The following is a 115343-nucleotide window of genomic DNA, read 5'->3' on the forward strand; positions in this document are numbered from 1 at the left end:
CTGGTTCTCCTCGAAAGCTATTTAGGTAGCGCCTCGTGTCTCACTCCTGGGGGTAGAGCACTGTTATGGCTAGGGGGTCATACCGACTTACCAACCCATGGCAAACTCCGAATACCAGGAAGTGCAATCACGGGAGACACACGGCGGGTGCTAACATCCGTCGTGGAAAGGGAAACAACCCAGACCGCCAGCTAAGGTCCCCAAATCATTGCTAAGTGGAAAACGATGTGGGAAGGCATAGACAGCCAGGAGGTTGGCTTAGAAGCAGCCATCCTTGAAAGAAAGCGTAATAGCTCACTGGTCGAGTCGGCCTGCGCGGAAGATTCAACGGGGCTTAAGCAATGTACCGAAGCTGCGGATGCAAGTTTTCTTGCATGGTAGAGGAGCGTTCCGTACGCCTGCGAAGGTGTGTCGAGAGGCATGCTGGAGGTATCGGAAGTGCGAATGCTGACATGAGTAACGATAAAACGGGTGAAAAACCCGTTCGCCGAAAGCCCAAGGTTTCCTAGCGCAACGTTAATCGGCGCAGGGTGAGTCGGCCCCTAAGGCGAGGCGGAAACGCGTAGTCGATGGGGAGCAGGTTAATATTCCTGCACCAGTTGTTACTGCGATGGAGAGACGAAGAAGGCTAGGTGCGCCGGGCGATGGTTGTCCCGGTCCAAGCACGTAGGCAGGTCCCTTAGGCAAATCCGGGGGGTCAATGCCAAGGTGTGATGGGGAGCCCCACATAAGGGGCGAAGGTGTTGATGCCATGCTTCCAGGAAAATCTTCTAAGCTTCAGGTAACACTGACCGTACCGTAAACCGACACAGGTAGGCTGGGTGAGAATCCTAAGGCGCTTGAGAGAACTCGGGTGAAGGAACTAGGCAAAATGGTACCGTAACTTCGGGAGAAGGTACGCCTCTGGCGGTGACGAGACTTGCTCTCCGAGCTTCTGGAGGTCGCAGTGACCAGGTGGCTACGACTGTTTATTAAAAACACAGCACTCTGCAAACACGTAAGTGGACGTATAGGGTGTGACGCCTGCCCGGTGCCGGAAGGTTAAGTGATGGGGTTAGCTTCGGCGAAGCTCTTGATCGAAGCCCCGGTAAACGGCGGCCGTAACTATAACGGTCCTAAGGTAGCGAAATTCCTTGTCGGGTAAGTTCCGACCTGCACGAATGGCGTAACGATGGCCACACTGTCTCCACCCGAGACTCAGTGAAATTGAAATCGCTGTGAAGATGCAGCGTACCCGCGGCAAGACGGAAAGACCCCGTGAACCTTTACTATAGCTTCACATTGAACTTCGGTTGCTTCTGTGCAGGATAGGTGGGAGGCTTTGAAGCGTAGACGCCAGTCTGCGTGGAGCCAACCTTGAAATACCACCCTGGTGTAGCTGGAGTTCTAACCTCGAACCGTTATCCGGTTCAGGGACAATGTGTGGTGGGTAGTTTGACTGGGGCGGTCGCCTCCTAAAGCGTAACGGAGGCGCACGAAGGTACCCTCAGCACGGTCGGACATCGTGCGCTGAGTGCAAAGGCACAAGGGTGCTTGACTGCGAGATCGACAGATCGAGCAGGTGCGAAAGCAGGTCTTAGTGATCCGGTGGTTCTGTATGGAAGGGCCATCGCTCAACGGATAAAAGGTACTCCGGGGATAACAGGCTGATACCGCCCAAGAGTTCATATCGACGGCGGTGTTTGGCACCTCGATGTCGGCTCATCACATCCTGGGGCTGTAGCCGGTCCCAAGGGTATGGCTGTTCGCCATTTAAAGTGGTACGCGAGCTGGGTTTAGAACGTCGTGAGACAGTTCGGTCCCTATCTGCCGTGGGCGCTTGAGACTTGAGGAAATCTGCTCCTAGTACGAGAGGACCGGAGTGGACGATCCGCTGGTGTTCCGGTTGTATCGCCAGATGCATTGCCGGGTAGCTACGATCGGCAGGGATAACCGCTGAAAGCATCTAAGCGGGAAGCCCCATCCAAGATGAGGTCTCACTGGACCCTTGAGGTCCCTGTAGGGCCCTGGAAGACGACCAGGTTGATAGGCTGGATGTGGAAGTGCAGTAATGCATGAAGCTAACCAGTACTAATTGCCCGTGAGGCTTGGTCATATAACACCAAAGCCAATTGGAGAGCATTACGCTCTCTTGCGATGACACGACTGAAGCTCTTGAACAGATTCCGACTCCTTGCTGGTATCAGTAGCAGGGAGATCCCGGATCAAGTCCGGGATCAACGGACATCAGCCGTAAGCTGATGTACAGTTGACTTTGCCTGGTGGCAACAGCGGCGTGGAACCACCCGATCCCATCCCGAACTCGGAAGTGAAACGCGCCAGCGCCGATGGTAGTGCGGCATTCGCCGTGTGAGAGTAGGTCACTGCCAGGCATTTATCCTAAACCCCCGGTGCTATCTGTAGCTCCGGGGGTTTTTTTATGACTCCGCAGTACCCTCAGCGGCTGGCAGTGACCAACGCTCACGCGTTTAACGGCACTCCGGGCGCGCTCCTTTCGCTTCGCGAAAACCGCACGCCCTCCGTTGCCTACGCTGCCAGGCATTTATCCAGAAACCCCTTATCCCCTTGCACGTTGCAAGGGGTTGCTCAGAATGCGGGCCAGCGGCAGGCTGCTGCCTTGCGAGGCCGGCGTTTGATGTGCCGCCTCGTTCCGGCAAAGCGCTGTTGACCGGTTTGACCCTGTCGCACTCAAACGTGCGAAACTAAGCTCGATTGCTGGAGTCTAGCTAATCATTCCCTTCCTACAACCAACACGGGATGTGTCTTGTCTTCATTGCGCCTTGCTTTCTTACTGGGAATGACCGTCGCCCTCGGCCCGCTGGCGCTGGATACCTATTTGCCGGCTTTTCCGCAGATTGCCGCGGAGTTCGGCACCGACCTGCCTGCAGTCGGACGTACGCTGAGCGCGTACGTGTTGTTGTTGGGGATCGCCCAGCTGGTGGGTGGCCCTCTTTCGGACCGTTACGGTCGGCGAATCATTCTGTTGACGGGCCTGGGAATTTTCGGGGTTGCCAGCCTGATGGTCGCTGCCGCGCAGGACCTGAGCGACATGATGTTATGGCGGATGATCCAGGCTGTTGGTGGTGCCTGGTGTGCTGTGTCCGTGCCGGCCATTGTGCGTGATCGCACCAGCGGTAATGAATCAGCGCGGCTGTTTTCGCTGATCGGGTTGATCATGTTCGTCGCTCCGGCACTGGCGCCATCAATCGGCTCGGTGATCCTGTATTTCAGCGACTGGCCGGGTATCTTCGTCTTGCTGGCAGCGTATGCCTTGTTTCTGGCGATCACTTTGCGCGCCTTCCTTTTTCGTAACCTGCCGCCCGCCGAAAGGATCCGCACGCCAGTCGTGACGCTGCTGACCAACTATCTGACCGTGTTGGGAAATCGGACTGCGATGCGGTTTGTTGCCATGCAGACACTGGCCTTCAGCGCCATGCTGGTTTTCATTACCCATGCCTCGTTCATCTATCAGGACTGGTTCGATCAGTCGAATACAGCGTTTTCCATGCTGTTTGCAGCCAATATCGTGGCCATGGTGGTGGCCAACCTGCTCAACCGTCGCCTGCTCATGAGCTTTCACTCCACCAGTATTCTGCGGGTGGCGGTGGCCCTTCAGGCCGTTGCGGTTCTGGCCCTGGTGGCCTTCGTGGTCGCTGGAGCCGGGGTGGTTGCGGTGGCGGCGGCGTTGATACTGGCTGCCGGATGCATGGGCGCGGTTGCCCCCAACAATATTGCCAATGCGCTGGAGTTCTTTCCCCGTCTGGGTGGCACTGCCGCGGCGCTGATGGGGGCAACCCAGTTCACTCTGGCCGGCGTCATCAGTGCAACCTCAACCTGGCTTGCCGACGGCAGCTTGCTGCCGATCGTGCTGGTCATGGCGGCGTGCTCGCTCGGCTCTCTGGCTTTTGCTACCGGCGCACCGGCTGCCATGCGCCGGGCGCTCGGGGTCAAAGGGCGGCTCCAGCCCGAGTCGATCGGGGGTGGCCGTTAACCCGGCATCAAAGCAGGCTGCATTCTTGGAGCGCCTGACAGATTGATATTGCACGACAGGCCGCGGTGTCCATGCCGACAAACGAAGTTTCGCAGCCTTGCTGTCGGGATGCACAGCGCGGCTGAAGGCAATCTACTTTGATGCCGGGTTAATAGCGTCCGCGCTCCGGGTCGGTCAGCGCGGCTCGTGAATGGGCTCGTTACCACTGTCGGGGTCATCGAACCGGGCCCGATCGAGTTCGCCCTCGCTGGTTGCGACGATACAGGTGACCGTCGCATCGCCCGTGACGTTGACTGCCGTGCGCGTCATGTCGAGCAAGCGATCTACGCCCAGAATCAAGCCGATGCCTTCGGCCGGCAGACCGACCTGTGAAAGCACTCCAGCCAGCAGGATGAGACCCACACCCGGCACGCCTGCGGTTCCGATCGATGCCATGACGACCATGAAGATGATCATCACGTAGGACGACAGTGACAGGTCGATGCCGTAATACTGCGAAATGAAGCCCACGGCCACACCCTGCATGATGGCCGTGCCGTCCATGTTGATGGTCGCGCCCAACGGAATGGTGAACGAGCTGATGCGGTTGGAGACGCCCATACGTTCCTGTACCGCGCGCAGGGTGACGGGAATGGTTGCACCCGATGAGGCCGTGGAGAACGCGAAGGCGATCACATCCCGGAACTGACGGTAGAACAGCACCGGGCTCAGGCCGGTGAAAGCCTTGAGCAGCAACGGGTACACCAGGGTGGCATGAAGCACGAGAACGGTCAGCACCAGGAAGAAATACTTGAGCAGACCGGCAAAGGTCGCCCATCCGGTGGTCGCCACGGTACCGGCAATCAGCGCGAAAACCCCGTAGGGTGCAATCAGCATGACGATGCCGACAAGCTTCATGACGACTTCCATGAAGTCGGTGAAGAAATGGCCGATGCGCTTGCCCGACTCGCCGGCAAAAGACAGCGACAAGCCCAGCAGAATGGAAAAGATGATGATCGGCAGCATGTTGCCTTCGGCCATTGCCTGAACCGGATTGGCCGGCACCAGGTCGATAAGGACCTGCGTGAACGGTGGTGCCGACGCGATTTCGGGCGTTGAAGCGCTGACAGGATTGGCCCCGACCCCGGTCTGGAGCAACAGGCCGGCGATCAGTGCCAGGATGATTGCGACGCCGGTCGTCAGCAGGTACAGCCCCACTGCCTTGGCGCTGACGCGTCCCAGGCTGCGCGGATCAGCCAGCGAGGCGACGCCGGAGATCAGTGACACCAGAACGATGGGCACGATCAGCATGGTCAGAAAGCGGATGAACATCTCGCCGACGACCTCGAACAAACCATCGACCACCCATTTTTCGACCCAGGCAACATCGCTGAATGCGAAGTTGATCACAAGTCCGGTTATCAGCCCCAGGGCGAGAGCAGCCAGGATGTGAGTGCTCAGCTTGTTGTGGTCAAAGCGATATTCCTCGGTCATGGGGATTGTTCCGGTTGTGCGAGATGGGCGAAAGGGTAGCGTACCGGAAAGGCCGGGTCCATGGGCGGGTTTCGCGGTCGCTCGGGCTGCGTCAAGACCGGGGACGGTGCGACGCGCCGGGCCGGTATAATGAGCGGCCGAGCCCAAGCAGTCCGAGCAGTTCGCGCCCATGAGTCCCAAAGATATTTCCAGGGAAGGCCCCGGCGGCACTTCCGACAGTCCGCCGACACGGCCGACCAATTTCATCCGCAACCGAATTGTCAAGGAGCTGGAGGCCGGTCTGTATGACGAGATCGTCACCCGCTTTCCACCCGAGCCCAACGGTTATCTGCACCTGGGCCATGCCAAGTCGATCGTGCTCAATTTCAGCTTGCCCGAAGAGTTCGGCGGCTATACCAACCTGCGCTTCGACGATACCAACCCGGCTCGGGAAGAGCAGCGTTACGTCGATGCGATCAAGGAAGACGTCGCCTGGCTTGGCTACCAGTGGAAGAACGAGTGCTACGCCTCGGATTATTTCGAGACGCTCTATGAGTATGCTCTGCACCTGATCGATCGCGGTCTGGCATACGTTGACAGCCAGGACGCCGATGCCATCCGCGAGCAGCGCGGTACGCTGACCGAGCCGGGCACGCCCAGCCCCGACCGCGAGCGTGATCCAGCCGAAAGCCGTGAGCTGTTCGAGCGCATGCGTGCCGGTGATTTTGCCGATGGCGAGTATGTTCTGCGCGCCAAGATCGACATGGCAGCGCCCAATATCAACATGCGTGATCCGGTGATCTATCGGATCCGCCACCGGGCGCACCCGCGCACCGGAGACGACTGGTGCATCTACCCCAGCTACGACTTCGCTCACGGCGAGTCCGATGCCATCGAGCACATCACCCACTCGCTGTGCACGCTGGAATTCGAGGATCATCGCCCGCTCTACGACTGGCTGATCGAGCACTTGCCGGTGCCTTCGCGGCCGCATCAAATCGAGTTTTCCCGCCTCAATCTCGACTTCACGGTTCTCTCCAAGCGCCTTCTGACCCGTTTGGTGGATGAAGGCTTTGTCGCCGGCTGGGACGACCCGCGCATGCCCACCATTGCGGGTGTGCGGCGCCGTGGTTTCACGCCCGCGGCCATTCGCAGCTTCTGTGATGAGATTGGCGTTACCAAATCCGAGAGCATCATTCCCTTTGGTGTGCTCGAGCGCAATCTGCGCGATGATCTCAATCGCCGCGCGCCGCGACGCATGGCCGTTTTGCGCCCGCTCAAGCTGGTGCTGACCAACTTTCCCGAGGGCGAGACGGAATGGCTGGAGGCAGCCAATCACCCGCAGGATCCGGCGATGGGCAGCCGCCGCGTCGCGCTCACACGCGAGCTCTATATCGAGCAAAGTGACTTCATGGAGGAGGCGCCGAGGAAATTCTTTCGGCTCAAACCCGGTGGCGAAGTGCGCTTGCGCAACGCCTTCATCATCCGCTGTGACGAAGTGATCAAGGATGATGAGGGCGATGTGGTCGAGTTGCGATGCAGCTTCGACCCGGAGACCCGTTCGGGGCAGCCGGGCGCTGATCGCAAGGTCAAGGGCACCATCCACTGGGTTTCGGCAGCGCACGCCGTCAAGGCCGAGGTTCGCCTCTACGATCGCCTCTTCAACGTGCCTGATCCAGTGGCACAGGACAGGCAGCGTGACTTTGTCGAGCATCTCAATCCCGAGTCCCTCGAAGTGCTTGATCAGGCGCGTCTGGAGGCGGGTATCGAAGGCGCCGAGCCGGGCGAGTTCTTTCAGTTCGAGCGCCTGGGTTATTTCGTGCCCGATTGCGATAGCAGTGCGGATAAGCCGGTGTTCAATCGCGCCGTGACCTTGCGCGACACCTGGGCCAGGCTGGAAAAGCAGTTACAGCAGCGGCGTTGATCATCGGCTTTGCGGGCGGCTGGCCTTGGCTCTGAAATGGCGTTTTCAGCCGCAAGGGTGAGTGCGGCTCGGCCCGGGCTGAATGCCCGGGCCAAGGCGGGTGCGGTGCAGCAGCCTCGGCTGGAGAGGCTACCTGCAGGCCGCCAGAGGTTTTACGGCCTGCGGCTGTAATCGCGAACCGTTTCGACCAGCACCGAGACGTGCTCGGGCGGCACCTCCGGGGTGATGCCGTGGCCGAGGTTGAAGACATGCCCGGGTCCGTCGCCGAAGCTGTCCAGGACACGCCGGGTTTCCTCAGCAATGACATCCGGTTGGGTCAGCAACACGGCCGGGTCGAGATTGCCCTGCAGGGCCACGCGGTCACCCACGCGCGAGCGCGCTTCGGCCAGGTCAAGGGTCCAGTCCACGCCCAGGCCGGCGCAGCCGATGTCAGCGAGCTTTTCCAGGTGCTGAGCGCAGCCCTTGCCGAACAGAACGATCGGCGTATCCGGGCAGGTCGTCCTGAGCTTTTCAACAATACGCTGCTGCGAGGCCAGGGAGAACCTTTCATACAGGCGTGGTGAAAGGACCCCGCCCCAGGAGTCGAACATCATCAGCGCGTCAGCGCCGGCGGCGACCTGGGCGGCAAGATAATCGGCAGTGGCGTCGGCGAGGTGGTTCATCAGCCGCTCCGAAGCTTCCGGCTCAGCCAGCAGCATGCGTCTGGCCTGTGCGAAGTCCTTGCTGCTGCGGCCTTCGATCATGTAGGTCGCCACGGTCCATGGGCTGCCGGCAAAGCCGATCAGTGGCAGATCCTCGGCCAGTGACTCGCGAATCATCCTGACCGCCTCCATCACGTAGCCGGTGTCGTCTTCCGGGTCCGGCATGGGCAGCGAGTCGATATCGGCAACGGTCTTCAGCGGCCGCTCGAAATAGGGCCCCTGTCCGGGCTTGAAGCCCAGTCCGCGGCCCATCACGTGCGGCAGAATCAGGATGTCGGAAAACAGAATCGCCGCATCGAAGCCGTAGCGTTCGATTGGCTGCAGGGTCACCTCACAGGCGAGTTCCGGCGTGCCGGCCAGATCCAGAAAGCTGCCCGCCTTCTCGCGCGTGGCGCGGTACTCGGGCAGGTAGCGACCGGCCTGGCGCATCATCCAGATGGGCGTGCGTTCGACCGGCTGGCGGCGCAAGGCGCGCATCAGCAGAGCATCAGTTCGAGCGTTCATCAGCGGATCAATACCTCGCGAATATCATCAGCCGGGCAGGCTTCCACACAGGCCTGACCGAGTTCATTGAGCAATACCATGCGGATTCGATCGGCACGGTTCTTCTTGTCCAGGCGCATCCGCGCCAGCAGCCGGTCACGGTCCACCTCGGCAGGCAGCTCGGTTGGCAGCTCGAGTCGTTCGAGCAGCCGCATCAGGCGCTCTGAGGTGCCCACGCGCAGCTTGCCCAGCAGCTCGCTCAGGCGCGTGGCCAGCACCATGCCGATGGCGACTGCCTCACCGTGGCGATAGCGCCGGTAGCCGGTTTCGGTTTCAAGTGCGTGACCGAATGTATGGCCGAAATTGAGCAGGGCACGTTCGCCTGCCTCGCGCTCGTCGGCGGCTACAACCTCGGCCTTGTGTCGCACGGAGGTGTGCACCGCCTCGAGCAGGGCGTCGGGCACGCGCGCATTGAGCGCCTCGCTGCAGGTTTCCAGCCAGCCGAAAAAGCGCTCATCGCGAATGGCGCCGTACTTGACCACCTCAGCCAGCCCGGCGCGATAATCGCGTTCGTCGAGACTTACCAGGCTGTCGATATCGGCAACCACCGCAGACGGCTGGTGAAAGGCGCCGATCAGGTTCTTGCCGCCGGGATGATTGACGCCGGTCTTGCCGCCGACGGCAGCATCCACCTGGGCCAGCAGTGTGGTTGGCATCTGGATCACTTTGATGCCGCGCATATAGCTGGCTGCGGCAAAGCCGGCCAGATCACCCACCACGCCGCCACCGAGCGCCAGCACCGTGGCATCGCGTTGGGCGCCGAGGGCAACCAGCGCATCGATCACCCGCTGCCAGTTGGCCACGGTCTTGGCTTCCTCGCCGGCTTCGAGCGTCAGCGACTCCCAGCGGTGATCCTGACCCAGGGCGGCGCCGATACGCTCCAGATAGAGGCCGGCAACCGTCTTGTCGGAGACTACCAGCACGCGACCCTGCAGATGGCGCTGCCAGATGCTGCCGATGGCCAGCAACCCCTGGCCGACATAGACCGGACAGGAGCGGCCGCTTGTTTCGATCTGAACGACTTTCATGATACCTCAGCCTTTCGGCAATATAGCTCGACTCTGCGGGCGACAACGTGGGCCATGGCCGCCGGGGAGCTGCCGCCGGAGCGTATGACCAGGTCGGCACAGGCTGCATAAACGGGGTTGCGCTGCTCGGCCAGCTCGGTCAGCCGCTGTCTCCGGTTCGGTGTCTGCAGCAGCGGTCGCTGTTTGTCGCGCTCGAGTCGCTTCAGCTGCTGGTCCACACTGGTCTGCAAGTACACAACCAGACCGCGAGTCGTGAGCATGTCGCGATTGTCGGCATCGAGCACGCTGCCGCCCCCGGTGCCAAGAATCAGGTTGTCGCGCCGAGTCAGCTCATCCAGAAGCGCGGACTCCCGCTGACGAAACCCGGATTCGCCCTCGATTTCGAATATCACTGCCACTTCCACGCCACACCGCCGCTGCAGCTCCAGATCCAGATCGATGAAGTCCATCTCCATGTGCCGCGCCAGCTGCCGGCCAACGGTGGTTTTGCCCGAGCCCATGGGCCCGATCAGGAAAATGCGCCGTGGCGGGGAGGCTGCAGACTGCGCGTTCATGCTGCTCGCGCGCCGGGAGGGCGTTCCACGGCAGTGATCGGGTCGTGCCGGCAACTGTTCATACTAAAGTGGCGATGGCCAGAATCAACCGGGGCTCAATGCTACCATGCCGGCGTGGTATCAGCCCCACCGTGCCGGCTCATCACCACGGCGGTTTGGTACCATTGACGCTCTCCGTAATCGAGCGGTCCACACCGATCATGCTGCGCTTTTCGATTCTCTTCATTGTTCTGCTTCTGGGCTTGTTTGTCATCGAAGTTCTGCAGCCTGTCCAGCAGCATGTAGTTCTGCCGTTCACCGCCGGCCTTGCCGACATCAGTGTTTTCATTATCCGGCTGTTTGACAGCGGTGTGGGCTCGGCCGGCAAGGTCATTACCGATATCGAGTCCGGTTTTGCCGTCAGCATCGAGCCCGGATGCAATGGCGTCGAAGCGCTGATCGTCCTGTTTGCCGCCATCTTCGCCTTTCCGGCCGCGCTGAAGCACAAGCTGATCGGCTTTGGCATTGGCTTCATCGCCATTCAGGCGCTCAACCTGGTGCGCATCATCAGTTTGTTCTACCTGGGGCAGTGGAACATGACCTGGTTCGAGTGGTTTCACCTCTACCTGTGGCAGGCGCTGATCATCCTCGATGCGCTGGTGGTGTGGTTGATCTGGCTGCGCAGGCTGCCGCCCCGCGATCCTGGCGGTGGCGACGATGGCTCGTCTCCGCCCGAGCCTGTGGCCTCGTGAAGCGCCTGCTGATCGCCGGCTGCGGTGACCTGGGCATTCGCCTTGCCGGGCGGCTGGCCGCCGGCGACTGGCAGGTACACGGGCTGCGCCGGCGCGTAGAGGCTTTGTCTGCAGGCATCATCCCGGTACGGGCGGATCTGGCCGACGGCGACAGCCTGGCAGCGGTCGCAGGCGACTGGGACGCGATTGTTTATCAGGCCACGCCGGACCGCTACGACGAAGCCGGTTATCGCGCTGCCTATCTCGAGGGCCTGGAGCGGCTGCTGGAACACGCCGCTGCCCGCCGGCTGATCTTCGTGTCGAGCACTGCGGTGTATGGTCAGGACAAGGGCGAGTGGGTTGACGAGCGCAGCGAGACTGTGCCGCAACGCTTCAACGGTGGCGTGCTGCTCGAGGCCGAGGCGCTCGCCGCGCGCTCGGCCGCGGAGCCGATCATTCTGCGTTTTTCCGGCATCTATGGCCCCGGTCGTGAGCGCTTGATCGACAACGTCCTCGCCGGCCGGGCAAGCTGCCGTGAATGGCCGCCGCAGTGGACCAACCGCATTCATTCCGATGACTGTGCCGGCGTTCTCGCGCACCTGCTGGGGCTGCACCGGCCTGAGGCCCTCTACTGCGCTACCGACAGCCAGCCGGCGAGGCGCTGCGAAATGCTTGACTGGCTGTCTTCGCGGCTTGGCGTTGAGGCGCCGGCGCGCGAGTCATCGACGGGCGGGCAGGGCAAGCGCGTGTCCAACACCCGACTGCTGGACTCCGGCTATTGCTTTGCCTACCCCGATTATCGTTCCGGCTACCGCGAGATACTGAAATGAGCGAGTTTGCGAGCATGACCGAAGCAATGGTCACGCGTTTCCGACAAGGGCTTGATCGCGCAGCGGATGCCGGCATTCCCGAGCCGACGGCCATGACCCTGGCCACCGTGGACCAGAACGGCCGCCCGGCGGCGCGAACCGTGCTGCTCAAGGGCATGGATGCCGAAGGCTTCGTGTTCTATACCAACCTGGGCTCGCGCAAGGGGCGACACCTGCGGGTGCACGCCGATGTGTCGCTGGTGTTGTGGTGGCGCGAAAACGCCGAGCAGGTGCTCATTGACGGCCGTGCCGAGCCGGTGGGCGATCCGGAGGCCGACGCCTATTTCGCCAGTCGTCCGCGCGGCAGCCAGGTCGGTGCCTGGGCGTCGCTGCAGTCGCAGCCGATGGCCAGTCGCGCCGATTTCCTGGCTCGGGTGGCCGCGTTTGAAAAGGAGTTCCAAGATCGGGAGGTTCCGCGGCCCGCACACTGGTCGGGCTTTCGCGTCAAACCCCGTCGCGTCGAGTTCTGGTACGGGCGCGAGTTCCGCCTGCATGAACGCGTGTGCTTCGAGCTGACTGATGGCGCCTGGCGGGAGTCGTTGCTGTATCCCTGATCGGGGAATGATCAATTTCCAATGACCAGGCAATCCATCGGCCCGGGCCTTGCTGAGGCCTGTTTGCGCTGTTTGCTCATCAAACCAGCTCATCTGCCCTTTCGCCGCCTTTCCGTCTCCCTCTCCATCCATTGCTCACTCAGACTCTTCCAGGGCTCTTCCTCCAGCGAATGCGGCCGGTACAGGCCGGCGGCCAGGCGCTGGCGCTGGGCTTCGAAGAGGATCAGGGCGGCCGCGACCGAGACGTTGAGGCTCTGCGTCATGCCGGCCATCGGGATGACAACTTCGCCGTCGCATTCGGCCAGGGCTTCCGCGCTGACGCCGGATTTCTCCGCGCCCAGAACAATGGCGCTGGGCCGGGTGTAATCGGGTTGCCGGAAGTCGACCGCGCGCTCGGAAAAGTGCGCGGCATGGACGGAAAACCCCTGCGCCCTGAGCGCGCGCAGGCCCTCAACAGCGTCGTGATGACGCTGCAGCCTGACCCAGCGTTGTGCGCCCTGCGCGGTGTGGTTGAGCGGCGGAATGCCGCCGGCGGGCGGCACGGCGTGAGCCTGCATCACGCCGACGGCGTCGCAGGTGCGCAAGATGGCGGCCACGTTGTGCGCCTTGTGTACCCGCTCGAGGAAAACCGTCAGATCAGGCTGTCGGCCAGCGGCCACTTGCTCGATGCGGGTCTTGCGTTCGGGAGTCATCGCGTTATGTTAACGGCTTTTGCGGGATAATCCCTGACATGAAGACAGACTGGTTCAGTCAACTCAAATCGCTGGTTGCGCCCGGCAGCGACGAGCCCGTTGACCTTCAGGTCATCGCTCGTGCTGCCGCCATCATCCTTCTGGAGATGGCCGCAGCGGACGATCAGCGTGATGATGAGGAGCTGGCGGTGATCCGCCGCGCCATGCAGCAAGCCTTCGACATCGACCGCTCCGAGCTCGATGCCATGTTGCGTGATGCCGAAACCATGCGTCGCGACGCGGTCTCCCTGCACGACTTCACCCGTGACCTCAAAGCCAACCTCGACCGCGATGAACGTGACCAGCTGGTCGGCTGGCTGTGGCAGGTGGCCTGGGCAGACGGGCGCATCGACCGCTACGAAGAACAGCTGCTGCGGCGGCTGGCCGATTTGCTGGGCGTGCCTCATCCCGAGTTCATTCGGCGCAAGCACATGGCCGCACCGAAGAGGTAGTGGTTCGAGCGAGAACTACTCCTCGACGTAGAACTTCTGCTGAAAGCTGAATCGAGCCGGAGGCCGCTTGCTGTCTTCCGGGCGCACGCTGATGTCGAAGGTCAGCGTCTCCTCGTTGCTGATGCGGAAGGTGCCGATGTAGTAAACGGCGTCTTCCTCCCGGATTTCCTGCAGCGCAATCTCGCGCCGCTGACCGGTGAGGTTGATCGCGGAGGCCTGGACCGAGCCGCTTACAGGCACCGCCATGCTGTCGTCCGAGCCGGCGTTGCGCAGTACGGTGATGTTGATCATCGCGCGCCGGCCCGAGCGCGTGATGCCATAGGCGCTGGCGACTTCGGCGGGCAGCATGCGCGTATTCATCGCGCTGTAGTGAACGCGGTAGTCGCCAATGTCTTCGAACTGCTGCGCCTGGGCCGCGAACGACGCCAGCAGCAAAGCGAATGCGGTGAATAAAAAGACAGCAAGCTGTCGAGTCATGTCCTTTGCCCTTGCCGTTGAACTGCCCCAGATGCTACGCCCGCCGGGGGTGAGGCGGCAAGCGGTTGGGGCAAAGACCTCGGGCTCTTCAAGGTTCTTTTTTGAGCGTGGCACCTCGCCGCTTGGCTGCATGCCCGCGCACACGCTGCTCATACGCCCAACAGGATGATCAAGAACTGAATGGCGATCAATGCCACCAGCGGTGAAAGATCGAAGCCGCCGAGAGGCGGAAGCACGCGGCGGATGGGGGCCAGAACCGGTTCGGTGAGCTGATAGACCAGCGGCACGATGGGGTGGCGGAAGCCTTGTCCCACCCAGGAGAGCAGCACGTTGACGATGATCAGCACCAGGTAGAGCACCAGCAGCATGCGTACCAGCCTGAGGGCGGCCAGCAAGAAAAGCACCGGCCAGCCGATGCTCCAGCCGTTGAGAGCCATGAGGATGACCAGCAGGGTCAGCTCCAGAATGTAGAGCCAGGCAATGCCGGCCAGGCTGAGCGAGCCGACGCGCGGAATGAGCCTTGCCAGCGGCTTGACCAGCGGATCGGTGATGCGGATCAGCGCCTGACAGACGGGGTTGTAATAGTCGGCTCGCAGCGCCTCCAGCAGGATGCGAAGCATCAGTGCCGCCAGATACAGCTGGAAGGCAGTCTCGATCAGAAAGGAAAACGCCTGGTTGGCCGAGCCGCCCATCAGTCGTCTCCGAGTTCGCGTCCGCGCTTGACCGCTGCCTGCACGGCCTTGTCGACGAGCGTCTCGAAGCCGTTGCTCGACAAGCTCTCGAGGGCCGCGGCGGTGGTGCCACCCGGTGAGGTGACGCGCCTGCGCAGTTCGCCGGCGTCAACATTCGACCTCGCCAGCATGGTGCCAGCGCCGAAGGCCGTCTGGCGAGCGAGCCGGGCCGCCGTTTCCGCGCTCAGGCCAGCGGCGGTGCCGGCGGCGGTGAGATGCTCGACCAGCGCAAAAAAGTAAGCCGGACCCGAGCCCGAAATGGCGGTGACCACATCCATCAGCGCTTCGTCTTCGACCCAGGCGATCTCGCCGGCTGCTTCGAGCACTTGTTCGGCGCGCTGGCGATCACGGTCGCTCACGCCGTCGGCGGCGGCCAGTCCGGTCATGCCGGCCTGATACAGCGCGGGCGTGTTGGGCATGGCCCGCACAATGCGGGTGTGCCCATCCAGATGCTCCCGGATACGCGCGATCGGCATGCCGGCGGCTACTGAAATCACCAGCGTGTCGCCGCCGATCGCCCCGGCAACCGAGGTCAGCACCTTGTCCATTACTTGTGGCTTGACCGCCACGACCAGCACGTCGGCGGCGCTCGCCGCCTCGCCGTTGTCGGCGTGGGTGGTCACGCCCAGGTCGCTGGCCAGGGAGCGGCGCTGGTCTGCGCTGGGGTCGGCCACGCGGATGGCTTGCGCTTCCGTGCCGCCGGCGATCAGCCCGCTGATCAAGGCGCGGCCCATGTTGCCGCCGCCGATAAAGGTGATGGTGAAGTTTGCCATGGGCTCTATTGTAGGGGGGCGCTGGCCCGGAGTGCCAGCGACAGGGGTGTTAGCTTGTTAGCTTGTTAGTTTGTTCGCTGGTTGGCTGGTTGGCTGGTTGGCTGGTTGGCTGGTTGGCTGGTTGGCTGGTTCGGCGCGGGAAGGTTGGCGGGGCGGCGTAGCCGCGCTGGGGTCCGGTGGAGTCCGACAGGCGGCTTTCGGCCGTGGGCGCGGTTCTACCGCGAAAAAGGGTTTCGGCCCAGCACGGCCATTCGCGGCGTAGCCGCCCCGCACTGTCTTGCGGTTGCCGAACCAGCCAACCAGCGAACAGGCTAACCGGCGAACCGTCAGTCCCTGGGTCCGAAAAGCGCTGTCCCGACTCGCACTAGAGTCGAGCCTTCCGCAATGGCGGCCTCCAGATCCGCGCTCATGCCGGCCGAGAAGGTGTCGATCTGCGGGTGCTGGTTCTTGAGGTTTTCGAACAGCTGGTACAGCCGAGCGAACACGGCGCGTTGATCGTCGTGTTGCTCACGCGCGGCGGGAATGGCCATCAGGCCGCGAAGCCTCAAGTTTGCGCAGCGGCTGATCTGCTCTGCCAGCGTGGTTATTTCTTCGGGAGCGCAGCCCGCTTTCTGCTCCTCTCTGTCGATGTTGACCTGAATGAGCACATCCAGCGGCGCCAGCGCTTCGGGTCGCTGGTCGTCGAGTCGCCGCACGATGCGGGCGCGATCGATCGAGTGCACCCAATCGAAGTGAGCGGCGATGAGCCGGGTCTTGTTCGATTGAATCGGGCCGATGTAATGCCATTGCAGCTCATGAGCTTCGAGCGCGGTGATTTTCGCCACCCCCTCATCGACGTAACTCTCGCCGAAGGCGTACTGGCCGAGCTCGTGCAGCTGCAGAATGGTTTCGGGCGGCCGGGTCTTGCTGACGGCCAGCAAGTGGATGTCGTCACCAGCGCGGCCGGCAGCGCTGGCGGCGGCCTTGATGCGTTTGCGCGTATGCTCGAGGCGTGCGTGAGCGGATTCCGGGGTGATTTGATTCATGGCCAAGTTACGCTAAGATCGTTTGGTGTGCTGAAAAGCCGGGATGTGTTCAGACCGCCCGGCGGGCGAGCCGGCACACGTCACCGGCAGGCCGAGGGTCACAGGCAGGGAGTTCCCCATGGATATTACAGAATTACTCGCGTTTACCGTCAAGAACAAGGCATCCGACCTGCACATTTCGGCCGGTCTGCCGCCCATGATCCGCGTTGACGGTGATGTTCATCGTATCAATACGCCGGCCATCGAGAACAAGGAGATGGCCGAGCTCATCTATTCGACGATGAATGACCACCAGCGCCGCGACTACGAGGCCAACCTGGAGGTCGACTTCTCCTACAACGTGCCGGGTCTGGCGCGGTTTCGTGTCAACGCCTTCCATCATCATCGCGGCATGGGCGCGGCCTTCCGCGTCATTCCCAATGACATCTGGTCGCTGGAGGATCTGGACGCCCCGATCATTTTCAAAGACATTGTCGAGGTGCCGCGTGGTCTGATTCTGGTTACCGGCCCGACCGGTTCAGGCAAGTCGACAACGCTTGCGGCCATGGTGGATCACCTCAACAAGACCGTGCCAGGCCACATCCTCACCATCGAGGATCCGATCGAGTTTGTCCATACCTCCAACCGCTGCCTGATCAATCAGCGCGAAGTTCACCGCGATACCCACGGCTTCAATCAGGCCCTGCGTTCGGCCTTGCGTGAAGACCCCGACATCATCCTGGTCGGCGAGCTGCGCGACATGGAGACGGTGCGGCTGGCCCTGACGGCCGCCGAGACGGGCCACGTGGTGTTCGGCACGCTGCATACTTCGTCTGCGCCGAAGACAATCGACCGTATCATCGACGTCTTTCCGGGCGATGAGAAGCCGGTGGTGCGCTCAATGCTTTCCGAATCCCTGCGGGCCGTCATCTCGCAGACGCTGCTGAAGAAGGTGGGTGGCGGGCGAGTGGCCGCCCACGAGATCATGGTGGCCACCTCGGCGATCCGCAACCTGATTCGCGAAGACAAGGTGGCGCAGATGTATTCGGCCATTCAGACCGGGCAGAATGCCGGCATGACCACCCTCGATCAGTCACTGATCGAGCTGGTGCGACGCGGCCTGGTGCCCAAGCAGGAGGCCATGCGCAAGGCGCAGAACAAGTCGGCGCTGGCCTGAGCGGCCGCGCCGAAGTCCATATGCCCAAGGAGGCACGATGAATACCATTCAGGACTGGCTGCACAAGCTGCACGAAACCCAGGGTTCGGATCTTTTCGTGACCGTGGGCGCGCCGCCCTGCATCAAGGTGCACGGCAAGATCAAGCCGCTCACGCGAGAAGCGCTCAGCCATGACATGGCGCACGACATCATCGACTCGGTCATGACGGCCGATCAGCGCGAAGAGTTCCATTCAACCCGTGAGTGTCAGTTTGCCGTCTCCCTCGAGGGCGTGGCCCGATTCCGGGTTTCGGCCTTTTATCAGCGCAACAGCGTGGGCATGGTCTGCCGCCGGATCGAGACCAAGATCCCATCGTTCGAAGAGCTCGATCTGCCCGAATCGCTGTCAGAGCTGTCGATGGTCAAGCGCGGCATCGTGATCCTGGTGGGCGCGACCGGCACCGGCAAGTCCACCACGCTGGCGGCCATGGTCGGTCACCGCAACATCAGCGCCTCCGGCCATATCGTGACCATCGAGGACCCGATCGAGTTCGTGCACAAACACCGCAAATCGCTGGTGACCCAGCGTGAGGTGGGCATTGACACCGAGTCTTTCGATGTGGCGCTGAAGAATACGTTGCGCCAGGCCCCCGACGTGATTCTGATCGGTGAGGTTCGCACCCGCGAGTCGATGGAGCAAGCGATCACGTTTGCTGAAACCGGACACCTCTGCCTGACGACCCTGCACGCCAATAACGCCAACCAGGCCATGGATCGCATCCTGCACTTCTTCCCCGAAGAGCGCCATCCGCAGGTGCTGCTGGATCTGAGCTTCAACCTTCGGGGCGTGGTGGCGCAACAGCTGGTGCCGTCGATCGACGGCTCTCGCCGCCACGTTGCGCTGGAGATCATGCTCAATACGCCGCTGGTGCAGGAGAAGATTCGCAAGGGCAAGATCGAGGATCTGAAGGAGATCATGAAGGATTCACGTCATCACGGCATGGTGACGTTTGATCAAAGCCTGCTCGATTTGTACCAGGAAGGCCTGATTTCCTATGAGGAAGCCCTGCGCCATGCCGATTCGGCCAACGATCTGCGCCTGGCGGTCAAGCTCAGCGAAGGTGGTGACGCCGAATCGCTCTCCGGCCGGCTGCAGGATCTCAACCTGGTGGACGACGGACGCTTTTGATCCAGCCACGCCCGTTCTGCAAACCGGCCTGGGCAGCAGGTCTGGTCGCCGCTGCTCTCCGGGTAACGGCTTTTTCCGCCAGCGTTAACGTGCGATTAACCGCCCGGCGCCTATGATCGGAGTCGTTGGTGCCCATCGCGCGAGCCAGGAGTCTGCACCGACGGTTACGGGGCAATGTGGGCCCGGGCGGACTGTAACAGTCTGTCCGGGCATTTTTTTAGCTCGATTTCGACCAGGACAGGGGCATTCGGCTGATGCGAATTCTGATCATCGAAGACAATCGTGATATTGCGGCCAATCTGGGGGATTTTCTCTCCGACCGTGACCATGAGGTCGATTACGCCTATGACGGCGTCACCGGCCTGCATCTGGCCATCGTCAACGAGTTCGATGCCATTGTCCTCGACCTTGCGCTGCCGGGCATGGATGGCCTGGAGGTCTGCCGCAAGCTGCGCGAGGACGGACGCAAGGAAACGCCGGTGCTGATGCTCACCGCGCGCGATCAGCTCGAGGACAAGCTCACCGGCTTCGAATCCGGCGCGGATGATTATCTGGTCAAGCCTTTCGAGCTGCGCGAGGTGGAAGCCCGCTTGCAGGTGTTGTCCCGACGCGGCCAGCGCGTCAAACCGCGTGAGCTGACGGTGGGCGACCTTGAATACAATCTGGAAACCCTGACCGTTCGGCGTGCGGACAAGCCCATCGACCTCAATCCGATCGGCCTGAAGCTGCTCGAGAAACTGATGGCGGCCTCGCCCGCGGTGGTGACCCGCCGTGAGCTCGAGCACCACGTCTGGGGTGAGGAGCTGCCCGATAGCGACAGCCTGCGTGTGCACATCCACAGCCTGCGCGCGGCGATCGACAAGCCCTTTGGTCAGCCCATGATCCAGACCCGACACGGCATCGGCTATTGCCTGGTGGCTCCGGATGAAGTATCGGCGTCGACTTAGAAGCCGCCTGATCTTTTCCTTTTTGCTGTTCGGCACGCTTCTGAGCGTGCTGTTCGCGGTAGCCGTCTTGCTGGTTCAGAGCCTGTTGGTCGACGCCCTGATCTCGCGTACCCTGGCTGATGAAATCAACCAGTACGTCGCTGATCTGCGCGAAGACCCGACCCTGGTCGAGCCCTTCTATACGCGCATCGAGGGCTACGTGACCCGACCCGGCAAGGCCGGCATCGTACCGGCGCCCTTTCGTGATCTGGCCAGCGGCGTTCATGATGTCAGCACCGCCGGCGCCCAGTACAAGGCAGCGGTGCGCAAGGAAGACGATTTCTGGGTTTTTCTGACCTATGACGTGTCGGAAAATCAGGAGCTGGCGCGCCGGCTACAGCTTGCCCTGGCCGCAGCAGTGGTGCTGTTCGTGCTGTTTTCACTGGCCATGGGAGTCTGGTCTTCGAGCCGCATCATGGCGCCGGTGACCGAGCTGGCTCACCGGATCGAGGCCATGGATGAGTATGCCCCGTCGGGCGATCTGGCGCGTCATTTCCCCGATGACGAGGTCGGGCAGCTGGCCGCGGCTCTCGATGACTATGCTCACCGCCTCAAGGATCTTGTCGAGCGCGACAAGGCCTTCAACGCCGATGTCTCGCACGAGCTGCGAACGCCGCTTGCGGTGATCTCCGGCGCCACCGAGCTGTTACTGGCCCAGCCCGACCAGAACGAGCGAACGCGCGAGCGCCTGCTGAGAATCGCACGAGCCGCTCGCCAGTCCACCGATATCACCACGGCGCTGCTGCATCTGGTGCGCGCCGAGCGCGACGCCGATGGCGAAGGCCGCGCGCACGACCTTGGCCAGATTGCCCGCCAGGTGCTTGGCAACTACGAGCCGCTGATCGGTGACCGCACCCTCAAGCTGCAGGTCGACGAACGCGAGGGCGTCAGTGTCATCGCGCCTGAAGCGGTCATCGCTGTGACTCTGGGCAACCTCATTGGCAACGCCATTCGTTACACCAGTGACGGTGAGGTGCGAGTCCTGATCCGCGCCGGCGAGGTCAGCATTCTCGATACCGGGCCGGGTATTGCGGAAGAAGAGCTGCCGCGCGTCTTCGATCGTCAGTTTCGTGGCCGGCAGGCCAGCGGCACCAAGGGTTCGGGTCTCGGGCTCTCCATCGTCAAGCGATTGTGCGATCTCTACGGCTGGCGGATCGAGTTTGCCAATCGCGATGAAGGCGGGCTGGCGGTCACGGTGCACTTCTTTCCGGATCGGGGCGGGCTGCCGGGTTAATAACAGCTGCCCGGGCTGACCAAGCAGCCAAACCCGGCCTTTCCCGTCGCAGTCAGCCGCTCGCGCCGCTACAATAGCCGCATGGCATTGATCAATTGTCCCGGCTGCGGCCGCCGCGTTTCCGACCAGCACAGAGTTTGCCGCCACTGCGACCTGCCGTTGGGCGAGGTTTCCGACGAGGAGGTTCGTCGTATCCAGCACCAGCGCTGGCGCAAGCGGATGTGGCAGGCGAAGAACATCGCCTATATTGGCATGGCCGTGCTGCTGGCGGGGGCCATCAGCTGGTGGCTGTCCGGAGCTTCGGGCTGGAGTCTGCCGTTGCCGGCGGTTGCGGTCTTGTTGCTGGCTCTGGGGCTGGTGCTCTACCTGGGTGGTCGAGCGTGGTTGTTCTGGCTGAAGATGCGGCGGAATCGACCCGAGCCGTGATCACGCCCCGCAGGCCGGTTACAGGTCCTGCTTGTAGCGCACGTAGGGAATGCGCCCGTAAATGCTTTCCATTGGATCTTCCAGCGTGGTCGCATCCGATGTGGGCTCATCAGCGCGGGGAGCCGCGTCCATGATGTTGCGCACGCCAATGGACAGTGCCCCGTTGCGCGGCGCGTGCCAGGAAAACTCCAGGTCGAAGGAGCTCAGCGTGGACGAGGCCTGCTCCGGGCTCAGCCAGAGCGGCAGTTCGCGCTGCTGGCCGAGCATTTCGCCGCTGAAGTTGCCTCGACGCCAGCCCAGCAGCAGCTGCGCGTTGTTGGCGTAGCGCATTTCTTCGACGGCGTCCATCGGCTTGAGCGCCATGCCCAGTTCGGACAGACTCATGCGCTGGCGATAGCGTGCCAGCTGCAGGCCGACGAGAAAGTCACCAATGCGCTCGGTCTCGATGCCAAAACTGACGTTGACATCAAGCCCTGCGATTGCCTTGCCCGCACCGTCGACGCTGTGCGGCGTCCACAGTGCCGGTTCCGCGCTCGGACCGAAGCTGCTCTGGTTCTGCAGCGGTGTTTCATTGCCGTGATAGGCGCCAATGCCGAGCTTCAAGCCGGGTGCCGCCATCCAGTCGCCGGAAACCTGCAGCAGGTTCATCGTGTTGCCGGGCAAAGGCTGATCAACAAAGCGGCAGTCCTGGGCCAGATAGGAGTTGATGGTCATCATGCCCTGGCTGCACTGGATGTGCGCCAGGCTGGCGGTATTCATCTGCCACGCCTTGAGCGACCATGAAAAGCTGCTCGCCGGGTCATCGGACTGGCTGAAGCCCGGCTGACGGCCGGAAAGGGGCATGGTGACCGACAAGCGTGGGCGTTCGCCCGGCAGGCCCAGGGGTGAGCGCTCGGCGATGACGCGCAGCATCGGCGCCTGGGGCGCCGGCAGCTGCGTCGAACCGCTTTCAGGCACGATCGACCACGGCATGTCGTCCGTCGTCTGGGCCTGGGCCCCGACGGCGAGCAGCACTGATATGATCAGAATGTGCCTGAAAAGAATCATTCCCTCGACTCTTGCGTTGATTTTGCGTTGTCCGGCTTGTACAGGCTTTGACGGCGGCGCGGCAATAAAGTTTTGCCGAATTTCAGTCTAACAGAGGCCGGGGCAGGCTGCACTCGTAAAAAGCGATGCAAGTGCCCGATATTGCCGCGTTTCTCCGCCCCTGAAGGCGCCCGGCAGTCGGGGTGGTCAGCGGGCATTCGGCAGGACCGGCCCCGACGCGGGCGCGAGGCTGTAAAATATGCCGACCTACCGCTCTACACATCATGCAGGCACCGACAGTTTCATGACCCAGCCAACCCCCGATCGCCGACAGCTCGCCAACGCCGTGCGCGCGCTGGCCATGGACGCCGTCGAGCGCGCCAACTCAGGCCACCCGGGCATGCCCATGGGCATGGCCGATATCGCCGAGGTCCTGTTCAACGACCATCACAAGCACAATCCGGCCAACCCCGACTGGTGGGACCGCGACCGCTTTGTCGTCTCCAACGGTCACGGCTCGATGCTGCTCTACAGCCTGCTGCACCTGACCGGCTACGACCTGCCGCTGGAAGAGCTCAAGAACTTCCGCCAGCTGCACTCGATGACACCCGGCCACCCCGAACGCAAGGATGCGCCGGGCGTGGAAACCACCACCGGCCCGCTGGGGCAGGGGCTGGCCAATGGTGTGGGCATGGCGCTGGCCGAAAAACTGCTGGCCGCGCGCTTCAACACAGACGTGCACACCATCGTCGACCACCGCACCTGGGTGTTTGTCGGCGACGGCTGCCTGATGGAAGGCATCTCGCACGAGGCCTGCTCGCTGGCCGGCACGCTTGGCCTGGGCAAGCTGGTCGTCTTCTACGACGACAACAACATCTCCATCGACGGCGACACCGACGGCTGGTTCACCGACGACACGCCGGCGCGCTTCAAGGCCTACGATTGGCACGTGGTCGAAGATGTCGACGGTCACAGCGCCGAGGCCGTCTCGGCGGCCATCGACCGTGCTGTTGCCGTTGACGACAAGCCCACGCTGATCTGCTGCAAGACCACCATCGGCTTCGGGGCGCCCAACAAGGCTGGCACCGCCGGTGTCCACGGCGCCGCCCTGGGTGAAGACGAAATCACCGCCGCGCGCGAGCAGCTGGGCTGGCATTATGCGCCCTTCGAGGTTCCCGACGACATTCGCGCCGGCTGGGACGCGCGCGAGAAGGGCGCCGCCGCCGAGCAGGCCTGGAACGAGCGCTTCGAAGCCTACAGGCAGGCGCACCCGGACAAGGCCGGCGAGTTCGAGCGGCGCATGAAAGGAGCGCTGCCCGACAGCTTCGACGATCTGGTCGACGGCATCCTGAAAAAGATGCAGGGCGACGACAAGAAGGTTGCCACGCGCAAGGCTTCCGGTGCCTGCATCGAGGAGTTCGGTCCGCACCTGCCCGAGCTGCTCGGCGGCTCGGCCGACCTGACCGGCTCCAACAACACCAACTGGTCGGGCAGCGTCGACGTGCTCGACGATCCGGCGCGCGGCAACTACATCTACTACGGCGTGCGCGAGTTCGGCATGACCGCCATCGTCAACGGCCTGTACCTGCACGGCGGCTTCATTCCGTATGCGGGCACCTTCCTGGTGTTTTCCGACTATGCGCGCAACGCCGTGCGCATGTCGGCGCTGATTCCCACCGGTGCCATCCACGTCTATACGCACGACTCCATCGGCCTGGGCGAAGACGGCCCCACCCATCAGCCGGTCGAGCACGTCACCAGCTTGCGCATGATTCCCAACCTGGATGTGTGGCGCCCGGCCGACAAGGTCGAAACCGCCGCCGCCTGGGCCGAGGCGCTAAGGCGTCGCCAGGATCCTACCGCGCTGGTGCTCACCCGCCAGGGCCTGCCGCACCTGGAAAAGACCGAAGATCAGATCGAGGCGATTGCAAAAGGCGGCTATGTGCTGGCCGACGCCGCGGGCGGCGAGCCCGAGGCGATCCTGATCGCCACCGGTTCGGAAGTCGGCCTGGCGATGGAAGCCGCGGCCGAGCTGAAGAACAACAGCACCGAAGTTCGCGTCGTTTCCATGCCCAACCCCGGCCGCTTTCTCGAGCAGGACGAGAGCTATCGCGAAGCCGTCCTGCCGGGCAGCATCAGGGCCCGCGTGGCGATCGAGGCCGGCGTCAGTTACTACTGGTGGCCCTTCGTCGGCGAACAGGGCCGGGTCATCGGCATCGATACGTTCGGGGCGTCCGCGCCGGCGGAAGACCTGTTCCGCGAGTACGGGTTTACTACGGAGCGAATAGTGGCTGCCGTCCGCGAGGTGCTTTGATCGTCGCGGACGCAATGACCAGGTGTCAGGCGGCAATTTGCAAACAAGGATCGAATGTCCAAATGACCGAACGACAGCCGAGCTTTGCTGGCAGCAGGCGAGTTTCCGTCATTCGGTCATTGCAAACTTATCATTGGGCAGGCTCCGGTGGTGAACCGAACCGGCCCCGAGTACAATCCTTATATCCCTGAAAGTCAAAGTTCTTGGAGACTCAGATGCCCATCAAGGTTGCCATCAATGGTTATGGCCGTATTGGTCGTAACGTGTTGCGTGCGCTCTATGAAAATGATCGTCGCAGCGAAATCCAGATCGTCGCCATCAACAGCTCGGCCGAGGTCACGACCAATGCCTTGTTGACCCAGCGCGACACGGTTCACGGCAAGTTCCCCGGCGAGGTGTCAGCGGACGGCGACCACTTGATTGTCAACGGCGACCGGATCAGACAGCTCTCCGACCGCGACCCGTCGCGGCTGCCCTGGGGTGAAATCGGCGTTGATGTGGTGCTCGAGTGCACCGGTGCGTTCAACAGCAGGGAGAAATCCGCCGCCCACCTCGAAAGCGGCGCTCGCAAGGTGTTGATCTCCGCGCCCGCCGGCAAGGATATGCCGACCATCGTCTACGGCGTCAACCACGACACTCTCGAAGCCGATGACGTCATCGTATCGAGCGCCTCGTGTACCACCAACTGCCTGGTTCCCCTGGTCAAACCGCTCCAGGATACCATCGGCATCGAGCAGGGGCTGATGACGACCATTCACGCCTACACCAATGACCAGGTGCTGACCGACGTCAACCACAAGGATCCGCGCCGGGCGCGCTCGGCCACCCAGAACCAGATTCCGACCAAGACCGGTGCCGCTGCCGCGGTCGGGCTGGTCATGCCCGAACTCGATGGCAAGCTTGACGGTCACGCGATCCGCGTGCCCACCATCAACGTCTCGCTCGTCGATCTGAGCTTCATTGCCAGCCGCGACACCTCAGTGGAAGAGGTCAATGCGACGCTCAAACAGGCCAGTGAAGGCAGTCTCAAGAATATTCTGGGCTACAACACCGAGCCGCTGGTCTCCAGCGACTTCAATCACGATCCGCGTTCGTCCATTTTTGATTCCACCCTGACCAAGGTCTCCGGCCGCATGGTCAAGGTTTTTGCCTGGTACGACAACGAGTGGGGCTTTTCCAACCGCATGCTCGACACCGCTGTGCTGATGGCAAACAAGTGAGCAGGGGGTCGGGCCGGGCCGCCTGACCGAAACCAGCAAGTCACTCAGGGGAAGCAAGCGCATGAAAACCATCGACCAGGTCGACCTTGCCGGCAAGCGCGTCCTGATCCGCGCAGATCTCAATGCACCCATCCGCAATGGCCAGGTGACCTCGGCGGCACGCATCAAGTCAGCCCTGCCCACGATTCGTCAGGCGCTCGACGCCGGTGCCGCGGTGATGGTCATGTCCCACCTTGGTCGTCCGGAAGAGGGCGGGTTCGACGAGGCATTCAGCCTGGCGCCGGTCGCCGGGAAGCTCGGGGAGCTGCTGGGCCGTTCGGTCAAACTCGTGCGCGACTGGATCGACGGCGTGGAAGTCGAGGCCGGTCAGCTCGTCCTGCTTGAAAACGTGCGCTTTCTGGAAGGCGAAAAAGCCAACGATAGTCATCTGGCAAGAAAAATGGCGGCTCTGGCCGACGTTCTGGTCTTCGACGCCTTTGCCGCCGCCCACCGTGCCCAGGCATCCACCGAGGGCTTGATTCGTCATGCTGCCGTTGCTTGCGCCGGCCCCTTGCTGATGCGAGAGGTCGCGTCTCTGCAAAAGGCGCTGGCCAGCCCCGAACGACCCATGGTGGCCATTGTCGGTGGCGCCAAGGTCTCGTCCAAGCTCACCGTGCTCGAAGCGCTGATTGACAAGGTTGACCAGCTGATCGTCGGCGGCGGGATTGCCAACACCTTTCTCGTTGCTGCCGGTTACGATGTCGGCGGTTCGCTGTATGAAAAAGATCTGGTCGACACCGCCCGGGATCTGATCAGGCGCGCTGAACACAAGGGTGCAGCCATTCCGCTGCCGGTCGACGTGCTCACTGCCGAACGCTTCCACGAGGACGCCCATGCCACCATCCGCGATACCGGGCGCGTTCACAAGGAAGAGATGATTCTCGACATTGGCCCCGAATCGGCGCGGACACTCGCGGCCATCGTCCGCGGGGCCGGCACCGTCCTCTGGAACGGCCCGCTGGGCGTGTTCGAGTTCGAGGCCTTCCACTCCGGCACCGAGACCATCGCGCAGGCCGTGGCGGACTGCGAAGGCTTCACCCTGGCCGGCGGGGGCGACACCATCGCGGCGATCGAGAAATTCCACGTGGCCGACCGGATTGATTACATCTCGACCGCCGGTGGCGCATTTCTGGAATATGTCGAGGGCAAAGAGCTTCCTGCCATTCGTGCCTTGAGCGATTGAGGCGACGCGTTTTTGGGGTGCGTCGTCCATATTTTCGGGCTCGGCGTGGCCGCGGCTTTGCGCAAGTCTTTCGCAAGTGGCTTCAGGCAGGAGCAGCGGGCGAAAGTTGCGGTTGTTCGAACACCTGATATCATCAGGATACGAGCAGATACGCAGGCCTGCTGTGCAGGATCTTGGGGAGCTGTCGGAATCACGTCAGCATACAAGTTTCATCCTGTGTGAGCCGGTTCCCGCTGCAGGGGCGTGTTTCTCGGAAGACAGGGGGGGCTCTGTCTTCTTGAAAGAGGCTCCAAAAAATGGCACAAGCTCATGAACAGCCGCACTCCGACCCATACCCCACCCGGCTTCGCCAGGCACGTGACGCGATCGAGCGCATGGCCCCGATCGTGCATTCACGCGCTCCTGATCGCTGGGCGGGGCCGCTCGATGAAGTCGCTCTTTCAAACTATGAGCGCGACGGATTTCTGTGGTTCAAGGGATTTTTCTCCAGACACCGCGTCGAGCCCTTCTTCGATGAACTGAAGGCCATCGCGAACGACAAGACCTGGATGTCATCCGAGCAGGTCATTCGTGACCCGGACACGGGCCGGATTCGGTCGGTTTTCGGCATGCACAGGATATCGAGAAGGTTCGAGGAGCTCACGCGCGATGCCCGGATCCTTGGCATGGCGCGACAGCTCCTCGGCAGCGATGTGTATATCCATCAGTCCCGCATCAACGACAAGTTCGGCTTTGAAGGCAGCGGTTTCGATTGGCACTCGGACTTCGAGACCTGGCACGCGGAGGACGGAATGCCGCGCATGCGTGCCGTGAGCGCGTCGATCATGCTGACCGAAAACAACGAGTTCAATGGGCCACTGATGTTGATCCCGGGCTCGCACCACTGGTTCGTGCCCTGTGTCGGCAAGACACCGGACCAGAACTGGAAAGCTTCCCTGAAGGCGCAGCGAATCGGCGTTCCGAGTCAGGAATCGCTTTCCGAGCTGGCCCGAAGCGGTGGCATTCGTGCGCCCAAGGGCCCGGCGGGCTCGCTGCTGCTGTTTGAATGCAACACGCTGCATGCCTCCAACGAGAACATGTCGCCATGGCCTCGCTCCAACCTGTTTTTCGTCTACAACAGCGTTCGCAATCTCCCGCGCGCGCCGTATGCCGCCCCCACAAGGCGGCCGCATTTCCTGGCCGAGCGGGAAAACCCGGAGCAGCTGGAGATGCACGACCGGTATCCAGAGCTGGCGGGTTGATGATCTCCGTGGCTGCCGGGTTGATGATCGCAGCCGGTCAGGCGTCCTCCGCCTGAATGACTCCGCAAGCGACTCGGGCACCTGCGGCGCCGCTGGGCTGGCTTTCCAGATCGTCTTCTCCGGCATGGACGACGACCGCCTTGCCGACGATGCTGTTGTCACCGCTCAGAGACAGGAATTCGAATTCCTGATTCAGCATTGCCTGCCCGCTGTCATCGGCCTCGATATTGCCGAGGTCGCCCACATGGTGCATCGGGTCACCGGGAGCGCCGTGCCGGACATCCTCGGGGTTGTAGTGGCCGCCCGCCGAACTGGCGTCCGGGGACGAACAGTCACCCCTGGCGTGAACATGAAATCCATGTTGTCCCGGTGACAGTCCGTTGACCATCGCGTCGACGCGAATGCCGCGCTCGGTCGTATAGAACTTGACGGCTCCGCTGGCCTGATGGCCCGAGGTGGCGGCAAGCTCAGCCATGGCATCCGGCGTACCGGACGTGTCGTCGCCGTCGTCATCGCCTGATGCGCGCGCGCCCTGGGTCGATCTGCCCTCAACGGTCGGCTCGCCGGTCTCCTGCCTGGGCGACGACTCATCGGTCATTTTGCCGGTTGCCTCGTCGCTCATCGAGTCGCCGGTGTTGCAAGCGGCCAGGGGGATGAGGAACATCAAGCCGGTGATGAGTATCCATTTTCTGGCGTTGAACATTGGGTCTCCTCACGATTCTGGAACCATGCGCCCACTATACACCTGATGAAGGTTGCTCCATGGCCAATGCCTGTATTTCGATGGGGCCGACATCAGTCGCACGACGGAGGGGCTTGCCGCTTCGGCTGGCTCAGCCCATTGGCGCATTCGAATAGTAGTGCCAGACAAGGATCGCCACCGCGCTGCGATGCGGCTTCCACGGGTGAGCGATGGCGTCTGTACGTTTGCGGTCGGGGCGCTCACGCATGCGCCTGATGCGCTGAACACCGGCCCGAATGGCGATGTCGTCGGCCGGCCAGACGTCGGGCCGACCCAGCGAGAACAGCAGAAACATCTCCGCGCTCCAGCGCCCGAAGCCCTTGAGCCGGGTAATCTGCGCGATCACTTCTTCATCGGGCAGCTCGGCAAGCGCGGCCGGCACCAGCGAACCCTCCAGCACGGCCTGCGACAGCCCCCGGGCGTAGGCGATCTTCTGCCTGGACAGGCCCAGCGCCCGCAGCCGATCGTCGCCCAGCGCCTGCAGGCGTTCCGGCTGCAGGTCGTTGTCAAGCGCGGCTTCGATCCGGCCGAAAATGGTCGCGGCGGCCTTTACCGACAGCTGCTGCCCGACGATGATGCGCAGGAAATGCCGATAGTCTGGCGCGCCCATCCGGCGCTCGGCGGGATAACCCACCTGCGCGAGCGCCGCGGCAATGTCCCGGTCGCGCCGGGCAATCCTGTCCAGCGCATTGCGCAGGTGTTGTTGCGTCAACTGGAATGTTGTCACGGGTGGACCTTTTCGAGCCCTGTCAAATGATTGCCGCGCGCCATTCTACCGCGGCGTCCGGGGCAGGCCGGTCGTGCCAGGCGCAACCCGCTTCGAGGTCGGGTTGATAAATGCCTGTGAGGCGAGCGGGCCAGAAAGCGGCCAGGGTCTGCGCCGCTGTCGCGTGTTCTGGGCATTGCCTCACGCAAGCCTTTCGGTGTGTCCGGGAGTATGTTTATACTTCAGGCGGGGGCGCGTGGAATCCGGGGTCGTGCGAGAGCTCGGTCCGGTGATTCTCAGATACCTCAACAGATGCCCTGAGGCAATGGATCTGGCGTCATGGACAAACTTCTCCAGCCGCTTTTCGAGCTCCCGCCGCTGACGGTCTACATCCTGATTGCGGTGCTGTGCTGGACCGAGGCCGCCTTCTTCCTGGGGTTCGTGACGCCCGGCGAGCTGGCTGTGGTGACCGGCGGGATTCTCGCCTCGCGTGGTCAGCTCGAAATGGATGTGTTGCTCGGTATCGTGCTGGTGGCGACGGTGATGGGTAATGCCACCGGCTTCTACGTTGGTTGTCGCTGGGGAAACGGGCTGCTCGGATGGGCGCCGCTGCAGCGCATTTGCGGTCCATCGATTCGCAAGTCACAGGAGTTCATGGCCCGCCGCGGAGCCTGGGCCATCGTGCTCGGCCGCGTATCCACTCCCACCCGCATCATCGTGCCTTTTCTGGCCGGTGCCTCGGGCATGCCCTATCGACATTTTGTACTGTTCGACATTCCCGCAAGCCTGGTCTGGGCCATGGTCTGGGCGATTCTGGGCTTCGTGCTCGGAGAGTCCTGGGGGCTGCTGAGAGAGATCGGCGGAACGGCCGCGCTGTTGGTTCTGATCCTGTTTCTGACCGCCGTGGTCATTCGCTGGGTTGCGGCTCGCATTGCGGCCCATCAGCGGCGAGTGAAAGCTGTATTCCGGCTGGCTCTGCGAGCGACCGGTACGCAGGGCATCGCGCGCGTGCTGGCTCCAGGGTTTCGCTGGTTGACCCGGCGCTTCGATCCGCGCGTGGCACAGGGTCTGAGCTTGACCATCTGCTTTGTCGCCCTGCTGGCCGGAATCGGTGTTATCGGTCTGGTATTTGACCAGACCCGGGCAGTGAAGGGGCTGGCGTTGATCGACTTTCCCGTCCTCGACTGGATGAGCAGCACGCGAACCGACCAGGCCGTGTCGATCGCCCGTAGCGGGCTGCATGCGCTTTACTGGCCCGGGGTTGTGGTCACCGCGCTGCCGCTGATGGCTTTCGTGTTGTGGCGCGTGGGCTGGCTTGCCGCAGTTCGCGTGGGCGTCGGCCTGGTAGGCGCAGCCGGCGGGGCTTATTTCCTTGATCGTTTTGTGCTTCAGGGTCATGTCCCCGGCGCGGAATTTCCCTCCGTGCCCGTTGCGACAGCGGCAGCGCTGCTCGTGCAGGCCACCGCGCTCACCGCGCGGACGCTGGATTGGGGCGGTGCGGTGGGCGCTGCCGCCGTCGGTACTTTCATGCTGTGTACGGTGGCGCTGGCCACGGTGGTGGCCGGCTGGGCTGCGCCTTCGGGCATTGTGCTGGGGCTGGCCCTGGGGCTGGCATGGGCCACCACCCTGGAGCTGCCCGGCACCGCGCTGCGGCCGCGCTCAGCACCTGCACCTGCTGAGCGCGAAGAGGCGGCCTGAAGCCTTCGCCATGCGCTATAATGGGCGCTTCCTCGGGGTGGCGTAATCGCCTGAGACACCCACGCGGGTGGACCCGTCGAACCTGATCCGGTTAATGCCGGCGTAGGGACAGGAACGTCAAGCGCCCTTCAAGGCCACTGCATGGCGCTGGCGGCAATCCCCCGTGCATTCCGGGTCTCCATTGTTGACTTGCATTCGGAGACTCACAAGTGAATATTCAAGCGTCCTTCTTCGGGCTGCTGCTGGCGCTATCGTCAGTCAGCTTCGCGCAGTCCGATGACGTCGAGGACTTTTCTGACGATGACATCGAAGATCGTATCGTGGTCACGGCCGATTTCTATCGCTCCGGTTTGTTCGACCTCGGCGGCAGCGTCAGCGTCATCGACGGTGAAACCGTCCGCGAGCGAGGAGCCTCGCACCTCGAGCACGTGCTCAACATCAGCCCCAACGTCAACTTTTCCACGGGTGCCTCGCGCGGCCGTTTTTTCCAGATTCGGGGGATCGGCTCCCGCAGCCAGTTCGTTGAACCGATGAATGCCTCGGTCGGGCTGCTGGTCGACGGCATCGACATGACCGGTCTGGGCGGTGGCGCGACGACCCTGGATGTGGCCCAGCTCGAGATTCTGCGTGGTCCGCAGGGCACCCTGTTTGGCGCCAATGCTCTGGCCGGCATGATCAATATCGTTACCGGCAGCCCCACTGAAGCATTCACCAGCCACCTGGAGGTCAGCGCCGGCAACTACGGCATGCGCGCGTTCGAGGGCATGGTTTCCGGGCCGCTCAGCGACACGCTGGGGTATCGACTGGCTTATTCCAATCAACAGAGTGACGGCTTTCAGGAAAACGCTTACCTGGGTCGCGATGATGTGCAGAACATTGATGAACAGACGCTGCGCAGCAAGCTGCGGTGGCAGCCCCATGATGATCTGCAAATCGACCTGACCGGCTTGTACCTGGATGTCGACAACGGCTACGACGCGTTCTCTCTGGACAATACGCGCATGACCTACTCCGACCGACCCGGGCACGATCGCCAGGAGACGCTGGCCGGTTCGGTTCGCATCCACTGGCATGCACATGATGCCTTCGACATCGAGGCGCTCATCAGCCGCACCGATGCCGACCTGGAATATGGCTATGACGATGACTGGACCTTCGTTGGCTTCTGCGAGGTCTTCGAGTGCCCGGGCGCGCCATTCACGGCATTCGACAACTATATTCGCCGCGATCGCAATACCACGCTGGATCTTCGGGCGGTATCCAGCAGCGGGCCGGATCAGCTCAACTGGGTGATCGGCGCTTATGTGCGCAATGCGGGCCAAAGCCTGCGGCGTGAGTACAGCTTTCTTGCCAGCGACTACCTGTTCGACTACGACACCGACAACCATGCCGTCTACGGACAGGTAGAGATACCGATGACGCGCCAGTTGCAGTTGGTGGCCGGTTTGCGCGGTGAGCGGCGCGAGGTCGAATACAGCGACAGCGACGGCGCCGCCTTTGAGCCCGGCGAGGACATGTGGGGCGGCAAGCTGGCGCTCGAATATCGCACCGACGGCGGCGGGCTGTGGTACGCGCTGGCATCTCGCGGATACAAGGCCGGCGGAATCAACAGCGATTCGCTCATTCCCGATGAGCGGCGCGCGTTCGACACCGAAACCCTGTTGAACTATGAGCTCGGCGTGAAGAAGCGGCTGCTCGACAATCGGGTCGATCTGCGAGCGGCGGTGTTCTATCAGGACCGCAGTGATGTTCAGGCCGAACAATCGCTGGTCGAGCCCATCGAGGGTGAATCCTGCCCCTGCCACTTCATCGAGTACAAGGCCAACGCCACCGCCGGGCGGAGCTACGGCCTGGAGGCCGAGCTCAACTGGCGCGTGAGCCATCGCCTGCTGGCGTTTGCCAGCCTCGGCCTGCTGGATACCCGCTTCGAAGAGTTCCTCAACTATTCGCATGTCGATGCCGACCCGGCCAGCGGAGAGCCGTACGACATGGACGGACGCGAGCTGCCGCATGCGCCGAACTACATGTTCAATCTGGGCGCCATCGTGCAGCTGTCCGATCGCTGGTACGTGCGGGTGGAGGCCGAGGGCAAGGATGCGTTCTACTTCTCGAGCCGTCACGAGACCCGATCCAACGCTTATGAGACCTTCAACGCCCGCATTGGCTATCGTCAGGGGCCCTGGGATTTTGCCCTGTGGGCGCGCAATATCGCCGATCAAGACATCAAGACCCGCGCTTTCGGCAGCTTCGGCAACGATCCGCGCGAGAACTATGTGGTCGAGCCCTACTTTCAGTTTGGCGAGCCCCGCGTGGTTGGAGCGACACTGCGTTATGTCTACTGACCGGCGCAGGCAGGTGCCGGCGGGCCCGGGCCGCAGGTGTCGGGCCCTTGATCGTGCCCCGGAGGCTGCGGCATGAAGCTGGAGCACTGGCTGGAACAGCTCGATGAGCGCTGGGCAGCGATGTCGGCCTGGGAGCTGGCCGCGGTGCTGCTGGCCATCACCTACCTGGTGTTGGCCGTAAGCCAGAACCGCCTGTGCTGGATTGCCGCTTTCATCAGCACCGCGCTTTTCACCGCGCTGTTCTGGCGGGTGCAGCTGCTCATGCAGTCGGCACTCAATGTGTATTACATGGGCATGGCGGTCTATGGCTGGTGGTACTGGCGCCACGGCAACAGCGGCGGGCAGGCGCTGTCGGTGACGCGCTGGCCGCTGTGGCGACATGCCCTGGCGCTGCTGGTGGTGGTGCTGTCTACCCTGGTGTCGGGCTACTTGCTCTCGCGCCACAGCCAGGCGGCCTGGCCGTATCTCGATTCTCTGGTCACCTGGGGTGCGGTCGTGACAACTTTCATGGTGGCGCGCAAGGTGCTGGAAAACTGGGTCTACTGGATGGTGTTCAACAGCCTGGCGATCTTTCTGTTTCTCGACCGCGGCATGGCGCTGACCGCGCTGTTGAACGTCGCTTATCTGATCATCTCGGTGGTCGGCTGGACGAGCTGGCTGCGCGACTACCGGGCGCGAGCCGGCCTTGGCGGTGAAGCCGGGCCATGACCCCGCTGGGCCAGGATGAAGGCGAAGTGGCGGCCGTTGACGCGCTGATCGATTCCTGGCCGGACTGGGGCCTGGGGCTGCGCGGACGGCCGCAGCTGGTCGAGCGCATCCGGGCGGGAAGGACCAACCGCAACTATCGTTTGAGCGCGCCGGGCCGGTCCGATGAGCTGCTGCTGCGCATCAACCACCCCGGGGGCGCGCGGCTGGGCATCGATCGCCAGCGCGAACGCGAGATTCTGGAGTTGACGTCGGCCGCCGATATCAGCCGGCCGTACTGGTTCTGGGATCCGCGCCAGCGTTTCGTGATTTTCCCCTACCTGCCGGCGCGGACATGGAGCGACAAGGACCTGAGCAATCCGGAGCAGCTGGCCCGGCTGGGGCCGCTGCTCGAACGACTGCACGCCCTGGCCCCCCCCGACTGGCCGCGGCGCAGCTATCACGCTTATCTGCGTGATTACTGGCACCAGGTCGAGCAAGCCGGACTTGCCGATGCGCGGCTTGCCCGGGCCTGGCGGGCCTTCGAGCCGCGGTTGGAGGCCTTTGATCGGGCGCCATGGACGGCGTGCCTGGTGCATCATGATCTGATTCCCGTCAACATTCTGGAAACCCCCGAGCGCCTGTACCTGATCGACTGGGAATATGCCGCCCTCGGTCATCGCGATATCGATATCTGGACCGTGAACCCGAGCGCCGTCAACGAGCCTTTCGTCGCTGAAATGATGGCGTGGATAAACGACCTGTGGGAGCGATTGATCCGGCTGTGATCAGCTGCCGGCGTCAGCCTGCGGCGCTGTCGTTCATGAAGATTTCATAGTCGTCGGGGTGGTCCATGTAGTTGTCGAGATCCACGGGGCGCAACGGATCAGCTGCCAGGGCGGCTTCGACCACGCGTCGATTGAATGCCGAGGTGGCCTCCCGCGCCAGGTATTCGTCGATGGGCATCCAGAGCGCCTTTTCCAGCTCTTCGTCGTCGATGCGGATGTCGAAATTCAGCGGAGCGAGCCGACACACGGCGTAGATGTTGGAGGCGCCGAACTGCCCCCGGTGGTGGTGACGCATGCCGACCAGGCCGCGGAACTCGGTTCTGATTCCGGTTTCTTCGTGTACTTCGCGCATCGCCGCGTCGGCAACGTGCTCGCGGCGCTCGAGCATCCCGCCGGGCAGCTTGAGGTGGTCGGGGCGTGTTGTTCGATCGCGCTTTTCGAGCACAACCAGGATATGGCCGTCGTCCGATAGCACCAGGCCACCGGCACCGATGCTGTGGGTGCACGCTTCGGGAATATAGGCGCCGTCGACCAGTCTTCGAACCAGCATCACGGTTTCGTTGCGGCAGTGGTGCAGGGCAAACCCGAGGTCCATCGCGTCGGGCAGCAACTGACCTCGGCGGGCCGGAATCTCCAGCCAGGCCAGCTTGAGGCCCTCGCGCGTCCAGGCCGACAGTGCGGTGGCCATGGCGTCTCGGAACTCACTGGTTTTCCGGGGCAGGTTTTTGCCGGACAGGAAGATCCCGCCGTACTTGTTTCTGATGGCCTGGAGCATGCCGTTTATCTATCCTGGTGACAGTCCGTCCGTTCAGCGAGCGGGCGCGGGAATACGATCCGTCCTCGCAGCCCGTGCGTTCACAGCGTCGAGACGGTATGGTCAGCAAAGCGTTCGAGGCAGTCGCCGGCCGCCTTGAATTGATCGCGGCTGGTCGCGTGGACAATGAGCACATGGCGTTGGTCGTCGAGCGCCGTGCGCACTTTCGAGATATAGGGTACGTGGTCAGGGCGCATGCTGATCACGCCACCGATGAGGGCGCCGCCGAGAGCGCAGAAGACCACCAGCAGCACGGACGAAGCGCCGACATTCTGAGCCACGAAGGGCACGCCAAGGGAGAGCATGAGCGCCAGGATCAGCAGCCCGACGAGCGCACCGGCGAGTGCCAGCCAGAGGTGGGCCCGGATGATGGTGTGCCAGATGCCGCGGGGCTCGGGTTCCAGGCGAAAGGCCTCAGCGCCGTCGGCCGGGTCGAGGCGCTCGATCTGCCCTTCGATTCCTGCGATTGAATCCACCATCTCACGGCGACAATCCGTCAGCCGCTGCGCGTCAGAGAAAATGCCCGCCAGCTTATGATCGGACGCTTCTCCGGTCAGACCCATTCTGCGTTTCATGCGTGCCTCCTGATCTGCGGCTCAGGTATGCCTCGACTCTAGCAGAATCCGGTATCGGGCGGAATCAATCCGGATCGGAACACCCGCCCGCCGGCGAGTGCGAACGTGGGTGTGCGTGAGCTTGCTATGATGAATGTCGGCCTTTCGTATCAAGGGTTTACTGATGTTCTATCTGGATGTGCCCAGTACCGGGGAAATGACCGAGCTCGATCAGATTCGGGCCGATGCCTGCGTGTCGATCTATTTACCGACGACGCCGATCTCGCGCGAAATCGAGCCGGCCCGGATCAAGCTTGGCAACCTTGCCAGAACGGCCATTGCCCAGCTCGAACAAGCCGGCCTGGACAAGCAGCGTATCTGGCCGCTGGCGGAACGACTGGAAGGCTTGCGCGACGACACCGAGTTCTGGAATTATCAGGCGCGCAGCCTGGCGATCCTGGCCACGCCTGATTTGCTGCGCAGCTATCGTTTGGCCAATCGCATCGGCGAGATCGTGGAGGTCTCCGACCGTTTCCATCTCAAGCCGCTGCTGCGTGCCATCACCTTTTCGCATTCGGCCTTTGTTCTCGCGCTCTCGGAGAAGGCCACTCGACTTGTGGAGGTTTCGGCCAGCGAACCGGCCGTTGAAGTCGACATTGCCAACCTGCCCGGTGATGCCGCCAGCCTTGGCGGTCCGGAAGCGGAAAAGGGTCATAGCGGCATTGGCCACCGTCAGGGCGATCAGGCAGGCCATGTGCCGCTGGCTCGTTACATTCGCCGTATCGACGCGGCCTTGCGGCCCGTGCTCAAGGATGCGAATGCGCCGCTCGTGCTCGCCGCCGCCGAGCCGTTGACCGCCACGTTTCGTGGAGCCACCACCTTGCCGCTGGCCCCCGAGACCATCGAGGGCAACCCGGATCACCTGAGTGCGGCTCAGCTGGCTGAGGCTGCCCGCCCGATTCTGGACGCACAGCATGCGCGCAAGATCGAGGCCTTTCACAGCCGCTTCGAGCAGCGCGCCGGTGACCGTCGCACGACCACGGACTTGTCTGACGCTGCGCGCCTGGCCACTTACGGCGGTATCGATAGCCTTCTGGTCGATATCGACAGCGTTGTTGACGGCTTCATTGACGAAGAAACGGGCGAGATCAGCCTCGACTCACGGGGCGACGCGGTCAACTACGGCATCGTCGATGAAATTGCCGGTCGCGCGCTGCGCACCGGGGCATCGGTTCTGGCGGTGCGCCGGGCCGATATTCCCGACGGCCGTGAGCTGGCAGCGATCCTGCGCTATCCAATCTGAGGGCAAGTCGACCTTGGCCGGTGCCACGGGGCGCTTGCGCCGGGCTCACAGCAGAATCATCGACGCCAGCCCCAGGAAGGCGAAGAAACCGATCACATCGGTCACGGTCGTCACGAAGGGGCCGGAGGCCAGTGCCGGGTCGACATGGAAGCGCTCCAGGGCGATCGGGATGACGATCCCGCCCAGCGCGGCGGCAATCAGGGTCATGGCCATTGCCAGGGCGATGACCGCGCCCAGCATGGGCAGGCCGAACCACAAGGCTGCGACCAGCGCCATGACGATGCCAAAGCCCAGGCCGTTGATCGCCCCGACCGTGATCTCGCGCCAGCTGACCCGCAGGGTGTTGCGAGGCGTGAGCTCGCGCGTGGCAATGGCGCGTACCGCCACCGTCATCGTCTGGGTGCCGGCGTTGCCGCCCATCGAGGCGACGATGGGCATCAGCACGGCCAGGGCCACCATCTGATCGATGGTTTCGGCATACAGGTTGATGACCGATGAGGCCAGGATGGCGGTGACCAGATTGACCATCAGCCAGACGGCCCGGCCGCGAGTGGTCTGCCAGACAGTGTCGGTCAGGCTGGAATCTTCGTCGACGCCGGCCAGGCGCAGCAGGTCTTCCTCGTGCTCCTCGTCGAGCACGGTCATGGCATCGTCGATGGTAATCATGCCGGTCAAGCGGCCGCTTTCGTCGACTACCGGCGCGGAGATCAGGTGGTAGTGATTGAACATGTAGGCCACGTCCGCGGCCTCTTCGGTGACGCCCACCGTTCGAAAGCTGGGCTCTGTGATCGCGGTCAGCGGCCGTTTGTGGGGTGAGGAAAGCAGGCGCCCCAGGGTCACATAGCCCACCGGTTTCATCGCCGGTGAGACCAGGATGACGTGGTAGAACTGATCCGGCAGGCTGTCGTCGTCGCGAATGTAGTCGATGGCCTGGCCCACGGACCAGTCCTCGGGTACCGCGACGAGCTCGCGCTGCATCAGCCGGCCAGCGGAATATTCGGGATAGGACAAGGCGCCTTCGACGCCGATACGATCCCTGATCTCGAGCGCTTCGAGCAGGCGCGACTGCTGTGCTTCTTCCAGGTCCTCGACCAGGTCGACCACGTCGTCGGAATCGAGGCCCCGGATGGCCTCGGCCACGACCTCCTGCGGTAGCGCCTCCAGCAGGGGTTCGCGCACGGCATCGTCAAGCTCGGAAAGGATCGCGCCGTTGATGTTCTTGCCCCAGAGCGCTACCAGCTCCCGGCGCTCCGGCGGGCTGATCTGCTCGACCAGGTCAGCGACGTCGGCGGCATGCAGGGGCTCGAGCAGCTCGTCGAGCCGGGCTGCATTCTGAGTGTCGACGGCTTCGATCACCGCCTGGATGTGCTGCTGCTCCAGGCCTTCGCCGATGTCTTCCTGCTCCGGAGGCGTTTCCTGCTGCACGGGCTTCTCCTTGGAATTGCGTCGTTTTGCTGCGCTGGCCGCTGGCCGCGTCCTGGCTGGCCGCGTCCTGGCTGGCCGCGTCAACGGTTGAATTATTGCAGGTCTGTGTCCAAAACAATACGTCCGACGCCGCCGGATTGATGGCGTCACCACCGGGCGCGGTGCCGGGCCGAGCCGCAATGCGATTTTGGGTACCATGCACGCATGCTTTTATTCATCATCATCGGCGCCGTGATCGGCGCTGCGCTGGGCTTGCCCGGCGGGCTGCTTGTCGGCGGGGCGCTGGGTTACGGTGTCGGCCTGCTGCTTACCCGCGTGGTTTTGCCGCGCGGGCTGCAGGCAGTGCAGGCGCAGTTCTTCGACTCGACCTTTGCCGTCATGGGGGCCCTGTGCAAGGCCGATGGGCACGTCAGCCGCGACGAAATCCGCGTGGTCGAGCAGTTTTTCGACAAGCTGGGTCTGACCAGTGAGCAGCGGCGTGACGCCCGGGCGTCATTCAGCCGGGGCAAGGGCCCCGGCTTTGATCTGGCCGGCGAAGTCAGGACGCTGCGCGCCACCGTTGGCAACCGTCCGGCGCTGCTGCAGCTGTTTTTGCAGGCGCAGCTTTCGGCCGTTGCCGCTGATGGCGTCCTTCACGAGGCCGAGCACGACATGCTGCTGCGCGTGGGGCGTCTGCTCGGCCTGTCGCAGCTCGATCTGCGCCGCCTGGAGGCGGCCTTGGGCGCGGCGGCTTCCGGCCGGCCGGGTGGCGATGCAGGCACCGATCCCACCGCCGGAGCGGCGCTGAAAGAGGCCTACGCCACACTGGGCGTGGAGGCAACGGCCAGTGATGCCGAGGTCAAGAAGGCGTATCGTCGCCTGATGAGCAGATACCATCCGGACAAGCTGGCCGGCCAGGGGTTGCCCGAGAACATGCGTGCAGTAGCCAAGGAGCGCGTGCGCGAGGTGCGCCAGGCCTATGACCGCGTTCGCGATAGCCGGGACCGTGAGCGCGCCGCCTGAGCCTGGCCGGGCTCGTGGTCAATCGTGATTCTGATCTTCGGGCGGGTGGCTCCACCGCAGTCCGTCCGGACCGGCCGGATGCGAGGTCCGCACGACCAGGCTGCCGCTGCGAATCAGTTCGGGCAGGTGCGCGGTGACGTGGTTCAAGTGTTCGGCCAAAGGCGCCACTTCGCCGCATGCCACGCCAACCCAGGTGTTGCGCCCGCTGCGTTTGGCAGCATAAAGGCACAGGTCGGCCACATCGACCACCTTGTTCCAGTCCACATGCTCCGGCAGGTCAGGAAACAGGGGGTATTGTGCAAAGCCGATCGAGCAGGTCATTTCGATTGGCTGTTCGTACCCCTCCAGCGTGAAGCGATGAGCGGCAACGGCGCTGCGCAGCCGCTCGGCCAGCCGGGCGGCAAAATCGGCATCGGTAAATCGCGCCACCAGCAGGAACTCTTCGCCGCCCCAGCGCGCGATGGTGTCGCTTTCACGAAGCTGGTCGCGCAGTATGCCACCGAGCTGCTGCAGAACCTGATCGCCGGCCGCATGTCCGTAGTGATCGTTGACCTCCTTGAAGCGGTCGATGTCGATCATCACGAACAGCAGGTCGGCACTGCCATGCTGGTGATCCCGATAATGGCGGCTGGCCATGGCAATGTCGGCCGGGAGCGCTTGACTCAGGTAGCGCCGGTTGCGCAATCCCGTCAGCGGGTCGGTCAGGCTTTGCTCGGCCAGCGCACGGTTGGCATCCGATAGCGCCCGGGTGCGCTCGGCAACCTGTTCTTCGAGCAAGCGGGTGCGGCGCCGCAGCGCGCCCAGCCGCCAGCGGAACAGGCCGATGACCACCAGGGCCGCCGCCAGCACATAAACCGCCCGGGCCCAGAGGCTGCGATACCAGGGAGGCAGGATGCGCAGGTCGACGGTGGCAATCCGGCTGGTGTTTGCGTATACATCGCGGGCCTGTACCTTGAATCGGTAGTGCCCTTCACGGATGTGGGTGTAGTCGCGAAACGCCTCGGCGCTCCAGCTCGACCAGTCATGATCCAGGCCTTCGAGCATGACGCGGTAACGATTGCTGTCCATGCGCGTGAAGGCTGGTGCGGCATACTCGAAGCGCAGCGTGTTGTCGTCGTATTCCAGTACCAGCGACGGCAGAGGGCCGTCGCCGCCGTACAGGATCTTGCCGGATTCGCGCTCGGTAATGCCGCGTATGAGCGGGTCATATTCCGGGCGCGGGCTGGCGGACGATTGGGCGTCAAGGCGGAACAGGCCGTCTTCGGCGCCCAGCCAGACGGTGCCGTCGCGCTCACCGTAGATCGCGCGAACGGCCACTCCTTTCAGCCTGGCCGCGGTCAGCGTGTCGCGCACATAGCCGCTGGCGGCGGGTCGGGCGACCAGGGTCTGCTGAAGGTTGCGACGGCTGTCGACCGTATGCAGCCAGACACGCCCCAGAGGGTCCTGATGGAAAGGGAGGGTCTGCGCCGGGCCGTTGGGATACAGCCGCGCGAATTCCCGATCAGTGACCAGCCCGCCGCGTTCGGAATCGAACCGCATCAGCCCGTCACGGGTACCAAAGCGCAGCTGCCCGTCAATGGCGTGAAGATAGGTCAGTGAGTAGTCGTCCGCCCCTTCGACCATGCCAAAGCGTTCGGGCGGGAGCATCTGCTGCCAGATGCCCGCGTCGGGGTCGGCGTCGGGATTGGGCTGGATTCGCAGCGCCCCCTTGTACCAGGTGCCGGCCCACAACGTGCCGTCTTCTGTTTCGTGGAGGGTGCGGATCTCGTCGTCCAGGCCGGGCAGGCGACCCTCGTCGCGCCAGCCGCCCTTGCCGTCGCGCTACACGGCGGCCAGGCCCGTGTGCAGACTGATCCATACCCGATTCGGGTCGCGCCGGGACTGCAGCATGGCAAATGAGGTCTGCGCCGACGGGCGAAGCAGGCTGACTTCATCGTCGCGCCACAGATGGACGCCTTCCATGGTGCTGACCAGCAGGCCGTCGTCGAGCGCCAGCAGGCGCCAGGTCTGGCCGCGAATGGCATCGATGGCAGCAAAGCCAGCGGCGCCGTCGCGGCCGCTGATCATGCCGTAGAGCCCGTCGGTAGTGGCGGTAAAAATGCGGCCGTCGTAGCGCGCCACGTCCAGGGCCTGGCCGGACAAGCCGGTGCTGCTGTCAAAGTGGGTGACCGGGCTGGCGACATCCAGTCGGGCGATTCCGGTGCTCAGCGCCAGCCACAGCCCGCCCTGGCGGGCCTGGTAAATGCGAAAGACTGCGTTGTCGGGCAGGCCCTCGTCGCGAGTGATGCGGCGGATCAGGCGCCCGTCCGGGGCCATCAGGATGACGCCGCCGCGCAGGGTGGCAAGCGCCAGGCGGTGATCGTCGAGCAGAATTGCCTGATAGAGCAGGTCGTCTTCAAGGAAGGGGTCGGCCTCATTCGGCCATGGCGTGAGCCCCGTGCTGTCGAGCACGTACCAGCCGATATCGCGGGTGCCCACCAGCACGGCCTGCGCGGGCGCGCCTTCGGTGTGGCCCCAGGGCAGCATGGCGTAGATGCGCTCGTCGGCGAAGCGCGCGCCGTCGGCTACCAGCTGCAGGTGGTCATCAACCAGTTCCAGCAGGCCCTTGCCGACCTCGCGCACGAAGATCCGGTCGTTGACTTGAAAGGCCAGATGGAAACGGTTGTCCGGCGTCCAGCGCCGGACGGCGTTCTCGGTCACCCGGTGCAGGCCCTTGAAGGTGAAGAAGTACACGCCGTCGCCGGTTACGAGGATGTCCCACACATCCATGAAGTCGCGCTGCTCGGGCGTCAGGCGGTCGAGCAGCGAAACGTACTGTTGACGCCCGCGTGCATCGGGCTCGAGGTAGCCGAAGTCGCCCACACCGCCAACGTAAATCCGACCATCAGGTCCGCTGGCCAGCGAGCGGATGGTGGGCACGCCAGGCAGCGGCGTGCTGCGCCAGCGGACGCCATCGAAGCTGAGTACCACGCCGTCCACGTTGCCCACGTAAACGATCCCACGCTGATCCTGCGCAACGGCCCAGTTCTGGCGTGCCGCACCGTAGTCGTCCTTGTGGAATACCCGCAGCGGCGGCAGGCCGGTTTCGGCATCGGCAGCCACCGCAGGGCTGATCGGCGCCGACATCAGCGTGCCAAGAACCAGCAGCCAACAGATGGAAAACGACAGCTGTCTCCGTGGAGCCGGGCGTTTGCCGCTGCGGTGTCGTTCCATGCCAGTGCGCATCTATTCCATTTCAGGCTTCGGTGGTATCGGTCACGCTGAATTCATCGTGACGAGCGAACCTGCCATTTCGGTAAAGCATGAATCAAGCGAGTCGCCGGATCATACCCTCCTCGTTCGAGGTAGCGGCAGCGATCCGAAATGCTTGAGTGGCGGGCGCTCGGACGCGGGCGGCTGGTCAGTTTTGCGAGCGATTTCTCATGCTCGCTCGTGTTGCGCGCCCCCGGATCGCGAATCTCGGGCACAATGGAGACCCAGTTACTTGCAGATCCCCGAGGCGGGCGGCAAATCTTGCTTGAATTTCCGTTAAGCGCCCGTTACCATGCGGGTCGAAAGTAATGCGCGTTTAGTCTGCGCGTTCTTGTAGCTGAGACCCGATTCGGGTGTTTGAACCTTAAAAGCGACAAGTCAGAAAGTAGAGAGGAGAACGCTAGTGAAACTGTCTCGTAAACAACGCAACCCACTGCTGAGGGCGGGTATGAGCTCGCTTTTCGCGGGGTTGGTACTCGGGCTTTCGCCCCTGGGCGTCATGGCCCAGGACGCGGACGACTCCGAGGAATCAGCCTCCGATCTCGAGCGGATTACCGTTACCGGTTCCCGTCTGAGCACCAATGACAACGTGGTCGCGCCCAACCCGGTTCTCACGGTCGGCGCCGAAGAAATCGACTCCAGCGGCGTGAGCCGCATCGAAGACCTGACCAACCAGCTGCCGCAGATCTTTGCCAGCCAGGCTTCCGAAGTTTCCAACGGTGCCTCCGGTACCGCCCAGCTGGACATGCGCGGTCTGGGCGCCGGTCGTACGTTGACCCTGATCGACGGTCGCCGTCTGCCTTTCGGCTCGGCGGTCAGCATTCCGGCCAACCTCAACCTGGTGCCGACGCAGCTCGTCGAGCGGGTTGAAATCGTTACCGGCGGTGCTTCAGCCGTGTACGGTTCCGACGCCATCGCCGGTGTTGCCAACTTCATCCTCAAGGATGACTACGAAGGCATCGAGATCGACGTGCAGGGCAGCGCCCACCAGTCGGGCAACAGCAACAGCATGCTCGAGCGGGTGCACTCGGCGGCCAAAGTCAAGTCCCCCGGCTCGACCTGGGACGGCGAGGAGTACCGCATCGCACTGACCATGGGCACCAACGCCTTCGAGGGTCGCGGCAACGTGGTCATGCACGCCAACTACGAGAACACCAAGTCGATCACCCAGGACAGCCGCATCACCAGCGCCTGCGCCCTGGCTTCGGCTTCGGGTGAGAACAGCTACAACGGGCTCGGCTGTGCCGGTTCGGGTAACTATCGTCTGTTTGCTGGCCCCGGTGGTTCTGCTTTCCAGCAGGACGACGGCACCATCGTCCCCTACGTCGGCGGCCCCGACCAGACGCACAACTATGGCCCGCTGAACTACTTCCAGCGTCCCACCGAGCGCTTCCAGATCTACAGCAAGGGCAGCTACGAGATCACCGACAATATCGAGTTCTTTGCTGACCTGAGCTACAACAACACGCGCACGGATGCCCAGGTGGCCGAGTCCGCCAGTTTCGGCGGCTGGTCGATCAACTGCGACAACCCGTTCATTCAGAACACCCCGGGCATCTCGCTGACCGACCTCTACGGCTGTAACACGCCGGATCCGGACACCGGCGAGCTGCCGGACGAAGTCCACCGCATTACGGCATCGCACCGGAACGTGGAGGGTGGCCCGCGTAACTCGATGATCGATATCTCCACCTTCCGTACGGTGGCCGGTATTCGCGGTACGTTTGCCAACGACTACGACTTCGAACTGTTCTCCCAGTTCGCGTCGACCGACAACAAGGAAGTGTCGACCGGCGACTTCGTGATCGATCACGTTCAGGACGCCTTCTACGTGGTTGAAGACGCCAACGGCAACCCGGTCTGTCGCTCGGGCAACGAGGACTGCATTCCCTACAACATCTTCCAGCGTGGCCCCAACGGCGAATCCCTGGTCGATCCGGAAGCGCTGAACTACCTCGAAGGGACCGGCGTGGTCGTCGGTAACGTCGAGCAGCTCGTTTTCGGCGGTAACATCCAGACCGATCTGGGCCGTGTCGGCCTGCAGTCGCCTTTTGCCGGCAGCGGCCTCGGCGTGCTGGTGGGTGCCGAGTATCGCAAGGACGAGCTCGAATCCACTCCTGACCAGACTTCGCAGCAGGCTGACGGCGGCTTCACCGGTGTCGGTGGCCCGACTCTGCCCGTCTCTGGTGAAGTTGCGGTGACCGAGTTCTACGCCGAAGCGCAGCTGCCGCTGGTCACGGGAGCCCCCATGGCCGAGCAGCTTGTTCTGGGCGGCGCCTACCGTTATTCGGACTACGAGGCGGAAGGTCGTGGCACGACCAACGACTTCTCCACCGATACCTACCACGCGTTCCTGAACTGGACGCCGGTTGATTCGGTTCGTCTGCGTGCGCAGTTCCAGCGCGCCGTGCGTGCTCCGAACGTGATCGAGCTCTACACCGGCCAGGGCACCAACCTGCCGAACCTGTCGCAGGATTCCCAGGGTAACTACGATCCCTGTGCGACCTCGAACCCGACGGCCAGCTTCGAAGAGTGTGCCCGCACGGGCGTGACCCAGGATCAGTATGGCAATATCCTGGACGTGCTCTCCGGTCAGACGCAGTCGATCACCGGGGGTAACCCGTTCCTGAGCCCTGAAGAGTCCGACACGATCAGCTTCGGTGTCATTTTCACTCCGACCTTTGCTGACGGCCTGACGCTGTCGGTCGACTACTTCGACATCACGGTGGACGACGCGATCTCGGGCGGCATTCCGGCATCGACGATCCTGTCACAGTGCCTCGCAACCGGCGATGCGACCTTCTGTGATCTGATGCAGCGCGACGGCCGCGGCTCGCTCAACTCCGGTACGCCGGGCGTTGGCTTCACCAATACGCAGGTCAACATCGCCAGCCTCAAGACCAAGGGTCTCGACGTTCAGGCCAGCTATGACATGGGCCTGTCCGATATCGGTCTCAGCGGCATGGGCTCGCTGCGGCTCGACTACGCCGCTACCTTCCTGGACAAGCTCGAGACGGAGTCCTTCCCGGGTGCCGATCCGATTGATTGCGCAGGCTACCACGCAGGTGCCTGTGAGGCCCCGTCCCCGGAATACCGTCATCGCATGCTGGCGACCTGGCGTACGCCCTGGGATCTCTCGCTCACCGCGACCTGGCGCTACTACTCCAGCACGGACAACGAGCTGGGTCAGGAGATCAAGCCTGCAATCGACCGCAAGATCAACACCCAGCAGTATCTTGATCTGGCGTTCAACTACGACCTGAGCGAAAGCTTCAGCTTCCGTGGTGGCGTCAACAACGTGTTTGGTGACGATGCGCCGATCGTGACCTCCTCGGGTCCGCCCCTGGGTAACGGCAACACCTACCCGACCGTGTACGACATCGGTCGCTATGTATTCCTGGGTGCAACCTTCAGGAACTAAAAGCAGAACCGGAACATCGGTAATGCGAAAACCGCAGGCCCCCGGCCTGCGGTTTTTTTATGGGCTCGAAGCAAAGGCCGGCTACACTGGAGTCGACATGGCCGATACCCGTTTTGTCGTCGAATACCCGCCCCTGAGGCGGCACCGGGAAGAGCTGCGTGAGCAGCGCCGTCGGCGTTATCGTCGGCTGCTGCTGGTGGCGCCCGCGAGCCTCGTGCTGATTGCCCTGGCCGGCGCCTGGAGCGTGCCGCTTGGCGTGATGCTCGCTGGCGTGAGCGTCTGCGTGCTTTTTTTTGCCGCTTTGCCCGGCACCAGCAGCGTAGACTCAGGCCACCTGGCCGGCGCGGAGGGCGAGGCCGCTGTGCTCGAGCAGCTCGCCGCACTTCCCGACGATTTTGTCGTCATCAATCGCCTCAGGTTGCCGGATGCCACTTTGCCCAATAAAGCGCGCGAGCTGGACTTCGTGGTTGCCGGACCACGCGATATCTGGGTGCTGGAAGTCAAGAATACGCCCGGCCATGTCAAGGTGCGGCCGGAAGAAAAGCACTGGCCGCTGGTTCGACGCGCCGGCTGCGGCAGTCGCCCGGGCTGGCGGGCGATGCCCAACCCGATACCCCAGGCCCAGGCTCAGGCGCGCGCTCTCGAGCGCTGGCTGTTGCAGCACGGTATCCACAGTCGCGCAAGGGCGGCGGTGGTTCTCGCTCACCCGGAAGTGTTCATCGAAGATGCCGAGCTTGCGCAGATCCCGATTCTGCATCGGCGTCAGCTCCTGGACAGGCTGCAGCCCGATGGTGGGGACTCCGGGATGTTCTCCCCTGGCAGCAACGCTGAGTTCATTCAGGCGGTGGGTGTCCGGCTGCGCCAAGCGCAAGGCGTGAGGCTCGGTTAAACTGAGTCTTTCACATGCCCAGCCAAGGTGTTTCAGTGCACACGAAGTCTCTCTTTCCGGTTTTCCTTGTCTTTCTGGCGCTTGCTGTTGCCGGCCCGGCCCTGGCCCAGGGCAATGACGTTCAACGCGTGGCGTCCGCTGACCTGTTCGACTTGCAGTACGCCAGTGAAGTGCGCATCTCGCCCAGCGGCGAGGAGGTGGTTTACGCGCGTTCGATCCACGACATCATGTGTGATTGCGTCCGCGCCAACCTCTGGCTGCTCAGCCGGGACGGCAGCGAGCACCGCCCCTTGCTGTCGGGGCGCAACAGCTACAGTTTGCCGCGCTGGTCTCCCGAGGGTGAGCGACTGGCTTATGTGGCACAAGACAAGAACGGGCAGGCACAGCTTTTCGTGCGCTGGATGGACTCTGGGCAGACTGCCATGGTGACCAGCCTGACGCGCACGCCTGCTTCGATCGCCTGGGGGCCTGACGGAAAATTCATCGCTTTCACCATGCAGGTGCCGGCTGAAAAGCCCTCACTCGCCAAGGCGCCTGACAAACCCGACGGTGCAGAGTGGGCCGAGCCGCCGGTGCTCATCGACAGCGTGGTTTATCGCTTTGACGGTCGCGGCTATCTCGATCCCGGCTTCAAGCATGTGTTCATTGTCCAGGCCGAAGGTGGTGCGGCGCGCCAGCTGACGACCGGTGACTTCAATCATCATGGACCGCTGGCCTGGATGCCGGATGGTTCCGGGATTGTCTTCGCGTCCAACCGTTCTGCACAGTGGCAATATGAGCTCAACGAGCGCGACTTGTTCCGTGTCTCTGTCGAGGGCGGTGCCATCGAGCAGCTGACCGACCTGCCGGGCATTGCCTCCGCACCCGCGGTGTCACCCGACGGCCGGACCATTGCCTTTGAGCGCGATGACCACCAGGGCCGTCAGTACACCATCAATGCGCTGGGTCTGATCGATGCCGACGGCGACAATCTCAGAGTCCTCGGCGAGGACCTCGACCGTTCCATCGAGGCACCCGCCTGGTCCGATGATGGCCAGAGCATCTATTTCCATTTCACCGATCGCGGCTGGCGCAAGGTCGGTCGGATCGATCTCGATGGTGAGTACGAGACCGTCATCGACGGTCTCAGCGGCACGACCATCGGTCGGCCCTACAGCAGCGGTGACTACTCGGTAGCCGCTGACGGCAGCATCGCCTACACTCGCGGCACGGAAAAGACGCCCGCCGATGTCTGGCTGCAGCCGGCCGGCGGAGAGCCCCAGCGGCTGACCCGGCTCAATCGCAACCTGCTGGATCAAAGGGCGCTCGGCGAGGTACACGAGGTGGTGTACCCATCCGCGGTCGACGGCACTGAAATTCAGGGATGGTATCTGACGCCACCGGACTTCGATCCGGAAAAGACCTGGCCGCTGGTGCTCGAGATTCACGGCGGCCCGCATCTGGCTTATGGCCCGCACTTCTCCGCCGAGATGCAGCGCTACGCGGCTGAAGGCTACGTGGTTTTCTACGATAACCATCGTGGCTCGGCAGGCTACGGTCGCGACTTCGGAATGCTGCTGGAATACAAATACAGCTCCGAAGAGGACTTCGGCGACCACATGTCCGGCGTGGACGCCCTGCTGGAAAAGGGCTTCATCGACCCAGAGCGCCTGTTCATCACCGGTGGATCGGCCGGCGGCATCGCCAGCGCTTACGCCATTGGCCTGACTGATCGTTTTCGCGCCGCAGCGGTGGCCAAGCCGGTCATCAACTGGATCTCCAAGACGCTGACCGGTGATTACTACCCCAGCCAGATCGAGCGCCAGTTCCCGGCGCCGCCCTGGGAGGCGTTCGAGCATTACTGGCAGCGCTCGCCGCTGTCGCTGGTGGGCAACGTCACCACGCCCACCCTGCTGATCACCGGAGAGCAGGACTTCCGCACGCCGATGTCGGAAACCGAGCAGTACTACCAGGCGCTGAAGCTTGCCCGCGTGGACACCGTGATGCTGCGCCTGCCGGGCACATCGCACGGCATTGCCTCGCGGCCGTCGCGCCTGATTGCCAAGATCGACAATATCCTGGCCTGGTTCGAGCGCTACGATACCGACTGATCCGAAACTGCATCCGCCCCACCGCGGTGGGGCGGAGACGGGAGGCGCAAGAGCAGGCCGGAGCCCGACGCCAGCCCCCGGCTGGTATCAGCTTTCCCCGTTGTCCGCCTCGTTGCGGATGAGGCGATCAAGATCGGTGGCATCGTGGCGCTCGCGCAGCTGCTCATCCGGTTCACCGAACACCGAGTTCACCATCCGGCCGCGCTTGACCGCGGGGCGCGCGTCGATGGTCTTCGCCCAGCGGATGACGTTTTCATATTCCTGTGTCTGCAGAAATTCGGCCGCTTCATAAACGCGGTCAAGCACCAGGCAGCCGTACCAGGGCCAGATCGCCATATCGGCAATGCTGTAATCATCGCCGGCGATGAATTCACGCTCGGCCAGCTGCCGGTCGAGCACGTCAAGCTGGCGTTTTGCTTCCATGGTGTAACGGTCGATGGCGTACTTGATCTTGACCGGCGCGTAGTTATAGAAATGCCCGAAGCCACCGCCGAGCAGGGGGGCCGCCCCGGTCTGCCAGAACAGCCAGTTCAGGCATTCGGTGCGCGCTGCCGGATCGCGCGGCAGAAAGGCGCCGAATTTCTCGGCCAGATAGAGCAGGATCGAGCCGGATTCGAAAACGCGACGCACTGGATCCACGCCATGGTCAGCCATTGCCGGGATCTTCGAGTTGGGATTGATGTCGACAAAGCCCGAACCGAATTGCTCGCCTTCACCGATCTGGATCAGCCAGGCGTCGTACTCAGCGCCCGAAAACCCCTTCGCCAGCAGCTCCTCGAACATCACCGTGGCCTTGACGCCATTGGGCGTGGCCAGAGAATACAGCTGGTGCGGATGCTTCCCCACCGGCAGTATCTTGTCGTGGGTCGGGCCGGCGATGGGGCGGTTGATATTGGCAAACTGACCCCCGTTCTCGTCCCTTTCCCACTTCCAGACTTTCGGTGGCACATAGTCATTGGTGCTCATGGGCTGACTCCTAGTTTTTTTCGCGGGTTGCATGTTCTTCAGGTGCGACCGCCGGCCTGCTTCGTCAATGGCTCGCGGTTGCTTATACTGGGCAGCATGACACGACGAACCAAGATTGTGGCCACTCTGGGGCCGGCCACCGACGAGCCCGAAGTGCTTGAGCAGGTGATCACCGCCGGCTGCGATGTGGTACGGGTCAATTTCTCGCACGGTGATCACGAGACTCACGCCCGTCGCATCAAGATGGTGCGAGCGGCGGCGCGGGAGCTCGACAGCGATGTGGCGGTTCTGGCTGACCTGGCCGGGCCGAAGATCCGCATCGACCGGTTTCGCGAAGGCGCGGTCGAGCTGCAGGCCGGCGACCCGTTTGCCCTGTTCGCCCGGGCCGATCCGCCAGCCGGCGATGAGCACGGCGTCGGCGTGGCCTACCTGGGCCTGGTCGACGACGTCAGCCCCGGCTCCGAGCTGCTGCTCGACGATGGCCTGATGGCCCTGCGCGTCGAGCGCATCGAGGGCCAGACGATTCATTGCACCGTACTGACTTCCGGTCCGTTGTCGGATCGAAAGGGCCTCAATCTGCGCGGCGGGGGGCTGTCGGTGCCGGGCATCTCCGAAGCCGATGCCCGCGACATCGGGCGCGCTGCCGAGTGGCAGGTGGACTACCTGGCGGTCTCTTTCCCGCGCGGGGCAGAAGACATGCAGCGTGCGCGCGATCTCTTGCAGGCGGCCGGCGGCCATGCCGGCCTGGTCAGCAAGATCGAACGTGCCGAGGCCATTGAAAACCTCGAGGAGATCATCGAGGCGTCCGACGCCGTGCTGGTCGCCCGCGGTGATCTCGGCGTGGAAATCGGCGACGCCGAGCTCCCGGGCCTGCAAAAGCGCATCATCAAGGCTTCGCTGGCTGCCAACCGGCCGGTCATCACCGCCACGCAGATGATGCAGTCCATGGTCGAGTCGCCGATCCCGACCCGCGCCGAAGTTCTGGACGTGGCCAATGCCGTCATCGACGGTACCGATGCGGTGATGTTGTCGGCCGAAACCGCCGTGGGTCGCCATCCGGTAACGGTGATCGAGGCCATGCGGCGCATCTGCGCCGGCGCTGAACGCCACGTCGACACCCATCTGCCGATGGGGCGGCTCAACGTCGAGGCCGAGCGCACTGATCAGGCGGTGGCAATGGCCACCATGGTCACGGCCCACAACCTGCCGGTGCGCGCCATCATCGCGTTGACCGAGTCGGGCTCGACCGCACAGTGGCTCAGCCGGGTTTGTTCGCCGGTGCCGATCATCGCGCTTTCTCCCAATCGGGCCAGTCTGCGCAGGATGCGTCTGTTCCAGCATGTGCGGCCGCTGCTGTTCGTGCCCGAGGACATGCCCCGCCCCCGACTGGCCCGTTCGGCCATCGAGCATGCCCGACGCGCCGGACTGGTCGAGTCCGGCGATCGCGTGCTCATGACCCTGGGCGACGAGCAGGGCGTGATGGGCGGGACCAACACCATGAAGATTCTCGCCGTCGAGTGAGGCGGGCGTTTCCGCAAACGCAAAACCCTTGAAACGCAAAGCAGCGAAGCAGCAGAGAATGCAAGGAAAATCAAAAAGAAGTGCATTGAAAGTGCTCCGGTGCTGGGCTCAGCCCCAGAGCCACTCTCAAGCGAGCTCGGCTTTGGCGAGATCAGTGCTCTTGGGCAGGCCTGCTTGACCAAACAGCAAGCCGACCGGTTTTCTGCACTTTGCGCCCTTTGCTGCTTCGCTGCTTTGCGTTTAAGAGGTTTTTCCCCGCCAGAGACCTCAGGACGGGTGAACTCGGCCCCGTGGCTCGCTACAATAGAGACTGCCATTCCACCCACCTTCCAACCGCGTAGCAGGGGTTCTGAGAACATGACGGACAAACTCGAGCAGCTCGTTGAAATTGCACAGGCGATGGTCGCTCCCGGCAAGGGTATCCTGGCCATCGATGAATCCACCGGTACGATCCAGAAACGCCTGGCGTCGGTGGGAGTGGAGTCGACCGAAGACAATCGCAGTGACTATCGCTCGATGCTGCTGTCCACGCCCGGCCTTGGTGAGCATGTATCGGGTGCGATTCTGTTCGACGAGACCCTGCGCCAGAAGGCGCCCGACGGCACACCAATGGTCGAGCTGATGAACCGGGCCGGCATCATTCCCGGCATCAAGGTTGACCGTGGTGCCAAGGCGCTGGCCGGTTTCGAGGGCGAGAAAGTGACCGAGGGCCTGGATGGCCTGCGTGAGCGCCTGGCCGAGTATGCCGAGCTGGGTGCCAAATTCGCCAAGTGGCGTGCGGTGATCGCCATTGGCGACGATATTCCTTCGCGCACCTGCCTGGAAGCCAACGCTCACGCCCTGGCGCGCTATGCCGCGCTGTGCCAGGAGGCGGGCATCGTTCCGATCGTCGAGCCGGAAGTGCTGATGGACGGCGCGCATGATCTTGACGCCGCCTACGACGTCAACGAAGCCGCGCTCAAGATCCAGTTTGCCCAGCTCTATGAGCATGATGTGCTGCTCGAGGGGACGATTCTGAAGCCGTCAATGGTAATCTCCGGCTCGGAGGCCGCCAATCGCGCCGGCACCGAAGAAGTGGCCGAGGCCACGATCGACTGCCTGCTCAACGCCGTGCCGGCGGCGCTGGCCGGTATCGTGTTCCTCTCCGGCGGGCAGGGCGACGTGGAAGCCACCCGGCATCTCGACACCATGAACAAGATGGGTGACCTGCCGTGGCCGCTGTCGTTTTCGTACGGGCGGGCGCTGCAGGCCGAGTGCCTCAAGACCTGGGCGGCGGACCCGAAGGGCAACCGCGAAAAAGCCCAGCAGGTTCTTGCTCACCGCGCCAGAATGAATGGTCTGGCAGCTGTGGGCGAGTGGAGCGAAGACGCCGAAGGCGCCTGAGTGCTGTCGCAGCGCCGCGCCCGGCGCGACCTTCGTACGACATGATGAATCCACCACGCAGGGCACGAAGGGCTCGAAGAGAAAGAATGAATTCAATCTGATTATCTTCGTGCGCTTCGTGGCCCGCGTGGTTTTATTACCCGGAGCCGGAAGCCCCAATGAGCGATAACGACAAGTTCCGCGAAGAAGCCCTCGAATATCACCGTCAATATCCACCGGGCAAGATCAAGCTGGTGCCGACCAAGGCGCTGACCACCGCCAAGGATCTGGCCCTGGCCTACTCGCCCGGCGTGGCGGCGGCATCGGAAGAAATCGCGAAGGATCCGCTCAAGGCGCTGGACTACACCGCGCGCGGCAACCTGGTGGCGGTGATCTCCAACGGCACGGCCGTGCTGGGTCTGGGCGACATCGGCGCGGCGGCGTCCAAGCCGGTGATGGAAGGCAAGGGCGTGCTGTTCAAGAAGTTCGCGGACATCAACGTCTTCGACGTCGAGGTCGACGAGCGCGACCCCGACCGGCTCATCGACATCATTGCCAGCCTGGAGCCGACTTTCGGCGGCATCAATCTGGAAGACATCAAGGCGCCGGAGTGCTTCAAGGTCGAAGAAGCGCTCAAGGAGCGCATGAACATCCCCGTCTTCCACGACGACCAGCACGGCACGGCCATTATCGCCGCCGCCGCTCTGGTCAACGGTTTGAAGCTGGTCGGCAAGAAGATGGAAGACATCCGCCTGGTCGCTTCCGGTGCCGGCGCTGCCGGTATCGCCTGTCTGGACCTGCTGGTGACCATGGGCGTCAAGCGCGAGAATATCGCGGTCTGCGATCGCGATGGTGTGGTCTACGTCGGTCGCAGTTCGGAGATGGACGAGCGCAAGGCGGCCTACGCCATCGAGACCGACGCGCGCACGTTGGGCGAGATCATCGAAGATGCCGATGTGTTTCTCGGCGTCTCCGCCCCCGGCGTCCTGACCCCGGAAATGGTCAAGACGATGGCCGACAAGCCGATTATCCTGGCCTTGGCCAATCCGGTGCCGGAGATCATGCCCGACCAGGCGCGCGAGGCGCGGCCGGATGCCCTGATCGCCACCGGGCGCTCGGATTTTCCCAATCAGGTCAACAACGTCCTGTGCTTCCCCTATATCTTCCGCGGCGCGCTCGATGTCGGTGCGACGGCCATCAACGACGAGATGAAGATGGCCTGCGTGCACGCCATCGCCGATCTGGCCCAGATGGAGGCGTCCGACGTGGCCGCGCAGGCCTACGGTGGGGACGTACCGAAGTTCGGGCCCGATTACCTGATTCCGCAGCCGTTTGATCCGCGCCTGCTGGCCCATCTGGCGCCGGCGGTGGCCAAGGCCGCGATGGACTCCGGCGTGGCCGCCCGGCCGATCGCGGATCTCAAGGCCTACACCGAAAGACTGTATCAACACGTCTTCCGCACCGGCCTGCTCATGAAGCCGGTGTTCGACGCCGCGCGTAATGACCCCCGGCGCGTGGTCTTTGCCGAGGGCGAAGAAGAGATCGTGTTGCGCGCGGTGCAAACCATCGTCGATGACGGGCTGGCGAAACCCATTCTGATCGGCCGCCCGAAGGTGGTCGACATGCGCATCGAGCGTGCCGGCCTGCGGCTCACGCCCGGTGAGGACTTCGAGCTGGTCAACCCCGAATCCGACCCGCGCTTCAAGGAATACTGGCAGACCTTCCACGAGATCACCCAACGCCGCGGCGTCACGCCCGATTCGGCCAAGGCCATCGTGCGCACGCGCACGGCCGTGATTGCGGCGGTCATGGTCCACCGCAACGAGGCCGATGCGATGATCTGCGGCGTGGTCGGGCGCTACCAGAAGAAGCTGCAGTACATCAGCGAAGTGCTCGGCACCCACGACGGCACGCAAACCCTGGGCGCGCTATCGGCGATGACCAACGAAAACGGCGTCTGGTTCGTCTGCGACACCCATGTCAACCCTGACCCCAGCGCCGAGGAGCTGGTCGAGCTGACGCTGATGGCGGCCGACCGCCTGCGCATGTTCGGCATCACGCCCCGGGTGGCACTGTGCTCGCATTCCAACTTCGGCAGCCACGTCAACCCGTCGGCTGCAAAGATGCGGCAGGTTTTCGATGCGCTGCGCAAGCGCGCACCCGAACTCGAGGTTGAGGGCGAGATGCGTGCCGATGCCGCCCTGATGCCGGCCATTCGCGAACGCATCTTCCCCGACTCGCGGCTCCGTGGAGAGGCCAATCTGCTGATCATGCCCAATCAGGATGCCGCTCATATCGCCTTTTCCATGGCGCGCGTGATTGGCAAGAGCGTCACCATCGGGCCGATGCTGATGGGGATTGGTCGTCCGGCGCACGTGCTCACGCCTTCGGCCACCGTGCGCCGCGTGGTCAACATGACCGCCATCGCCGTGGTGGATGCCCAGGAATACGAGCAGCGTTCGAAAGCCGGCGGCGAACTGTTCGTCTGATCCCGGCCCGGCCGCCGCTACCCAAGCAGCCACTGCGCGGCCAGCGCGACAATCGTGACCGTCAGCACAAGCGAAATCAGCACGAGCAAGCCGTCTCGCACCACCAGAGCAGCACCGAAGGTAAACAGCGCAATGCCGGCCAGATTGGCGGAGAACGGGATGAACTCCAGCAGCGGCATGACCAGGCCGACAGCCAGGGCCGTCAGCGCAACAATCAGCGTAAAGACGTTGCCCGTAAACAGCGACAGGCGGTGAAACAGAAACCGGTCGGTAAAGCGGGCCGGGCGCAGCATGAAGTCGAGTGCGCCCTGCAGATGGCGGCGAGAGATGGAGCGTCGCAGCAGGAACTGCGGCAGCCAGAAATAGCTTCGCCCCGCCAGGATCTGCACGGAGGTCAGAATGACCAGCAGCGCGATCAGGGTGGGGACGCCGGGAATATCGCCGATGATCGGCGCCAGCACGATGATCCCCGCGACGATCAGAATGGCGCCGAAGGAGCGTTGTTCGATCTGCTGCAGGATGTCGTGCAGCTCGACCGGATCGATATCCTGGCTGATCGCGCGCAGCTGCTCGATCAGACCCTCGAGACTCTCGGACTTGTGCGAATTGGCGGTATTCATGGCCACATCTCTTGGTGTCGGTGGTCAGTGATTTTACGCGGGCGCAGATTATTGACGCGGCACCAGAGCAGGTTGCATTCTCGGGGCTCCTGACATATTGATATTGAACGACAGGCCGCCCTGCACAGCGCCGCTGAATGCAACCTGCTTTGATGCCGGGTCAATGGAATACGGGCGTTAACGGGACTTCCCGGTTCAGTGTGGTAGTCTTTGTCACAACACTCCAACATCAGAATCGAGAGAAGGAGGAACCATGGCTGCCAACACCGAAAAGGAACTTCAGGAGCTTCGGGAAGAGTTCAAGCAGTTGAAGGAAGAGCTCTCCGGCATTGGCAAGACGGTCCGGCAGCTGGGCCACGCCGCGACCGATGAGGGTCGCGAACGCTTGCGGTCGGCCGCTGACCAGGCGCGCCAGCAGGCGCGCGAGACCTGGCACGCGTTCGAGCACGAAATCGAAGAGCGTCCGATGACCAGCATTGCGGTCGCGCTCGGGATCGGATTCATCCTCGGCAAGTTGCTCGATCGCTGAGCTTTTGTTTGCAGCCTTGCCTGAATGCTGACAAGACTCAAGAAGCGTATGGAGACCGGCGTTCTGGTGACGGCAATCGTCGTCCCGGTGGCGCTGTGTGTATTCGCCTTCCTCGCCATGGCCTGCTACCTGGCGTTACTCGAAAGCTTGACGCCGGCACTCGCGGCGCTGGTGACGGCCGCCTGCGGAATCATCCTGATCGCGCTGGTACTGCTGATTGCCAAAATAGCGGATCCGGCGGCCCGACGCAGTGATCCGTCGCGCAAGACGACCGACGACGACGAGTTCGAGCGCTTCTTGCGCGAGCATGCCGACCCGGTGCTGGCGCGCTGGATACAGGACAACCCCGACAAAGCGGCGATTACAACCCTCGGGCTCGGCATCGCTGCCGGCTACAGCGAGCCCTTCCGCCGGGTGCTGTCCGACCTCTACATTCGCTATTCGGAATCCGAGCGCGTTCGCCGCGAGCGCCGGCGCTCCTGACGGCAAACGCTGTCATCTGCGCGACTGAACGCAACCTGCTTTGATGCCGGGTTGACAAGTTTTCGCGATTGCTGCCGTAGCGAGGGTATCTCTCATGGAATGGATCGCCGACCCCCAGGCCTGGATCGCGCTGGGCACGCTGACCACGCTCGAGATTGTGCTCGGCATCGACAACATCATCTTCATCTCCGTGCTTGTTGCCCGCCTGCCGGCGGCCGAGCGACAGCGCGCGCGCATCATCGGTCTTTCCATCGCCATGATCAGCCGCATCGCGCTGCTGCTGGTCATCACCTGGATCATGCGTCTGGACCAGACCCTGTTTTCGATCCTGGGCCAGGCGATTACGGGGCGCGAGTTGATCCTGATCGCCGGCGGTCTGTTTCTGCTCGGCAAGGCCAGCCACGAGATTCACGGCAATCTCGAGGGCGATGATCCGTCCGCATCGGCAGGCGCGGCCACGGCCGGCTTCTGGTCTGTGCTCATCCAGATCGGACTCATCGACCTGGTGTTTTCCATCGATTCGGTAGTCACCGCCGTCGGCCTGGCCGACCACCTTGCGGTGATGATCATTGCCATCGTCATCGCCGTGGGCGTGATGATGGTCTCGGCAAAAGCCGTCGGCCAATTCGTCGATCGTCACCCGACCATCAAGATGCTGGCGCTGAGCTTTCTGATTCTCATCGGCTTCACCCTGGTCGCCGAGGGCATGGAGTTTCATATTCCCAAGGGCTATGTCTATTTCGCCATGGCTTTTTCGGTGGGCGTCGAGCTGCTCAACCTGCGGGTGCGCGCGATGCGGCGCAAGAAGAGCCGGCCCATGCGGCTGCGGCGGCAGATGGCCAGCGTTCAGGCGGCCGAATCGGAGGGGTCGTGAGCGCGGCTGAATGCCACCTGTTTTGATGCCGGGTTGATAGCGCAGTTGCTCAAGCGGTCCCCTCCGGGGCATCGGCTTGAGGATGCAGGGGGTGATGCGCTCCGCTTCCTGCGCCGGCAAGCTTGGTACGGACTTCTTGACTGGGCTAAGGAGTTGCCTGGAGGTCAACAACTACCAAGGCGCCGCTCGTCTTGCCGCCGTATGGGCCAATGACCCAAGGATCGGGCCGAAGTCGAGAGTCTGCGACCATGCACCATGCCGGCACTCGACAATCCACACCAGGTGCGCCGTTTCGTCTTCAGGCGATCTGATCAAGGCGGCATCATTTCCAGCCGTAATCAAGCGGCAATCCACATTCTCGTGCTCAACGCCTGAGAGCAGACTCGAATCAAGGGGGCACCGGCTACCTGTGCGTTATCGACACTTTCTGTAGCTCACTACAGCGGCGTTTCTCTGCCTTGCTGTCGGGATGCACAGCGCGGCTGAATGCAACCTGCTTTGATGCCGGGTCAATAAAGCCATGAGTGCTCCGAGCTGACTACGAGTGCGGGGGCGTTGACTTTGGAGTACACCTGCAATACGCTATCATTGTATTCGCGTGAATTCGGGTATTCTTTTGCACTGATCTTGAGTGATGTCCACGTATTTTGCTTTGGCGAGACGATTACAGCCAGGAGCAATGTACGCCATGACCTCTCACGAGTAAATGCGTTCTCACAGTGCATTGGCAAGATGCGAACACCAGTTACGACAGCCCTGACCCAGGAAGTGAGCTGGGCAACAGAAAGCTATTTTTGGAGGAGCAAATCAATGAAGCAACACAGGATACTGTATCGGTGCGGCAAGGCGCAGGATACGGCTGGCACTCACGCTGGCTTGCCGGCCTTTTCAAGGCGAAGGTCTGGCCCGATTGCTGTTGCCGCGGCCGTTGCCCTGGCGCTTTCGGGTAGCGTTGCGCTTGCGCAGCAGGCATCCGAAGACGAGGGTGCGCAGGCGTCCCGTGACGCGGAAACCCAGGACTCGGCTGAAGTCGACCGGATTGTTGTAACCGGCTCGCGCGTACCGCGTGCCGACGTCACCTCCAATAGCCCGGTGAATGTGCTGGACGCCGAGGAGTTTCAGCTCTCCGGAGCCGTTGAGGTCGAGGATCTGCTCGATACGCTGCCGCAGGTTGTTGGCACCTTCGGTGCTTCCAGCAACAACCCCGGCAACGGCACCGCCACCGTGGATCTCCGTGGTCTCGGCGCCGAGCGAACCCTGGTGCTGGTCAACGGGCGCCGCATGGTTGCCGCTGACACGGACGGTGTGGTTGATCTCAACAATATTCCGCCGGCACTGATCGAGCGCGTCGAAGTCGTCACCGGCGGCGCCTCGGCGGTATACGGCTCCGATGCCCTGGCAGGCGTCGTCAACTTCATCCTCAAGGATGACTTCGACGGCTTGCAGTTCAACGCCCAGAGCGGCATCAGCGGCGAAGGTGACGGTCGTCGCATGAGCTTCGATGTCACCATGGGCACGAACTTTGATGACCATCGCGGCAACGTGGTCCTGTATGCGAACTATTTCGACCGCAAGGGCATTGACGCCGATGAGCGACCCTGGGGCGCCAATTCCTACTTGAATGACGTGGACGAAAACGGAAACGCATTCCTGCGTCAACTGCCTGCAGCCAACCGGAATGCGCCGCAAACGCGTCTGAGCCGCCCCGGGCTCGAGACGGTGAACAGCGGCATGACCGATCCCTTCGGAACGCCCATCGGTCCCATGGGGATCGTTCTGACCGACGGCGGCTGGCGCGCCTACGAAGAGGGCCGCGACCGCACGCACACCTCTTTTGACAGCACGTTGCAGCTACCCATGGAGCGCTGGCAGTTCAGCGGGCTGGGCAGCTACGATATTACCGATAGCGTGCGCGCCTTTGCGGAAACGCAGTTCTCGAACGTCAAGGTCACCTCGGTGCTCTCGCCAGTGCCCTTGCCCTCGGCGCTGATCCCGAATTTTCGCCTGGACACGAACAATCCGCACATGCCCGACGGCCTGCGAGATTTCCTCAACACCAACCTCGACCCGACCGGTGAGCTCGACGGCGTGCTGCCGATCAACCTGCAGCGCAGCACGCGCGAGCTGGGTCGCCGGACCAATACCGATAGCCGTACCATGTGGCGATTTGTCGGCGGCCTCGAAGGCGAGCTCGGCGATGACATGAACTGGGAAGTTTTCTATAACTTCGGCCGCAATGAAGTGTCGACAACGCAGGGCGGCGGCCTGCATCTGGCCCGTTTCCAGCAAACGCTTCTGGTGGATCCCGAGAATCCGGAACAATGCGCCGACCCGACGGGTCCGGCCGGCGGCTGCACGCCACTCAACCTGTTTGATACCGGCGGGTGGAGCCAGCAGAACGTTGATTTCATCGGGCTCAATATGATGAACAAGGCTGAAATGCAGTCCGAGCAGATCAGTGCCAACCTCTCAGGTGTCGTCATGGACCTTCCCGCCGGCCCCCTGGGCTTTGCGGTGGGCGGGGAGTATCGCTCCGAGTCAGCGTATTTCGATCCCGACAACATCTACCAAAGCGGTGAAGGCGTTGCCAGATCGGCCGGCCTGCAGCCGACGGGCGGTCGCTTCCACGTGTCAGAGGCTTATGCCGAAACCATCGTGCCCATCCTGTCGAATCAGCCTTTCGCGGACTACCTCGGCCTCGAGGCCGGCGTGCGCTTTTCGGACTACTCGACGGCGGGTTCGGTCACATCCTACAAATATGGCGGTGAATGGGCGCCGCATCCGGATCTTCGCTTTCGCGGCCTGATTCAGCGCGCGATTCGCGCGCCTAATGTGATCGAGCTCTATCGTGGTGGAGACAACACCGCCTCCGTGGCGCGTGACTTCTGCGACGCCTCGGCCAACCCGACGCAGGCGGAGAAGGACTTCTGTGTACAGCTTGGCGTGCCCGCCAATGCCATTGATACCTTCAGGCAGGAGAGTCAGCAGATTCGCGCCATTGTTGGCGGCAACCCTGATCTGAAAGAAGAGGTCTCGGACACCTGGACCCTGGGCTTCGTGTATCAGCCCGCGCAGATCAATGGCCTGGACCTGACGGTCGATTATTACGACATCGAGATCGATGGCGCTATCGACATCTTCGGCGGCGGCCTCAGCCCGACGATCGACGCTTGTCGCCAGGACCTCTCCCTTGACAACCCGTTCTGCCAGCCCCTGACCACGCGCGGTCCTGACGGCCAGCTGCGGGATGTCCCGCTGCTCAATGCCAACATTGCAAACATCCAGACGGCTGGCATCGACTTCAACCTGAACTACATGTTCGACCTGCCGAGCATGCCGGGTGGCTTCAATTACACGCTCTCGGCAGCACGCGTGTTCGAAAACAAGTTCCAGGGCAGCCCGATCATCAATCCCACCGACTGCGCCGGCTTCGTGGGCGGCGGTGTATGTTCCTTTGCTGATCCGAAGTGGCGCGGTGTACAGCGTCTGACGTGGAGTCAGAACGACTTTCAGCTGTCGCTTCGTCATCGCTACATCGGCAGCGTCAAGAACGGGAGCATTGCTGCTGCCAAGGCGAGTGGTTCATCGGTGCCCAACGTTCCGGTGCGTCAGCTGAGCGCGGTCAACTACTTTGACTTGTCAGCCAACTGGAGCCCGAATGACACGTACACGGTCTACGCCGTGCTCGACAACGTGTTCGACAAGAGCCCGCCGATCATTGGCAATACCGACGGTGTCGGCTTCGTGAACACGGATTCGTTTACCTACGACGTCATCGGTCGGTACGTGACTGTCGGCTTGCGCGCGCATTTCTGATGTCAAGTGCAATTGAGTGAGATCGGGAAGGAGCGGCGCCCGTGCCGCTCCTTCCCAACCGCAGGCGGTCTGGGCGTGCGCGGTCGCTTTCATGTTCAACGTCCAGAGCAGCGACACTGACTGCCGTCATTTGTTGACTTGGGCTGCTTTCAACGCCTGCAGGCGGCCTGGGTCAGGTCTTTGGCGAGTTCGCGGCCGCCGCGGAGCGCGAAGCGCGGGCAGCTGGAATATGTGCCCAGATATGTGTTGAAAGTATTGCATTTGTGGGTGCATTAGCGTAATCTCTTCAGCAATGGGTAAAGAGCAGGGTTGGCGAGCGCAGCTGGCCGGAGCGCTGCCTTCAAGAAGCCGAAATGATTGAGCCGGGATCGGAGGGTTCAGCATGATTGACTTGAAACGACTTGTGGTTGCGTCAGTGACGTTGGTGGTCTGTGCAAGCGCTACAGCGCAGGATGGCTACGCCACGCTGGTACAAATGAACTCGGAGATCATCGAGCTCGCCGAGCCGGATATTGTCAAAGGTGTTCCGGACCTGAGTAGCAGCGCCATCGCAGAGCGCCGGGAGAAGCTCGATGAGTTTCGTTCGCGTCTGCTCGATATCGACACCTCGTCGTGGGCCGTGCCGCAGCAGGTGGATTATCTGCTGGTATGGTCCAAGATGAACGACATTGTTTTTCAGCATCGGGTCATGCAGCCCTGGGCGCGTGATCCGCTGACCTATCTGTACCAGTTCCGGCACATTCCTCATGCCGAGGTTCCTTCGACACAGGAAAGTCGCAAGGAGCTGACCCGCGATCTTCGGGCGGTGCCGCGCATGGTTGATAGCGCCATCGATAACCTCAAGCAGCCGTCGGCAGAGTTGGCGGACCTGGCGATTTTCCTGCTCGGGAACTTTGATGGAGTGGGTCAGGGCGAGCCGTACCGTGACAACCCTCCGGAAGGCACAATCGGCTGGTTCGATGACCTTTGTCAACGTCTCGATAAAAGCAAGGACGCTCTGACCAGCGACTGCCGAAGTGCCCGCGACGCGGCACAGAAATACCACGATTGGCTGGTCGACAACATCGATGGCATGGCGTCCTCTGCAGGCATTGGCACGGACAACTTCAACTGGTATTTGAAGCATGTTCGGCTGATGCCGGAGACGGTTGACGATCTGCGGGCCATCGGCGTTCGAGAGTTCCATCGCTATCGCTTCGACTATATCCTTGACCGGCACAAGAACGCATCAGTTGATGAGCTCGAGCTCACCCAGAGCGCGGAGCAACACCAGCGCAGAACCAGCGCGGCAGAAGCCAGGACCAGAGAGCTTGTCGAGGAGCTGGATCTGCTGACGATTCCAGACTACATGCCGGCTGAATTCGAGACCGATGTGTTCTGGAGTCCGCGGGCGAAAACCAAGCGCCATTTCTGGGAAGAGCTTCAGTTCCGAAACGCCTTGAATAATCATATCCACGCTTCGATACCGGGCCATCGTTTTGACGGCAAGCTCCGCGAGCAACTCGATAATCCGATACGGCGCACACACGCAGAGAGCGCGCGTGCCGAAGGCTGGGCGACCTATCTGGAGGAAACCCTGATCCAGGCCGGTATTGCTGACGACAATCCGCGCGTGCGCGAGCTGTTCTACATTGCGCTGATCAAGCGAGCCAGCCGATTCTTTGCGGAGATCGGCATGCACACCGGCGAGATGACGGTGGATGAAGCCAACGCGTACATGATGGATTGGGTGCCGTTCATGGAGGAGGACCTCGGCCGCTACGACCTGGTCAATTACCTGCGGCGCCCTGGTTTGGGCAGTATGTATCTTCTGGGTAAAACACAGATTGAACAGCTGGTGTCGGAGCGGGCCTTTCAGTTGGGCAAAGACTTCGACCTGGGCGAGTTTCACGACGATTTTCTTTCGCGGGGAATCATTCCCGTCACTCTCATTCGCTGGGAGCTGGCAGGGCTTTCGGATCAGGCACGCGCCGTCTGGAAAGATGTCGTCGGCAAGCCATTTCCCGGCGCAAATTGACCGCCCGATGTGTGGTCGATGCACGCGCTGTGCGCGGCTGCCTGCGGCCCGGATAAATGCGGCAGGAAAGGTGGAGCCAAGACGGGCTCGGAGGCTGAAGGATTTGCCAGATATGGAGGCCGGTTTTCGGGCGCGCCCGCCCGCAGACGCCCCGGCTTGACGGGGTTTGTGTGCTAGGTTAGCGTTCGCGCGGGATGCAATCCGCTCCGACTTAACCAGATTGACAACAGGACTAAAGCAATGACAGTGCCTCGCAGCATGGACCCGGCGAAGCCGGACTTCAACTTATTCAAGTCGCCGTTCTATCTGATCGCCCACGCAGACTTCAAGTACCACGAAGATCTGGACAAGGTGATGGCCAAGGCCGGCGTGGATAGAACGATGTATCGACTCTTGACGGTTCTGATGCAGAACGGTCCGATCAATATCAAGGACGCTTGCGAGCAAGCCTTGCTGAAGCGATCGTCCGGTGGGCGCGCTATCGAGCGAATGCGAGAAAAGGGATGGGTCAAGACGGCTTCGAATGAGGTCGACCAGCGGGTCACGGACGTCAAGCTGACACCGGCCGGAAAGAAGATGGGCCACAGTCTGCTGGAGTTGACAAGCCGTCAGTTGCATCGAGCCGTCGACGGTTTGACTGCCGCAGAGCTGCGTCAGTTCGAAGGGCTGCTGGTCCGGATCATTGAAAACCTGAGCCGCTTGCCGATTGAATGATTGCGAGCTTCTCCCGGCAGGGAGAAGGCTCGCCATGGCGCAACCCGAAGTCTCCACCGAATGGCTTCGGGATTTCCCCGACCAGTGCCGTACTGGAAGGGTTGACAGATCATGAAGGTTGCCGCTGCTGAATGGCGGCTTCCGGGGCTCACTGCAGGTGGTTGCTAACTGCACCGAGCGCTCGACGATGTCAGAGCGTGGTGAGACTGCGTGGCCCGTTTTTGTAACCTAAACACAGAACAACAGGAGTGGTATCGGAATGAAGTGGTCAGCTTCGCGTATGAGTAGCCAGGCCGGAAAGGGCTTCGGCATGTTTGAAGCTGCTGCTCGGCTGCAGCAGTCTGGCGCCGATATCATTCATCTGGAAATCGGGCGCCCATCGAGCGACACGCCAGAGCACATCAAGGAGGCTGCCAAGGCAGCGCTGGATGCAGGCGTGGTGCATTATGGAGACCTGCAGGGCCTGGGGGCGTTGCGCGAGGCGCTCGCCGAGCGCTACTCCAGTCATTATGGTGTTGACTACTCTTCCAGCGAAGTGCTGATTACCAATGGCGTTACCCAGGGCTCGTTTGCAGCGTTCATGGCCACGATCGAGAAGGGTGACGAGGTCATAGTCCTCGATCCATTCTATCCCCAGCACAACTCCAAGATTCTGTTCGCAGGCGGCAAGATCGTGAATGTTCCGCTGAAACTGGTGGACGGCACATTCCGACTTGATGCTGCGGCAGTCGAGCGGGCAATCACGTCTGCTACCAAGATGATCGTGCTGATCAATCCTGCCAATCCCACGGGCACCGTCTACAGCCGGGCGGAGCTGGAGCAGATTGCCGATATCGCAACCGATCATGATCTCCTGGTCCTGTCGGATGAGGTCTATGAGTTCATCACCTTTGACGATCAGCGCCACATCTGCCTGGCGTCCTTGCCCGGGATGAAGGAACGCACGATTACCCTCAGCGCCTTTACCAAGGCTTACGCGATGGATGGCTGGCGTATTGGTTATGCAGCCGCGCCTGAACCCATGATTGCCGAGCTGCGCCGCGTCACCATGAACTCGACCACGCATCCTTGCGTGTTCGCACAGGAGGGCGCGCTTGCCGCAGTCACTGCGTCTCAGGATTGCGTCCGACAGATGGTGGCAGAGGACCAATCGCGTCGGGACCTGGTCGTAGAGGCCCTTAATGCCATTCCCGGGGTCAGCTGTGCGGTGCCCCAGGGAACCATTTACGCGTTCTGCGACATATCCGGCCTGGGTATGGCCGCAGATGACCTGGCGATGCGCCTTCTCGAGGAAGCCCACGTGGCGGTCGAGTCCGGCACGTTCTACACCAGCGACAGCACCGGCAAGGATTACTTGCGCATCTGTTTTGGCTCTGAGCCGTACGACCGGCTGTCCGAGGGCATGGAGCGCCTGACCACCTACCTGAGCAAAGGGGACGTGAAATGACCAGAAAACTGATTTCATCCGGGTCGCGCTTCGAGGAGCTGGCCCGTTATTCCAGGGCGGTTGTCGAAGGCGACCTGGTGGTGGTTTCCGGAACGGTCGGGCCGGACCCGAAGAGCGGCGTCATGCCCGACTCTGTTGAAGAGCAGGCACGAAACAGCTTTGCGACCATCGAGCAGGCATTGAAGCAGGCCGATGCGTCTCTGGCCGACGTGCTTCGCTGCAGCGTTTACGTCACCTCGGCGGAGTACGTGTCTGAGGTCGTTCCTGTGCTGGCGGAGAAGTTTGACGGCATACGCCCGGCCAACACGACGCTGATCTGCCAGATTCCAGTGCCTGGCGCCAAGGTCGAGATCGAGATTCTGGCAAGAACAAAATAGTGGTGGTCGCACGAATGCGCCAGGCCTTGCCCGCATGGTGGCAAGGTCGAGGTCCGGCGCCGATCATCTTTCTGCCAAGCTCCCATTGGCCAAATATTAACAAAGGCTGTTCCCCCGACAGCCGCTCGATGTCACTGCTCATGTCCCACAACACTTCCAATGGCGCCCGTTATCCCTTTTGCTTTCGCGACGTTCCGTCGAAAGCTCCGCTTATTGCGGAGGGAGTTTCTCCCGTCGAGCCTGAACGAGGTATCCATTGACCGATGATGACCATCAGCACCGGGCGGCCTCTCCAGTGAACAATGCGTCGGACAGTGAGGCTTCTCCCCTGGGCGGCATGACGTCGCTGTGGCAGTCAACGGCAGAGAGGTTTGCCGGCAACGCCTGCGCCAGCGGTGATATCGAGACTGACGTCGCGGTAGTTGGCGCCGGCGTGGCCGGGCTGTCGACCGCGTTGCATCTGTCCGAACACGGTACCGACACACTGGTGCTCGAGGCCGAGTCTCCGGGCAGTGCTGCTACGGGCGCAAGCGGAGGCATACTGGCGCCGGAGTTCGTGCGCGACGGGATCGCCAAAGCCTGCCGCTTGCATGGGCAGGAAAAAGGTGAGCGGCTTGCCCGGATGGTTGGCAAGTCAGCGACTTTTACCTTTGACCTGATTTCGCGATATCGGATCGCATGCGATGCTGATCAACGCGGCTTTCTCTCGCCCGCCAGATCGGATCGTGATATCGACTCACTGCGTACGGACGGGCGTGCATGGAGCTCGCTGGGTTTCGACGTCGAGTTCATGGATCCGGGCGAAACAGCCAACGCGATCGGCAGCGATCATTATGGTGGCGCGCTGTTCTTCGAGACCGGTGGCGCACTCAACCCGCTGGCCTACGCGTTGGGCTTGGCACAAGTGCTTCGGGCGGCCGGTGTTCCGGTCTTTATCAACAGCCCCGTGCGCTGCGTGCAAAAAGACGGGGGCGGCTGGCTGATCCGCACCCCTGAAAGCAGCGTCAAGGCGAAACGGGTTGTGCTTGCGGCCAACGGCGGCAACGCGGGTCTGCATCCCGCATTGAGAGGCACGACCCTGCCGCTGCTGGTACACGAATACGCTACCCCACCGCTTTCCAGCGCAGATCGACGCCGCTATTTCGGCAGCGCAATACCCTATACCGACCGCCAGACCTATGTTTTCACCGCGCGACTTGACGGCACGGGCCGAGTGGTATCCGCGCTGCCGGAAGTCTTCCCGAAATGGAGCAGCCGCCGTTTCGCCAGCGAGGCGCGGCGGCGATTCGCTGGTATATATGGAATGAAGCCGTCGATTGAATACGCCTGGTCGGGCACTGCGCACCTGAATCCCTCTTTGATGCCAACGATCAGCCTGCCCGAGGACGACCTGAGCCTGCTGGCAATACAGGCCTGCAATGGCCGTGGTCTCGGCGTCAATACGATCCTCGGCAGCGAGGTCGCAAATCTGCTCGCGAGCGGCAACAAGGAAGCGAGCGCCGTCCCAGTGACCAGACCGAAGCCGGTCACCCTGCATTGCGTTGCGTCTTTGATGCCCAGGCTCATCATGTCAGCCGCGCACATGAGAGACCGCTGGCTTTGATCTCGAGCCGGCACCCCGAGCGAGAACGAACTGAACGGCAATTATTGATCCGGCAGCAATCTACCTCGCTGACGGGTGACTGGCGGCCTTCTGGTCGGCGATCCAGTCGTTGACGATCTGCTCAAGCGCCGTCATGGGTATCTGTCCCTGTGAAAGGATCAGATCATGAAATCTTCGGATGTCGAAGGCCTTGCCCAACCGCGCCTTTGCGCGCTTGCGCATTTCCAGGATCTTCAGCTCACCAACCTTGTAGGCCACGGCGCCGGCGGGGGCGCCAATATAGCGGTCGAGTTCAGTATCGATATTGATATCGGCAAGGGCGGTGTTGTCCGTGAAGCAGGCGCGGGCCTGTTCATAGCTCCAGCCCAGGACATGTATGCCGGTATCGACAACCATGCGGCAGGCGCGCCACATCTCCATCGATAGGCTGCCGAATTTCTCGTAAGGCGTAGTGTAAACGCCCATCTCGTGGCCGAGCCGTTCGGCATAGAGTGCCCATCCTTCGCGATAGACCAGCATGTCCCGTGCCTTGCGATAAGAGGGCAGATCAAGGTTCTCACTGGTCAGGGCGCTGTGGGTATGGTGGCCCGGGGCCGCTTCATGCAGGGCCAGGGACGGAATCTCGTAGAGCGGGCGCTGGTCCAGCTGGGAGGTGTTCACCAGAAAGCGGCCGGGCTGGCCGCTGGAGAAGTCGCCGCCGGAATAGCGTGCGGTGGTGTAGTTGCTCTCCACATCGCGCGGGACCGGCACCACGGCAAAGGGCTGGCGCGGGAGAACGCCGAAATACGCAGACAGAACGGCGTCAATGCGCTTGGACGCAACGGCGGCGAAGTCGAGAAGCTCCTGGCGGGTCTCTGCGTAGAATCGTGGATCGGTTCTCAGGTGTTTCAGCCAGTCTTCAAAGCTGCCGGTAAAACCGGTGCTTTCAATCACCTGCTGCATTTCGGCGCGGATCCTTTCAACTTCGCTGTTGCCGAGTTCGTGGATCTCTTCGGCCGTCAAATCGGTAGTGGTGTAGTAGTCGAGCAGGAAATCATAATAAGCACGGCCCTCGGGGATGGAGCTTATTCCGATCGAGGCGCGGGCTGCCTGGCGATACTGCCCGTCAATGAAGTCGAGCATCGACTGTTGCGCGGGCCTTACGGTCTTTGCGATGACCGAACGACCTTCGGTCAGCAGCCGCTCGCGCACCTTTGTCGGCACGTGCTCGGGCAGATGCCTGATGGGGTCCAGAAGGCCATCCTCCTGGATCGGACGCTTGACCTGCGCACCGAGAACGTTGACGGCAACATCGACTACCCGGCCGGGATGAGTCCAGCCGGTGGCCATGCCGCGCTCCAGATTGCTGCGTTGCTCTTGAAAATAGCGTGGCAGATCGCGCAGCTGGCTCAGCCAGATTTGCGCATCGTCTGCATCGTCAAGTCTGGTGTTGCGCGCTGTGTAATAGGGCACATTGTAAAAGCCTTCGTGTGCAACAAAGGCGAATCGGTGCTCGTCGAAGGCGAGACCCTGCAAGCGCCAATCGACCACCTGGGTGAGGTAGCGGGCGTTCAGCTGTTCATCTGCCGACAGGCGCTCGTCCGGCAGAGCGTCAAGCCTGCGGCGCAGGCTCTCGAGGTCGTGCTGATAAGACTGCAAATCCTTCGGCAGCTCCTTGGGCCATCCGTTCTGTCCCGACGGCACGTCCGAGCGGCCGGCGACCGTGCGGTGATTTGCGGTGATGTCTCGGTACTCTGCTTCCAGCTCAGACAAGCTGCCTGCGAGCACGCCAGTGGAAAGGCAGAGCAAGGTTGCCACTGCGGGCACAAAGGCAGAGCGTTTGAACCAAGAGGCCGGGTGCGGGTCTGAAAAGGTCATCAACAGGCTCCATCGATACTGTGGCCTCACCACGTGCGCTGTCAGAGTATCTGATCAGGGTCTGTGGCAAGCGTAATTGCGCTCCATGCAACGCGCGAGTGCTTCCGGAACGGCTGGCCCGTCCAAAAAGGGCCTTCCCGGACCGAGGCAGACCAGCTCGTCTGCGCGGAGTCATTGTAACCACATTCAGCCCCATGTTCACATTAACGCGGGGCTATGGTGTCGCGTCGCCGTGAGCTGAGCCGTTGCGCTGCGGGCCATTGCAGTGCAGGGATATGGGATTATATTCATGTGAATCTGGTTGGACATGGCTGGAGCGTTGTGCTAGAGTTTTTGGCCGCATTCGGGAGTTCAAGAGTGCGCGGGCGAGACATGCGGTCAGGCACTGCTGGTGTGCCTGTTCGTTACCGAAGTAGATCCAGATGAGTGAGGCATTTCAGGAAAATCCATGATGCGACATTATGCTTTGAGTCTGTTGGTGGTCCTGTTGATGGTTGTCAGCGGGCCGACACTTGCTGAAACGACAAGAGCGCAGGCGGAAGAACAGCTCACGCGGTTTTATTCTTTGCCTCACTTGATCGGAACCGCCCCGGAAAACGTCCAGTGGCGGGCAGACGGGCAGGCGTTCGCCTACCTGTGGAACGATGAAGGCTATGACTTCCGCGATCTCTGGCTCCATGATCTGGATCGAGACGCGCCCATCCGGCTCACCCGCCTTTCCGGGGACGCCCGTTATGTGGAAAATGCTCACGGTATTACCGACTTTGCCTGGCTTGCCGACGGTGTTCTTGCCTACGCGCTCGATGGCGACCTTTATATCCGTGCACGCGATGGCAGTATCACCCGCCTGACGGAGACGCCCGCCAAAGAAGAACAACTGCAAGCAGCCCCGGACGGTGGTGCGTTCAGCTTTGTGCGCAATGGTGATCTGTGGCTTTATTCCGTGGCTGAACAGAGCAGCCGGCGTCTGGTCGAGCTGCCCTTTGAACGTCAGTTCATCGCTCGTCACGCCTGGTCTCCCGATGGCAAGCGTATTGCCTTCATTCAAGCCGACATGACCAGCGTGCCCCTTCGTGAAGTGCCCTATTACTCAGACGGAAAGAATCGCTCACGCAAGCTGAGTCGCGCCTTTCCAGGCGATCATACCGGCCGCTACCGGATCGGCCTGGTCGCTGCCGAAGGCGCCGACCCCCTATGGGTCGAGCATCCGGCGGAGAATCCCATTCGAAGCTTCGAGTGGTCAGCCAGTGGCAAGAAACTCATGGTCGACAGTTCGACGTTTCTTCTGGAGACGCGCACGATCCGCATTTACGACGCGAAGTCGGGGCAGGCCACGGTATTTTATGAAGAACACGAACCGCGGCAGCTTGATCCGGCCTGGTCCTCCGCCTGGGCGCCGGATGACAACGGCCTGGTGATTGTCAGTGACCGCGAAGGCTGGTACCACCTTTTTCACAAGCCGCAGCCGGACCAGAAACCCAGGCGCATCACCACGGGTAACTGGGAGGTGGCAGATTTCGCGGTGGATTCCGAGAATGATCAGATCTATTTCACCGCCAACCGCGACCATCCTGGTGAACGGCAGCTCTATCGGATCGCCATGAAGGGTGGGAGCCCCGAAGCCGTCGGCCAGATGCCGGGTACGCATGCGCCAACGTTTTCCCCGGATTTCGCCCATGCCGTCGACCTCGCCTCCAATGACGTCACTCCGCCTGATCTGTACTTGCTCAAGCTCAGCGATGGAGTAAGCAGCCGCAAGATCACTGATTCCCCGTTGGCGGAATTCGATGACCATGCGTGGGCAAAAGTGCGCTATATACATTTCGACAGCCATGTGGACGGGGCCGAAGTGGTCGCCCGCATGATTCTGCCGCCGGACTATGACGAAAACAAAGAATATCCGCTGATTGTCGGCTCGGTTTACTCAAATGCCGTACGCGCCCAGTGGGGCGGGCGTGACGCTCACCCGACATGGGGCCTTGACCAGGCTCTGGCGAGGCACGGCTATATCATCCTCAACGTCGATGTGGCCGGCAGCTGGGGCCAGGGCAAGGAATTTCGTCAGCGCCTGCTTTCGGGTTACGGCGTCAGAGACATCGATGATCTGGAAAGCGGTGTTCGCTACCTGGTGGACAAGGGAATGGTCGATCCGGATCGAGTCGGAATCTGGGGCTCGAGCTATGGCGGTCTCATGACGCTGATGTCGCTGTTCAAAAAGCCCGGGCTCTATGCTGCAGGGGTTGCCGGTGCGCCAGCCTCCAATGTATGGCACGCCTATCCAGGCCAGATGTGGACGCTCGGCCACACGGTTCATGACAACTATGAGCGCTACAAGATGCAGGCGGCACAACACCATGCCGCGGGCCTGGAAGATCATCTGATGATCATCCACGGCAATGCGGATGTCGTTGTGCTCTACGGCGATACCCTGGATCTGGTCGACCGCCTGATGGAAAACGAGAAGACCTTCGAGCTGGTCACCATTCCCGGCAGCAGTCATGCTTGGGATGTGGACAACCTCACGCAGACGAGGTTTGCGTTTCGCAAGATGCTGGACTTCTTCGATCGTCATCTGAAACCGGATACACAGTAGGACAACTCGATGCGAATAAACGCTTGCAAAGGCATTGTCGCGGTCGTGTGTCTCCTGGCTGCTTTCGGGGTGACCGCGGATGTGCAGAAACTGGGGGCGGATTTCTGGGCGTGGCGAGCGGCGACACAGCCGGCCACGTCAGACGATATTCCGCGCATTGTGCGCCCGGACTCCTTCACGCCCGAGTGGTCTCCCGAAGCAGTTGCCAAGCGCTACGACAAGCTGCAGTCACTGGAGCAGCGCTGGCAGGCGCTTGCCGGAGAGGAGAGGACGGCAGCTCAGGAAGTCGACTATCGCCTGGTGGGCTCGGCTCTGGCTCGCGTCCGCTGGGAGCTTGATCACGTTGCGGCCTGGAAGCGACAGCCGGGATTCTACGTGCAACAGGCGCTGGGGCCCGTCTTCGAGGTTCTGCTTCCACCGCCACCGGTCGATGCCAGCCGCATCCGACAGGTGATCCACCTGCTCGATCACGCCCCAGCCACACTGGCAGCGGCACAAGAGAACCTGACGGACATGCGCGGGCCATTTGTCCGGGCAACATTTCCCGAGCTTCGGCGGATTCCTCACAGTCTCCACGGGATGGTCGACGGGCTGGCTCCGTTTGCCGACAAGCAACAGGCCCAGAGCCTCAGGGCAAGCGCCGAGAAAGCCATTGCCGCCTTTGCCGAGTACGAAGCGTTTCTTGAGCAAGCCGTCGGCAGCCTGCCTCAGAAAACGGCCGTGGGCCGTGAAAGCTACGAGTTCTTCCTCAACGAGGTCGCGCTGTATCCCTATTCGCCCGAGGAGATCGCGCGTATGGGCGAGCAGGAGTGGGCAAGGATCGTCGCCTTCGAGGCTCTCGAGAAGCAGCGCAACAAGAGTGAAGCGCCTCTTGACCGACGTACCGACATCAGCCAGGTCATCGCCGACGTCGACCGCCGAGAGCTCGAGGTTCGGGCCTTTCTGAAAGACAGGGGAGTCCTGTCCATCGGCAATCAGGTTGGTCACTACAGCGCCCAGGCATTTCCCGCTTACTTGAAGCCGATCGGCTGGTTGGGACGAACGTTCGATCTCACATCTCCTGATCGCCTCGACGAGAACGCAACGGTCTATATCCCCGAGCCTTCTGATCACATGGGCTACTTCAACACCACGTTTACCCAGGACCCGCGCCCGGTTATCGTTCATGAGGGCGTGCCCGGTCACTACATGCAGTTGGCCATTGGCTGGGCTCATCCCAATCCTTTGCGTCGGCATTACTATGATTCGGGCGCCAATGAGGGCACCGGGTTCTACGCCGAAGAAATGATGCTTCAGGCAGGCCTGTTCGAGGATGCGCCGAAGACACGCGAGATCATCTACAACTTCTCGCGCCTGCGCGCCCTGCGTGTGGATGTGGACGTCAAGCTCGCGCTAGGGATTTACAGCCTTGAAGAAGCGGCTGAAGTGCTGGAAACAAAGGTTCCGATGGACGGGCCAACCGCGCTCCATGAGGCAGTGTTCTTCTCCGCCACTCCCGGGCAGGCCCTGAGCTACCAGATCGGCAAGCTGCAGATGATCGAGTTCATGTCTGAAGCGCGCATGAGAGAAGGCGATGACTTCAGTATCCAGGCGTTTCACGACTTTGTCTGGCGCAATGGCAACGTTCCCATCGCTTTGCAGAAGCTGGAGTATTTTGCCGATCCAGACCAACGGCCGCCCGCCGACTAGGGTTTTGTACTAACGGCCGCACCGGCCGCACCGGCCCTCAGCCCGGGTCGCTGCGCATATACGCAAGTCACCGGGGGCGATCAATCGCTTCGAGATGATGCAGACAAAGCCGCAGGCGCGACTCCGGCCAGGGAGCTTTCGGGCTGTCCATCCTGCCCCAGGTGCTCCGGACGCTTTCACCGGGTCGTGACAAAGCTAAAACCATAAACCCAGGAGGCCAAGGCCCGTGGAACTTATCGATACCATATTCTTGCCCGGTTCGCTGTGGTTCATCATGCTGTCGATCGGGCTGAGCCTGACCATTGATGATTTCAAGCGGGTATTTACCGACCGACGCGCTCTGTATGTCGGCGTACCCAGCATGCTCATCATTCCGCCCCTGATCGGGCTTGTAATGGCCTATCTGTTTGCGCCATCACCGGAGCTGGCCGTTGGCTTTATTCTGCTCGCGACCTGTCCTGGCGGCATGCTATCCAATCTGATGACTGACTTCGTCAAGGGCGATCTGGCCTTGTCACTGTCGCTGACGATTGTCATCAGCATGGTCTACATTCTGGTCATCCCGTTTTATGCGCACTTTGCCGTTCTGCATTTTTTGGGAATGGAAACCAGCATTGATGTTCCTCTGCTTGGTTTTGTCTGGAAGGTATTCAGTATCACCTTGATACCCGCCACGCTCGGCCTGCTTTTGAGAACCTTCAAGGAGTCAATCGCCCTGAGGCTCAAGGGGCCAATCAAACTTCTCGCTACCACCGTGCTCGTTGTCGCCTTCGGCTTCATTCTGGCAGACCAGATTGCGGTTCTGAAGGCCCACCTGGGTGATCTGGTGTTGATCACCCTCGGCATGAATCTGATTGCCCTGGTCATTGCCTTCGCCTTGACTCGCAAGTTCGGATTGACCATGGCCCAGACCAAGGCAATTTGTATCGAACACATGATTCGTCAGGAGGGCACGGCAATTTTCATCGCAGTAACCATCATCGGCAGCCGCGAAATGTCTCTGCCGATGATCATGAATACCCCGATTGCCCTGATGCTCTGCATCCTGTTTGTGCTGACATTCAGAAAAACGGACGCGCAAGAAGCAGGGAAGTTAACCGGTTCGTCTGCTTAGGCCGAGCGACGTCCACAAGCAGGGTCTTTTGATAGAGCTGGCATTGCCGGGTTTCCTCGTCTGGTCTGGTGCAGCATTTGACAAAGAAATCGGGGGGGGTAAGGTTGAAATATGGGGCGTTGTTCAATGTTTCGATCTTCATCATCCAGCAGGAGGGCTTTCAAATGGGCTTGCGAATTTTCATTGCTATGGCTTGCGTTTTGGCAGCTTTGACAGATCTTCGGGCAAACGAGCCGGGTGCTTGGTGGGACATCTGTGACTCTTGCGTCACCGAGGAGGATTTTCATCATCGAGCGCTACAGGTGCCACAGCCGTATACAGAAGTCTACGTCACCAACAGCAGCACAAACGAAACTCAGTATTACCAACGAACGATCCTTCTCGACGATCTCTGGGGCGAGCACAGGGTGACGATTACTGCATACCGGCAGTCGATGTCCACGCAGGAATTGCAAGCTTTCGCGGAGGCAGTCGAGAACTCGGGAGTGGTGTTCGTTTCAATCGGCCGGGACAGCGTGGATGGATGGGCCCCGAGCGGTCGCGAGTCGGTTGGCGGCGACCTGGAGTCCGGCAGGCTCAGCTCGGCCTTTTTAAGTGGCCTGAGAACTTATTTGTTATTGAAGAATTTTCTGGGAACCACTTCACAGATCTCTACGCAGACATCAATCAACCTAGGAATACTGAGCTATGACTTGCAGGTCGATCCGAACCGTGACCTGCGTTCCCTGCCGCTTGTAATCAAGGTCAACTATCCGTCCGGCTCCACCCTCCAGATAACGCTGTCACTAGACTTCTCGAGTTGGTCGGAACTGGAGATCAGGGATGACGCTGGCGCAGAGATTCCTGTTGAAGACCCCAACGATCCGAGCGGCATCTCGCCCGTGGCTCCATTTGATGGCATCGAGATGTATTTCGATACCCCTAATACCCGGTTCATTCGAAGGCTGACCCAAACTTTGAGCGGTGGTGGGTATTCGTGCACGTCCAGAATCACTGACGGTAATGGCATTAATGTGATCTGCACCTTGCATTGAGACCCCGACGTGTGGTGCCGGGGCCGGCGGGCACACGCACATCTTCAGAGGGCAAAAGTCGGGCAGGGCTCGGCAAGTCAGGGTGATGAGCATACCGGCGGCGGTTAACGTCGCCGGTATGGTGCGCTACTTTGACTCCGTTGTGCGCATCAGCGAGGATCGAGGCCGGGGAATTTGGAGAGCAGTGACCCGGCGCGACCATGACCATGTCTATCGCCTCGCTGGATGTGGCCGCCGTGGCTGAAATGGGCACTTTCGTGCCGCCGGCAATGCCCACCGTGGCGCTCACCATGCAACTTGATTCCAGTGTGTCGAATTCCCCGTCGCCTCCCATCGACTGATCCAGGACGACATCGGGATGGTCACACCTCTGCCAGCTACGATGCCCCCCAGGGCACCCTGGTATGAAGCCAGGATGTCTTGCGCCTGTGTGGCTGATTCGGTGCGGAAGTTCTAATTCGCTTTATTTGCCAAGCTGGTTGTTGGGGCAGCCATGGCAAGAAGAAACGCTGCAAGCATGATTGAAGTCAGGCGTTTCTTGGCTTTACTTCCACAAAGCTGTGTTTACCCCTTGATGCCTGCCGGTCATGAGCCGACGCTCGTGACGCTAACAAAGAAAGAGACGAGGTCAAATTGAGTCTGGGAGGTGCCTGTGATCAAAGCCGGCACACCGACGTCGAGCACGTAAGTGTCAATCTAAAGTAGAAAAGCCTCTTTCAGTATTCAATCTGCGGTCAGGCTGGGTTCGCTTTCAGGGGTGGTCGGTGCAGTTTGTGGGGCCAGTGAGGGCTCCCGGCAATCGGGCATGCCATCCAGCACATGGGCGCGGGCCCGTTGGTCGGTTAAACTGTCTGGCCGGCGCCCGCACCAGCGGCTTCGCTCGTGCCGGCGATTTTCAGAAAATCTGCAAATCTCCAAACAGGCAAGCTTATGACGCGAAATATCATGATGATCTGTGTGGCCGCGCTGGTCGCAGTAGCCGCCGCTACGGTTCAGGCCGAAGACACGTCGGCCGAGTACCGCCGCGCCGTGGCTCTGCTGGAATCGACGCCCTTGATTGATGGCCATAACGACGTGCCCTGGCAGTACCGCGTGCGTGCCGACAATCGGCTCGAAGGCATTGATTTCACCGGTGATACTACCCAGCTTGATCCACCCATGCATACTGATCTGCCGCGGCTTCGCGCCGGCCGGGTCGGCGGTCAGTTCTGGTCGGTTTACGTCGATCCGGCGTTTGTCGGCCCGGAAGCCGTGCAGGTCCAGATCGAGCAGATCGATACTGCGCGCCGCCTGATCGAGCGCCATGACGAGCTGGAGTGGGTGACGACGGCTGCCGGGATCGAGCGTGCTTTCGAGGCCGGACGCATCGCCTCCCTGCTCGGCCTGGAGGGCGGGCATACCCTGGACAACTCCCTGGCCAACCTGCGCGCCTACTACGGCCTGGGCGCGCGCTATCTGACGCTGACGCACTGGCAGTCGCATGACTGGGCGGATGCAGCAACCGACGCGCCGCGCCACGGTGGCCTGACCGACTTTGGCCGCGAGGTGGTGCGCGAAATGAATCGCCTGGGCATGCTGGTGGACCTTTCGCACGTCAGCCCGGCGGTCATGCACGATGCGCTGGAAGTTACCGCCGCGCCGGTGATCTTTTCACACTCCTCGGCGAAGGGCGTGACCGCGCACCCGCGCAATGTGCCCGACGAGATGCTCGACCAGCTGCCCGACAACGGCGGTGTGGTGATGGTCACTTTCGTGCCCGGTTTCATCAACGATACCGTTCGCCAGTGGGGCGCCCGTCAGGAAGGCGAGCGTGCCCGACTTGAGGCGTTGTATCCCGAAAGTGTCGAGCGCGTCGAGGCCGGCATGGAGGAATGGCTCGATGCCAATCCCCGGCCGCAAGCGACGCTGGCCGATGTGGCTGACCATATCGACTATATTCGTGATCGTATCGGTGCAGAATATATCGGCATCGGCGGAGATTTCGACGGTATTTCATCGACCCCGGAAGGCCTGGAGGATGTCTCCACCTATCCAGCCCTGTTGGCCGAGCTGATTCGGCGCGGTTACAGCGATGAAGAGCTCAAGGGAATCATCGGCGAGAATCTGATGCGCGTTCTGCGCCAGGCCGAGGAGGTTTCGCAGCGGCTGCGGGCCCAGCGACCGGCCTCGGACGCCAAGTTCGGCGACTTTGTCGAAACGGATGCTTGATGCTCGACCGGGCCGGCCGCTGCCGGTCCGGGTCGATGCGGGAATGATCTGAACCCGGAGCCGCCCATGGAAAAGCCTCGACCAGACCGACAGACAGCTGGCGCAGCCAGTGACCTGAAGCGGCCCGGCACCTCAGCGTGCCGGCTTGTGGCTCTGGCCATGTTGGCGCTGAGCCTGGCGGCCGTGAGCCCGCTTCGGGCCCAGGTGCCCGATCAGTTCATGCGCATTGTCGAAAACGAGTCGGGCCAGCCGGAGAGCCTGCAGGTGGCGTTGGCGCACTATCGTGATGCTCACGGGCGGCGACTACACCTTGTCGGTGCCATCCACGTGGCTGACCAGGCCTATTTCGAGGACCTGCAGTGTCGCTTCGATGACTATGACGTGGTGCTCTACGAGCTGGTGGGCGATCCCGATGGCGGCGAGCGTCCGGCGGGTATTGGGCTGAACCTGATCGGGCTGATGCAGGGTGGCATGAAACAGGCGCTGGGGCTGAGCTTTCAGCTTGAGCAGATTGACTATGATCGCCCCCAGTTCGTGCATGCCGACATGACCGTTGACGAGTTCGACGACAGCATGAAAAGCCGCAACGAAAGCTGGATTGGCACGTTTTTGCAGATGTGGGCAGCATCGGCGGTGACCGAAAGCGCGGCCGCCCAGCAGGCCCAGATGCTGCAAGTGCTGCTGGCCGATGATCGGCAGTTGGCCTTCAAGCGCATGATGGCCGAGTCGCTGGTCGATCAGGCGCGCGTCCTGGAGCTGCTCGGCCAAGAGGACGGCTCGGTGCTGATCACCGAGCGTAACCGCAAGGCGCTGTCGGTTCTTGACCGCGAACTGGGTAAGGGTGCTCGCAATCTGGCGCTGTTCTACGGCGCCGGCCATCTGCCCGATTTTCATCGCCGCCTGACCGCGGAAGCGGGCTTTAAGCTCGAGTCTGTCGAATGGCTGGACGCCTGGGATCTGAGCGGCGAATGAGCCTGGCGGAAGATTCGACCCTGCCGACCCGGTTTCGCTATCGTCTCAGCCCCGTCAACATGCGGCGCGGCCTGTGGATTGTTGCCGGTTCGCTGGCGGTGCTGATCACCCTGGGTACGCTGGGGTCTGAAAGCCTGACCGAGACCATGCTCAAAGACCTGCAGCAGCAGCCCGTCTGGGCGCTGGCGGCAGCGCTTGTGGGCATCATCGCGCTGAGCGCGCTGCTGGCCCATGTCGCGGGTCTGGCCAGAAAATCGAAACTGATCGTTGATGCAAACGGCATTCGTTGCTCGCCCCATCGGCATCACGGCCCGAATAGCTGGCTGCGGCAGGACTGGCAACTGCCCTGGACGGCTATTGACCGTGCCGTTGTCCAGCGACCGGACGTGAGTGCACGGCAAGCCCAGAGCTGGATCAACACCACGCTGGTGCTTGAAAGCGGCCAGCAGGAGTACGCTATGGCGCTGCTGTTATGGGACCCAGTGGGCGAGCCGCTGAAGCGGCCCGACCTGATGGCCTTCAGATCGGGCGGGCGCCTGCATGAGCTGACCGAGTCACATCCCCTGATCCAGCACCTTAAGCGCCGCGGTATCGAAGTTGAATATCGGCCGCTGGGGTTTCGGGGGCGTCTGGGCATGGCCAAGCCTTCCAGAAAGCGGCCCAAGGCGCGCCCCGGCGACGCGCCGGTGGATCTGCTGAACTTCCGGTCGCTGATCATCATGCTTGTGCTGACGGCGGTGCTGGCGCTGGCCGCGGCGCTTCACTTCGTGGCGCTGGCGCCGATTCGCCCACTGTGGTCACCCGATTTTGGTTCGCTGGCGCTGGCTGCAGGCGTGGTGTTTTTGGCCGGCGCGATACTGTCGCACCCGGCCCCTTTACGTGAAAGATTGGTTGTGGCGCTCCTGCTCGGCGCGAGCGTTGGCCTGCTTGCTCACCCGCTCTCGGTTCGCGTGGCGGCAATGACAGCCGCCAGTCCGCAAACTGCTGATTACATCATGGAAGCGCCGGGAAAATTCCAGCCGATTGACGCTGACCTTCCCACGCTTGATTTGAGCGACCTGGACGTTCCTGAATACTGGCGCAGTCTGTCGCCGGGCGCCGCACATCCTTTCGACCTGCAGCGAGTGGACGAGGAGCGTTATATTCTCAGGCTCGGCCCGTTATTCGAGCGAACCCGAGCCTTCTATGCCAGTGCCGGCCCGGATTCTCCATAGCCCTGGGTTTGCTTGACAGCCTGCCGCGACGCGCGACTATACTTCGGCCATGAATGTGGACGTGAATGTTGTCGAGAACGATTTGGCGGGTTGGAGTGGCGTGTCACTTGAGCGGCTGTCATGAAGCCGGTTTCGGGCTTTACGCTCATCGAGCTGGTTACGGTCATCGTGCTGCTGGGGATTTTGTCGGCAGTTGCCACCGTGCGCTTCATTGACCTGTCGCAGCAGGCGCGTGATGCCCGTATCCAGGCGCAGGCCCAGGCGCTGATCTCCAACGACACGCTTAATCACATGGCTTGCAAGGCTGGGGCTGACGACTGCGTCGCCTTCGATCAGACGGGCTTTTCAACCTGCCAGATCGCTGTGGCCGCATTCCTGCCCGAGGTGGCTGCAGATTTCACCGCCACTACCTACACTTCGGCAACGCCTTCAGGTCAGTGGCAAAGCCTTCCCGGCCCGGGTGAGGCGCTGTTCTGGGTAACGCGAACGCTCGAGGTTCCGTTTCCCCAGAAGGTGCCCTGCGTACTCGCCTACAAGTAACGCCATCCGCCGCAGCCACTCGTTACAATAGAGGGTCTGATAACGAATACGCCCTTGAAGAGGACTGGCATGGCGCACGAGTATCCCCATCCCGACGATATCGATTTCCAGGAGACGCAGGAGTGGCTTGAGTCGCTGACCGCGGTTGTCGACCGCGACGGCCCCGAGCGCGCGCACTTCATTCTCGAGCGCCTGGTCGAACTGGCGCGCCGCTCCGGCGCGCACCTGCCGTTTGACCTGACAACGGCCTACATCAACACCATTCCATTACACCGTGAGCCGACCATGCCCGGCGACGGCGCCATGGAGCGGCGTATCCGCTCGATCATTCGCTGGAACGCCATGGCCATGGTCGTGCGCGCCGCCCGCCGCGGCGGCGAGCTGGGCGGGCATATCGCCAGTTTTGCCTCGGCAGCGACGCTCTACGATGTCGGCTTCAACCACTTCTTCAAGGGGCCGGATCACGCCGACGGCAGTGATCTGGTCTACTTTCAGGGGCATTCCTCGCCCGGTTTCTACGCCCGCGCCTTTCTCGAGGGGCGCCTGAGCGAAGAGCAGCTCGACGGCTTTCGGCAGGAGGTCGACGGCGAAGGAATAAGCTCCTATCCGCACCCCTGGTTGATGCCCGATTTCTGGCAGTTTCCGACGGTGTCGATGGGTCTGGGCCCGATCACCTCGATCTACCAGGCCAGGTTCCTCAAATACATGACCAATCGCGGCCTGGCCGACGCCGACAAGCGCACCGTGTGGAGCTTTCTCGGCGACGGCGAGATGGACGAGCCCGAATCGCTCGGCGCGATCTCGCTGGCGGGTCGCGAAAAGCTCGACAATCTGGTGTTTGTGGTCAACTGCAACCTGCAGCGCCTGGACGGGCCGGTCAGGGGCAATGGCAAGATCATTCAGGAGCTGGAAGGCTTCTTCCGCGGCGCGGGCTGGAACGTCATCAAGGTGATCTGGGGTTCCTACTGGGATCCGCTGCTGGCGCGCGACACCAAGGGACTGTTGCGCCGGCGCATGCAGGAAGCGCTCGACGGCGATTACCAGAAATACAAGGCCAATGACGGCGCCTACGTACGCGAGCACTTCTTCGGCGCCTACGACGAGCTCAAGGAAATGGTCGCCGACATGTCGGATGCCGATATCTGGCGGCTCAACCGCGGTGGCCACGACCCGCACAAGATCTACGCGGCCTATCACGAAGCGACCCATCATGAGGGTCAGCCCACCGTCATCCTGGCCAAGACCATCAAGGGCTACGGCCTGGGCCAGTCGGGCGAGGGTCAGAACATCTCGCATCAGCAGAAGAAGCTCGACGATCAGGGTGTGAAGTACTTCCGCGATCGCTTCAACGTGCCGCTGAGTGACGACCAGCTCGAAGGCGTGCCGTATTACCACCCGGGCGAAGATTCCGAAGAAATCAAGTACATGAAGAAGCGTCGGAAAGAGCTCGGTGGCTATCTGCCCCAGCGCCGGGTCGAAAACGACACGCTCAAGGTGCCCGATCTGGACGCTTTTTCAAGGCTGCTGGAATCCACCGGCGAGCGCGAGATTTCGACCACCATGGCCTACGTGCGCTGCCTGTCGCTGCTGCTGCGCGACAAGAACGTCAAGGAGAACGTGGTGCCGATCATCTGTGACGAAGGGCGTACCTTCGGCATGGAGGGTCTGTTCCGCCAGATCGGCATCTATGCGCCCTTCGGTCAGCTCTACGAGCCGGTTGACTCCGATCAGTTGGCCTACTATCGCGAGGCCAAGGAAGGCCAGGTGCTGCAGGAAGGCATCACCGAGGCGGGCGCCCAGAGTTCCTGGATGGCTGCCGCCACCAGTTATGCCACCACCGGCGTGCCGATGATTCCGTTCTACGCCTTCTACTCGATGTTCGGTTTCCAGCGTATTGGTGACCTCGCCTGGGCGGCCGGTGACATGCACGCGCGCGGCTTCCTGATTGGCGGCACATCCGGGCGGACCACGCTCAATGGCGAGGGCCTGCAGCACCAGGACGGCCACAGCCACGTGCAGGCCGGCGTCATCCCTTGCTGCGTCAGCTACGACCCCACTTTTGCCTACGAACTGGCGGTGATCCTGCAGGATGGCCTGCGGCGCATGTACGGCGAAGGCGAAGACGTTTTCTACTACATCACCGTGCTCAACGAGAACTACCAGCACCCGGCCATGCCGGAAGGCGCCGAAGAGGGCATTCGCAAGGGCATGTACCTGCTGCGCGAAGCCAAGGGCCAGAAAGACGCCCCGCGCGTGCAGTTGATGGGCTCGGGCGCGATCCTGCGCGAAGTCATGGCGGCCGCCGACCTTCTCGAACAGAACTACGGCGTCGGTGCCGATATCTGGTCGGTAACCAGCTTCAACGAGCTGCGCAAGGACGGGCACGAAGCCTCCCGGCGCAACCTGCTCAACCCCGACCAGTCGCCGACCACGCCCTGGATCACCGGCCTGCTCAAGGATCGTGAGGGGCCGGTGGTGGCTGCTACCGACTACATTCGGGCCTATGCTGATCAGGTGCGCGAGTTTGTTCCGGCCGATGACTACCTGGTGCTGGGTACCGATGGCTTCGGGCGCTCGGACACGCGCGAGAATTTGCGCCGCTTCTTCGAGGTCGATCGTTACTACGTCGCCTGGACGGCTCTGGTCGGTCTCAATCGTCAGGGCAAGTTCGATGACGACAAGCTGATCAAGGCCCGAAGCGCGCTGAATATCGATCCGGACAAGCCGCTGCCGACAACCGTGTGAGCGCGCGCGAACATCGGCACGCAGGTCGCGGCTACATCCGCGACGGACGACCTGGCAGGCTTGTTCACGCGTAGCTGACGCGTGTACAGACCAGATGCGTTGACCGTCGGGAATGTCATCCCCGACCTGCGCGGGCACCAGATACACAACGAGACGAATGTCATGAGCAACAGAACAGAGATCAAGGTTCCCGATATCGGCGACTTCGACAAGGTGCCGGTCATCGAGGTGCTGGTATCGCAAGGCGACACGGTCGACAAGGAGCAGTCGCTGATCACCCTCGAATCCGACAAGGCCACCATGGAGGTGCCATCACCGGAGTCGGGCAAGCTGGTCGAGCTGAGAGTCTCCGAAGACGACGAGGTGGGTCAGGGCGATGTGATCGGTATTGTCGAGGTGGCCTCTGAAGACGCCGGCGATGACGCGGGTGACGACCAGGCCGAAGCCGACGGGGAGGGTGAAGACGCTGCCGGCGACTCGGACTCGGCCCCGGCGCCGGCCGAAAGGCCAGCGACCGCCGAAGATACCGATACCGCCGCAACGGAAAGCCGAAGCTCGCAAGCGGATGCCGCTTCGGCGGGCCGTGCCGACAGGCTGCCGGCGCCGCCGGTGCCTTTCGAAGCGATGGATATGGACCCGTCGAAGCTGCCGCATGCCTCGCCGGCGGTGCGCCGACTGGCGCGCCAGCTGGGTGTCGATCTGGTCGGCGTCGAGGGCTCCGGGCGCAAGGGGCGCATCACCGAGCAGGATCTGAAGGACCATGTCAAGCAGGCGATGACCTCCGGTGGCGGCGCGACGGCCGGCGCGGGCCTGGACATTGCCGAGCCGCCGCGGGTGGACTTTGCCAAGTTCGGCGATATCGAGGAAGAGAAGCTCTCGCGCATCCAGCAGATTTCCGGCCCCAATCTGCACCGCAACTGGGTATCGATTCCGCACGTCACCCAGTTCGACGAAGCCGACATCACCGAAATGGAAGCCTTCCGCAAGGCCAACAAACAGGCGGCCGAGGACGCCGGCACCAAAATGACGCCGCTGGTATTCCTGATCAAGGCGGTGGTGGCCGGGCTGAAGGCCTTCCCGCACTTCAACGCCTCGCTGGCCAACGACGGCAAGAAGCTGATCAGGAAGAAATATTTCCATATCGGCGTGGCCGTGGATACGCCCAACGGCCTGGTTGTACCCGTCATTCGCGACGCCGACCAGAAGGGACTGCTGGAGCTGGCGACCGAGTTGACCGACCTGTCGGGTCGCGCGCGCGAGGGCAAGCTCAAGCCGGGTGAAATGCAGGGCGGGTGCTTCTCGATTTCGAGCCTGGGCGGCATCGGCGGCACTGCCTTCACGCCAATCATCAATGCGCCAGAGCTGGCCATCCTGGGCGTGTCACGCTCGGAGATGAAGCCGGTATGGGATGGCGAGCAGTTCGCCGCGCGCCTGATGTTGCCGCTGTCACTGTCATACGATCATCGCGTCATCGACGGCGCGGATGCAGCTCGCTTTACCCGCTATCTGGCCACTCAGCTCGAGGATCTGAGGCGACTGTTGCTTTGAGCCAGCAGCGCACGGGTTTTGGCATGATGCTGGCCGCCGCGGTCGGCTTCCTGCTGTTGCTCACCTTTGTCTTCTCGGGCCTGATCGAGGATCGGAGCAATCCCAACCGGCAGGTCGCCAGCAGTCGGGTCAACGGCAGCATCGAGGTGGTGCTGGAATCCGATCGTCAGGGGCACTTCATCGCCAGCGGCGCGATCAGCGGGCGCGAGGTGACCTTCCTGGTCGATACCGGCGCCACGCTGGTGTCGGTGCCCGAGGATCTGGCTGACCGGCTGGGGCTGGAGCGCATGGCGCGCATCGGGCTGGAAACCGCGGCCGGGCCGGTGACCGGCTGGATGACGCGCCTCGACGAGGTGCGCCTGGGCGATATCGTTCAGCGCGATGTGCGCGCAGCGATCAGCCCGGCTCGCAGCGAAACGGTGCTGCTGGGAATGAGTTTTCTCAAGAACCTGGAAATGACCCAGTCCGGCGGCAGGTTACGATTGGTGGCAAGGATTTAGGTCGCGGGCGCAGTAGCCGCGATCGGCGACAAGACACAGAACGAGACGAATGCCATGAGCAAGAAACAGGAAATCAGGGTTCCCGATATCGGTGACTTCGACAAGGTGCCCGTCATCGAGGTGCTGGTGTCAGAAGGCGACACGGTGGAGAAGGAGCAGTCACTGATCACGCTCGAGTCGGACAAGGCGACGATGGAAGTGCCGTCACCCGAATCGGGCAAGCTGGTCGAGCTCAAGGTCTCCGAAGACGATGAAGTCGGCCAGGGCGATGTGATCGGGACCCTTGAGGTTTCCGCAGCCGCCGCTGAGGGCGCTGACGAGGCCGGCGCCGAAGATGAGGGCGATAGTGCCCCCGACAAGTCGTCTGCTGGCCCGGACGCAGCTGCAGAATCAGGCGACGCCGAACCGGCTGACGAGCCCCGCACGGCCGGCGGTGAACGCAGAGCGGACACCGACGTTGACCCCGGCGATCACGAGTACGAATTCGATCTGGCCGTGCTCGGTTCCGGGCCGGCCGGCTACACTGCGGCCTTCCGCGCCGCGGATCTGGGGTTGAAAGTCGCGCTGATCGAGCGCTACGACACCATCGGCGGGGTCTGCCTGAACGTTGGCTGCATTCCATCGAAGGCCTTGCTGCACGTCGGTCAGGTGATCGATTCGGCGGCGCAGCTGGGCGAGCACGGCGTGGCCTTCGGCGCGCCCGAAATCGATCTCGACAAGCTGCGCGGCTTCAAGGACTCGGTGGTGAAAAAGCTCACCGGCGGCCTGGCCGGAATGGCGAAAAAGCGCGGCGTCGAGGTCATTCAGGGTTCGGGGACGTTCAGCGGCGAACACGAGCTGAGCGTCGAGCACGACGACGAAACGCGAACCGTCGGCTTCAATCAGTGCATCATCGCCGCCGGTTCGCGCGTGGTCGACATTCCCGGGCTGCCCGAGGGCGACGAGCGCGTCATGGACTCGACCGCGGCGCTCGAGCTCGCCGAGGTGCCGGAGCGCCTGCTGGTCATCGGCGGCGGCATCATCGGCCTGGAAATGGCCTGCGTGTTCCGCGCGCTGGGCTCGAAGGTCACCGTGGTCGAGATGATGCAGCAGCTTGTCCCGGGCGCCGACGCCGATCTGGTCAGGCCGCTGCAGCAGCATCTCAAGAAGCTGGGCGTCGAGTTTCATCTTGAAACGAAGGTTGCGAAGGTCGAAGCCGACGACTCGGGGCTGACCGCCCAGCTCGACGGCGAGGGCGCACCGGAAACTGCCGATTTCGATCGCGTGCTGGTCTGCGTTGGCCGCCGCCCCAACGGCGATCGGCTCAACGCCGAAGCGGCCGGCGTCAACGTCAACGACAAGGGCTTCATCAAGGTTGACGGCCAGATGCGCACCAGCACCGATCACATCTTCGCCATTGGCGACATCGTCGGCCAGCCCATGCTGGCGCACAAGGGCTCGTACGAAGGCAAGGTGGCCGCCGAGGTCGCCGCCGGCCACAGGCGCGCCGCCGACGCGCGCGTCATTCCCTCGGTGGCCTATACCGATCCGGAAGTCGCCTGGGTCGGCCTGACCGAGGCCCAGTGCAAGGCCGGCGACGTCAATTACGGCGTCGGCAAGTTCCCCTGGGCGGCTTCCGGCCGCGCTCTGGGCATGGACCGCAGCGAGGGCTTCACCAAGCTGATCTTCGAGGCCGAAAGCAACCGGCTCATTGGCGCCGGCGTCGTGGGCCTGCACGCCGGCGACCTGATCTCGGAGCTGGCGCTCGCCATCGAGATGGGCTGCGACGCCGACGACATCGGCCTGACAATCCATCCGCATCCGACGCTTTCCGAATCGGTGATGATGGCCGCCGAAGCCTACCAGGGCACGATTACCGACCTGTATCTGCCCAACAAGAACAGGTAAAGCGTCGGCCGAGCGGCGGGCCCGGCCACTTCCGAGCGGGCGGCCCGCCGACGGTCGTCGTCGGCACCGATGGGCTGCCCTGTCGGCTCACGCGCCTTCTCCCCGCGCGTGAACCCCGGCCGGATCAACGCTGCCGCCGCTCTCCTCGGGCGCTGGCGCCGGGCGTTTGTCGGCAGCCGGGTTCCGGCTGCTTGCAAAAGTAAAGAAGTTGTTCATATCATACAATCCAGAAAGCTGGATGCTGCGCCATACTGGACAGTATTGAGCAACACCTGAACCATCTCTGCCTAGGGGAGAAGTCCGATGAAGTCATGCCGATTCCTGGCGCCCGTGCTCGCACTGTTATGGTTGGTCGGCTGCGGCGGCAGTTCCAGCGTCGACCGTGCCGTCGATCAAGAGCCCGCCACCCAGCCCGACGGCCAGCCTGTCGATGGTGTCATCACCGCGGTCTTCGATCCCGCAGGCGGCGAGATTCCGTTTCCCAACACGCTGCTGTTGTCGGATACGGACGACATGACGCTCAATATCCCGGTGGCCGACCCCACCGACTACGGTGATCCCGCAGTGGCCATGAACGCGCTGGACGGTTTCAGCACCGTGGCGCCCTGGACCTTCGATTTCACCGCACCGATCGATCCTGCCAGCGTGATTCCCGGCAGCACCGTTCGTTTTTATGAAGTCACTTTCGTGCAGGGGCAGCCGGTCGTCTCCGGCGTCAATCGCGAACTGGTGCCGGGCCGGGAGTATGTGGCCGCAGTGGCGTCGTCTGACCCCAGCGGGCAGACGCTTGCCGTGGTGCCGCTCCAGCCGCTGCAGGAAATGACCGGTTACATGGCGGTGCTGACTGACGGTATTACCGATACCAGCGGCAATCCCGCCACTCCGGCGCAGCCCTATTTTCTGGCCAAGCGCCCCGATCCGCTGGTCGACGAGGCGGGCAACAGCACCGACCCGCTGCTGGACAACCCCACGGCGCAGGCGCTGGAGCCGCTGCGACAGGTGATCAATACGCACCTGGCCGCGGCAGCCTCGCAGGGTGTGACCGCAGACAGCATCGTGGTCTCTTCCACGGCCACCACGCAGTCGATCACGCCGGTGCTGTCGAAACTGCGCTCGGTCATCGGCCCGACCGGCAGTCAGGTGGCGCCGGCCTGCCTTGCGCCCGACAGCTGCCTGACCACGGCCGATGTGTTGCCGCCGGGCAGTTCGGCAGGCCTGGCCGACCTGTACATGGGCATCATGGAAGTGCCGTACTTTCTCGGCGTGCCCTCGCAGCAGAATCCGACCGCACCCCTGACCGCCTTCTGGGAAGCCGCGCCCGGCAACTACGTGCCGCCGTTCGACCAGCTGGGCCTGAACCCAGAATCCACCAACGTCACGGTGGCCAATCCGATTCCTGTGGAAACGGCCCGGCCGATGATCCCGCTGCTGATGACCGTGCCCAACGAGACTTCGGGGCAGCCGCGCCCGTCGGCAGGTTGGCCGGTGGTGATCTTCCAGCACGGCATTACCGGGGATCGCTCACAAATGCTGGCCCTGGCCGACACCATGGCCTCGCAGGGTTTCGCGATGGTTGCCATTGACATGCCGCTGCACGGCGTGACCGACCAGACCAGCCCGCTCTACATCGGCAATACGCCCTTTGCGGCGGCCGCAATGGAGCGCACCTTCGATCTCGACCTGCAGAACAACGACAGCGGCGCGCCGGGACCTGACGGCATCATCGACGACTCGGGTGCCTGGTTCATCAATTTGCAGAGCCTGCTGACCTCGCGCGACAACCTGAGACAGGCGCAGATCGACCTGTCGACTCTGGCCCTGAACGTGCCGGAGATGGACATCAACGGCGACGGTGTCAGTGATCTTGATGGTTCCAGCATCCACTTTGTCGGGCTCTCGCTTGGCGCCATGACGGGCACGCCTTTCCTGGCCGTTGAGCCGACCGTGGGCAACGGCGTGCTGTCGGTCGCCGGCGGCGGCGTCGCCAACCTGCTGGCCGGATCACAGACCTTCGGGCCGGTCATTCGCGCGGGTCTCGAGTCGGCGGGCGTCGAGCCCTACTCGCCTGACTATTATCAGTTCCTGCTGGCCGCACAGACGGTGATCGACGCGGCCGATCCGATCAACTGGGGCGCGATGGCAACCGCCCAGAACACCGTTCTGCTGCAGCAGGTCGCCGGCGACGCAGTGGTGCCCAACGCGGTCGAAGGGGCGCCGCTTTCCGGCACCGAACCGCTGATCCGGGTCATGGGCCTGGAGGCGATTACGGAGACCACGCAGGACCCGATGGGTATCCGCGGCGCGGTCCGATTGCTGCAGGGCGGGCACGGCTCGCTGCTCGATCCGACCGCCGGCCCGGCGGTGACCGCCGAAATGCAGGGCGAGGCGGCCAGCATGATGGCCTCCGGTGGCGCGATGGTTCTCATTGGCGATCCGTCACTTATCCAGACCGAAGACTGAGAGGGAGAATCCGAACATGAAACGTCAAGCATTCAAGAACACTCGGCGCGTGCTCGGGCTCCGTCCAGGCCTGCTGGCCGGTGCCGTCGGGCTCGCCCTGGCCACCCAGCCGGCTCATGCCATCGACCTGAGTACCGATGATGTCGAGATCCGTCTCGATACCACCGTAAGCTACGGTGTTGGCGTGCGCGCTTCCGAGCGCGATGACGAACTGGTGGCCAAGTCACATTTCGATCCGGAGGTGTCTCAGCGCCCGCTGGCGCAGCAGATCGCCGCAAAGGGGCGCTTTTCAGCCAACTCCGACGACGGCAACCTCAACTTCGATCAATGGGATCCGATCTTCAACCAGGCCCGTATCAACTCCGAGCTGGCGATCAATTATGACAACATCGGCGCCTTCGTCCGGGGTAACTACTTCTATGATTTCACCCTCAACGACATGGACGAGCTGCCCGACGCCGCCAAGGATCAGGCCGGTGAACGCGCACGCTTGCTCGACGCCTATGTCTATGGCGACTTCTTCATGGGCGATCGCCTGCTTTCGCTGCGGCTTGGCCGGCAGGTCGTCAGCTGGGGCGAAAGCACCTTCCTGGCCGGCGGCATCAACTCGATCAACCCGGTCGATGTCACCGCGCTGCGTACTGCGGGCGCCGAGCTCAAGGATGCCTTTCTGCCGCTGAACATGCTCTGGGGCTCGATCGACGTCACGCCCAATCTGTCGGTCGAGGCCGTGGTCATGGCTGAGTGGGACTACGTCGAGGCCGAGCCGTCAGGCACGTTCTTCGCCACCAACGATTTCGCCACCGCCGGTGGTCGCTACGCCATGCTCAATTTCGGCCTGGTGCCGCAGCCGGTCAGAAACCCCGATCTGTTCAACGCCGTCTGTCGCGGCGGTAATTTCGGGGCATCCGACAGCGGCCTGCCGCCGCCACTGGTTGCTGCTGGTTGCAGCGCTGCCTTTCCGCGGGCGGCCGATGACCGTGCCAGCGACAGCGGCCAGTTCGGGGCCGCCCTGCGCTATTACGCCCCGGCGCTCAACAGCACCGAATTCGGCCTTTATTACCTGCGCTACCACAGCCGGCTGCCGCTGCTTTCCGGCCGCGCCGTGAGCAGCGCTGAGCCGTCCTCGGGTGCCGTCATCGTCGGCTATCCTGAAGACATCGATCTGTGGGGTGCAAGCTTCAACACCACGGTGTCGGGATGGTCGGTGGCCGGTGAGGTGAGCTATCGCGACAACGTGCCTCTCCAGATCGACGATGTGGAGCTGCTCTACGCCGGCCTGTCGCCGCTCAACGCCGCCATTCCCGAGCCCTACAACCGCTTCATCAGCCAGCTTGGGCAGTTCCAGCCGGGCGAATACATTCAGGGCTACGAGCGCCGCGAAGTGTCGCAGGCCCAGTTCACCCTGACCAAGGTGTTCGGGCCGGGCAACTGGCTCGGCGCCAACCAGGTGGCCATGGTCGGTGAGTTCGGGGTCACGCACGTCTGGGATCTGCCCGACCCCAGCGAGTTGCGTTTTGAAGGCCCGGGTACCGACACCTTCGGCGGCCCTTCGCGCCAGAGTGGCGGCAACTCCCGCAGCCCGACCACCACCACCAGCGGCTATGCCACCGATACCAGCTGGGGCTATCGCCTGGTGATGGCGCCAACCTACAACAACGTGCTCGGTACGGCCTGGAACATGACGCCCAGCGTGGCCTTCAACCACGATGTCGACGGCGTCTCTCCCGGCCCGGGCGGCAACTTCATCGAAGGGCGCAAGCAGGTGACCCTGGGCGTGGACTTCTCGTATCAGTCAGCCTGGCAGGCAGGGTTGTCGTACACCAACTTCTTCGGTGCCGGCAACAACAACCTTCTGGGTGATCGCGATTTCATCGCCGCCTCCCTCAGCTACTCCTTCTAAACATGCTCCCAAAGCAAGAGGCCAATCGAATGCACAAGCTAACCCCTGCAATCCTGGCACTGACCGGCATGATGACCCTGGCCGGCAGCGTGACGGCCCAGCAACCCGGTGCCGACCAGGATGCCAACATCGGCACGGCAGATATCGATGCAGTGATCCCGAAAACGCCGGAAAACATCGCCCGACTGGGCCAGGACCTCACGCCCATGGGTGCGCCCGTGGCGGGTAACGCCGAAGGCACCATTCCCGAGTGGGACGGTGGCCTGACGCGGGCTGACTGGCCCGAAGGTTATACCCCGGGCGATCGCCATCCCGACCCTTTTGCCGCCGACGAGCCGCGGCTTCGCATTACCGGGCAGAACTACCGCGAGCACAGCGACTATCTCTCACCCGGTCAGGAAGCGATCTTCGAGCGCTATCCGGATACCTTCTACATGGAGGTCTACCCCACCCGCCGCAGCGCGTCCTTCCCGGAACGCATTTATGAAATGACCGCCCGCAATGCCGAAACCGGCCGCCTGGTCGCCAACGGTGAAGGCGTTGCCGACGTCGCCGAAGGTTACCCGTTTCCGCTGCCGCAGAATGCGCGTGAGCTGATGTGGAACCACAAGATGAAGTACAAGACGGCCGGCAGCATCCGCTACTGGAACCAGGTGGTGCCGACCGCCGGCGGCAGCTACACGATGATCAAGATTCGCGAAGAGATCCTCGGCCTGTACTTCAAGGAAGGCATGACGATCGATGACATCGACAACGTGCTGCTGTATTTCTTCCAGGAAGTCGAATCGCCGGCGCGCCTGGCCGGCAACATCCTGCTGGTGCACGAGTCGCTCAACCAGATCAAGAAACCGCGCCAGGCCTGGGTCTACAACCCCGGGCAGCGCCGCGTGCGTCGGGCACCCAACGTGGCCTACGACAACCCGGGTACGGCAGCCGACGGCCAGCGCACCAGCGACATGACCGACATGTTCAACGGCGCGATGGACCGCTATGACTTCGAGTTGGTCGACAAGCGCGAAATGTACGTTCCCTACAACTCCTACAAGGCCCACAGCGCTGATCTGACCGCCGATGATCTGATCATGCCCGGCCACCTCAACCCCGAGCATCTGCGCTATGAACTGCATCGCGTGTGGGTGGTGGAAGCCACCATTCGCGAGGGCACGCGGCATATCCATCCGCGGCGCACCTTCTATATCGACGAAGACACCTACCAGATCCTGATGATCGAGCACTATGACCAGCGTGGCGATCTGTGGCGTGTGTCGGAAGCGCACCCGATCAACTACTACGATCAGCCGCTGATGACGCCAACGCTGGAGTCGACGGTCGATCTTCAGAATGGACGCTATATCGTCAATGGCGTGAACAATCAGGATCCCGTGATGCAGTTCGGACTCGAACTGTCGCCGCGAGACTACACGCCGCAGGCGCTGCGCGTGCGCGGTCGGCGCTGATTGCAGTCATCGTTGCAAACGCAAGGGCCGGCCGTGCGCCGGTCCTTGTGTCTCGGGGTTCGCGAACATGAATCACTTCAAGCTGATCGCCCTGGCGCTGCTGTTGCTGCCGGTACTCACCTGCGCTCAGGAAACGCCTCAAGTCATCGAGCCCGAACCGGCGGAGCGCGTGCCCCTGGCCGATGAGTCGTTGATACTCGATGTGATCCGCGCCGGCGAACGCCATGTTGCCGTCGGCGCCAGGGGGCACGTGCTCACCTCCCCCAATGGCAGGGACTGGACCCAGGCCGAGCATGTGCCCGTGCGTTCGACGCTCACCCGAGTGGCGTTCAGCAACGGCCAGCTCTGGGCAGTGGGCCATGACACCACCATCATCCACAGCAGCGATTTCGGCAACACCTGGGAGCTGCAATACTTCATGCCTCTCTGGGATGGCCCGATTTCCGAACAGCCGCTGCTCGACGTGCACTTTTTCGATGCCCGCCAGGGCCTGGCCATCGGCGCCTATGGGTTGATCATGCATACCCGGGACGGCGGGCAGAACTGGACGGTGTCGCATATGGAAGACGCGATGGTTTCCGAGGCCATCAACTGGGAGCACCCCGGATCCGAACAGCGGGCAGACGACGCCGCCGAGCCCGCGGGCAGTGCCAGCGATGCCTATTACGACGCATCGCAGGACTTCGATCGCGGCTGCTACGAGTTCATGGAGTGCCATCTCAACGCTATCCTTGCGCTCGATGACGGGCGCCTGATGCTGGCCGCCGAGTCCGGTTACGGCTTTCGGAGCGACGACGGTGGCCAGACCTGGGAGAGCTTCCGGTTTCCCTATCCCGGCTCGATGTTCGGTCTGTTGCCCGCCGGTAATGGCATCATTGCCTTCGGCTTGCGCGGCAACGTGCAGCTTTCGGATGACTACGGCGACAGCTGGCAGGAACTCGAGTCCGGTGTCGAGGCCACGCTGCTTGGTGGCGCCGTCAGCCCGGACGGTCGGGTCGTGATGGTGGGAACTGGCGCGACCGTGCTTGCCTACGATCCGGAAGCCGGAAGCTTTGCGGTATCCCAGGATCGCCTCGGCAGCGACTATGCCGCGCTCGTGTTCGGCGACAGCGGCGACATGATCCTGGCTGGAGACAACGGACTGACCCATGAATGACACTCCTTCCATGACACGTCGCATTGCCGATGCCGTGTTCAGCGTTCGCCCGCTGATCCTGCTGCTGTTCGTTCTCGGCACGGCGGCGATGGTTTACTACAGCCTGCAGCTGCGCGTCGATGCCGGCTTCAAGAAGCAGCTGCCGCTGGAGCATTCGTACATGCAGACCTTCCTCGACTACGAGGAGACTTTCGGCGGCGCCAATCGCATCATGGTGGCCCTGATCGACCGCAAGGGCGACATGTTCACGCCCGAGTTCTTCCGCGCCTTCGAGCAGCTCAGCGAAGACGTGCTGTACGTGCCCGGCGTGGACCGCTCGTCGGGGCGCTCGATCTTCACCCCCAACGTGCGCTTCGTCGAGGTGGTGGAAGACGGCTTTGCCGGCGGCAACGTCATTCCGGCGGACTTTGCGCCCTCGCCGGAAATGCTCGAGAAGGTCCGCTCGAACATCATCAAGTCCGGCGAGGTCGGGCGCCTGGTGGCCGAGGATTTCTCTGGCGCGATGGTGTGGGCCAATCTGCTCGAGGAAAACCCCGAGACCGGGGAAAAGCTCGACTACCAGCGCGTTGCCAGTGCGCTGGAAGAGATCCGCTCGCGCTACGAAAATGAAGCGCAGGTGGTGCACATCATCGGCTTTGCGAAGATTGTCGGCGACGTTGCCGATGGTGCACGCGGGGTGGTGCTGTACTTCGGTCTGGCTTTCCTGATTACCGCAGGGCTGCTGCTGCTCTATTCACGTTCCGTGTGGCTGACCGTGCTGCCGCTGGTATGCTCGGTCACCGCGGTCATCTGGCAGCTGGGCCTGCTCAATGTCATCGGCTTCGGGATCGACCCGATGAACATTCTCACGCCGTTTCTGATCTTTGCCATCGGCGTCAGTCATGGCGTGCAGATGATCAGCGGCTGGAACGCAGAGAAGCTCTTTGGCGGGCATTCGCCGATCGGTCTGGTCCAGGAAGGCATTCCGCTCGAGCAGATTCAGCCGGTTTCCAGCCTGGAAGCATCCAAGGCAGTATTTGCCCGCCTGCTCGCTCCGGGCGCGATCGCGCTGCTGAGCGACACCATCGGCTTTCTCACCATCCTGTTGATTGAAATCAAGATGATCCAGGAGCTGGCCATCACCGCCAGCATCGGCGTGGCCGTGATCATCCTGACCAACCTGGTTCTGCTGCCGGTGCTGCTGTCGTACGTGCGGCTGCGCAATGAAGACAGGATGCGCCGGCGCCAGTACGAAAGCAGCCAGAAGCCAAGCGCCATCTGGGACTTCATGGCCCGGTTCACGCAGCGCGGCGTGGCCGTGTTTGCGGTGATTGCCGGCATCGTCCTGTTCGCCGGCGCCTGGGTCAAATCACAAGACATGCAGATCGGTGACTCCGAAGCGGGGGTGCCCGAACTGCGCGACGACGCCCGCTACAATCGTGACGCCCGCGCCATCCAGGAGCACTTCTCTCTGGGCACGGACGTGATCAACATCATTGCCCAGACCGAGGCCAACGCCTGCACCGAGTCACACGAGATCATGGAGGCGATCGATCGTTTCGGTTGGCATATGCGCAATGTCGAAGGCGTGCAGCGCGTGATGACGCTGCCAATGGCCGCCAAACAGGTCAATGCCGGGTGGAACGAAGGCAACCTGCGCTGGCAGATTCTCCCGCGCGACAAGTATGCGCTCGCCCTGACCACCCAGAATATCCCGACCGACAGCGGGCTGCTCAACCGTGACTGTAGCGCCATGCCGGTCATGATCTTCACCGAAGATCACAAGGCCGAAACCATCGACCGCGTGGTTGAACGGGCGCACCAGCTTCAGGAAGAGATCCGCATCGAGGAACTCGGTTATCAGTCCGTCGGCCAGGCGGCCCACGGCAACTGGCCCGAAAACGGTGAGCATCCACCGCTGGTGTTCAGGCTGGCGACCGGCAACGTCGGCGTGATGGCGGCCACCAATCAGGAAGTGGCGGCAGCTCGCACGCCGATGCTGCTCTACGTCTACAGCGCGATCGTCGTGCTTTGCCTGATCACCTTCCGCAGCGTGCTTGGCACCCTGTGCATCGTGCTGCCGCTGGTGCTGGTCAGTTATCTGGCCTATTCGCTGATGGCTTTCATGGGCATCGGCCTGAAGGTCAACACGCTGCCAGTGGTCGCATTGGGTGTTGGTATCGGTGTCGACTACGGCATCTATATCTTCAGCCGGATGAAGAGCTTCCTGGACGCGGGTATCGGTCTGGACGACGCCTACTACCGCACCCTGCGTCTGACCGGCCGTGCGGTGTTCTACACTGCGGTCACCCTGGCCGTCGGCGTGGGCACCTGGCTGTTTTCCGACCTGCAGCTCCAGGCCGACATGGGGCTGCTGCTGGCCTTCATGTTCATCTTCAACATGATCGGCGCCATGCTGCTGCTGCCGGCGCTGGCGCGCGTGCTGCTGGGCTGGAAGGAAAAGCCCGGCAAGCCATGATGAACAACAGCGACACCACCGCAGGCAGTGACGACAGTGCAGGACAAGCCCGTCCCCGGGCTTTGCTGCACGCATTGACCATGGACGCGGTTCGGGCATGAGTCGCCGACCGTTGGTTGTGCTGTCCTCCGGCGGCAAGGACAGCCTGTACATGCTCGACAAGCTCCGGCGCGATCCGGCATGGCGAGTCGAAGCGCTGATCACCACCGTCAACGCAGGCAACGGCCGGGTGGCAATGCACGGCACTTCCGATACGGTGCTGCGCAAGCAGGCCGAAGTGCTCGGCTTGCCGCTGACCGTCATTGGCCTGCCCGACGGTTGCGACAACCAGGAATATGAAAAGCGCATGGCTGCGGGTCTGCAGCCCTTTCTGGAGCGGGGCATCGATACGATTGCCTGCGGGGATCTGGCGCTTGACGACATGCGGCAGTGGCGCGAGCAGAGCTTTGACGGCATGGGCTGGGAGGTTGTTTTCCCGATCTGGCACACGCCCACCGACGAGCTGGCCCGAACCCTGGCACGCCCGCCATGGCGCGTGGTTATCGTCTGCGTCGATACCTGGCATCTGCCCGAGACGCTGCTGGGCGCGCCCCTTGATGACGAGCTGCTGGCCGCGCTGCCGGCCGGGGTCGATCCCTGCGGGGAAAACGGCGAATTCCACACTTTCGTGTGCAACGGGCCGGGATTTGCCGCGCCGCTGGAGGTGACGCCCGGCCGTCGCGTGTTGACGCACGAACGTTTCCTGATGCTGGATCTGGAGCTCGGCTGAGCCCGAACCGGCGGCTCAGTCGCTCGGTCTCGTTTCGCTGTCGGCTTCCAGCTGTTCCACCAGGCCGCAGACGTAGCGAATGCCTTCGACGATGCGCGGCGTGGGGCGCACCAGGCGTTCGGGTTCGACTGCCTCCAGCCGGGTCTGGCCCTCTTCCACCATGCGGGTGCCGCGCCAGATCGTCAGCGGGTCTTCGCCGGATTCCGGCAGGCTGGCGATGATCAGTTCAGGCGTGCGCGCAATGACGGCTTCACGATCGATCGAGGCGGCTTCGGTGTCGAGGTCGTCGAAGACGTTGCGAGCGCCGCAAGCCTCGAAAACTTGGGTAATGACATGCGTCTTGCCGAGCGTGAACAGCGGCCGCGCCGACACCTGGTAAAAGATCGCCACATCGCTGTCGGCCTTGTGGTCGGAACGCAGTGCTTCAAGTTCGGCGCGAAAATCCGCTGCCGCCGTCCTCGCCTGATCGGCTGATCCCAGGCGGTTGCCGATCCGGGTCAGAGCGCGGGCGATGTCGGTCAGGGTTCGCGTACCGAGCCACATTACCTCGATGCCCAACTGCTCGAGTCGGTCGCCGACCGCTGCCGGCGTGCCGCCCGTCCAGGCCAGCGCCAGATCGACATCCAGGCCAAGAATGGTCTCCATGTCGAAGCGGAAGGCGTCGCCGATCAGCGGCAGTTCGCGCGCCTGTTCGGGCCAGTCACTGTAGTCGACCACGCCGACGAGCGTGTCGCCGGCGCCGGCAGTGAACACCAGCTCGGTCAGATGCGGCGCCAGCGTGATCACGCGCGGCCGGTTTCCGGCGCTGGCCACGGAGCAGGTCAGCAGCAGCGCCGCCAGCGCCAGGCTCGTCAGCAGCGGTCTAGATCTGGTAGGCATACGACAGCGTCAGTGTGAGAACAACCCACAGTACCAGCATCAATGGCAATCCGACGCGCACGAAGTCGTTGAATTTGTAGCCGCCGGCATTCATGACCAGCAGGTTGGTCTGATAGGCCATGGGTGTGGCAAAGCTCAAATTGGAGCCGAACAGCACCGCCAGCACAAAAGGCTCGGCCGGCAGCATCAGCTGCTGGGCCAGGCTGATGGCAATCGGTGTGCCGATCACCGCCGCAGCGTTGTTGGACACCACGTTGGTCAGCGCCGCCATCGCCAGCATCAACAGGCCCAGGATCGCCCAGGACGGAATCCCGAAGCTGACCGCCAGAAGGATCTGCGCCAGCCAGTCGGCGCCGCCAGTGCGCATCAGCGCCGCGCCCAGCGCCAGCGAGGCCACGATGATCATCACCACCTGAATGGACAGCGCATTCATTGCCTCCTTCCAGTTCAGGCAGCGCGTGAGCAACATGGTCAGCACACCCGCCACCGCGCTGATGGCGATCGGCAGGATGCCGGTGGCGGCGACGACAACCACCAGCGCCATGATGCTCAGGGCCAGCGGCGCCTTGGAGGTCTTGGGCAGGTTGACCGAGCCGTCGAGTACCAGCAGGTCGCCGCCTTCCTTGAGCTTGTTCAGACGCGCGCCGGGTGACTGCACCAGCAGTACGTCGCCTGATCTGAGCACGGTGTTGTCCAGGCCGGTCGAGCGGGTCTGGTTCTCGCGGTTGTAGCGGTGCAGGGCCAGCAGCCTGAGACCGTAACGCGACAGCAGCCGCGCCTCGCTGATGCGCGAGCCCACCAGCCTGGACTGCGGCGTGACCGCCACTTCGGCGATCTTGTGGTCGCCCGGACCCAGCGGGTGATTGTCGTTGACCTCCACGTCACCCGAAAAAAGCCGGCCGCCGAGCAGGTGGGCAAACTCCCTCAGGTTGTCCCGGGTATCGGTGGTGGTGATGCGATCACCGGCCTTGAGGGTCACATCCGGCAGCGGCGTGACGAACACGCCGGGCCCGCGCTGAATCTTTTCGACCTTGAGATTGCCGCTGCAGCGCTCGATCGCCACGGCCAGGGTCTTGCCCACCGCTTCGCTGGACTTGCCCAGGCGGATCTGGGCGGTATACAGCCGTTTGACCGTCGACTGCATCGGCACCGGTCGCTCGGGTATCAGCCGCGGCGCCACCAGCCACAGGTAGAGCACCGATATCGCGCCGGCGATGGCGGCCGGCACGATGAAGTCGAACATGCGAAAGGGCGCCACGCCCATGTCGGCAGCCACCGACACGACCAGCAGGTTGGTGGAGGTGCCGATGGTGGTCGACATGCCGCCGACGATACTGATCAGGCCCACGGGAAGCAGCAGCGCCGAGGGCGACTGCTTGGTGCGAATCGCCACGCCGATGAGGATCGGCAGCAGCATGACCACGATCGGCGTGTTGTTGATGAAAGCGCTCAGCACCGCGCAGATCAGCAGCGTGGCGAGCATTGACAGCTTGGGCGCCTTGCGCCAGGAAATCGCCAGGCCGCGGCCTACCGGTTCCAGCGCGCCGGAGCGGATCAGGCCGTGGCCGAGAATCATCAGGGCACACACCGCGATCAGGGCCTGATGACCGAAGCCGGCGTAGAAGTCGGTGGGGCTGAGCTCGCGCCCGTCCGGGCCGACATAGGGGAAGATCTGGAATCCGATGGTGAGAATGGCCAGCACTACCAGCGAGCTGGTCTCGAGCGGAATACGATCGCGCGAGAACAGCACCAGCGCCAGCAGCAACAGCAGCAGCACGCCAAGGGCGTGATAATTGGGCAGGGCGAAGCTCATGGTCAGCCGATTTTACGCGCAAACGCCTGCTCAGGAATGCCAGCCATCGGCCTCGGCCAGCTGCGACTCGATGGCCTCGAAAGAATGTACCGGCGCCAGACAGCGCTGCCCCAGGCAGATCATGGCGGTGGCCCGTTCTTCGTCGGCCAGCGGTCTGAGCAATTGGGGCAGGTCCTCGACGGCCAGCCCGGCGGGCAGGCGGTAGACCTCGCAGCGGTTCGTGGCCGCCAGCTGGCGCTGCCACTCGGCCACCGGGTCAGCGGGGCCGGCCAGCATGATCTGCGGCGGTGGGTGCTCCAGGATGCGCCAGGCGCGCAGCAAGGTCGCGTGCGCCAGGGCCGAGCGCGCGATATCGCCGCGGGCCGCCGCAATGGCCTGGTGCGCGGCATCGATCAGCCCCGGCTCGCCACACAGCTGGCCGAGCCTGCTCATGCCGATGGCCGCCTGGCCGGCGCCCGCCGGCGTCGCGTCGTCGGCGTGCGCCAGCGGTCGGGTCAGCAGGTGCTCATGATCGCGCGGCGTCAGATGCAGCGCGCCGCTGGCTTCGTCGACGAACTGCTCGACGATGCGCTGCCCGATGCGCCGGGCGAGATTGAGCCAGCGAATCTCGAAGCGCCAGGAAAGCAGTTCCAGGCAGGCGACCAGCACGTTGGCATGTTCGTCGAGCAGCGCGGTCTGGGCGCTGCGTCCATTGCGCCAGACCGCTCGTGGGGGTTCCTGGCCGAACAGGTTCACCGCCACGCTGTCAAGAGCCTTCGCCGCGCGCTCGCGCCAGCCTTCACGTCCGAGCAGCCGGCCGGCGGCGGCCAGATTTTCGATCATCAGCCCGTTCCAGCTGGCCAGCATCTTGTCGTCGCGGCTCGGTGCCGGGCGCTCCGATCTGGCCTTGAGCAGGCGGCTGCGCGCCGATTCGATACGGCGTCCGATCTCGCCTTCGTCGAGGCCTTCATCGACCAGCTCGCCTGTGGAGCGGGCCATGACCAGATGCCAGGCTTCGCCTTCGAAATTGGGCGGGCCATCCAGGCCAAAACGGGCGCTGAACAGATCCTGCTCGTCGGTGGGCAGGCGCTCGGCCACCTCCTTGCGCGTCCACACGTAATAGGCGCCCTCGCCGTCGGCGCTTTCGGCATTCAGGCTGGTGGCAAATCCGCCGCTCTCCAGACTCATTTCGCGCTCGAGCCACTCCACCAGGTGATCGCACACGGCGCCAAAGTCCGCGCGCCGCCAGCGCCTGGCCGCGCGGGCGTACAGCCCCAGCAGCAGGGCGTTGTCGGAGAGCATCTTCTCGAAGTGGGGAATCTCCCAGACGGCGTCGACGCAGTAGCGGAAAAAGCCGCCGCCGAGCTGGTCGTGCAGGCCCAGGCGCGCCATGGCCGTGAGGCTGTCGCCAAGCATCTGCGCCGGCTGGCCGCCTTCGAGCTCGGCCAGGGCGGCCAGCTGGGGTGCCTGGGGGAATTTCGGACCATCGGTGCCGAAGCCGCCGTTATCGTGGTCGAAGCGCGCGCCGGCCTCGGCGATGAATGACTCCAGCGCCGACTCCAGGTCGGCCTCGCCGCCGGGCCGCGGCGTGGCCACGGCCTGCAGGGCTTCCTGTACCTGCAGATGCTGCGCGCGCAGCTCGTCGCGGCGCGTCGACCAGACCTGATGGATGCGCGCAAGCAGGTCGCCGAAAGCAATCATGCCGTGACGTGGCTCGGGCGGAAAATAGGTGCCGGCAAAGAACGGCGCGTGGCTGGCCGGGTCGAGAAAGACGGTCAGCGGCCAGCCGCCGCCACGGCCCGTGAGCAACTGGTGAGCAAGCTGATAGATGTGATCGAGGTCCGGGCGCTCCTCGCGGTCGACCTTGATGTTGACGAAGTAGGCGTTCATGCGCTCGGCGATCTCGTCGTTGTCGAAGCACTCGCGCGCCATCACATGGCACCAGTGGCAGGCGCTGTAGCCGATCGACAGCAGAATCGGCTTGTCGAGCGTGCGCGCCATCGCCAGCGCCTCGCGATCCCAGGGCTGCCAGGCCACCGGGTTGCCGGCGTGCTGAAGCAGGTAGGGGCTAAGGGCATCGTTCAGTCGGTTGTGCGGCTGCTGCGGGTTCATGCGGTCATGGTAAGGGATCACGCCGGGTGCCGCTTGCGGCCGGACTCTGAGGCAGCTCGCCGGTGTCCGTGCGCCGTTGAATCCCGCGTTCAACTGCAGGGTGGTCTTCTGCGATAATCTGGCGCCATGAATCAGTCCGACTTCCATTTCCACAGCATCGATCCGGTGGCCATCGAGATCGGCGGCTTTGCCATCTACTGGTACAGCCTGATGTACCTGGTGGCCTTCGGCGCCTTCTGGCTGCTGGGCCGTCTGCGCGCGCGGCGTGAGGATGCGCCACTGAAGCCGCAGCAAATCGGCGACTTCCTGTTCTGGGGTGTGGTCGGCGTGATCGTCGGCGGGCGGCTGGGCTACGTGCTGTTCTACGGTTTTGACCAGCTGCTGTCCGATCCGCTGTTTCTGTTTCGCATTCGCGACGGGGGCATGAGTTTCCACGGCGGGCTGGTCGGCGTGCTGGTCGCCATCTGGGCATACGGTCGCCATCTGGGCTGCGGTTTTCTGCGCCTGGGTGATTTCGTGGCCCCGCTGGTGCCCATCGGTCTGGCCGCCGGGCGTCTGGGCAACTATATCGGCGGCGAGCTCTGGGGCCGCACCACCGACGTGCCCTGGGCGGTGATCTTTCCCGGATCCATTCAGGCCGGCGGGCGCGGCTCTGCGACCCTGTACGAACAATACCTGACCGGCGCGCTCGACGAGTTCGCGCGCCACCCGTCTCAGCTCTACCAGGCCGCGCTCGAGGGCCTGGCGCTGTTCGTGATCCTGTGGCTCTACTCGGCCCGGCCGCGGCCTGTCGGCGCCGTGGGCGGTGCTTTCCTGGTCGGTTACGGCGTGTTTCGCTTCATCGCCGAGTTTTATCGCGAGCCGGACGCGCACCTGGGTTTCGTCGCCCTCGACTGGATGACCATGGGTCAGATCCTGTCGCTGCCGATGTTCATCACCGGCGTGGCCCTGATGACCTGGGCTTATCGGAGCCGCTCGTGAAGAACTATCTGGATCTGCTGCGTCACGTGCGCGACAACGGCAGCCGCAAGGACGATCGCACCGGCACCGGCACGCTGAGCGTCTTCGGCCACCAGCTGCGCTTCGACCTGGCGGAATCCTTCCCCCTGGTGACCACCAAGAAACTCCATCTGCGCTCGATCATCCACGAGCTGCTCTGGTTTCTGCGCGGCGACACGAACATCGCCTACCTCCGGGAACACGGCGTGAAGATCTGGGACGACTGGGCCGACGAGCGCGGCAGTCTGGGGCCGATCTACGGCACCCAGTGGCGCAGCTGGCCGACGCCCGACGGCGCCACCATCGATCAGCTCGACGAGGTGGTCGAACAGATCCGCCAGCGCCCCGATTCGCGCCGCCACGTGGTCACCGCCTGGAACCCGGCCGACCTGCCCGATGAGTCGATCTCGCCGCAGCAAAACGCGCGCGCCGGCCGGATGGCGCTGGCGCCGTGCCACTGCCTGTTCCAGTTCCACGTTGCCGACGGGCGCTTGAGCTGCCAGCTCTATCAGCGCTCGGCCGACTGCTTTCTGGGCGTGCCCTTCAACATCGCCAGCTATTCGCTGCTCACGCTGATGGTCGCCCAGGTCACGGGCCTCAAGCCCGGCGAGTTCATTCACACCTTCGGCGACGCCCACATCTATCTCAATCACCTCGAGCAGGTCGACGAGCAGCTGTCGCGCGAGCCGTTTCCGGCGCCGCGCATGGACATCAAGCCCCGGCGACAGCTGAGCGACTTCACTTTCGAGGATTTTCGCCTGGAAGGCTATCGCTACCACCCGGCCATCTGCGCCCCGATCGCGGTCTAGAACGGCCTGACGCTGGAGCACTGGATGCAGCAAGAAGCGACTGAAATCACCCTGGTGGCCGCAATGGCCAGAAACCGCGTCATCGGGCGCGACGGCGGCATGCCCTGGCACCTGCCGGCTGATCTGAAGCACTTCAAGGCGGTGACGATGGGCTCTCCGATCGTCATGGGGCGACGGACGTTCGAGTCCATCGGTCGACCGCTGCCGGGGCGGACAAACGTCGTGATCAGTCGCTCCGGCCTTGAGTTGCCCGACGGCGTACTGCTGGCCGCGAGCCTGGACGAGGCTATCGACCGCGCCGGCGCCGCGCGGGTCATGGTGATCGGAGGCGGGCAGATTTATAGTGAAGCGCTGGATCGTGCCGACCGTCTGGAGCTGACCCTGATCGATGCGGTGATCACCGGCGATACGGTGTTTCCCGAATGGCCGGAAGTGGATTGGCAGTTGGCAAAGATGCGATCGCGGCCGGCCGACCAGTCCAATCCGTACAACCTGGTGTTTGCGACCTTCAAGCGGGCCGCTACGCCCAGCTGATCTCCGCGGCAGCTACAATGGCTGGCCCGCCGAAACTTTTGCGAGACATGGCAGCAGCATCTGGCTCCAGCGCCGAGGTCGATGAGCACTGGCCCGACAAGCGTCGCGTCACCATTGTCGGCGCGCTGTGGAACCTTGTGCTGGCGGTGGGCAAGATCGTTGCCGGCGTGGCGGGTCAGTCGCAGGCGCTGATCGTCGACGGCATCCATTCGCTCTCTGACCTGGTCAGTGATGCAGTCGTGCTGGTGGCATCTCGCTGGGGCGCCATTGAGCCCGATCACAATCATCCCTACGGTCACGGCCGCATCGAGACGGTGGCGGCAGCCATTGTCGGAGTGCTGCTGCTGGCCGTGGCCATCGGCTTCATCGCTGATGCGGTGATGCGCCTGCTCGAGCCCGAGCGCCTGCTGCAGCCCGGCTGGCTGGCGCTGTGGGTGGCGCTCGGCTCGGTGGGCATCAAGGAAGCGCTGTTCTGGTACACGCGGGCGGTGGCGAAGCGCTCGCGCTCGAGCCTGATCATGGCCAACGCCTGGCATCACCGCTCCGATGCGTTCTCGTCGGTCATCGTCATTGCCGGCCTGCTCGGCACGCGCGCCGGTTATCTGTGGCTGGATACTGCCGCCGCGATTGTCGTCGCCGGCACGGTCGCCTGGATGGGCGGGCGTTTTGCCTTCGACGCGCTGGTCGAGCTGGTTGATACCGGGGTCTCGCGCGGTGAGCAGAAGAAGCTCGGCAGCATCATCATGGCGGTCGACGAAGTCCACGGCTTTCGTGAACTGCGCACCCGGCGGATGGGCGGCCAGATCGTCATGGATGTCTCCATCCTGCTCGACGGCGGGCTCTCGCTCGATGCGGCCGACCGCATTGCCGCGGCGGTGCGCAAGCGCTTGCTGAGCGAGTCGACCGAGGTCTTCGACGTCGTGGTCAGCGTGGCACCGTGGCGAGGGCGTGAATGACAGCGCGGCAGATCTTCGTTGGCGATCTGCAGGGCTGCCGCGAGCCCTTCGAGCGCCTGCTCGAGCGGCTGCGTTTCGATCCGGCAGCCGATCGCCTGTATCTGGCCGGCGATCTGGTCAACCGCGGTGGCGAGTCGCTGGCCACCCTGCGCCTGGTTCACTCTCTGCGCGAGGTCTTGACCCCGGTGCTGGGGAATCACGACCTGCACCTGCTCGCTTACGCGCGTGGGCTGTTGGGCAAGCCCAATCCCGAGTTCGATGCCATCCTGAATGATGCCCGCAGAGAAGAGCTGCTCGCGTGGCTCAGGCGTTGCCCGCTGATGTGGTTTGATGAGCCGGCCGGGCTGGCGCTAGTGCACGCCGGCGTCGACCCTCGTTGGGGGCCGCAACAGGCCCGCGCCCGCGCCGCCGAGGTTGAGCAAGCGCTGTCCGAGTCGCCTGAGCAGTTTTTCAACCATATGTACGGTGATGAGCCCGCGCGCTGGCATGCCGGTCTGCCGGACGGCGAGCGTTTGCGCACCATCACCAACGCGCTGACGCGCATGCGCTTTTGCAGCGCCGACGGCCACCTGCACCTGGCCAACAAGGGTGATCCCGACAGCGCACCGGCCGGCTTTGCGCCCTGGTATGAGCATCTGCATGCCGGCTGGCAGGGCTGGACGCTGATTTTCGGCCACTGGTCGCGGCTCGGGCTTTACGACAACGGCAGCGTCGTCTGCCTTGACAGCGGTTGCGTCTGGGGCGGGGCGCTGTCGGCCCTGGTTATCGAAGGCGAGGAGCGTCGGATCGAGAGCATCGATTGCCCGGGCCGCTGAAGCGGTGTTTCTCAGCGGGCTACACTAACGCTTCGAGCACCGGCGCAAGGGGTGGTCGTTGTCCCGTCCAGATCTCGAAGGCCAGGGCCGCTTGGCCGACCAGCATGCCGAATCCGCTGTGGACGCGCAGATTGCGGTCGCGACACCAGCGCGCAAAGGCTTCGTGCGCCGGGCCGTAGTTGAGATCGTATGTGGTGGCGTCTTTGGTCAGCCAGCCTCGATCGAGCGGCGGTAGCTCGCTGTCGTGACCGGCGCTGGTCGACTGAATCAGCAGATCAAACCGACCCCCCGGGCCGGACTCGAACCCGCCGCCGGTGATCGGGCCCAGGTGAGCGAACTTGCCCGCCAGCGCTGCGGCGCGTTCGGGCGTGCGGTTGATAATGGCAACTTCCGTCGGTTGATGCTCGAGCAGCGGGCCAAGAATGCCGGCCACCGCGCCGCCGGCGCCAACGATCAGAATGCGCCGCCCGGCCGGGTCGATGCCCAGGCGGTCTAGATCCAGCAGCAGCCCAGCGCCGTCGGTGTTGTAGCCCCGCCAGCCGTCTTCGGCCAGGCGCAGGGTGTTGACCGCCTGCGCCTGGCGAGCCGGGCGGTCGATATCCGTGCACAGCTTCAGCCCGGCCTGCTTGAGCGGGACGGTCAGGTTGGCACCCGTGCCGCCTTCAATTCGAAACGCCGCCAGCCGATCGGGCAGCTCGTCGATGCCCGCCTCGATGGCGGTGTAGTCGACCCCGATGCCGAGCGCGTCGCCGAACAGGCGATGAATGCGCGGCGACAGGCTGTGCGCCACCGGCCGGCCGAACACCGCGAGCCTGTGGCTTTGCCTTTTCATCAGTCGATCATCAACCCGGCGGCTTCCAGTGCGGCGTAGGTGAGGATCCCGCTGGCGCCGGCGCGGCGCATGGCAATCAGGGTCTCGAGCAGCACCTTGTCGTTGTCAAGCCAGCCGTTGGCGACGGCGGCCTTGAGCATGGCGTACTCGCCGGAGACATGGTAGGCAAACGTCGGTACACCGAAGGTCTCGTGCACCCTGCGGATGACATCGAGGTAGGGCAGGGCGGGCTTGACCATCACCCAGTCGGCGCCCTCGTCGAGGTCGAGCTCCACTTCGCGCAGCGCCTCGTCGCTGTTGGCCGGATCCATCTGAAAGCCTTCCTTGCCGGCCTTGCCCAGGCTGGCCGCCGAGCCGACCGCGTCGCGGAACGGACCGTAGTAGCTCGACGCGTACTTGGCGGCGTAGCTGAGAATCAGCGTGTTGACGTGGCCGTCTGATTCGAGTTGCTCGCGGATGGCGCCGACGCGCCCGTCCATCATGTCCGAAGGGGCGACGACATCGGCACCGGCGGCGGCATGGGCCAGGGCCTGGCGCACCAGCACGTCGACCGTGCGATCGTTGAGTACGTAGCCGTCTTCGTCGGCGATGCCGTCCAGACCGTGGCTGGTATAGGGGTCGAGTGCCAGGTCGGTGATCACGCCCAGCTCCGGAAAGCGCGCCTTGAGCGCGCGCACGGTTTCCGGGATGAGGCCGTCCTCGCGCCAGGCCGCGGCGGCGTCCTCGCTCTTGTCTTCGGCCGCGACGACGGGAAACAGCGCCATCGCCGGAATGCCGGCCGCCAGGCAGCGCTCGGCCAGCTCGAACAGGCCATTGCGGCCGACGCGCTCGATGCCCGGCATCGAATCGACCGCCTCGCGGCCGTTGGCGTCTTCCAGCACGAAAGCCGGCTGAATCAGGTTGGCCGGCGAAAGCCGGGTCTCGCGCGCGAGTTCACGGGCAAAGCCGCTGGCACGCGTGCGGCGCATGCGGGTTGCTGGGAAAATCATGTTCCATCAAGGTGGTTTTGGGGTGTCTCCATTATAGGGCTGACGGGTTTGTTCTGGTGGTTTGCCGGCGATGCCGGGCGGTATTTCACGGGTGAGCCGTGGATTGGGCGCTGGCGCCGCAGGCCCGCTGCGCGGGTCTCGACAAGTCAAAGGCATTCCGCCCGGCTTGCTTCGCAAGCTCTTTGGGCGGGTACCTTTTTTCCAGCGCGAAAAAAGGCACGAAAAAGCGCGCTTGAAAGTCAAAGTCCCACGCTCTTTTTCTCAGAACTTGCTTGCTGTGCGGGCTGGCCCCTTCGCGACGGTGCCTTCGCGAGCACTCCGTCGGAGGATCTGGTGGCCATTGCTGCAATGGGGCGAAGCCGGCACCAAGGCGGCCCGGCTTCGATCGGTTGGCTTCGGATGGCGCTGGGATGGCTTCTGGCTTCCGGGCTGCGAGATTGGCCACTCGGCGATCTTTGGCTGACTTCCATCTCTATCGCCTCCGCTCCCCACAGCCAGCGCGCGCAAAGCGCCAGGTGTAACCCATCCCAAGCGCAAGCCCATGATCCCTCCCATGGCCATTTTCGGAAATCATCCCGGGCACCACGCGACCAGCCGGGCACTCGCGAAGCCCGCTCACCGAAGGGGCCAGCCCCCACAGTCGCCCATCTCCCGAGGTAACCGAGCGTGGGACTTTGAAGTTAGAGAGCGTTTTTGCTTACTTTTGTCGTAATTGACAAAAGTGAGTCGCCGCAAGACCCCGCGAAGCGGGCCCGGGCGAAACCGCCTTTGACTTTGATTTTGAATTGTCGAAACTCGCACCGTGACCGGTGACGTCAACACTCGATCACGCAGGAAATCCCCACCCCTTCGCGCAGCGTTGCAGCGCAAATGCTAATCTCGCAAGCATGTCACCCTCAGTTCGCATTCCTGAAATGCGCCCCGCCGAGCTGATTAACGTGCCGGCCGGAGACGTGGCGCGCCTGGCCGAGTTCATCGGTTCGAACGACCGCCTGCTGGTGCTGACCGGCGCCGGCATTTCCACGCATTCGGGGATTCCCGCCTACCGCGACGGCAGCGGGCGTTGGCTGCAGCGCCAGCCGATTCTTTATCAGGATTTCGTGCGCTGTGAGTCCACGCGGCGACGCTACTGGGCGCGCAGCTTTTTTGGCTGGCCGATCATGGCCGCCGCGCAAGTCAACGCTGCCCACCGGGCGCTGGTCGAGCTCGAGCGCGCTGGCCGGCTGGAAAGGGTGGTGACGCAGAACGTCGACGGTCTCCACCGGCGCGCGGGGCAGCAGCGCCTGGTTGAGCTGCACGGCCGGCTTGATCGCGTGTGCTGCCTTGACTGCGGCGCGGTCAGCGACCGCGCGGAGCTGCAGCGGCGCCTGGCTGATCTCAATCAGGGCTGGAGGGCCGAGGTGCAGGGCATCAACGCTGACGGCGACGCGCGGCTTGACGAGGCCGAGTGGCCGGGTTTTACGGTGGCTGAATGCGCCATCTGCGGCGGCCGGCTCAAGCCGCAGGTGGTGTTTTTTGGCGAAACCGTGCCGCCGGCCACGCGCCGGGCGGTGGACGCGGCCGTGGCGCGGGCCTCGGCGGTGCTTGTCGCCGGCAGTTCGCTGGTGGTCGGCTCGGCCTTTCGCCTGGTGCGCGCGGCCGCCGCCCGCGGTCTGTCCATTGCCGCAGTCAACCGCGGCCGCACGCGCGCCGACGAGCTGCTTTCTTTCAAGGTCGACAGCGGCTGCGAGGTTGCGCTGGCTGCTGCCGTGGGGCTTCAGGCTGCCGTCGACAGCCCGGGCTCGACGCCCTCGGCGAGCGCGTCGAAGTAGCTGCGCGTCAGCTCGAGCTGATCCCGGGCGCATTCGGCGCGGTTGACGATTCGGCGAAAGCCGGCGTTTTCAGGGCGATCTTTCGCGTACCAGCCCAGGTGCTTGCGCGCGATGCGCACGCCCCGGCTCTCGCCGTAGAAAGCGTAAAGGGCTTCGAGGTGTCCGAGCAGGATGTCGCGCACGTCGTTGACCGGTCGCTCGGGCAGGCGCTCGCCGGTGGCCAGGTAATGCGCGATCTCGCCGAAGATCCAGGGTCGGCCCTGGGCCGCGCGACCGATCAGCAGGCCGGCGGCGCCAGTGTAATCGAGCACTCGACGCGCCTGCTCCGGCGAGTCGATGTCGCCGTTGGCCCACACCGGAATGCGCCGCTGCGAGACGATCTGTGCAATCGTGTCGTACTCGGCCCGGCCGGTGTATTTCTGATCGCGGGTGCGGCCGTGGACGGCCAGGGCAGCAACGCCGGATTCTTCGGCGATGCGCGCGATGGCGGGGCCGTTGCGCTGGTCTGCGTCCCAGCCGGTGCGGATCTTGAGCGTGACCGGCACCTCGACGGCGGCCACTACCGCTTCGAGAATGCGCGCGACCAGCCTCTCGTCGCGCATCAGGGCCGACCCGGCCCAGGCCTTGCAGACCTTCTTGGCCGGACAGCCCATGTTGATGTCGATGATCTCGGCACCGTGGTCGACGTTGTAGCGCGCCGCCTCGGCCATGCGCTCGGGCACGGTGCCGGCAATCTGTACGCTCACCGGTCCGGGTTCGCCGGCGTGGTCCATGCGCTCGCGCGATTTGCGGGTATGCCACAGCGAGGGATCGGAGCTGGTCATCTCCGACGTGGCCAGATCGGCGCCGAGCTGGCGGCACAACAGCCGAAACGGCTTGTCGGTTACGCCCGCCATGGGTGCCAGGCCGAGTGCCGGCAGTATTTGCCGACCGCCTGTCGGAATAGCCCCGCCGGCTGTCTCTGTTGTGCGGATAGTGCCCATGCAGGCATTGTAGATTGCAAACAGGCTTCAAGCTATCTGCCCGGCCACGTCGGGTAAATCGAGTCCACCATGTGCGAGCAGGATCGACGCCGCTTCCAACGGTTTTCTCTCACGGCCGACTGTGAGCTGATGCTCGATGAGGAACATCGGGGGCAGCCCGCCAGGTTGCTCGACCTGTCGATCAACGGGGCGCTGATCGAACTGGCCGCACCGGCCGGTTTTGCCGCGATATCGCACGGCGGGCTGTCGCTGCGAGTCTCCGGTCTGAAGTCTGCTTCGATCATGCAGATGTACTTCAGGGTGCGCGTGCTGCGAGTGGACGAGCGCAAGGTGGCCTGTCGCTTCGAGCGCGTTGATATCGACAGCTTCGCAAATCTCAAGGACCTGATCGCACTCAGGCTGGGCGAGCCGAGCCTGCTCGATCGGGAGCTGACCCGGCTGGACTACTGGCCCGGAGTGTCGCGGGCTGCGGGCGACAGCTGAGGCAGCAGCCACTTGGCCATCACGGCTTCCAGCGTTTCCAGGCCCTGGCCGCTGGTGGCGGAAAATGCCTGGACACCTACTGTCTCGTCGACCGCGTTGCGCACCCGCATCAGCGCTTCTTTCTGCTTGCCGCGCCCCAGCTTGTCGGCCTTGGTCAATACCAGGTGCAGAGGCAGGCCGCGATGGGCCGCCCAGTTGGCCAGGTCGATATCGCCGGGCTTGAGCGGGTGGCGGATGTCCATGACGATGACCAGTCCGCTCAGCGCCTGGCGGCGTTCCAGGTAGCCCTGAATCAGGCCTGCCCAGTGACGCTTGAGGTCGCCGCCCACGCGCGCGAACCCATACCCCGGCAGATCGACCAGGTGTCGCTGTTCATCAAGGCGGAAAAACACCAGCTGCCGGGTGCGCCCGGGAGTGCGGCTGGTGCGCGCCAGTGATTTGCGGTCGCAGAGTCGATTGATCAGGCTGGATTTGCCGGCGTTGGAACGACCGGCGATCGCCACTTCTCTGCCCGCGTCGGGGGGCAGCTGCGCGCGTTGATGAACGCTGATCAGGTATTCGGCCCGCCGAAGCAGCGGTTTGACGGCTTGCATGAGGATTGATGCTGGCACGGCAGATGCTTAGAGGCGATAATATCAGGTTCAGGTTTCCAATCAGGAGAAGGATCCAAATGGCTCGATTTCTGGTGATGCTGCTGGCATCGGCACCCCTTCTGGCGCACGCGCAGGTGGTGGGCGATCCCGAAGCCGGCAAGGAAAAGGCGGCTGTATGTGCGTCCTGTCACGGCATGGACGGTAATTCCCAGGTCAGCATCTGGCCGAAGCTGGCCGAGCAGCACGCCGGCTACGCGGCCCGGCAGTCGCGCCTTATTCGCGAACAGGAGCGCAACGTACCGGAGATGTATCCCATCGTGGCGGATATGAGCGATCAGGATCTGGCCGATCTGGCAGCCTACTACGAGCAGCAAACGCTCAAGGCTGGCGTGGCCGACGAAGTGCTGGTCGAAAAGGGCGAAGCCATTTATCAGGCCGGTAACGCCGACTCGGGTGTGCCGGCCTGCGCAGCCTGCCATGGCCCCTCGGGCAGCGGCATCAAGGGCGCCTATTACCCGCGCCTGGGCGGCCAGCACGCCGACTACACCCAGAGTCGTCTGCAGGACTATCGCAACGGCGTGACCAGCGGCGATGATGATTCTTACAGCAAGATCATGGTTGCCGTGGCCGAAAACATGAGCGATGAGGAAATCGAGGCCGTCAGTTCCTACATCGAAGGGCTGCACACGGCACGCTGGTAAACTGCGGCGACAGAGTTTCCGGAACTCGCCCGCATCGGGCGGGTCTGACTGAGCCATACAAGGCACGACAACCATGGAGAGTGCAATGCGCAAGTTTCTGAACCTGGCCGCCGCCGCCAGCGTACTGCTGGCCGGCTCGCTGCTGGCGCAAACCTTTGAGGAAGGACAGCACTACCAGCGGATCGGCAATCCGGTCGCTACACCCGATGACCGCGTGGTGGTGGTCGATGGTTTTGGCTATCCCTGCCCGGCCTGCCGCCGTTTCATGCCGTACCTGGAAAGCTGGGAGGAGCGCCAGCCCGACTATGTAGAGGTCGAGCATCTGCCGGTTGCATTGCAGCCCGGCTGGGACTTGTACGCCAAGGCCTATTACACGGCGGAGGTCATGGGGATTGCCGCTGAAACACATGAGGCCATGTTCAAGGCGGTGCATGATCAGCGGCGCCAGTTCCGCAGCTTTGATGACATCGCCCGGTTCTACGCCGAGCACGGCGTGGACGCCGACAGCTTCGTCAATACCTCGCAGTCCTTCGCCGTTGATGCCAAGATTCGCCAGAATCGCAATGACGTGCGCAATTACGGTATTCGTGGAACGCCCTCGGTGATCGTTCAGGGCAAGTGGAAAGTGAGCCCCACCGGCCTCAAGAGCTATGATGAGCTGCTCGAAATCGTGGACTTTCTGGTTGCCAAGGAAGCCCGGGCGCTGAATCTGGGCGCGGCGAACGGTGACCCCGCCGAAGAAGAAACAACGGCGATTGCCGAGTCGGCTGAAGACACCACCGGCTGATCGTCGTGGCGGTGTCCGGCCGGCAGTTGAGGCTGCTGAGCTACAACATTCAGGCCGGCACCTCGACCGGCCGCTATCGGGAATACCTTACGCGCAGCTGGCGGCAGGTGCTGCCCAACAATCAGCGC

The 115343-nt window shown here is 62.9% G+C and carries 92 protein-coding genes, 2 rRNA genes and 1 riboswitch (2 of these 95 cut by a window edge); of the genes, 67 read left to right on the plus strand and 27 right to left on the minus strand.

The window, feature by feature from the left end; translation table 11 throughout:
• The 3 genes from ACEWQZ_RS08095 to ACEWQZ_RS08105 form a co-directional block, all read left to right on the plus strand.
• Nucleotides 1–2095, plus strand: a 23S ribosomal RNA gene (locus tag ACEWQZ_RS08095) (it extends 795 nt beyond the left edge of the window).
• A gap of 162 nt (nucleotides 2096–2257) precedes the next feature.
• Nucleotides 2258–2372: ribosomal RNA gene (rrf, locus tag ACEWQZ_RS08100) — 5S ribosomal RNA — on the plus strand.
• Nucleotides 2373–2773: 401 nt separating this feature from the next.
• On the plus strand, nucleotides 2774–3991 hold the full coding sequence (locus ACEWQZ_RS08105) for a multidrug effflux MFS transporter (protein ID WP_476482711.1): 1218 nt from the start codon (nucleotides 2774–2776) through the stop codon (nucleotides 3989–3991).
• Between the two features lie 174 nt (nucleotides 3992–4165).
• Here ACEWQZ_RS08105 and ACEWQZ_RS08110 read toward each other — a convergent pair whose 3' ends face one another.
• A complete protein-coding gene (locus ACEWQZ_RS08110; protein ID WP_476482571.1) occupies nucleotides 4166–5464 on the minus strand; it encodes a dicarboxylate/amino acid:cation symporter in 1299 nt (432 codons plus the stop codon).
• A 169-nt stretch (nucleotides 5465–5633) separates the two neighbouring features.
• Between ACEWQZ_RS08110 and ACEWQZ_RS08115 the strand changes: the two genes are divergently transcribed.
• Nucleotides 5634–7367 (plus strand): glutamine--tRNA ligase/YqeY domain fusion protein, encoded by a 1734-nt coding sequence (locus ACEWQZ_RS08115; RefSeq protein ID WP_476482572.1) that lies wholly within the window; start codon nucleotides 5634–5636, stop codon nucleotides 7365–7367.
• A gap of 152 nt (nucleotides 7368–7519) precedes the next feature.
• Here the strand turns inward: ACEWQZ_RS08115 and hemE are convergent, their stop codons facing one another.
• From hemE to aroK, 3 genes are read right to left on the minus strand one after another with little or no spacing between them, the layout of a single operon-like run.
• The gene (gene hemE, locus ACEWQZ_RS08120) at nucleotides 7520–8572 is read right to left on the minus strand and encodes a uroporphyrinogen decarboxylase (protein ID WP_476482573.1); all 1053 of its coding nucleotides are present in this window, start codon (nucleotides 8570–8572) and stop codon (nucleotides 7520–7522) included.
• Nucleotides 8572–9639 carry a 3-dehydroquinate synthase gene (gene aroB, locus ACEWQZ_RS08125; protein ID WP_476482574.1) on the minus strand — a complete coding sequence of 356 codons (1068 nt, stop codon included), beginning with the start codon at nucleotides 9637–9639 and terminating at the stop codon, nucleotides 8572–8574. The genes hemE and aroB overlap by 1 nt, the downstream gene beginning before the upstream one ends.
• Nucleotides 9636–10193: a shikimate kinase AroK gene (gene aroK / locus ACEWQZ_RS08130; RefSeq protein ID WP_476482575.1), complete on the minus strand. Its 558-nt coding sequence runs from the start codon at nucleotides 10191–10193 to the stop codon at nucleotides 9636–9638. Before aroK ends, aroB begins: the two co-directional genes overlap by 4 nt.
• A gap of 200 nt (nucleotides 10194–10393) precedes the next feature.
• On the opposite strand from aroK, the gene xrtH reads away from it, so the two are divergent.
• From xrtH to pdxH, 3 genes are read left to right on the plus strand one after another with little or no spacing between them, the layout of a single operon-like run.
• The gene (gene xrtH, locus ACEWQZ_RS08135; RefSeq protein ID WP_476482712.1) at nucleotides 10394–10924 is read left to right on the plus strand and encodes an exosortase H; all 531 of its coding nucleotides are present in this window, start codon (nucleotides 10394–10396) and stop codon (nucleotides 10922–10924) included.
• Nucleotides 10921–11733 carry an NAD-dependent epimerase/dehydratase family protein gene (locus ACEWQZ_RS08140; protein ID WP_476482576.1) on the plus strand — a complete coding sequence of 271 codons (813 nt, stop codon included), beginning with the start codon at nucleotides 10921–10923 and terminating at the stop codon, nucleotides 11731–11733. Before xrtH ends, ACEWQZ_RS08140 begins: the two co-directional genes overlap by 4 nt.
• Nucleotides 11730–12326, plus strand: a complete 597-nt coding sequence (gene pdxH, locus ACEWQZ_RS08145) for a pyridoxamine 5'-phosphate oxidase (RefSeq protein ID WP_476482577.1) — start codon at nucleotides 11730–11732, stop codon at nucleotides 12324–12326. Before ACEWQZ_RS08140 ends, pdxH begins: the two co-directional genes overlap by 4 nt.
• An 89-nt stretch (nucleotides 12327–12415) precedes the next feature.
• On the opposite strand, the gene trmH is transcribed toward pdxH, so the two are convergent.
• Nucleotides 12416–13018, minus strand: coding sequence for a tRNA (guanosine(18)-2'-O)-methyltransferase TrmH (gene trmH / locus ACEWQZ_RS08150; RefSeq protein ID WP_476482578.1), 603 nt, complete (start codon nucleotides 13016–13018; stop codon nucleotides 12416–12418).
• Nucleotides 13019–13056: 38 nt separating this feature from the next.
• Between trmH and ACEWQZ_RS08155 the strand changes: the two genes are divergently transcribed.
• Nucleotides 13057–13509 (plus strand): tellurite resistance TerB family protein, encoded by a 453-nt coding sequence (locus ACEWQZ_RS08155; protein ID WP_476482579.1) that lies wholly within the window; start codon nucleotides 13057–13059, stop codon nucleotides 13507–13509.
• A gap of 15 nt (nucleotides 13510–13524) precedes the next feature.
• On the opposite strand, the gene ACEWQZ_RS08160 is transcribed toward ACEWQZ_RS08155, so the two are convergent.
• From ACEWQZ_RS08160 to ACEWQZ_RS08175, 4 genes are all read right to left on the minus strand, one after another.
• The gene (locus tag ACEWQZ_RS08160) at nucleotides 13525–13986 is read right to left on the minus strand and encodes a DUF4426 domain-containing protein (RefSeq protein ID WP_476482580.1); all 462 of its coding nucleotides are present in this window, start codon (nucleotides 13984–13986) and stop codon (nucleotides 13525–13527) included.
• Nucleotides 13987–14135: 149 nt separating this feature from the next.
• Nucleotides 14136–14678, minus strand: coding sequence for a YggT family protein (locus ACEWQZ_RS08165; protein ID WP_476482581.1), 543 nt, complete (start codon nucleotides 14676–14678; stop codon nucleotides 14136–14138).
• Nucleotides 14678–15490 (minus strand): pyrroline-5-carboxylate reductase, encoded by an 813-nt coding sequence (proC, locus tag ACEWQZ_RS08170; RefSeq protein WP_476482582.1) that lies wholly within the window; start codon nucleotides 15488–15490, stop codon nucleotides 14678–14680. The genes ACEWQZ_RS08165 and proC overlap by 1 nt, the downstream gene beginning before the upstream one ends.
• 326 nt (nucleotides 15491–15816) lie before the next feature.
• Nucleotides 15817–16515: a YggS family pyridoxal phosphate-dependent enzyme gene (locus ACEWQZ_RS08175; protein WP_476482583.1), complete on the minus strand. Its 699-nt coding sequence runs from the start codon at nucleotides 16513–16515 to the stop codon at nucleotides 15817–15819.
• Between the two features lie 118 nt (nucleotides 16516–16633).
• On the opposite strand from ACEWQZ_RS08175, the gene ACEWQZ_RS08180 reads away from it, so the two are divergent.
• From ACEWQZ_RS08180 to ACEWQZ_RS08200, 5 genes are all read left to right on the plus strand, one after another.
• On the plus strand, nucleotides 16634–17671 hold the full coding sequence (locus tag ACEWQZ_RS08180; RefSeq protein WP_476482584.1) for a type IV pilus twitching motility protein PilT: 1038 nt from the start codon (nucleotides 16634–16636) through the stop codon (nucleotides 17669–17671).
• A 37-nt stretch (nucleotides 17672–17708) separates the two neighbouring features.
• Nucleotides 17709–18839: a PilT/PilU family type 4a pilus ATPase gene (locus tag ACEWQZ_RS08185; RefSeq protein WP_476482585.1), complete on the plus strand. Its 1131-nt coding sequence runs from the start codon at nucleotides 17709–17711 to the stop codon at nucleotides 18837–18839.
• Nucleotides 18840–19093: 254 nt separating this feature from the next.
• Entirely contained in the window at nucleotides 19094–19786 is a 693-nt protein-coding gene (locus ACEWQZ_RS08190) for a response regulator transcription factor (RefSeq protein ID WP_476482586.1), read from the plus strand.
• On the plus strand, nucleotides 19764–21059 hold the full coding sequence (locus ACEWQZ_RS08195; RefSeq protein ID WP_476482587.1) for a sensor histidine kinase: 1296 nt from the start codon (nucleotides 19764–19766) through the stop codon (nucleotides 21057–21059). Before ACEWQZ_RS08190 ends, ACEWQZ_RS08195 begins: the two co-directional genes overlap by 23 nt.
• An 81-nt stretch (nucleotides 21060–21140) precedes the next feature.
• A complete protein-coding gene (locus ACEWQZ_RS08200) occupies nucleotides 21141–21485 on the plus strand; it encodes a hypothetical protein (RefSeq protein ID WP_476482588.1) in 345 nt (114 codons plus the stop codon).
• Nucleotides 21486–21503: 18 nt separating this feature from the next.
• Here ACEWQZ_RS08200 and ACEWQZ_RS08205 read toward each other — a convergent pair whose 3' ends face one another.
• Complete coding sequence (locus ACEWQZ_RS08205; protein ID WP_476482589.1) at nucleotides 21504–22532, minus strand: hypothetical protein; 1029 nt, start codon at nucleotides 22530–22532, stop codon at nucleotides 21504–21506.
• 283 nt (nucleotides 22533–22815) lie between these two features.
• Here ACEWQZ_RS08205 and tkt point away from each other — a divergent pair, with 283 nt between their 5' ends.
• The 4 genes from tkt to thpD all read left to right on the plus strand — a co-directional run bounded on the left by tkt (nucleotide 22816) and on the right by thpD (nucleotide 28508).
• Entirely contained in the window at nucleotides 22816–24825 is a 2010-nt protein-coding gene (tkt, locus tag ACEWQZ_RS08210) for a transketolase (protein ID WP_476482590.1), read from the plus strand.
• A 215-nt stretch (nucleotides 24826–25040) separates the two neighbouring features.
• Entirely contained in the window at nucleotides 25041–26045 is a 1005-nt protein-coding gene (gap, locus tag ACEWQZ_RS08215) for a type I glyceraldehyde-3-phosphate dehydrogenase (protein WP_476482591.1), read from the plus strand.
• A gap of 61 nt (nucleotides 26046–26106) precedes the next feature.
• Nucleotides 26107–27267 carry a phosphoglycerate kinase gene (locus tag ACEWQZ_RS08220; protein WP_476482592.1) on the plus strand — a complete coding sequence of 387 codons (1161 nt, stop codon included), beginning with the start codon at nucleotides 26107–26109 and terminating at the stop codon, nucleotides 27265–27267.
• Nucleotides 27268–27563: 296 nt separating this feature from the next.
• A complete protein-coding gene (gene thpD / locus ACEWQZ_RS08225; protein WP_476482593.1) occupies nucleotides 27564–28508 on the plus strand; it encodes an ectoine hydroxylase in 945 nt (314 codons plus the stop codon).
• A gap of 37 nt (nucleotides 28509–28545) precedes the next feature.
• Here the strand turns inward: thpD and ACEWQZ_RS08230 are convergent, their stop codons facing one another.
• Both ACEWQZ_RS08230 and ACEWQZ_RS08235 read right to left on the minus strand, forming a co-directional pair.
• Nucleotides 28546–29211 carry a superoxide dismutase family protein gene (locus tag ACEWQZ_RS08230; protein ID WP_476482594.1) on the minus strand — a complete coding sequence of 222 codons (666 nt, stop codon included), beginning with the start codon at nucleotides 29209–29211 and terminating at the stop codon, nucleotides 28546–28548.
• Nucleotides 29212–29341: 130 nt separating this feature from the next.
• Complete coding sequence (locus ACEWQZ_RS08235; protein WP_476482595.1) at nucleotides 29342–29977, minus strand: DNA-3-methyladenine glycosylase family protein; 636 nt, start codon at nucleotides 29975–29977, stop codon at nucleotides 29342–29344.
• A 318-nt stretch (nucleotides 29978–30295) separates the two neighbouring features.
• On the opposite strand from ACEWQZ_RS08235, the gene ACEWQZ_RS08240 reads away from it, so the two are divergent.
• From ACEWQZ_RS08240 to ACEWQZ_RS08255, 4 genes are all read left to right on the plus strand, one after another.
• Nucleotides 30296–31654, plus strand: a complete 1359-nt coding sequence (locus tag ACEWQZ_RS08240) for a DedA family protein (RefSeq protein ID WP_476482596.1) — start codon at nucleotides 30296–30298, stop codon at nucleotides 31652–31654.
• Nucleotides 31655–31677: 23 nt separating this feature from the next.
• Nucleotides 31678–31781: riboswitch (TPP riboswitch) on the plus strand.
• An 82-nt stretch (nucleotides 31782–31863) separates the two neighbouring features.
• The gene (locus ACEWQZ_RS08245) at nucleotides 31864–33996 is read left to right on the plus strand and encodes a TonB-dependent receptor (RefSeq protein ID WP_476482597.1); all 2133 of its coding nucleotides are present in this window, start codon (nucleotides 31864–31866) and stop codon (nucleotides 33994–33996) included.
• A 72-nt stretch (nucleotides 33997–34068) separates the two neighbouring features.
• Nucleotides 34069–34704, plus strand: coding sequence for a nicotinamide riboside transporter PnuC (gene pnuC / locus ACEWQZ_RS08250; RefSeq protein ID WP_476482598.1), 636 nt, complete (start codon nucleotides 34069–34071; stop codon nucleotides 34702–34704).
• Nucleotides 34701–35468: a phosphotransferase gene (locus tag ACEWQZ_RS08255; RefSeq protein WP_476482599.1), complete on the plus strand. Its 768-nt coding sequence runs from the start codon at nucleotides 34701–34703 to the stop codon at nucleotides 35466–35468. The genes pnuC and ACEWQZ_RS08255 overlap by 4 nt, the downstream gene beginning before the upstream one ends.
• Before the next feature lie 13 nt (nucleotides 35469–35481).
• On the opposite strand, the gene ACEWQZ_RS08260 is transcribed toward ACEWQZ_RS08255, so the two are convergent.
• Both ACEWQZ_RS08260 and ACEWQZ_RS08265 read right to left on the minus strand, forming a co-directional pair.
• Nucleotides 35482–36243: an NUDIX hydrolase gene (locus ACEWQZ_RS08260; RefSeq protein WP_476482600.1), complete on the minus strand. Its 762-nt coding sequence runs from the start codon at nucleotides 36241–36243 to the stop codon at nucleotides 35482–35484.
• A gap of 80 nt (nucleotides 36244–36323) precedes the next feature.
• Nucleotides 36324–36857: a hypothetical protein gene (locus ACEWQZ_RS08265; protein ID WP_476482601.1), complete on the minus strand. Its 534-nt coding sequence runs from the start codon at nucleotides 36855–36857 to the stop codon at nucleotides 36324–36326.
• A 133-nt stretch (nucleotides 36858–36990) separates the two neighbouring features.
• Here ACEWQZ_RS08265 and ACEWQZ_RS08270 point away from each other — a divergent pair, with 133 nt between their 5' ends.
• Nucleotides 36991–38139 (plus strand): baeRF11 domain-containing protein, encoded by a 1149-nt coding sequence (locus tag ACEWQZ_RS08270; RefSeq protein WP_476482602.1) that lies wholly within the window; start codon nucleotides 36991–36993, stop codon nucleotides 38137–38139.
• 45 nt (nucleotides 38140–38184) lie between these two features.
• Here the strand turns inward: ACEWQZ_RS08270 and mgtE are convergent, their stop codons facing one another.
• Entirely contained in the window at nucleotides 38185–39564 is a 1380-nt protein-coding gene (gene mgtE / locus ACEWQZ_RS08275; protein WP_476482603.1) for a magnesium transporter, read from the minus strand.
• A 204-nt stretch (nucleotides 39565–39768) separates the two neighbouring features.
• On the opposite strand from mgtE, the gene djlA reads away from it, so the two are divergent.
• Nucleotides 39769–40566, plus strand: coding sequence for a co-chaperone DjlA (gene djlA / locus ACEWQZ_RS08280; protein WP_476482604.1), 798 nt, complete (start codon nucleotides 39769–39771; stop codon nucleotides 40564–40566).
• 18 nt (nucleotides 40567–40584) lie between these two features.
• Here djlA and ACEWQZ_RS08285 read toward each other — a convergent pair whose 3' ends face one another.
• On the minus strand, nucleotides 40585–42297 hold the full coding sequence (locus tag ACEWQZ_RS08285; protein WP_476482605.1) for a ligand-binding sensor domain-containing diguanylate cyclase: 1713 nt from the start codon (nucleotides 42295–42297) through the stop codon (nucleotides 40585–40587).
• Nucleotides 42298–42387: 90 nt separating this feature from the next.
• Nucleotides 42388–43779 carry a two-component regulator propeller domain-containing protein gene (locus tag ACEWQZ_RS08290; RefSeq protein ID WP_476482606.1) on the minus strand — a complete coding sequence of 464 codons (1392 nt, stop codon included), beginning with the start codon at nucleotides 43777–43779 and terminating at the stop codon, nucleotides 42388–42390.
• 487 nt (nucleotides 43780–44266) lie between these two features.
• Between ACEWQZ_RS08290 and ACEWQZ_RS08295 the strand changes: the two genes are divergently transcribed.
• The 3 genes from ACEWQZ_RS08295 to ACEWQZ_RS08305 are packed head-to-tail and all read left to right on the plus strand — an operon-like array spanning nucleotide 44267 to nucleotide 50218.
• Nucleotides 44267–47239, plus strand: a complete 2973-nt coding sequence (locus tag ACEWQZ_RS08295) for a TonB-dependent receptor domain-containing protein (RefSeq protein WP_476482607.1) — start codon at nucleotides 44267–44269, stop codon at nucleotides 47237–47239.
• Nucleotides 47240–47261: 22 nt separating this feature from the next.
• Nucleotides 47262–48128 carry a nuclease-related domain-containing protein gene (locus ACEWQZ_RS08300; protein ID WP_476482608.1) on the plus strand — a complete coding sequence of 289 codons (867 nt, stop codon included), beginning with the start codon at nucleotides 47262–47264 and terminating at the stop codon, nucleotides 48126–48128.
• A 35-nt stretch (nucleotides 48129–48163) separates the two neighbouring features.
• Nucleotides 48164–50218, plus strand: coding sequence for a S9 family peptidase (locus tag ACEWQZ_RS08305; RefSeq protein WP_476482609.1), 2055 nt, complete (start codon nucleotides 48164–48166; stop codon nucleotides 50216–50218).
• 87 nt (nucleotides 50219–50305) lie between these two features.
• Here the strand turns inward: ACEWQZ_RS08305 and yghU are convergent, their stop codons facing one another.
• Nucleotides 50306–51184, minus strand: coding sequence for a glutathione-dependent disulfide-bond oxidoreductase (gene yghU / locus ACEWQZ_RS08310; protein ID WP_476482610.1), 879 nt, complete (start codon nucleotides 51182–51184; stop codon nucleotides 50306–50308).
• Between the two features lie 96 nt (nucleotides 51185–51280).
• Between yghU and pyk the strand changes: the two genes are divergently transcribed.
• The 3 genes from pyk to ACEWQZ_RS08325 all read left to right on the plus strand — a co-directional run bounded on the left by pyk (nucleotide 51281) and on the right by ACEWQZ_RS08325 (nucleotide 56556).
• Entirely contained in the window at nucleotides 51281–52705 is a 1425-nt protein-coding gene (pyk, locus tag ACEWQZ_RS08315) for a pyruvate kinase (RefSeq protein ID WP_476482611.1), read from the plus strand.
• Nucleotides 52706–53062: 357 nt separating this feature from the next.
• Nucleotides 53063–54088: a class I fructose-bisphosphate aldolase gene (locus tag ACEWQZ_RS08320; protein WP_476482612.1), complete on the plus strand. Its 1026-nt coding sequence runs from the start codon at nucleotides 53063–53065 to the stop codon at nucleotides 54086–54088.
• Nucleotides 54089–54246: 158 nt separating this feature from the next.
• Complete coding sequence (locus ACEWQZ_RS08325; RefSeq protein ID WP_476482613.1) at nucleotides 54247–56556, plus strand: NADP-dependent malic enzyme; 2310 nt, start codon at nucleotides 54247–54249, stop codon at nucleotides 56554–56556.
• A 17-nt stretch (nucleotides 56557–56573) separates the two neighbouring features.
• Here ACEWQZ_RS08325 and ACEWQZ_RS08330 read toward each other — a convergent pair whose 3' ends face one another.
• Nucleotides 56574–57176 carry an exopolysaccharide biosynthesis protein gene (locus ACEWQZ_RS08330; RefSeq protein ID WP_476482614.1) on the minus strand — a complete coding sequence of 201 codons (603 nt, stop codon included), beginning with the start codon at nucleotides 57174–57176 and terminating at the stop codon, nucleotides 56574–56576.
• Nucleotides 57177–57429: 253 nt separating this feature from the next.
• Between ACEWQZ_RS08330 and ACEWQZ_RS08335 the strand changes: the two genes are divergently transcribed.
• From ACEWQZ_RS08335 to ACEWQZ_RS08375, 9 genes are all read left to right on the plus strand, one after another.
• Nucleotides 57430–57705 (plus strand): ElaB/YgaM/YqjD family protein, encoded by a 276-nt coding sequence (locus ACEWQZ_RS08335; protein WP_476482615.1) that lies wholly within the window; start codon nucleotides 57430–57432, stop codon nucleotides 57703–57705.
• Between the two features lie 24 nt (nucleotides 57706–57729).
• Nucleotides 57730–58188 carry a hypothetical protein gene (locus ACEWQZ_RS08340; protein ID WP_476482616.1) on the plus strand — a complete coding sequence of 153 codons (459 nt, stop codon included), beginning with the start codon at nucleotides 57730–57732 and terminating at the stop codon, nucleotides 58186–58188.
• 94 nt (nucleotides 58189–58282) lie between these two features.
• On the plus strand, nucleotides 58283–59062 hold the full coding sequence (locus tag ACEWQZ_RS08345) for a TerC family protein (protein ID WP_476482617.1): 780 nt from the start codon (nucleotides 58283–58285) through the stop codon (nucleotides 59060–59062).
• An 810-nt stretch (nucleotides 59063–59872) separates the two neighbouring features.
• Nucleotides 59873–62878, plus strand: coding sequence for a TonB-dependent receptor plug domain-containing protein (locus tag ACEWQZ_RS08350; RefSeq protein ID WP_476482618.1), 3006 nt, complete (start codon nucleotides 59873–59875; stop codon nucleotides 62876–62878).
• 382 nt (nucleotides 62879–63260) lie between these two features.
• The gene (locus ACEWQZ_RS08355; RefSeq protein ID WP_476482619.1) at nucleotides 63261–64895 is read left to right on the plus strand and encodes a DUF885 family protein; all 1635 of its coding nucleotides are present in this window, start codon (nucleotides 63261–63263) and stop codon (nucleotides 64893–64895) included.
• A gap of 240 nt (nucleotides 64896–65135) precedes the next feature.
• Nucleotides 65136–65609: a MarR family winged helix-turn-helix transcriptional regulator gene (locus ACEWQZ_RS08360; protein WP_476482620.1), complete on the plus strand. Its 474-nt coding sequence runs from the start codon at nucleotides 65136–65138 to the stop codon at nucleotides 65607–65609.
• Nucleotides 65610–65868: 259 nt separating this feature from the next.
• Nucleotides 65869–67056: a pyridoxal phosphate-dependent aminotransferase gene (locus tag ACEWQZ_RS08365; RefSeq protein WP_476482621.1), complete on the plus strand. Its 1188-nt coding sequence runs from the start codon at nucleotides 65869–65871 to the stop codon at nucleotides 67054–67056.
• The gene (locus tag ACEWQZ_RS08370) at nucleotides 67053–67433 is read left to right on the plus strand and encodes a RidA family protein (RefSeq protein ID WP_476482622.1); all 381 of its coding nucleotides are present in this window, start codon (nucleotides 67053–67055) and stop codon (nucleotides 67431–67433) included. The genes ACEWQZ_RS08365 and ACEWQZ_RS08370 overlap by 4 nt, the downstream gene beginning before the upstream one ends.
• 256 nt (nucleotides 67434–67689) lie before the next feature.
• Complete coding sequence (locus ACEWQZ_RS08375) at nucleotides 67690–69036, plus strand: NAD(P)/FAD-dependent oxidoreductase (RefSeq protein WP_476482623.1); 1347 nt, start codon at nucleotides 67690–67692, stop codon at nucleotides 69034–69036.
• Nucleotides 69037–69096: 60 nt separating this feature from the next.
• Here ACEWQZ_RS08375 and ACEWQZ_RS08380 read toward each other — a convergent pair whose 3' ends face one another.
• Nucleotides 69097–70788, minus strand: coding sequence for a DUF885 domain-containing protein (locus ACEWQZ_RS08380; RefSeq protein WP_476482624.1), 1692 nt, complete (start codon nucleotides 70786–70788; stop codon nucleotides 69097–69099).
• Between the two features lie 553 nt (nucleotides 70789–71341).
• Between ACEWQZ_RS08380 and ACEWQZ_RS08385 the strand changes: the two genes are divergently transcribed.
• The 19 genes from ACEWQZ_RS08385 (at nucleotide 71342) to ACEWQZ_RS08475 (ending at nucleotide 99140) form a co-directional block, all read left to right on the plus strand.
• Nucleotides 71342–73486: a S9 family peptidase gene (locus ACEWQZ_RS08385; protein WP_476482625.1), complete on the plus strand. Its 2145-nt coding sequence runs from the start codon at nucleotides 71342–71344 to the stop codon at nucleotides 73484–73486.
• Between the two features lie 9 nt (nucleotides 73487–73495).
• Complete coding sequence (locus ACEWQZ_RS08390) at nucleotides 73496–75175, plus strand: DUF885 family protein (protein WP_476482626.1); 1680 nt, start codon at nucleotides 73496–73498, stop codon at nucleotides 75173–75175.
• Nucleotides 75176–75401: 226 nt separating this feature from the next.
• Nucleotides 75402–76289, plus strand: a complete 888-nt coding sequence (locus ACEWQZ_RS08395) for a bile acid:sodium symporter family protein (protein ID WP_476482627.1) — start codon at nucleotides 75402–75404, stop codon at nucleotides 76287–76289.
• Between the two features lie 77 nt (nucleotides 76290–76366).
• The gene (locus ACEWQZ_RS08400) at nucleotides 76367–77323 is read left to right on the plus strand and encodes a hypothetical protein (RefSeq protein WP_476482628.1); all 957 of its coding nucleotides are present in this window, start codon (nucleotides 76367–76369) and stop codon (nucleotides 77321–77323) included.
• A 200-nt stretch (nucleotides 77324–77523) separates the two neighbouring features.
• The gene (locus ACEWQZ_RS08405; protein WP_476482629.1) at nucleotides 77524–77664 is read left to right on the plus strand and encodes a hypothetical protein; all 141 of its coding nucleotides are present in this window, start codon (nucleotides 77524–77526) and stop codon (nucleotides 77662–77664) included.
• A gap of 589 nt (nucleotides 77665–78253) precedes the next feature.
• On the plus strand, nucleotides 78254–79531 hold the full coding sequence (locus ACEWQZ_RS08410; protein WP_476482630.1) for a dipeptidase: 1278 nt from the start codon (nucleotides 78254–78256) through the stop codon (nucleotides 79529–79531).
• Between the two features lie 159 nt (nucleotides 79532–79690).
• The gene (locus ACEWQZ_RS08415; RefSeq protein WP_476482631.1) at nucleotides 79691–80503 is read left to right on the plus strand and encodes a hypothetical protein; all 813 of its coding nucleotides are present in this window, start codon (nucleotides 79691–79693) and stop codon (nucleotides 80501–80503) included.
• Nucleotides 80500–81717: a hypothetical protein gene (locus tag ACEWQZ_RS08420; RefSeq protein ID WP_476482632.1), complete on the plus strand. Its 1218-nt coding sequence runs from the start codon at nucleotides 80500–80502 to the stop codon at nucleotides 81715–81717. Before ACEWQZ_RS08415 ends, ACEWQZ_RS08420 begins: the two co-directional genes overlap by 4 nt.
• Before the next feature lie 120 nt (nucleotides 81718–81837).
• Complete coding sequence (locus ACEWQZ_RS08425; protein ID WP_476482633.1) at nucleotides 81838–82257, plus strand: prepilin-type N-terminal cleavage/methylation domain-containing protein; 420 nt, start codon at nucleotides 81838–81840, stop codon at nucleotides 82255–82257.
• 69 nt (nucleotides 82258–82326) lie between these two features.
• Nucleotides 82327–85002, plus strand: coding sequence for a pyruvate dehydrogenase (acetyl-transferring), homodimeric type (gene aceE, locus ACEWQZ_RS08430; protein WP_476482634.1), 2676 nt, complete (start codon nucleotides 82327–82329; stop codon nucleotides 85000–85002).
• 162 nt (nucleotides 85003–85164) lie between these two features.
• Nucleotides 85165–86550: a dihydrolipoyllysine-residue acetyltransferase gene (locus ACEWQZ_RS08435; protein WP_476482635.1), complete on the plus strand. Its 1386-nt coding sequence runs from the start codon at nucleotides 85165–85167 to the stop codon at nucleotides 86548–86550.
• A complete protein-coding gene (locus ACEWQZ_RS08440) occupies nucleotides 86547–87050 on the plus strand; it encodes a retropepsin-like aspartic protease family protein (protein WP_476482636.1) in 504 nt (167 codons plus the stop codon). The genes ACEWQZ_RS08435 and ACEWQZ_RS08440 overlap by 4 nt, the downstream gene beginning before the upstream one ends.
• Nucleotides 87051–87104: 54 nt before the next feature.
• The gene (lpdA, locus tag ACEWQZ_RS08445) at nucleotides 87105–88937 is read left to right on the plus strand and encodes a dihydrolipoyl dehydrogenase (protein WP_476482637.1); all 1833 of its coding nucleotides are present in this window, start codon (nucleotides 87105–87107) and stop codon (nucleotides 88935–88937) included.
• A 303-nt stretch (nucleotides 88938–89240) separates the two neighbouring features.
• Nucleotides 89241–91397, plus strand: coding sequence for an alpha/beta hydrolase (locus ACEWQZ_RS08450; RefSeq protein ID WP_476482638.1), 2157 nt, complete (start codon nucleotides 89241–89243; stop codon nucleotides 91395–91397).
• Nucleotides 91398–91413: 16 nt separating this feature from the next.
• On the plus strand, nucleotides 91414–93300 hold the full coding sequence (locus tag ACEWQZ_RS08455) for a DUF1302 domain-containing protein (RefSeq protein WP_476482639.1): 1887 nt from the start codon (nucleotides 91414–91416) through the stop codon (nucleotides 93298–93300).
• Between the two features lie 29 nt (nucleotides 93301–93329).
• Nucleotides 93330–94757 (plus strand): DUF1329 domain-containing protein, encoded by a 1428-nt coding sequence (locus ACEWQZ_RS08460; RefSeq protein ID WP_476482640.1) that lies wholly within the window; start codon nucleotides 93330–93332, stop codon nucleotides 94755–94757.
• A gap of 67 nt (nucleotides 94758–94824) precedes the next feature.
• Nucleotides 94825–95913 (plus strand): WD40/YVTN/BNR-like repeat-containing protein, encoded by a 1089-nt coding sequence (locus ACEWQZ_RS08465; protein WP_476482641.1) that lies wholly within the window; start codon nucleotides 94825–94827, stop codon nucleotides 95911–95913.
• Between the two features lie 10 nt (nucleotides 95914–95923).
• On the plus strand, nucleotides 95924–98371 hold the full coding sequence (locus ACEWQZ_RS08470) for an efflux RND transporter permease subunit (RefSeq protein WP_476482642.1): 2448 nt from the start codon (nucleotides 95924–95926) through the stop codon (nucleotides 98369–98371).
• A 97-nt stretch (nucleotides 98372–98468) separates the two neighbouring features.
• Nucleotides 98469–99140 carry a Dph6-related ATP pyrophosphatase gene (locus ACEWQZ_RS08475; RefSeq protein WP_476482643.1) on the plus strand — a complete coding sequence of 224 codons (672 nt, stop codon included), beginning with the start codon at nucleotides 98469–98471 and terminating at the stop codon, nucleotides 99138–99140.
• Between the two features lie 15 nt (nucleotides 99141–99155).
• Here the strand turns inward: ACEWQZ_RS08475 and ACEWQZ_RS08480 are convergent, their stop codons facing one another.
• The 3 genes from ACEWQZ_RS08480 to ACEWQZ_RS08490 are packed head-to-tail and all read right to left on the minus strand — an operon-like array spanning nucleotide 99156 to nucleotide 103923.
• The gene (locus tag ACEWQZ_RS08480) at nucleotides 99156–100019 is read right to left on the minus strand and encodes a helical backbone metal receptor (protein ID WP_476482644.1); all 864 of its coding nucleotides are present in this window, start codon (nucleotides 100017–100019) and stop codon (nucleotides 99156–99158) included.
• A complete protein-coding gene (locus ACEWQZ_RS08485; RefSeq protein WP_476482645.1) occupies nucleotides 100003–101832 on the minus strand; it encodes an SLC13 family permease in 1830 nt (609 codons plus the stop codon). Before ACEWQZ_RS08485 ends, ACEWQZ_RS08480 begins: the two co-directional genes overlap by 17 nt.
• Before the next feature lie 30 nt (nucleotides 101833–101862).
• A complete protein-coding gene (locus ACEWQZ_RS08490) occupies nucleotides 101863–103923 on the minus strand; it encodes a thioredoxin domain-containing protein (protein ID WP_476482646.1) in 2061 nt (686 codons plus the stop codon).
• A 126-nt stretch (nucleotides 103924–104049) separates the two neighbouring features.
• Between ACEWQZ_RS08490 and lgt the strand changes: the two genes are divergently transcribed.
• The 5 genes from lgt to ACEWQZ_RS08515 are packed head-to-tail and all read left to right on the plus strand — an operon-like array spanning nucleotide 104050 to nucleotide 108036.
• The gene (lgt, locus tag ACEWQZ_RS08495; RefSeq protein ID WP_476482647.1) at nucleotides 104050–104904 is read left to right on the plus strand and encodes a prolipoprotein diacylglyceryl transferase; all 855 of its coding nucleotides are present in this window, start codon (nucleotides 104050–104052) and stop codon (nucleotides 104902–104904) included.
• The gene (locus tag ACEWQZ_RS08500) at nucleotides 104901–105731 is read left to right on the plus strand and encodes a thymidylate synthase (RefSeq protein ID WP_476482648.1); all 831 of its coding nucleotides are present in this window, start codon (nucleotides 104901–104903) and stop codon (nucleotides 105729–105731) included. The genes lgt and ACEWQZ_RS08500 overlap by 4 nt, the downstream gene beginning before the upstream one ends.
• 24 nt (nucleotides 105732–105755) lie before the next feature.
• Complete coding sequence (locus ACEWQZ_RS08505; protein WP_476482649.1) at nucleotides 105756–106265, plus strand: dihydrofolate reductase; 510 nt, start codon at nucleotides 105756–105758, stop codon at nucleotides 106263–106265.
• Between the two features lie 47 nt (nucleotides 106266–106312).
• Complete coding sequence (locus tag ACEWQZ_RS08510; RefSeq protein ID WP_476482650.1) at nucleotides 106313–107221, plus strand: cation diffusion facilitator family transporter; 909 nt, start codon at nucleotides 106313–106315, stop codon at nucleotides 107219–107221.
• Nucleotides 107218–108036 carry a symmetrical bis(5'-nucleosyl)-tetraphosphatase gene (locus tag ACEWQZ_RS08515; protein WP_476482651.1) on the plus strand — a complete coding sequence of 273 codons (819 nt, stop codon included), beginning with the start codon at nucleotides 107218–107220 and terminating at the stop codon, nucleotides 108034–108036. The genes ACEWQZ_RS08510 and ACEWQZ_RS08515 overlap by 4 nt, the downstream gene beginning before the upstream one ends.
• A 19-nt stretch (nucleotides 108037–108055) precedes the next feature.
• Here the strand turns inward: ACEWQZ_RS08515 and aroE are convergent, their stop codons facing one another.
• Both aroE and hemB read right to left on the minus strand, forming a co-directional pair.
• A complete protein-coding gene (gene aroE / locus ACEWQZ_RS08520; RefSeq protein WP_476482652.1) occupies nucleotides 108056–108868 on the minus strand; it encodes a shikimate dehydrogenase in 813 nt (270 codons plus the stop codon).
• The gene (gene hemB, locus ACEWQZ_RS08525; protein ID WP_476482653.1) at nucleotides 108868–109857 is read right to left on the minus strand and encodes a porphobilinogen synthase; all 990 of its coding nucleotides are present in this window, start codon (nucleotides 109855–109857) and stop codon (nucleotides 108868–108870) included. The genes aroE and hemB overlap by 1 nt, the downstream gene beginning before the upstream one ends.
• 887 nt (nucleotides 109858–110744) lie before the next feature.
• Between hemB and ACEWQZ_RS08530 the strand changes: the two genes are divergently transcribed.
• A complete protein-coding gene (locus ACEWQZ_RS08530; protein ID WP_476482654.1) occupies nucleotides 110745–111668 on the plus strand; it encodes an NAD-dependent protein deacetylase in 924 nt (307 codons plus the stop codon).
• On the opposite strand, the gene dusB is transcribed toward ACEWQZ_RS08530, so the two are convergent.
• Nucleotides 111614–112564, minus strand: coding sequence for a tRNA dihydrouridine synthase DusB (gene dusB / locus ACEWQZ_RS08535; RefSeq protein ID WP_476482655.1), 951 nt, complete (start codon nucleotides 112562–112564; stop codon nucleotides 111614–111616). The two genes, ACEWQZ_RS08530 and dusB, sit on opposite strands and share 55 nt — an antisense overlap.
• 156 nt (nucleotides 112565–112720) lie before the next feature.
• Between dusB and ACEWQZ_RS08540 the strand changes: the two genes are divergently transcribed.
• Complete coding sequence (locus tag ACEWQZ_RS08540) at nucleotides 112721–113134, plus strand: PilZ domain-containing protein (RefSeq protein ID WP_476482656.1); 414 nt, start codon at nucleotides 112721–112723, stop codon at nucleotides 113132–113134.
• Here the strand turns inward: ACEWQZ_RS08540 and yihA are convergent.
• The gene (yihA, locus tag ACEWQZ_RS08545) at nucleotides 113095–113727 is read right to left on the minus strand and encodes a ribosome biogenesis GTP-binding protein YihA/YsxC (protein ID WP_476482657.1); all 633 of its coding nucleotides are present in this window, start codon (nucleotides 113725–113727) and stop codon (nucleotides 113095–113097) included. The genes ACEWQZ_RS08540 and yihA overlap by 40 nt on opposite strands.
• A gap of 77 nt (nucleotides 113728–113804) precedes the next feature.
• Between yihA and ACEWQZ_RS08550 the strand changes: the two genes are divergently transcribed.
• From ACEWQZ_RS08550 to ACEWQZ_RS08560, 3 genes are all read left to right on the plus strand, one after another.
• Nucleotides 113805–114428, plus strand: coding sequence for a c-type cytochrome (locus ACEWQZ_RS08550; protein ID WP_476482658.1), 624 nt, complete (start codon nucleotides 113805–113807; stop codon nucleotides 114426–114428).
• 85 nt (nucleotides 114429–114513) lie between these two features.
• Nucleotides 114514–115215, plus strand: a complete 702-nt coding sequence (locus ACEWQZ_RS08555) for a thiol:disulfide interchange protein DsbA/DsbL (RefSeq protein WP_476482659.1) — start codon at nucleotides 114514–114516, stop codon at nucleotides 115213–115215.
• Nucleotides 115216–115241: 26 nt separating this feature from the next.
• Nucleotides 115242–115343, plus strand: the start of a protein-coding gene (locus ACEWQZ_RS08560; protein ID WP_476482660.1) for an endonuclease/exonuclease/phosphatase family protein. Its footprint extends 693 nt past the window's final position; only the first 102 of its 795 coding nucleotides appear in the window; its start codon is at nucleotides 115242–115244; its stop codon lies beyond the right edge, outside the window.

The sequence above is a fragment of the Wenzhouxiangella sp. YN1 genome, assembly GCF_056324145.1.

Excerpts from the sequence above, each read along its gene's own strand:
- ACEWQZ_RS08110 (WP_476482571.1), bottom strand. The coding sequence starts at position 5,464 with ATGACCGAGGAATATCGCTTTGACCACAACAAGCTGAGCACTCACATC.
- ACEWQZ_RS08115 (WP_476482572.1), top strand. The coding sequence starts at position 5,634 with ATGAGTCCCAAAGATATTTCCAGGGAAGGCCCCGGCGGCACTTCCGAC.
- hemE (WP_476482573.1), bottom strand. The coding sequence starts at position 8,572 with ATGAACGCTCGAACTGATGCTCTGCTGATGCGCGCCTTGCGCCGCCAG.
- aroB (WP_476482574.1), bottom strand. The coding sequence starts at position 9,639 with ATGAAAGTCGTTCAGATCGAAACAAGCGGCCGCTCCTGTCCGGTCTAT.
- aroK (WP_476482575.1), bottom strand. The coding sequence starts at position 10,193 with ATGAACGCGCAGTCTGCAGCCTCCCCGCCACGGCGCATTTTCCTGATC.
- xrtH (WP_476482712.1), top strand. The coding sequence starts at position 10,394 with ATGCTGCGCTTTTCGATTCTCTTCATTGTTCTGCTTCTGGGCTTGTTT.
- pdxH (WP_476482577.1), top strand. The coding sequence starts at position 11,730 with ATGAGCGAGTTTGCGAGCATGACCGAAGCAATGGTCACGCGTTTCCGA.
- trmH (WP_476482578.1), bottom strand. The coding sequence starts at position 13,018 with ATGACTCCCGAACGCAAGACCCGCATCGAGCAAGTGGCCGCTGGCCGA.
- ACEWQZ_RS08155 (WP_476482579.1), top strand. The coding sequence starts at position 13,057 with ATGAAGACAGACTGGTTCAGTCAACTCAAATCGCTGGTTGCGCCCGGC.
- ACEWQZ_RS08160 (WP_476482580.1), bottom strand. The coding sequence starts at position 13,986 with ATGACTCGACAGCTTGCTGTCTTTTTATTCACCGCATTCGCTTTGCTG.
- ACEWQZ_RS08165 (WP_476482581.1), bottom strand. The coding sequence starts at position 14,678 with ATGGGCGGCTCGGCCAACCAGGCGTTTTCCTTTCTGATCGAGACTGCC.
- proC (WP_476482582.1), bottom strand. The coding sequence starts at position 15,490 with ATGGCAAACTTCACCATCACCTTTATCGGCGGCGGCAACATGGGCCGC.
- ACEWQZ_RS08175 (WP_476482583.1), bottom strand. The coding sequence starts at position 16,515 with ATGAATCAAATCACCCCGGAATCCGCTCACGCACGCCTCGAGCATACG.
- ACEWQZ_RS08180 (WP_476482584.1), top strand. The coding sequence starts at position 16,634 with ATGGATATTACAGAATTACTCGCGTTTACCGTCAAGAACAAGGCATCC.
- ACEWQZ_RS08185 (WP_476482585.1), top strand. The coding sequence starts at position 17,709 with ATGAATACCATTCAGGACTGGCTGCACAAGCTGCACGAAACCCAGGGT.
- ACEWQZ_RS08190 (WP_476482586.1), top strand. The coding sequence starts at position 19,094 with ATGCGAATTCTGATCATCGAAGACAATCGTGATATTGCGGCCAATCTG.
- ACEWQZ_RS08195 (WP_476482587.1), top strand. The coding sequence starts at position 19,764 with ATGAAGTATCGGCGTCGACTTAGAAGCCGCCTGATCTTTTCCTTTTTG.
- ACEWQZ_RS08200 (WP_476482588.1), top strand. The coding sequence starts at position 21,141 with ATGGCATTGATCAATTGTCCCGGCTGCGGCCGCCGCGTTTCCGACCAG.
- ACEWQZ_RS08205 (WP_476482589.1), bottom strand. The coding sequence starts at position 22,532 with ATGATTCTTTTCAGGCACATTCTGATCATATCAGTGCTGCTCGCCGTC.
- tkt (WP_476482590.1), top strand. The coding sequence starts at position 22,816 with ATGACCCAGCCAACCCCCGATCGCCGACAGCTCGCCAACGCCGTGCGC.
- gap (WP_476482591.1), top strand. The coding sequence starts at position 25,041 with ATGCCCATCAAGGTTGCCATCAATGGTTATGGCCGTATTGGTCGTAAC.
- ACEWQZ_RS08220 (WP_476482592.1), top strand. The coding sequence starts at position 26,107 with ATGAAAACCATCGACCAGGTCGACCTTGCCGGCAAGCGCGTCCTGATC.
- thpD (WP_476482593.1), top strand. The coding sequence starts at position 27,564 with ATGGCACAAGCTCATGAACAGCCGCACTCCGACCCATACCCCACCCGG.
- ACEWQZ_RS08230 (WP_476482594.1), bottom strand. The coding sequence starts at position 29,211 with ATGTTCAACGCCAGAAAATGGATACTCATCACCGGCTTGATGTTCCTC.
- ACEWQZ_RS08240 (WP_476482596.1), top strand. The coding sequence starts at position 30,296 with ATGGACAAACTTCTCCAGCCGCTTTTCGAGCTCCCGCCGCTGACGGTC.
- pnuC (WP_476482598.1), top strand. The coding sequence starts at position 34,069 with ATGAAGCTGGAGCACTGGCTGGAACAGCTCGATGAGCGCTGGGCAGCG.
- ACEWQZ_RS08255 (WP_476482599.1), top strand. The coding sequence starts at position 34,701 with ATGACCCCGCTGGGCCAGGATGAAGGCGAAGTGGCGGCCGTTGACGCG.
- ACEWQZ_RS08260 (WP_476482600.1), bottom strand. The coding sequence starts at position 36,243 with ATGCTCCAGGCCATCAGAAACAAGTACGGCGGGATCTTCCTGTCCGGC.
- ACEWQZ_RS08265 (WP_476482601.1), bottom strand. The coding sequence starts at position 36,857 with ATGAAACGCAGAATGGGTCTGACCGGAGAAGCGTCCGATCATAAGCTG.
- ACEWQZ_RS08270 (WP_476482602.1), top strand. The coding sequence starts at position 36,991 with ATGTCGGCCTTTCGTATCAAGGGTTTACTGATGTTCTATCTGGATGTG.
- djlA (WP_476482604.1), top strand. The coding sequence starts at position 39,769 with ATGCTTTTATTCATCATCATCGGCGCCGTGATCGGCGCTGCGCTGGGC.
- ACEWQZ_RS08290 (WP_476482606.1), bottom strand. The coding sequence starts at position 43,779 with ATGGAACGACACCGCAGCGGCAAACGCCCGGCTCCACGGAGACAGCTG.
- ACEWQZ_RS08295 (WP_476482607.1), top strand. The coding sequence starts at position 44,267 with ATGAGCTCGCTTTTCGCGGGGTTGGTACTCGGGCTTTCGCCCCTGGGC.
- ACEWQZ_RS08300 (WP_476482608.1), top strand. The coding sequence starts at position 47,262 with ATGCGAAAACCGCAGGCCCCCGGCCTGCGGTTTTTTTATGGGCTCGAA.
- yghU (WP_476482610.1), bottom strand. The coding sequence starts at position 51,184 with ATGAGCACCAATGACTATGTGCCACCGAAAGTCTGGAAGTGGGAAAGG.
- pyk (WP_476482611.1), top strand. The coding sequence starts at position 51,281 with ATGACACGACGAACCAAGATTGTGGCCACTCTGGGGCCGGCCACCGAC.
- ACEWQZ_RS08320 (WP_476482612.1), top strand. The coding sequence starts at position 53,063 with ATGACGGACAAACTCGAGCAGCTCGTTGAAATTGCACAGGCGATGGTC.
- ACEWQZ_RS08325 (WP_476482613.1), top strand. The coding sequence starts at position 54,247 with ATGAGCGATAACGACAAGTTCCGCGAAGAAGCCCTCGAATATCACCGT.
- ACEWQZ_RS08330 (WP_476482614.1), bottom strand. The coding sequence starts at position 57,176 with ATGAATACCGCCAATTCGCACAAGTCCGAGAGTCTCGAGGGTCTGATC.
- ACEWQZ_RS08335 (WP_476482615.1), top strand. The coding sequence starts at position 57,430 with ATGGCTGCCAACACCGAAAAGGAACTTCAGGAGCTTCGGGAAGAGTTC.
- ACEWQZ_RS08340 (WP_476482616.1), top strand. The coding sequence starts at position 57,730 with ATGCTGACAAGACTCAAGAAGCGTATGGAGACCGGCGTTCTGGTGACG.
- ACEWQZ_RS08345 (WP_476482617.1), top strand. The coding sequence starts at position 58,283 with ATGGAATGGATCGCCGACCCCCAGGCCTGGATCGCGCTGGGCACGCTG.
- ACEWQZ_RS08350 (WP_476482618.1), top strand. The coding sequence starts at position 59,873 with ATGAAGCAACACAGGATACTGTATCGGTGCGGCAAGGCGCAGGATACG.
- ACEWQZ_RS08355 (WP_476482619.1), top strand. The coding sequence starts at position 63,261 with ATGATTGACTTGAAACGACTTGTGGTTGCGTCAGTGACGTTGGTGGTC.
- ACEWQZ_RS08360 (WP_476482620.1), top strand. The coding sequence starts at position 65,136 with ATGACAGTGCCTCGCAGCATGGACCCGGCGAAGCCGGACTTCAACTTA.
- ACEWQZ_RS08365 (WP_476482621.1), top strand. The coding sequence starts at position 65,869 with ATGAAGTGGTCAGCTTCGCGTATGAGTAGCCAGGCCGGAAAGGGCTTC.
- ACEWQZ_RS08370 (WP_476482622.1), top strand. The coding sequence starts at position 67,053 with ATGACCAGAAAACTGATTTCATCCGGGTCGCGCTTCGAGGAGCTGGCC.
- ACEWQZ_RS08385 (WP_476482625.1), top strand. The coding sequence starts at position 71,342 with ATGATGCGACATTATGCTTTGAGTCTGTTGGTGGTCCTGTTGATGGTT.
- ACEWQZ_RS08390 (WP_476482626.1), top strand. The coding sequence starts at position 73,496 with ATGCGAATAAACGCTTGCAAAGGCATTGTCGCGGTCGTGTGTCTCCTG.
- ACEWQZ_RS08405 (WP_476482629.1), top strand. The coding sequence starts at position 77,524 with ATGACCATGTCTATCGCCTCGCTGGATGTGGCCGCCGTGGCTGAAATG.
- ACEWQZ_RS08410 (WP_476482630.1), top strand. The coding sequence starts at position 78,254 with ATGACGCGAAATATCATGATGATCTGTGTGGCCGCGCTGGTCGCAGTA.
- ACEWQZ_RS08415 (WP_476482631.1), top strand. The coding sequence starts at position 79,691 with ATGTTGGCGCTGAGCCTGGCGGCCGTGAGCCCGCTTCGGGCCCAGGTG.
- ACEWQZ_RS08420 (WP_476482632.1), top strand. The coding sequence starts at position 80,500 with ATGAGCCTGGCGGAAGATTCGACCCTGCCGACCCGGTTTCGCTATCGT.
- ACEWQZ_RS08425 (WP_476482633.1), top strand. The coding sequence starts at position 81,838 with ATGAAGCCGGTTTCGGGCTTTACGCTCATCGAGCTGGTTACGGTCATC.
- aceE (WP_476482634.1), top strand. The coding sequence starts at position 82,327 with ATGGCGCACGAGTATCCCCATCCCGACGATATCGATTTCCAGGAGACG.
- ACEWQZ_RS08435 (WP_476482635.1), top strand. The coding sequence starts at position 85,165 with ATGAGCAACAGAACAGAGATCAAGGTTCCCGATATCGGCGACTTCGAC.
- lpdA (WP_476482637.1), top strand. The coding sequence starts at position 87,105 with ATGAGCAAGAAACAGGAAATCAGGGTTCCCGATATCGGTGACTTCGAC.
- ACEWQZ_RS08450 (WP_476482638.1), top strand. The coding sequence starts at position 89,241 with ATGAAGTCATGCCGATTCCTGGCGCCCGTGCTCGCACTGTTATGGTTG.
- ACEWQZ_RS08455 (WP_476482639.1), top strand. The coding sequence starts at position 91,414 with ATGAAACGTCAAGCATTCAAGAACACTCGGCGCGTGCTCGGGCTCCGT.
- ACEWQZ_RS08460 (WP_476482640.1), top strand. The coding sequence starts at position 93,330 with ATGCACAAGCTAACCCCTGCAATCCTGGCACTGACCGGCATGATGACC.
- ACEWQZ_RS08465 (WP_476482641.1), top strand. The coding sequence starts at position 94,825 with ATGAATCACTTCAAGCTGATCGCCCTGGCGCTGCTGTTGCTGCCGGTA.
- ACEWQZ_RS08470 (WP_476482642.1), top strand. The coding sequence starts at position 95,924 with ATGACACGTCGCATTGCCGATGCCGTGTTCAGCGTTCGCCCGCTGATC.
- ACEWQZ_RS08475 (WP_476482643.1), top strand. The coding sequence starts at position 98,469 with ATGAGTCGCCGACCGTTGGTTGTGCTGTCCTCCGGCGGCAAGGACAGC.
- ACEWQZ_RS08480 (WP_476482644.1), bottom strand. The coding sequence starts at position 100,019 with ATGCCTACCAGATCTAGACCGCTGCTGACGAGCCTGGCGCTGGCGGCG.
- ACEWQZ_RS08485 (WP_476482645.1), bottom strand. The coding sequence starts at position 101,832 with ATGAGCTTCGCCCTGCCCAATTATCACGCCCTTGGCGTGCTGCTGCTG.
- ACEWQZ_RS08490 (WP_476482646.1), bottom strand. The coding sequence starts at position 103,923 with ATGAACCCGCAGCAGCCGCACAACCGACTGAACGATGCCCTTAGCCCC.
- lgt (WP_476482647.1), top strand. The coding sequence starts at position 104,050 with ATGAATCAGTCCGACTTCCATTTCCACAGCATCGATCCGGTGGCCATC.
- ACEWQZ_RS08505 (WP_476482649.1), top strand. The coding sequence starts at position 105,756 with ATGCAGCAAGAAGCGACTGAAATCACCCTGGTGGCCGCAATGGCCAGA.
- ACEWQZ_RS08510 (WP_476482650.1), top strand. The coding sequence starts at position 106,313 with ATGGCAGCAGCATCTGGCTCCAGCGCCGAGGTCGATGAGCACTGGCCC.
- ACEWQZ_RS08515 (WP_476482651.1), top strand. The coding sequence starts at position 107,218 with ATGACAGCGCGGCAGATCTTCGTTGGCGATCTGCAGGGCTGCCGCGAG.
- aroE (WP_476482652.1), bottom strand. The coding sequence starts at position 108,868 with ATGAAAAGGCAAAGCCACAGGCTCGCGGTGTTCGGCCGGCCGGTGGCG.
- hemB (WP_476482653.1), bottom strand. The coding sequence starts at position 109,857 with ATGATTTTCCCAGCAACCCGCATGCGCCGCACGCGTGCCAGCGGCTTT.
- ACEWQZ_RS08530 (WP_476482654.1), top strand. The coding sequence starts at position 110,745 with ATGTCACCCTCAGTTCGCATTCCTGAAATGCGCCCCGCCGAGCTGATT.
- dusB (WP_476482655.1), bottom strand. The coding sequence starts at position 112,564 with ATGGCGGGCGTAACCGACAAGCCGTTTCGGCTGTTGTGCCGCCAGCTC.
- ACEWQZ_RS08540 (WP_476482656.1), top strand. The coding sequence starts at position 112,721 with ATGTGCGAGCAGGATCGACGCCGCTTCCAACGGTTTTCTCTCACGGCC.
- yihA (WP_476482657.1), bottom strand. The coding sequence starts at position 113,727 with ATGCAAGCCGTCAAACCGCTGCTTCGGCGGGCCGAATACCTGATCAGC.
- ACEWQZ_RS08550 (WP_476482658.1), top strand. The coding sequence starts at position 113,805 with ATGGCTCGATTTCTGGTGATGCTGCTGGCATCGGCACCCCTTCTGGCG.
- ACEWQZ_RS08555 (WP_476482659.1), top strand. The coding sequence starts at position 114,514 with ATGCGCAAGTTTCTGAACCTGGCCGCCGCCGCCAGCGTACTGCTGGCC.